Raw genomic sequence first — 112197 nt, 5'->3', positions numbered from 1 at the left:
GAGGGTGGCGGCGATGATGTCGGCGACCTCGGTGAACTCGGCGTCGCCGAAGCCGCGGGTGGCCAGGGCGGGGGTACCAATACGCAGCCCGGAGGTCACGCGCGGGGGACGCGGGTCGAAGGGGACGGCGTTGCGGTTGACCGTGATGCCGGCGGTGTGCAGGAGATCCTCGGCCTGCTGGCCGTCCAGGGAGGAGTCGCGCAGGTCCACCAGCACCAGGTGGACGTCGGTGCCGCCGGTGACGAGGCTGACACCGGCGGCCTTGACGTCGTCGGCCCCCAGGCGCTCGGCGATGATGGCGGCACCGCGCACGGTGCGCTCCTGGCGCTCGCGGAACTCCTCGGTGCCGGCGATCTTCATGGCCACGGCCTTGGCGGCGATGACGTGCATGAGGGGACCGCCCTGCTGGCCGGGGAAGACGGCGGAGTTGAGCTTCTTGCCCCACTGCTCGGCACGGCTGGACAGGAGCATGCCGGAGCGAGGACCGCCCAGGGTCTTGTGGACGGTGGTGGACACGACGTCGGCGTGCGGGACGGGGTTGGGGTGCAGACCGGCGGCGACGAGCCCGGCGAAGTGGGCCATGTCCACCCACAGGGCGGCGCCGACCTCGTCGGCGATGGCGCGGAAGGCCGCGAAGTCGAGGTGGCGGGGGTAGGCGGACCAGCCGGCGATGATGACCGATGGGCGCTCACGTAGGGCGGCCTCGCGCACCTGGTCCATCTCGATGCGCATGGTGGTCTCGTCCACGCCGTAGGCGGTGGCGTTGTAGTTCTTGCCGGAGAAGTTGATCTTCATGCCGTGAGTGAGGTGGCCGCCGTGGGCCAGGGACAGGCCCAGGAGGGTGTCGCCGGGAGTGGCCAGCGCGTGGAGGACGGCGGCGTTGGCCTGGGCTCCGGAGTGGGGCTGGACGTTGGCCCACTCGGCGTCGAAAACGGCCTTGGCGCGCTCGATGGCCAGGGACTCGGCGACGTCGACGACCTCGCAGCCGCCGTAGTAGCGGCGGCCGGGATACCCTTCCGCGTACTTGTTGGTCAGAACCGAGCCCTGGCACTCCAGGACGGCCCTGGGAACGAAGTTCTCCGAGGCGATCATCTCCAGGGTCTCGCGCTGGCGGGCGAGCTCGCCGGTGAGGACCTCGGCAATGTCCGGGTCGAGCTCGGCCAGCGGCTGGTTCAGGGACGGGGTGACGGCTTGCGCGGTCATGTCTCTCCTCAGGTGTGGGGCGCACGCCACGACGAAGCAGGCGGCGTGCGCGCACTGGTGGGCGATCCGTGGCCCAGGCGGGCGACCCCGGAGTCGTGTTCGTGCCGCTCCCCGGTGGTGATCCACCCGGCGCCAGTCGCGACGAGGACACCCTACCGCGCCGGGACGGAACCGTGCCGCCTCGAGGCAGGTCTCTTACCTTGAGGCGGGCGTTCAGTCCTCCTGGACCTCCTGCCCGAACCAGTCGCCCAGGCCGTCGTCGGCGCCGATCCAGGCCAGGGCCTGAGACATCTCCTCGGGGCGCAGGAGGATCCGGGCGAAGGCGCGACGCACCTGCTCGCGCATGTCCGTATCACCGATACCGGTGACCACGAGGTGGCAGCGGGGCTCGCCGGCGGCGTCCTCGCCGACACCAGACGCAGCGGATGGAACCTCGCCCCAGGTTCCGGCGTCACCGACGCTCACGGCGCCTCCGGCTACCTCCCAGGTACAGACCCGACCAGGGCGGCTGGGCAGCCAGAAGCAGCCGCGAGCACACAGCCCCTGACCGGCGAGCTCAACGACCAGGGCGCGCAGACGCCCGGGGTGGAAGGGCAGGGTGGCGCTGAGGTCCAGGGTCCACACGCCGTGGTCGTCGGGACCGCCCCAGGCGCTGGTGGTAGCGGGATGGATACGGCTCAGGGAGGAGGAGGCGTCGTGGGTGAGGGCGGTCAGGGTCTCCAGGAGGGGTGCGTCGAGCCCCGGGAGCAGGAGGGCGTCATGGGGGCGCAGGTGCTCGATGAGGTCGGCCCCGGCGGGGTCCTCGTCGCGACCGAGGGCCAGGACGACGTCGGCGTATCCGAGGTTGGCCAGGTGGACGGCGCCCGTGCAGCGGCAGTCGCCGGGGAAGGCGGCCAGCAAGCGGTGCTCGAGGAGCTCGTCCACGGCGGTGGTGGCGTCCAGGACGTGGGCGGCTCCGGCCAGCCTCACACCGGTTCCGGCGAGGTCCTCGGCCAGGCGGGGCAGGAGATGGGCGAGCTCGATGGCCGCCGGCAGGAGGATGACGGTGGTGCCACCCGGATCCTGGGCTGCGCGGTCCTCGGCGACGGCGACCAGGACCTCACGCAGGGAGCAGGTGGGGCAGGCGAAGGGCATGGGGACATCGAGGCGCACCGGGTCGTCATCGAAGCCGTCGGCCGAGCTGTGGCTGACGAGCCGGACCAGGTCGTCATCACCCGCATCACCGGCTTCACTGCTCTCGGCCTCGTCGTCGGCGCCGAAGTGGAGGCCAGCGCGGATGACGACGGCGTCCTGGCCGGCCAGGGAGAGGTCGACCAGATCCAGCAGCGCGGGGTCGACAGCGCCGACGACGGCCAGGGCGTGCCGGCTGCCGGCCGGGGGGCCGGGGATGTCGGCGGAGTTGTCGAAGAGGTCAGCGGAGTAGTCCGTCACGATGTCCTCCAGCAGAGTTGACGAAACTGAGAATCATTCTTATATCATGCTCGTCATGACCACCTACTGCCAAGTCACGGGAACCCGGCCGGTCTTCGGCCGGTCCGTCTCCCACTCGCACAAGCGCACGCCCCGGCGTTGGAACCCCAACCTGCAGCGCAAGCGCTACTGGGTGCCGTCGCTGGGGCGCACCGTGCGCCTGACGGTGTCCGCCAAGGGCATCCGCACGATCGACAAGCTGGGCATCGACGTCGTCGTGGCTCAGATGCTCGCTCGGGGGGAGAAGCTGTCATGAGCGGAGCCAAGGGAGGAAAGGACCTGCGGCCGATCATCAAGATGGTCTCCACCGCGGGCACGGGCCACACCTACGTGACCCGCAAGAACCGCCGCAACACCCCCGACCGGCTGGTGCTGCGCAAGTTCGACCCGGTGGTGCGCCGGCACGTGGAGTACAAGGAGTCGCGCTGATGGCCAAGAAGTCCAAGATCACCGCCGAGCTGCGCCGCCAGCAGGTGGTGGGGCGTTATGCCGAGCGCCGCGCCGAGCTCAAGCGGGCCTCGGTCAACCCTCACCTGAGCCAGGAGAAGCGCGATGAGGCGATGACGGCGTTGCACGCACTGCCGCGCGACGCCTCCCCCACTCGCCTGCGTCGGCGCGACGCGGTGGACGGCCGCCCGCGCGGGCACCTGCGCGTCACCGGGACCTCCCGGGTGCGTTTCCGCGAGATGGCGCTGCGCGGCGAGCTGCCGGGCATCGTCAAGTCCTCCTGGTAGACGGACGCGAGCGGGGCACGGCCTGTGAGCCTGTGCCCGCCGGGGCTCGCGGCGCCCCGTAGTCATCGCCCCCGCAGCACCGCTGCCGGCACTCGTTCACCACGTCAGTTCTCACATTCACCCCCATCCAAGGAGCTCGTATGCGCCCTGGGATCCACCCCAGCTATCAGCCCATCGTCTTTCGCGACAAGTCCGCCGACTTCGCCTTCCTGACCCGTTCGACCCTGACGTCGTCGGAGACCATCGAGTGGGAGGACGGCAACACCTATCCGGTCTACGACGTCGAGGTCTCCAGCGCCTCGCACCCGTTCTGGACCGGCCAGGGCAAGATCCTGGACACGGCCGGCCGGGTGGAGAAGTTCGAGCGCCGCTACGGCAAGCGCAAACGCTAGTCGGGCAGGCGGGGCGTCATCGCCCCTCCCCTTCGATCTCTCACCGTCATTGCTGTACACGAAGAAGGAAAGGAACCGACATGAAGGTTCGTGCCTCGATCCGGTCCCTGGCCAAGCAGCCGGGGTCCAAGGTGGTCCGACGCCGCGGTCACACCTACGTCATCAACAAGAAGAACCCCCGCCTCAAGGCCCGTCAGGGCTGACGGTCAGTACCACCCATGCAGGGCCGGGATGCGCATCAGCACGCATCCCGGCCCTTCTTTTCCTCAGTATCGACCCCCGTCGCCGAAGATTGATGGCACGTCAACCAGAATCATTCTCATCCCGCAATGACGCGGAAAACTGATAAGGGCAGGAGCACCCTGAACCTTGCCGCTCAACAGCCGGAAATATTTCCGCAACATACAAGGCATTGCCTAATAAGCGTCCGTCGTGCGCGGACAAGCTCGCGCCTATGCGCCCGCTCCGAACCGTCTCTGGGAGAGCCCTGATGCACCTCACCCCTCGTGAGCAGGAGAAGCTACTCATCGTCGTCGCCGCGGACCTGGCACGAAGACGCAAGGACAGGGGAATCCGGCTCAATCACCCTGAGGCAGTCGCCTACATCACCGCTGAGATCCTCGAAGGAGCCCGCGAAGGGCGCACGGTCACGGATCTCATGGCCTACGGCACCACCCTGCTGACCTATGACGACGTCATGGAGGGAGTCCCCGAGATGATCCGCGCGGTCCAGGTGGAGGCAACCTTCCCCGACGGAACCAAGCTTGTCTCCGTTCACGACCCGATTCGCAGGAGGCTGCCATGATCCCGGGAGAGTACCGACTCATGAGCGGCACCATCACCATCAACGAGGGGCGCCCCACCCTCAGTCTGGACGTCCTCAACACCGGGGACCGTCCCATTCAGGTCGGTTCGCACTTCCACTTCGCCGAGGTCAACTCCGCGCTGTCCTTCGATCGGCGGGCCGCTCGTGGTTTCCGCCTCGACATTCCGGCCGGAACCGCGGTTCGGTTCGAGCCGGGCGACTCCAGACCAGTCCACCTGGTGGCGCTGGCGGGAGCGCGAAGGGTCTTCGGACTGGCAGGCGAGACGAACGGCCCCGTCCAGGGCTGAGAGCACAGGAGCACATCATGAGCAAGGAACTCAGCCGTCGGGAGCATGCCGCCCTGTACGGCCCCACCACCGGGGACACCGTCCGTCTGGCCGACACCGACCTCTTCGCCCAGATCGAGCGGGACCTGACCCACCATGGTGACGAGGCCGTCTTCGGAGGTGGCAAGGTCATCCGCGACGGTATGGGCCACAACGGACAGCGCACGCGGGACGAGGGCATCCCCGACACTGTCATCACCAACGCGATCATCATCGACCACACCGGCATCTACAAGGCCGACGTCGCCATCCGGGACGGTGTCATCAGCGCTATCGGCGCTGCGGGCAACCCGGACATCATGGACGACGTCGACATCGTCATCGGCGCCTCCACGGAGGTGATCGCCGGCGAGCACCGCATCCTGACGGCCGGAGGCATCGACTCCCACATTCACTTCATCTCCCCCGCTCAGGTCGCCACTGCCCTGGCCTCGGGTGTGACCACCATGATCGGAGGAGGGACGGGACCCGCCGACGGCACCAACGCCACCACGATCACTCCCGGGGCGTGGAACCTGGCTCGCATGCTCCAGGCCGTCGAGGACTTCCCCATGAACATCGGCCTGCTGGGAAAGGGCCACGCCTCGGCCCGAGAGCCTCTGGCCGAGCAGCTGCGCGCCGGCGCGGTCGGCTTCAAGATCCATGAGGACTGGGGAGCCACGCACGCCGTCATCGACGAGGCGCTCAAGGTGGCCGACGAGTTCGACGTGCAGGTGGCCATCCACACCGACACGCTCAACGAGTGCGGCTTCGTTGAGGACACCCGCCGCGCGATCGGCGGACGGGTCATCCACACCTTCCACACCGAGGGCGCCGGCGGCGGCCACGCCCCGGACATCATCACCCTGGCGCAGGACCCCAACATCCTGCCGTCCTCGACCAACCCGACGCTGCCCTTCACGCGCAACACCGCTGAGGAGCACCTCGACATGCTCATGGTGTGCCACCACCTCAACCCCGCCATCCCGGAGGACGTCGCCTTCGCCGACTCGCGCATCCGTCCGGAGACGATCGCGGCCGAGGATGTGCTGCACGACCTGGGCGTGTTCTCGATGACGTCGTCGGACTCCCAGGCCATGGGGCGCGTCGGCGAGGTCGTCATCCGCACCTGGCAAGTGGCCGACCAGATGAAGAAGGCGCGCGGCAGGCTCGCCGGGGACCCGGAGGGCGGCGACAACCTGCGCATCAGGCGCTACGTGTCGAAGTACACGATCAACCCGGCCCGCACCAACGGGATCGCCGAGGTCGTGGGCAGCGTGGAGGTGGGCAAGTGGGCCGACCTGGTGCTGTGGGACCCCGCCTTCTTCGGGGTCAAGCCGTCTTTGATCCTCAAGGGGGGCCAGATCGCCTCCGCGGTCATGGGTGACGCCAACGCCTCGATCCCCACTCCCGAGCCCACGCTCATACGCACCATGTTCGGCGGCCACGGGGCGGCACCGGCGTCGAACTCGATCACCTTCATGTCCCAGGCGGCCATCGATGCGGGAGTGCCCCAGAGCCTGGGACTGAGCAAGAAGGTCTGCCCGGCCCGTGGAGTCAGGCGGCTGACGAAGGCGGACATGGCCTTCAACGACGCCACTCCGGCACTCACTGTCGATCCCGAGACCTATGAGGTCACGGCCGACGGCGAGAAGGTCACCTGCGAGCCCGCTCAGGTCCTGGCCATGGCCCAGCGCTACTTCCTCTTCTGATCCCTCATCCTGGAGCCTTCATGATCATCGAGTCCATCTCAGGCAATATCCATGACCTGTCCCCCGAGGACCTTGAGGACGTGCACGTTGAGAGCGTGGTCCTCCCTCTGGCCGATCTCACTAAACGCATTCAGCGAGTGCGCTCGGACCACGGCACCGAGCTCGGCATCCGGCTCGCAACGGGAGCACCGGACCTGCGAGAGGGAGACATTCTGCTTCGCGACGAGCGGGGAATCGTCGTCGTGCGCCTGGAGCCCACCGACGTCCTGGTCATCGCGCCCGCCACGGTGCGCGAGATGGGGGTCGTCGCCCACAACCTGGGCAACCGGCACCTGCCGGCCCAGTTCTTCGGCCCGGATGAGCCCTTCCCGGGACTTGAGGGGCATGACGGCGTCATGGTCATCCAGTACGACCACACCGCCGAGCACTACCTGGAGCACCTGGGGGTGCGACATGAGCGGATGGAGCGATCCATGCCCGTCCCCTTCCGTTATGCCGAGCATACTCACTGACCCTCGTGCCCCGGAGTGGGGCGAGCCTGCGCGCTGGCAGCTGCCGCTGGCCCAGCTGTGTGACTCCGCACTGCCCACGGGTGCCTTCTCGCACTCCTTCGGGCTGGAGACCTACATCTGCGACGGCGTCGTCAACGACGAAGCCTCCTTCGTGACCTGGCTGCGCGCGCTCGTATCCACCCAGCTGACCTTCTCCGAGGGACTGGGGCTGCGGCTGGCCTTCGAGGCGGTGGCGGTGGACGACTGGGAGGCGATCGCGCATCTCGATGAGCTCCTCGTGGCGCAGGCGGTGCCGCTCCAGGTGCGCCGGGCCGGGATCACGATGGGGCGGCGACTGCTCGCCGTCGCCCGCCTGGCACTGAGCGACGGCGACGGGCTGCTGAGCCGTTACGCGGCGCTCGTGGACGCGGAGGTGTGCTGCGCCCACCCCGCCATCGTGCTGGCGATCGCCGGCTACGTGCTCACGGCACCGCCGGCGGCGGCCGCGGCGGCGTACCTCCAGTCCAGCGTCATCTCGCTGACGCAGAACGCCGTACGAGCCATCCCCCTCGGGCAGGACGCCGGTCAGCGCGCCATCGCCTCGGTGCGCGACGACGTCTGCGCCGCGCTCAGGAGGATCGGGACTCTTGACGAGATGGACCTGGGGTCGGCCGCGCCCGGGATCGAGATCAGCCAGATGCGGCACGAGCGCCAGCGCGCCCGCATGTTCATGTCCTAAAGAGCTAAAGAACCACTGAGGAGAACCTCATGACATCAGCAACCAGCCTGGTCCTCCCTGATACACCCGGAGAGCAGGCCGCCGGCCCGCAGCATCCCGGTCCGGTCCGTATCGGGGTGGGTGGCCCGGTGGGGGCGGGCAAGACCCAGCTCATCGAGCGCATCACCCGGGCCATGAGCCGGGAGATCTCCATGGCCGCCGTCACCAACGACATCTACACGATCGAGGACGCCAAGATCCTCGCCGCTCAGGGAATCCTGCCGGTGGACCGCATCATCGGGCTGGAGACCGGGGGCTGCCCACACACCGCCATCCGTGAGGACACCTCCATGAACGAGGCGGCGATCGCCGAGCTGGTGGAGCGCCACCCCGACCTGGAGGTGGTGTTCGTGGAGTCGGGAGGCGACAACCTCTCGGCCACCTTCTCCCCCGAGCTCGTCGACTTCTCCATCTACGTCATCGACGTGGCCCAGGGCGAGAAGATCCCCCGCAAGGCCGGTCAGGGAATGATCAAGTCCGACCTGTTCGTCATCAACAAGACGGACCTGGCCCCTCACGTCGGCGCCGATCTGGCGGTCATGGAGGCCGACTCCAAGGTGTTCCGGGGAGACAAGCCCTTCTGCTTCACCAATCTCAAAACCGACGAGGGCCTGGAGCAGGTCATCGAGTGGATCCGCCACGACGTGCTCATGACGGACCTGGAGTCGTGAGCACTACTGGCAAGCTGCACCTGCGGATCGCCCGAGGCGGGGACCGGAGTATCGCCGTCGACCAGTACCACCGGGGAGCGCTGAGGGTGTTCCGCCAACTGTACCTCGATGAGACCGGGCAGGTGACCTACTACGTGGTCAATCCCGGAGGCGGGTACCTGGACGGCGACTCCTACCTCACCGAGGTCGAGGTCCTTCAGGGGGCCTCCGCAGTGCTGACGACCCAGGCGGCCACGAAGATCTACCGCACCCCCACCTGCCCGGTCCACCAGGACACCCGAGCGGTCCTGGGGCCTGGGGCCGTGCTCGAGCTGGTGCCGGACCAGGTCATCGCCTACCGGGAGTCCTCCTACCGGCAGACCACCCTTGTTGAGATGGACCCGACGGCGACCTTCATGTCCCTGGAGGTCCTCACCCCAGGTTGGGCACCGGACGGCGCGGTCTTCGGGTACGACTCCGTGCGGATGCGCACCGATATCCGTGTTGGCGGCAGGTGCGCCGTCGTCGACAACCTGCGCTTGGTCCCCGGTGAGTCTGGGATGACAAGTCTGGGAGCCCTGGAGGGGTACAGCCACCTGGCCTCCTTCACGGCGCTCGACGCCCGGGTCAGCGCCGCGCTCGTCGCCGAGGTCGGCGAGCTCCTCGAGGTCGACGGCGTGCGCGGCGCAGTGACGCGGGTGCCGGGCCCCGGACTCATCGCCCGGGCGCTGGCCGACGACACGACCCGTCTCACCGCTCTCATGCTCGACATCAGTGAGCTCCTGCGCCGTCGGTGGTTCGGCGCATCGAGACTCCACCTGCGCAAGTACTAGCAACGGCCCGCTCGCCTCGGCAGCGGGCGCCTCCCGAACTTCTATCGATCGGAGTCCCTCGTGCCTGAGTCATCTGTTCATCAGTCCCACCACCCGGCTCCCGGACCGGGCACCGCGGCCGTCCCATCGATCGTCTCATCCGGCGTGAACGCGCTCGGGCGCGGGGTGGGACAGATCTTCCTCCAGCCCCATGCTCTCACCGGACTGCTCATCGTGGCCGGCATCGCCGTCTACTCACCGCTCATGGCCCTCCAAGTGGTCCTCGGGACGACGGTGTCGACGGTGGCGGGCCGGCTGCTGGATCTGCGAGTCGCCGACGGGCTCCAGGGCTACAACGGGGCGCTGGTGGGAGCGGCGGCCTGGGCCGCTATGGGCGTCTTCTGGCCGGCGACGCTGGTCACCGTGGTCGGGGCGGCGGCGTGCCCCGCGGTCCACCGTGCTCTGGAGCGCGCCCTCGCGCCGGCTGGGCTCCCAGCGCTCACGGCTCCCTTCTGCATCGTCTCCGGCCTGCTGACCGCTCTGCTCAGGGCGATCGACGCGCCGATGGTGCCGGATCCGGCGCCGGTCAGTGGGTCGACGGCGTGGCTGGTCCCGGAGGCGGTGCTGACGGGAGAGTCCCAGGTGGTGCTCGTCGACTCCTGGGTCGGCGGTGCGCTGATCCTGGCCGGGCTGTTCATCGCCGGTTGGAGAGTAGGAACGGCAGCGCTGCTGGGCAGCGTCGTCGGAACGGCAGCAACGCTGGCACTCATTCCCGCCGGCCAGGCGGCGCACGGTCTGGGCGGGTACTCGCCGTGCCTGACGGCGATCGCGATCGGCGTCGTCCTCCTGCCTCCCGGGAGGCGGGCCTGGGTGCTGGCGGTGGTGGGATCGGTGCTGACCGTCATCGTGGACCGGGTTTTCACGGCGATCCCGGTGCCGACCTACACCTGGCCGTTCATCGTGACCACCTGGCTGGTGCTCGCCGTCGTCAAGTGGCGCGAGCGCCGACTAGGCTGAGGCCATGGCTCATTCCACGGTGCAATCCGACTCCGCGGCCCACCTGGTCCTGTCCCTGTCCTGCCCCGACCGTCCGGGCATCGTCCATGCGGTCACCGGCACGCTGGCGCGCCGCGGTGGGAACATCACCGAGTCCAAGCAGTTCGGGGACTCCTCCACCGGCCTGTTCTTCATGCGGGTCCAGGTGCTCACCACCGTGCCGCGCGTGGAGCTGGAGAAGGACCTGGCCGAGCTGGCCGGCGAGTACGAGATGGAGTGGAGCCTTGATGAGGTGGGGCGGGCCATGCGCACCCTCATCATGGTCTCCAAGGAGGGGCACTGCCTGACCGATCTGCTCTTCCGGGCCCGCAGCCAGGGGCTGCCGGTCGACGTCGTCGGCGTAGTGGGCAACCATGAGACGCTGCGGGACGTCGCCGAGTTCTACGGGGTGCCCTTCCACCACATCGCGGTCACCAAGGACACCAAGGAGGCCGCCGAGGCCGAGCTGCTGGGGCTGGTGGACTCCCTCGACGTCGAGCTGGTGGTACTGGCCCGCTACATGCAGATCCTCTCCCCCACCCTGTGCGAGCGGCTGCACGGGGGTGTCATCAACATCCACCACTCGTTCCTGCCGTCCTTCAAGGGGGCGCGTCCTTACGCCCAGGCGCACGAGCGCGGGGTCAAGCTCATTGGGGCGACGGCACACTACGTGACGGCGGACCTCGATGAGGGCCCGATCATCGAGCAGGACGTGACGCGGGCCGGCCACGAGGACCCGGTGGCCACGCTGCAGGCCAAGGGGCAGGACGTCGAACGCCGGGTTCTGGCGCAGGCGGTGCGCTGGCACACCGAGCACCGGGTACTGCTCAACGGGCACCGCACCGTCGTCTTCGCCTGAGCACGGCACGGGCCCACCACCAACCCGCGGTCTTCCCACCACTGGCCCACCACGACGACGGCCGGTCACCTCACTACAGGACGTAGGACCATCACGCACCCAGGTCTAACCAGACGCACCGACACTCACTCGCGTAGGAAAGGAGAACTGCGGTGCGGCAAACCGAGGAAGAGGCCTGAGCAACCCGCACACACATCCTGCTCGCAGCACTGGACTCATTTGCCCGAGAAGGTTTACAAGAGGCGAGATACAAGCAGAGCGGCTCCGCAGCGGGAGTGACTCGAGACTCGGTCCACCACCACTTCAAGAGCAGAACCAACTTGCTGCAAGAAGCTCTCGAACTCGGATGGCGGATCTAGAGCGAGAGGCTTCTCAACCGCCTTGATCAGACCGGCACCCCGACACACCAGGTCCGTAGCTTCATCGTGGGCTACATCACCCTGCTGCACGAGGGCAAGCGTTTAAGGCACTCGCCGCGAGCATAGTCGTCGAGGCACGACATATGAGTCAACAGCGACCCACGGCCGAAGCATCCTCATGAACGGCTGGGGGCTGTTGACCCCAAACTAAGATACGTGCTAACTTGTATGTATGAGACGAACCGCTGAAGACGCGGCAAAAACCCGCGTCGCGCTGCTGAAAGCAGCACTGAAGTCCTTCGAGGAGAAGGGGTGGCGGGGGGCAACATTCGATTACGTCGCAGAACGCGCAGGCGTCACACGCGGCGCACTGAACCACCATTTCCGCGACAAGCAGGCCCTACTGACCGAGGCGCTTGAATGGGGCTGGCGCGATTATGGACAGCGTTTGTTTGCTCAGGACAATGACGCGGCAGACACATCGGCCCACGATGCACTGAAGGCACTGCTGACTGAGTTCACTCGACTCCTCACTGGCGACGCGCGATTCCGAGCCCTGGCATCAACGACAGTCCTCGTTGCCCCACAAGCCCTTGAGTATTCCGAACATAACAGCGCCCTCGACGAATGGCACGACCGCATCGAAGGCCTCATATCCAAGCCCGAGAGAGACAGTGCCTCCCCCACATCGGGAGAGATCGCCAGCCTCGTGCTTGTGCTTCTTCAAGGGTTCACCGTGACTGCAGTGAACCGACCGCAAGACATTCCGCAACCCGACGAACTCGACGCCGCTATCGCGGCACTGGTGAGGGGGTTGCTCGACACCTAAGGACTCACTTCACGATGACTACCACCCCTACCTCTCGCGCAGCGAGCGCGACTCCAGCCCGCGCCACCGCTGTGGCCGGAGCCATTCTCTTCACCGACATGCTTCTCCAGGGACTCGCCATCCCGGTGCTGCCACTATTACCCGCAGTCGTTGAACAAGGCGCAGCCGCAATCGGCATCCTCTTCGCTTCGTATGCGGTGGCCATGGTGGTTGCCACGCTCTTCGCCGGACGCCTCGTCGATCGCCGCGGTCCAAAGGGTCCGCTCGTGACCGGCCTGATCGTTCTAGCGATTGCAACCCTACTATTTGCCACCGGTGGGCCCTATTGGCTCCTCTTAGTCGCCCGCTTCGTCCAGGGGATAGCTGGCGGCGTCGCATGGGTCGCGGCCTTGTCACTCATTGCAGCCACAACAGGTTTTGATAAACGTGGTCAGATGATGGGTATCGCAATGTCCACCGTGACTCTAGGCGTACTTGTCGGTCCGCCGTTGGCTGGTTTCCTCGTTGATGCGTTTGGGCCTGCCTCGCCGTTCTTGACAGCAACAGTCGTCGCCATCGTTGATCTCATCCTGCTAGTAGCCTTCATTCCAGGGTCGCCCCGACAAACCGACGACACAGCTGGGCCCTTCACCGTGCTCCGCGTACCAGGATCAGCCTCCATCGTTGCCGCGATCGCGATCGGGGCCGCGGTCCTCGCTGCGGTGCAACCAGTACTTCCCGGCCACCTGGGAGCACAGGCGACGAGCACTACGATCGGCATGCTCTTCGGCATCAGCGCACTCGTGAGCATCATCGCGAACCCAATCGTGGGCAGATTCGTCGCCTCAGTATCGCCTCGACTGCTTATCGGCATCGGCATCGTGGCCGTCGTTGCCGCACTGCTTGTTCTCGGCTGGTCGACCAGCATCTGGCAGGTCGCTGTTGGCATGGGCATTCTAGGCCTGTCGTCGGCAATGTTGCTCGCCCCGGCCACCACGCTCATCAGCGAACAAGGATTCCGATCGACCCCTCCGACACTCGGCGGCTCATTCGCGCTCTACAACCTCGCATACGCAGCAGGTCTGACTATCGGACCACTAATGACCGGGTTTGGAGTCCAGAAGACCGGATTCATCACCGCGATGGTAATTGCTGCTGTCGTGCTTTCAATACTTGGCGGCGTAGCCCTTATTAGGCTGCCTAGCCTCCAGAACGTCGCTGTCCCCGAGGACAGCCATGCCTAATCGCAGGACCCTCGAGCGTACCCTCACCCAAATCGACGGGCGGGGGTATGCCTCGTACAAACAGCTCATAGGCACCTACCAGCTCGGCACCATCCAACTAGCCATTGACCACATTCAGGTCGATCCCTACGCTCCACCATCACGTATGCGAGTTATCCTCGACCCTAACACAGCAAAGCTTCCTGCTGATCTGACCAATGACGTGACCGGACGGCGAGCGGTCGCCGACTTCCTCACACGCCGGTTCTCCGAGATCGCCCACTACGTGCTACCACCCCCCTCCGGAACTGGCAATAGTGGGTTAGTCAGCATCGGCCAGCCAGGCCAGGAAATCCTCGAACGCACCAGCGTCGTCATCGCCTCAGACCGTATCGAAGCACGCATCGATGTTGGACTGCCTGCATCGGGACGCAGAGCCCGTGGCCTTAAAGCCTCGAAGCTCCTGACCTCTCTCTTACCGAAGGTTACCGAGGCGTCGCTCGTGTTCGCGAATCTCGACCAGCACGCCCTTCGAGAGCACGTGGTCCTGCACCGCGATCAAGAATGGCTGCGATCCCAGCTGTCTCCCAGGGGTCTAGTCGCCTTTGTTGGCGATGGTGCAATCCTGCCTCGTCGTTCTGGAGACTCGGACCTCCCCCTGTCCGACAAAGCTGCAGTACCTTTCAGCAGCCCGGATAGTCTGCGCGTGAACTTTCAACTGCCCAGTGGACAACGGATTGCAGGGATGGGCATCCCTGAAGGCGTGACTATCATCGTTGGAGGTGGCTACCACGGCAAGTCGACTCTTCTCCGCGCGATCGAACGCGGCGTCTATCCTCATGTCGCCGGCGACGGCCGGGAATGGGTCATCAGCCGCGCCGATGCAGTCAGCATCAGAGCCGAGGACGGCCGTGCCGTCACCGGCGTCAATATTTCACCATTTATCTCAAACCTTCCCTCTGGTATCGATACTCGGTCCTTCAGCACCACAAATGCCAGCGGTTCGACCTCTCAAGCTACGAACCTAGTCGAGGCCATCGATGCTGGTGCGTCGACGCTGTTAATCGACGAGGACACATCAGCAACGAACTTTATGATCCGAGACGAACGTATGCGCACCCTGATCCCAGCGGACAGGGAGCCCATTACGCCGTTCGTCGACCGTGTCCAGCCGATATTCACCGAGCTTGGAGTCTCGACAATCCTCGTGGCCGGGGGTTCTGGAGCGTTTTTCAGCGCCGCTGATCGGATCATCTCGCTCGACCACTACGTCGCACACGACGTCACGAACGAGGCGCGCAAGATCGCCCCAGAGCCCTGGGAGGCTGGAAGGAATTCCAGCTCTCTAGTATTCTCCTACGATTGGGCCTCCCGGGTCCCGACTCCGAGCTCCCTAGTGCGAGAGGTGAACCAGAAGCCAGCAAAATCGAGAGGTACGACAATCCTATTCGCGGGTGAGACGATCGACCTCAGTGCTGTGACCCAGCTCGTCGACCCAGCACAGAATCAGGCCATCGCCCGAGCCCTCGACAGGATCACGGCACTCGCCGACGGCCGGATGTCCATCAGAGATCTGATACTCACAGTTGAGGGCCGCATCGACACAGATGGGCTCGACTGGTTGTCACCGTTCAACGGGCACCCAGGTCATTTGGCAAGGCCTCGGCATTACGAGTTACACGCTGCTCTCAATCGGTTGCGTGGACTGTGCCTTACAGGAACATAATTAGGCCTGCTCACACCGAGGTGGATGTTGAGTTACTGAAGACGGTTGCCCGTCAACGGTTGGTCGCCATCCAAGACGAGCTCGATTTCGGTGATGGGCGGCCTGTTCAGGTCGCTTTGCCGATCACTTCCAGCAGCGCTAAACGCTTGTGGAACGCCTTGGTCGAGGTCTACGACGAGTTGGGGCTCGCTACGGCCAGTGCTGATGATGAAGTGTTCCGGTCGTTGGTGCTGCCAGGCCGATCGGGCCAATCAGCAAGCTCCATACGACATGTCCTAGAGGAGGTCGGCGTGGTGGCCTCGGTGTACGCCACACCGGGATGACGACAACGGTTCGCAGGTGCATGCGCAGCGCATGTGGGAATGGGGCCGGCCACACTGGTGCTCTTTGACGTGTCCACGCTCTACTTCGAAACCGTCCAAGGTGATGGGTTCCGCGAGCCCGGATTCAGTAAGGAACAACAGCTGGATTCACAGATCACGATCGGTTTGCTCACCGACGCTCGGGGTTCCCGCTCATGATAGAGGCGTTCGAGGGCAACAAAGTCGAGACGATCACGTTCCTGCCATCGCTGCGCGCCTTCCAGGAGGCCCTTCAGTTCCCGGAAGTGACGGTGGCGGCGGATACAGGCATGCTCTCGGCATGGTGAACTGCGCACCCTATCGAGGGCCGGACTACGGTTCATCGTCTGCCAGAAGATCCCCGATGTGCCCTATGCGGTGGTTCAATGGATGGCCGAGCATCCTGATCAGAATCCGTCCGATGGGCTGGTGTTGACCCAACCGTGGACGTGCTGTCCGGCAGGCCAGCAAGTGAAGGAGATGATCTACCATCAGTACCGAACTGAGGCCGCGCCCGCCGAACGCCACGTGGGATCCATAAGCAGGTTGGCAAGGTCAAACGTGCTGTGGCGGACAAGGCGCCGATGAAGCGGAACCGATTCATCAAATTCACCGACGCCAAGAAATCGGTCAATCGTGAACTGGGAGCCAAAGCGCGCACCGGGATGGAAGGGCCACATCACTAACCTCACCAGAACGGCTCCCACATGACAAGAGACTGCTGGGGCCCGCGTGGGCCGGTGGTACGGGTGGTGGGCAACCACGAGACGCTGCGGGACGTCGCCGAGTTCTACGGGGTGCCCTTCCACCACATCGCGGTCACCAAGGACACCAAGGAGGCCGCCGAGGCCGAGCTGCTGGGGCCACGAGGACCCGGTGGCCACGCTGCAGGCCAAGGGGCAGGACGTCGAACGCCGGGTTCTGGCGCAGGCGGTGCGCTGGCACACCGAGCACCGGGTACTGCTCAACGGGCACCGCACCGTCGTCTTCGCCTGAGCACGGCACGGGCCCACTCTCTGGCCCCACCGCCCATTGTCCTGACCTGAGCGGGAGCGCCGACCCGCTGCCGCACGGACGGCGGGGTGCCCGACTCACACCCTCCGGATCTCGCTTCCTGCTCGTGGCCATTGCGCGTTCTCCGCTGAGCCGGCGCGGTTCCCGGGGACCACCGACGCCGAACTCGTGCCGCCTGCGGCCAGCTACCCACATCTGGAGTCCTGTTTCGTGACGGTTCCGTCCGCCATCGGGCCACGATGGTCAGGTGTCGGGCGCGATTGACGCGCCCGACTGCTGACCTGAGGAAGGAGCGGGCGATGGATGGGGTGTGGCCTCCGCCAGGATGGGGTCCGGACGGCGACATGGACGACTCGGGCGGCACGGAGTGCTGGGGCGGCGGCGAGGACTTCAAGCAGGGAGGGAAAGGACCGGAGAGGCCACCTCTCTATGATCCGCCTCCTCGGTCTCCCAGCCGGGCGATGTGTGAGGAGACGCTGGCATGCATCGTGGCGGGGAACGTCCGCCTCGAGGCGGCGAGGGTCGGGGTCACGCAGGCGGATCTGGCGCAGATTCTGGGCATGTCACGCTCAGCGGTGTCGTTGAGATACACGGGCCGGGTCGCTTGGCGCATTGATGAGCTCGAGCGTGTTGCCTGGTACTTGAACTTCCCCGTGACCGACCTGCTGGAGAAGCCCAAGAAGGCACACCGAATCCGGTCATTGTGAACCCGATACGGGCGGGGTACTGACGATCTGCTTGGCCAGGTTGAGGACTTCCTCGGCTTTCCGGGGCAGTGCCGGTTCAGTTCTTGACAGCCTGGGCTGAGCGCACTCCGGGCTGAGTGGCGGGCCCGTGGAGTGTCGTTCTGCTGACGTGACCGTTGGTGGAATCGTGCGAGGTCAGGTGGTGTCGGTCCACCTGAGGTCAACGCCTCGGCGGCCGTCAGCCTGGGTGTTTCGCTCAGGTGGCGCGAATCCACCTGGGCTGGCAGGGTTGACCGTTGGTATGGGAGGGGCTTGCCCCCTCCACCTCACCTCACATCCCGTCACCTCAGCTCGCATCGCGCGAGCAAACATCACGACACCGAAACACCATCCCCCAGGGGCGGAGCCCCGCGCCCGAGATGGAGCCCCCTGGGTTGAAACCCGCCTCCCTGGGCTGGAGTCCCGCTCAAGCCCTGCCATCTCAGCTATCCCAATGCAAACGGGCCCCACACAACCACCCCCTCCACACCCAGAAGCCAGGCACCCAGCAACGCAGTCGTGCATATCGTGGACTGAGACCTGGGAGAGCACGTGCAGAGAGTCGTCCAGAAAGACACTGCGGCCTATCAGCTCCTCACAGCGCTTACTGCCGCGCCGGCCTCGGCACGTAGCCTGACATCATGACGACTCTCGAGATGCTCATTGACGTCCTGTCCCGGTCCCGCGAGCGCTTCGACCGCGCCTTCGATGGCGTCACGCTGGAGCAGGCCAACACCCGGCCCGCCCCGGACCTGGCGCCCCGCATCGACTCCCTGACCTGGTTGGCCTGGCACACGGCTCGCGAGCTCGACGTCCAGGTCGCGCCCCTGGCGGGCGTCGAGCCCGTCTGGATCACTAGCGGCCACCGGGAGCGCCTCGCCCTGCCCCTGCCCGACGACACCGAGGACTGGCGCCACACACCCGAGCAGGCCGCCCAGGTCGTCGTCGGCGACCTCGGCCTCCTCTTCGCCTACCTCGACGACGCCTACGCGCTCGCCATCACCTACCTGCGCTCCCTCACGCCGGAAACACTCGACGACATCGTCGACGACTCCTGGGATCCGCCCGTCACCAGGGCCGTTCGCCTGGCCTCGGTCATCGATGACGCCGCCCAGCACTCCGGCCAGGCCGTCTACACCCGCCGGCTCCTGGGTCTGCCCGGCTGATCGGTCCGCGTCGCCCAACCGAGCGGCGCTCGCCCCCGCACCACGCGTTCGCCCCGACCTGGTGGTTCAGGTCGGGGCGAACGCCTCCCACATGACAAGAGACTGCTGGGGCCCGCGCGGGCCGATGGTGCGGGAGGATCAGGCGGCGGGCTCCACCGCCTCACCACGACGCAGCACGGTGACGGGCCGCAGGTCCGCATCAGTGACGACGACGTCGGCCCACAGGCCCGCCCGCAGCGCCCCCACGGATGGGTTGCCGAGGATCTGCGCGCCCTGGACGCTGGCGGCGTAGACGGCGTCGACCAGGTCGACTCCCCCGCGCCAGGTGGTGCGCACGACGTCAATGAGGTGGGCGGTTCCCCCGGCGATCGCGCCACCCTCAGTGAGGCGGGCGACGCCGTCGGCCACGGTGACCGGCTGGGAGCCGAGCACGTAGTCGCCGTCGGCCATGCCGGCCGCGGCCATGGCGTCGGTGACCAGGACGACGTTATCGCGCCCCAGGGTCTCGAACATATCCAGGACGATGGCGGGGTTGAGGTGCACGCCGTCGCCGATCATCTCCAGGACGCACTCGCCGCGCTGGGCGGCCGCCAGGAACTCGGGTACGGGTCCGGGCGTGCGGTGATGCATAGGGCGCATGCCGTTGAACAGGTGGGTGGCGGTCGATCGCGGGGCACGGACCGTCTTGCCGGTCTCGAGGCGCTCGGCGATGCGGGCGGCGGCGTCGGCCAGGGCGGCGCGCACGGGGGCGGCCTCGGAGTCGGTGTGCCCGAAGGATGGCAGCGCCCCGCCCTCGATGAGGGCCGCGTTGACGCCGTCGTCGCCGGTGATGCCGGGCTTCTCCGGGGCGATGGTCATGGTGACGACGTGCCCGCCGCCGAGCTCGATGAGCTCACGGGTCAGGGCGGCATCGGGGTCGATGATGTAGGTGGGGTCCTGGGCACCGCAGCGCTCGACCGAGACGAAGGGCCCCTCGAAGTGGATGCCGGCGAGCTCGCCGTCCTCGCACAGCCCCGCCAGGACCCGGGTGCGCGCACGCAGGACGTCGGGAGCGGCCGTCACGCAGGAGGCCACGAGCGACGTGGTGCCGAAGCGGCGGTGCTCGAGCACGGAGACCATCGCCTGCTCGGCGGTCTCGGCGTTGGGGAAGGACTCGCCGCCGCCGCCGTGGCAGTGGACGTCCACCAGTCCTGGCAGGAGGTAACCTCCCTCGGGTGCGGCCTGCGCCTGCTCGACGACGTCTCCGAAGCCGGCCCGGGCGGCCTGGTCAGCGGGCCCGACCCACGCGATGTGGGTTCCCGACAGGACGACCGCCCCGTCGTCGATGATGTGGTCGGGGGTGACGACACGCCCCCGCAGTGCGCGGACCTGCATGGCTTCGTTGCTCATGAATCGGATTCTGTCACTACTCCAGACGTCAGACAACATCGTTCGGGGCGTCTTCTCCCCCACACTGCGCGGCGGAGGCCAGTTCCGGTCAGGTCATCCGGCCAGGCGCTGCTCCATGCGGGACACTGCCCGGTTGACATCGCGCTCCACACGGGCCGATGGCGCCGCCCCGTCCTTCCACAGCAGGCCCTCGCCGACCGGACGCACGGCGACGAGACGGCCGCGGTCCACCAGGATCGGGCGGAACATGCCGTTGCTCGCCGGGCAGATGAGGCGCTCGCCGGCGTCGTCGGTCAGGCAGGAGCGGTCCTTGTAGCCCACGTGCAGCTCGTCGAAGGAGCCCAGGAAGTGCGTGGCCTGCGCGGCGGCGCGGTGGGCGGACAGGAGGTCGGGCAGGTCGGCGCGCATGTAGAGCAGGCCGGCCTTCGGGGCCGACTCGCCGGGGCCGAGCACCCGCAGGCCGCCGTTCGCCCCGCCCTCGGCGACCGCACGCACGAGCGGAACGCGGGTACCGGCCGGATCACCGGCGCCATCGGCCGACGCCGCGGTCTGCTCCTCCCCCAGCTCGACGGCGTCCTCCAGGGCGCGGGCGGCCTGCGTCTTGGGCAGCGTGGTCCAGCGGGCCAGGTCCTCGGCACTGACCGGACCGTGGCCGGCCGCGTAGCGGTAGGCGATGTGCGCGCACGCGGCACGGTGGCCCACCCCGCCGTGGACGACGTCGGCTCCGGCGGGCCCGGAGTCGGCGTCGGGCAGGGGACGCGCATCCATGACGAGGTGCTCGTTGCCGGACCGCGGCCCCTGAACGAGGATTCCCTCGCGCTGGAGACGCACCAGGAGGTGACGGCGCCGGTAGGAGGAAACGTCCTCACCGCGGAAGGCCTCCATAAGACCGGCCTCCTGCCAGGCCGCCAGCAGCACCGAGCGCATCAGGGGCCCCTGGTCGCTGATGAGACCAAGGGCCACCTCGGCGGCACGCTCGCACAGGGCAGCATCGACGCCGTAAGCCTCCTCACTGCGCCGGACCCAGGCGTCGGTGCGGTGCATGAGGGCGGCCCGCAGCCAGTGGTGGTCCGCGGCGGTAGTGATGTGGACGGTGCCGCGCATGGGCCAGGAGCGCACCAGGTCACCCCGTGCGAAGGCGGCCTCGACGTCGGCCGGGGTGGCCGCGGGGGCGCGCACGAGCAGAGCGTGCGGAACGGCGGAGACCTGCTGGCCCTGGATGGCGAGTCTGCCCGCCACCGCCTGGACGACGTCGGACGCGGCGGTGGCCGGGATGAGGCCCTGGGAGATGATGCGGGCCAGGCTCACCTCGCGTGGCAGCGGCGCGGAGGAGTCTCGGGCAGCAGCAGGCACGCTTGTCCCCTCTCAGAACAGTCGGGAGGCCGGGTCGTCCATGCCGCGCATGGCGTCGTAGTCGAGGGTGACGCAGCGGATGCCGCGATCCTCGGCCAGGACGCGGGCCTGGGGTTTGATCGTCTGGGCGGCGAAGACGCCTTGGACAGGGGTGAGCAGCGGGTCGCGGTCCAGGAGCTCGAGGTAGCGGGTGAGTTGCTCGACGCCGTCGATCCCGCCGACGCGCTTGATCTCCACGGCCACGGAGCGGCCCTCGGAGTCCTTGGCCATGATGTCGACCGGGCCGATGGCGGTGGGGAACTCGCGGCGCACCAGGCGGTAGCCGGTGCCCAGGACCTCGATCTGCTCGGCCAGGAGCTCCTGGAGGTGGGCCTCGACGCCGTCCTTGGTCAGGCCCGGATCCACGCCCAGCTCGTGGCTGACGTCGGAGAAGGTCTCGAAGATGCGGATGACGAGGCGGTCGTCGGTCTTGGAGGCGCGCACCTCCCAGACCTCGCGCACGCCGTCGGCGGCGGCCTCCTCATCCGGATCGGTGACGGCCAGGCGGGCCGGGGCGCTCATCCAGTTCAGGGGCTTGTAGGAGCCGCCGTCGGAATGGACGAGGACCGAGCCGTCGGCCTTGAGCATGAGCACGCGGGTGGCTCGGGGCAGGTGGGCGTCCAGGCGGCCGGAGTAGTCGACGGAGCAGGAGGCGATAACGAGGCGCACCCGTCCACCCTAGCGGGGCGGACCGAGGCTCGGCGCGACGCCGGGGCCGGCAGGCCTGAGCATCGTGTCACCCGCCTGACGTCCGTCCGTTATCCAGGTACGGCACCCGCACCGGATCAGGGCCCGTTTCTCAGACATGATCCGGCGCCGGAGGCCGTAGCACCAGGAGACCGTGACCCCGCCGTCGAGAACGTGCGTCATGATCAAGGACTGTGATGTCCTACAGATGACTGGGAACGGGGCTCAGTAGAGGCTGGGTTGCTCGGGGGACGCGGACTCCACCCAGGCGACCAGCGCCGAGTGCGACTCCTCCATCATGGCCAGGTCGAAGCCGTCGGGGCCGGCGGTGGCGTCCACGCAGTGCACCTCGACGACGCGCCCCTGCTCCCGGCGCCGCCTGGCCGCGGAGAGCTCCAGATCCAGGCGCCTCCACACCCGTGAGGGTCGCGTGGACAACGACATGAGCCGGTACCACTCCAGGGAGTCGAGCCGGAAGGAGGCGACCCCGCTCAGCCAGCGCTGACCCCCGGCGGGGCGCATCGCGCACTCGAAGGAACCGACTTGCCCGGCCAGGTAGCGCAAGCGTGCCAGGAAGCCGCCTGTCAGCAGCACGAGGGCGATGGCGACGATCGCCACGATCATCCACACGTGCTGCCCCATGCCTCAGGCCTCCGCGTCCTGCTTCACATGATCGGCGGCGATCGTGATGACGTCGTGGTCCACGGAGCAGAACCCGCCGGACACCTCGATCCTGCGCATCTCGCCGCCGACGGGACTCAGTCGCACCGGCCCGGATCCCAGGACCGCCAGGAGGGGCTGACGGCCGGGCAGGATGCCCAGCTCCCCGTTGATCAGGGGCACGGAGACCTGCGTCGCCTCACCGGTCCAGGCCTCGCCCGCCGGCGAGACCACCTCAACACTCAAGGCCATGTCCCCTCCTTTCCTGCACCCGGTTCTACCCGGATCCTACGTCTCAGTCCTTGAGCTCGGCGGCACGACGCTCCAGGTCCTCAATGCCGCCGATGTTGAAGAAGGCCTGCTCCGGCAGGTGATCGTAGTCGCCGTCGCAGATGCGGCGGAACGCCTCGATGGTCTCCGACAGCGGCACGGTGGAGCCGGCCACGCCGGTGAACTTCTCCGCCATGTAGGTGTTCTGGGACAGGAACTGCTCGATGCGGCGGGCACGGGCCACCGTCACCTTGTCCTCCTCGCCGAGCTCGTCGACGCCGAGGATCGCGATGATGTCCTGGAGCTCCTTGTTCTTCTGGAGGATGGACTTCACACGGGTGGCGACGTCGTAGTGCTCCTGACCCACGTAGCCGGGGGCCAGCAGGCGCGAGGTGGAGGTCAGCGGGTCCACGGCCGGGTAGATGCCGCGCGAGGCGATCTCGCGGCTGAGCTCGGTGGTGGCGTCCAGGTGGGCGAAGGTCGTGGCCGGCGCCGGGTCGGTGTAGTCGTCGGCGGGCACGTAGATCGCCTGCAGGGAGGTGATGGAGTGGCCGCCGGCCGAGGTGATGCGCTCCTGGAGCTGGCCCATCTCGTCGGCCAGGTTGGGCTGGTAGCCCACGGCCGAGGGCATGCGGCCCAGCAGCGTGGAGACCTCGGAACCGGCCTGGGTGAAGCGGAAGATGTTGTCGATGAACAGCAGCACGTCCTGGTGCTGGACGTCGCGGAAGTACTCGGCCATCGTCAGGGCGGACAGGGCCACGCGCAGACGCGTGCCCGGCGGCTCGTCCATCTGGCCGAAGACCAGGGCGGTCTTGTCGAACACGCCGGCCTCGTCCATCTCGACGATGAGGTCGTTGCCCTCGCGGGTACGCTCCCCCACCCCGGCGAACACGGAGACACCGCCGTGGTTCTGGGCCACGCGCTGGATCATCTCCTGGATGAGGACGGTCTTGCCCACGCCGGCGCCGCCGAACAGGCCGATCTTGCCGCCCTGGACGTAGGGGGTGAGCAGGTCGATGACCTTGATGCCGGTCTCGAACATCTGCTCCTTGGACTCGAGCTGGTCGAAGGCCGGGGGCTGGCGGTGGATGGGCCAGCGCTCGGCGATCTCCAGCTGCTCGCCGGGGCCGAGGTTGAGGACGTCTCCGGTGACGTTGAAGACGTGGCCCTTGGTCACGTCGCCCACGGGCACGGAGATCGGCGCGCCGGTGTCGCGCACCTGCGAGCCGCGCACGAGGCCGTCAGTGGGCTTGAGGGAGATCGTGCGCACGATGTTGTCGCCTAGATGCTGGGCGACCTCCAGGGTGATCTCGTGGGGCTCCTCGCCGGCACTGGTGGCCTGGACGGTCACCTTGAGGGCGTTGTACATCGCCGGGATCGCATCAGGCGGGAACTCGACGTCGACGACGGCGCCGATGATGCGGGTGATGCGTCCCGTCCCGGGGGTGGTGGTGTCAGCCATGTGCGTTCTTCCGTATCTTCCAGAGCTGAGAGGGGGTCCTGCTCGGTGAGGTGAGTCTGTGTGGGGTCTCGACGACGTCGGGGGCTACCCGGCCTATTCGGCCCCCAGGGCGTCGGCACCCGAGACGATCTCGGTGATCTCCTGGGTGATGTCGCCCTGGCGCGCCGCGTTGGCCAGGCGGGTGTAGGTGATGATGAGGTCCTCGGCGTTGTCCGTGGCCGTGTGCATGGCCTGCTGGCGGCTGGCCAGCTCGGAGGCGGCCGACTGCAGCAGGGCGTTGCGGATGCGGGTGCCCATGTAGCGGGTCAGGAGGGCGTCGAGCATCTCGGAGGGCCCGGGCTCGAACTCGTAGAGCGGCATGGAGCTGCCGCGCTTCTCCGCCAGCTCCTTCTCCAGGGCCTCGTTGCCGGCGTCGTCGAGCTCACCGGCCCCCTCGACGTCGACCACCTTGAGCGGCAGCATGCGACGCACCTCGGGGACCTGGGAGACCATCGAGACGTAGCGGGTGAAGACGATGTGGACCTCGGCCACGCCGCCGGCCTCGGCCGGCTGGAGGAAGTAGTCCAGCAGGGTGGTGGCCACCTCCTCAATGGCCTGGTCACTGGGACGGTCCGACTGCCCGGTCCAGGAGAACTCGATCGGCGTGCCGCGAAAGCTGAAATAGTTCTGGGCGCGCCGGCCGAAGGTGAAGATCACCGGCTCCTTGCCGTCCTTGGTCAGCTCCTCGATGAGGCGGCCGGTCTCGCGCAGGATGGTGGCCGAGTAGGCGCCGGCCATGCCGCGGTCGGAGGTGACCACGAGGATCGCCACGCGGTTGGTGTCCGTGCGCTCCTGGGTAATGGGGTGCTCGAACCGGGAGTAGGTCCCCAGGGCGGCCACCGCCTGGCTCAGGGCGTGGTCGTAGGGCGAGGCCTCCTGCGCGTTGCGGCGCGCCTGCCCGATCCGGGACGAGGCGATGAGCTCCATCGCCCGGAACACCTTCTGGAGGGTCTGGGTCGATCGAATGCGCTGCTTGTAGACGCGCTGGTTTCCTGCCACGTCAGCCCCTCTTGACCACGAGCTGCTCGGTGGTCCTCTCGGCGGTGGGCTCCTCCTCGGGCTCGGCGACCTGCGCGCCCAGCATCTGCTCGCCGGAGGCGAAGGTGCGCCGGAAGGCCTCGACGGCCTCGACCAGGGCCTCCTCGGTCTCGTCGGTGAGCTGCCCGGTGGACTCGATGGAGTCCAGGATGTCGGTGTTGCGCCGCAGGTGGTCCAGGAAGGCCTCCTCGAAGGGCAGGACGTCGGCGACGTCGAGGTCGTCGAGGTAGCCCTTGGTGCCGGCCCAGACGCTGGCGACCTGCTCGGCCACCGGGTACGGGGTGTACTGGGGCTGCTTAAGCAGCTCCATGAGGCGCTCGCCGCGAGTGAGCTGAGCGCGGGTGGCGGCGTCCAGGTCGGAGGCGAACATGGCGAAGGCCTGCATGGAGCGGTACTGGGCCAGCGTGATCTTGAGGGTTCCGGCGACCTTCTTCATGGCCTTGACCTGGGCGGCGCCGCCCACGCGGGACACGGAGATACCGACGTCAACGGCGGGGCGTTGGTCGGCGTTGAACAGGTCGGACTGGAGGAAGATCTGCCCGTCGGTGATCGAGATGACGTTGGTGGGGATGTAGGCCGAGACGTCATTGGCCTTGGTCTCGATGATCGGCAGCCCGGTCATGGAGCCCGCCCCCAGGTCGTCGGAGAGCTTGGAGCAGCGCTCCAGCAGACGCGAGTGCAGGTAGAAGACGTCACCGGGGTAGGCCTCGCGGCCCGGCGGGCGGCGCAGCAGCAGGGAGACGGCGCGATAGGCCTCGGCCTGCTTGGACAGGTCGTCGAAGACGATGAGGACGTGCTTGCCCTGATACATCCAGTGCTGGCCGATGGCTGAGCCCGTGTAGGGCGAGAGGTACTTGAAACCGGCGGGGTCGGAGGCCGGGGAGGCGACGATGGTGGTGTACTCCAGGGCGCCGCGCTCCTCCAGGGCGGCGCGCACCGAGGCGATGGTGGAGCCCTTCTGACCGGTGGCCACATAGATGCAGCGCACCTGCTTGTCGGGGTCACCGGTCTCCCAGGCGGCCTTCTGATTGAGAATGGTGTCCAGGGCGATGGCGGTCTTGCCGGTCTGGCGGTCGCCGATGATGAGCTGGCGCTGTCCGCGGCCGATCGGGATCATCGAGTCGATGGCCTTGAGCCCGGTCTGAAGGGGCTCGTGGACGGACTTGCGGGACATGACACCGGGGGCCTGGAGCTCCAGGGCCCGGCGGCCCTCAGCATCGATCTCGCCCAGGCCATCGATGGGCCGGCCCAGCGGGTCGACGACGCGGCCCAGGTAGGCATCACCCACGGGCACGGAGAGGACCTCCCCGGTGCGGCGCACGACTTGGCCCTCGTCGATGCCGTCGAAGGAGCCCAGGACGACGACGCCGATCCTGCGCTCCTCGAGATTCATCGCCAGGCCGGCGGTACCGTCCTCGAAGGTGAGCAGCTCGTTGGCCATGACACCAGGCAGGCCCTCGACGTGCGCGATGCCGTCAGCGGCGAAGACGACGTGCCCGACCTCCTCGGCCGCGACCTCGGCGGGCTTGTAGGACTCGGCGAACTCGTTCAGGGCCGAGCGGATCTCCTCGGGCCTGATGGTCAGCTCTGCCATCTCGTCTCCTTGCTGGTTGCGTTCTGAGGGCCGGCGGCGCTGGGCGTGAGCGACGACGGCACGGGGTGGGGTGGTGAAGTTGTGGGGACCGGTGCAGGAGGCGGCGCTGGGCGCGTTGCCCGCTATCCGGCCAGGCGGGTGCGCAGCTCGGCGACGGCGCCGCGCACGGTGTGGTCCAGGACGTGGTTACGGATCATGACACGCGCCCCACCGATGACCTCGGGGTCGACCTCGCAGTTGAGATCGATGCGGGTGCCCAGGCGGCGCTCCAGGATGGTACGCAGGCGCGACTCCTGGGCCGTGGTCATGGGGACGGCTGTGACGACGTCGGCGATGGTGCGTTGGCGCATGGCGGCGGCCAGCTCGACGACGCGGCGCAGGTTGCGCAGCGGCCCGCCCTCGGCGCGGTGACGCACGCACCAGCGCAGCAGGCTCATGGCCGGAGCGCTGACGTGGGGGCCGAAGACGGCCTCGGCCAGACGGACGCGGGCCTCGGTGCGGGTGCGGCGCGAGGGCGCCAGGGCGTCGCGCAGCTCGCGGTCGTCGGCAATCCGCTCGTGGACGTCGAAGAGCTGCTGCTCGATCTCACCGACCGCGCCGTCGGCGTGGGCACCGGCGAGGATCGCCTCGATGCCCAGGTCATGGAGGGCGGAGATGAGGTCGACCGGCTTGGACCAGCGGCCGCGGACCATGGCGCTGAGCAGGTCGACGACGCGCCCGTCCACAGTTCCCTCGAAGAGTCTGCGAGCCAGTACCGCCTTGTCCTCGGACTCGCGGCCCGGGTCGGTCAAGGGGCCGGACAGCGAGTGGACGGCGACCTGGTGGGCCAGGGCGAGGATCTGACGCCCCAGCTCCTGTCCCTCGACTCCCGCCGCCGCGAGCACCGGGCTCCAGGCCTGGCTCACGGTCTCACGGGTGGCTCCGGTCCCGGTTCTCACGGCTTCTCCTCCGCAGCGGGCTCAGAGACGGGGCCGGTGGTCACTGGTGCGTCAACGCCCTCGACCGGGGGCATGGCCTCGAGCTCGTCGAGGAAGCGGTCGATGACGCGCTCGGACAGGGCCGTGTCCTTGAGCTGCTCACCGACGATCCGCTCAGCCAGGGTGGAGGCGAGCATACCGACGTCGGTGCGAAGCGAGATCTGCGCGGCCTGCTTGTCCGCCAGGATCTGACGCTGGGCACCCTGAAGAATGCCGGCGGCCTCGGTCTGAGCATCGGTACGGGCCTGGGCGACGACCTCCTTGGCCTCGCTCTGTGCGTTGTCGCGGATGCGGGCGGCCTCGCGGCGGGCCTCGTCCACGAGCCGGGCGGCGCGCTTCTCGGCGTCGGCCTGGTCCTGCTCGGCCTTGTCAGCCAGGTCGAGGCCCTCCTGGATGCGCCGGGCGCGCTCGTCCAGCACGGCGTAGAGCCGAGGCAGGGCGAAGCGGCCCACCACCAGGAGGATGAGCAGGAGGACGATCGCCGCCCAGAAGATCTCATAGAGCGGAGGCAGGATGAAGGCGGTCCCCCCTCCCTGCCCGCTCTCGGCAGCCAGGGGAAGCATCACTTGACGACGAGCGGCATGACGAAGCCGATAAGGGCCAGGGCCTCGACCATGCCCGCACCGATGATCATGTTGGTGAACAGGCGTCCGGCCACCTCGGGCTGACGGGCCGTGGCCTCCTGGGTCTTGCCGACCAGCAGACCAATGCCGACGCCCGGGCCGAGCGTGGCCAGGCCGTAGCCGACGTATGCGAGAGCAGCGGAGGTCATATGTGGTTCCTTCTTTCTGGCGCCGATGGCGCAGGTGGGGTCAGAGGGTCGTGAAGAGCCTCAGGGACAGGTCGGTGACGTCTAGTGGGCCTCGATGGAGAGCTTGATATAGACGGCGCTGAGGATGGTGAAGATGTAGGCCTGCAGGACCGCGACGAAGACCTCGAACAGGGTCACCGCGATCATGGCTGCGCCGGTGAGGAAACTTGCCGCCGAAGACGCCTGTAGGTGCAGGAGCAGACTGGTGGTCCCGAAGAAGGTCATGGCGAGCAGCATGTGCCCGGAGACCATGTTGCACAGCAGACGCAGGGTGAGCGTCACCGGCCGAACAATGAAGTTCGAGAGGAACTCGATGGGGGTGATGAGCAGGTACATCACCTTGGGCAGCCCCGGAGGCAGGAGCTGGGAGGCGAGGAAGTGACCGATTCCCTGCTCCCTGATTCCGGCACCGATGAAGGTGATGTATGTCAGGGCCGCGAACACCAGGGGCACCGCCACCACCGAGGAGGCGGCGATGTTGAGTCCCGGGATGATGCCGGCGATGTTCATGGCCAGCACTCCCAGGAAGAGGGTCCCCAGCAGGGGGGCGAAGCGGCGTCCGTTCTTATTGCCCAGAAGCATGAGGGCCACATTGCTGCGCACGAAGTCGGCGATGAGCTCGAGCACGGCCTGGCCGCGCCCGGGGACGGTCTTGAGCCGGCTGGCGGCCACCCCCACCGTCAGGCACAAGGCGACCCCCATGACGACGCGGACGAGGGTGAGCCGGTTGAACTCCAGGAACGTACCCTGGCCAAAGAGCGCTTCGGGGAAGAAGTCCTCGACGCCGGGTGAGTGAGGGTGCTGAGTGAAGGCGGGCACCGCAGTCAGCACGATCACCGCAACCAGGACAACCAGGAGCACCCAGTACCACAGCGGTTTGACGAACGGCTTGGCGTCAGCCGTCCGCGGCGCGGCGACGTCGTCGACTGCCGCGTCGCTCTCGGTGACGGTGTTGGTGGACAGGAGATCCTCCCGATGTCTCTCACGCTTCGAAGTCTGGCCTGATGTCTGCCCCGAACAGGCCTGCTAACCACTGGTAATGCTAGCGCCTAGGAATGGTTCAACGAAGCAAAATCAGCAGGCGCATCCCGATTCATCGTCCTTGCCGCCTCCCGAGGTTGAACCCACGCCTCGGTCAGGACCGACCCGTCGGCCCTCCCTTCATCGGCTCCACAGCAAGGATTCGTGCTCGCGTCAGGACGGTCACCTCGGCGAACAGGCTTACCAGTACAGCAACGATGAGTGAGACCCCAATCACTCGAGTGTCCAGCCCGATCACCCGACCGCCGAGGAGTACCAGGGCCAGCAGGGAGATTCTCGCGAGGTAACCGCCGCCCATCCAGGCAGCCATGAGTCCCATCCCGGAGCGCACCATGCGGGCCAGAACCCACCACGTGGAGGCCAGGAGCAGCGCCGTCGCCACCGCGGCCACTGGAAGGGTCCCGGTCGGGCGGGCCACGCCTCCGGTCATGCCGCCACCTACGCACCAGAGGAGCTCAAGCGCCACCAGGACCCCGGTGGCAATCGTCAGGATCCGACGCAGCCGGGCAACAGAGTCGATCAGGACTGCGGTGTTGCGACTGGTCCCCCCGGTCGGTCCCGGCTGCTCGTCGGCAGGTTGCTGCGACATCGGGCCGGAGCCGTGTGCTGTACTCATGCGTCCGTCTCCTCGGGATGGTGGGCGGGAGCCGTTGACACGGCAGCCGACACGACGGCTCCTTGCGGCGCCTGCCCCTGGGCCGGGCGCGTCACCTCACCGGTTCCCGAGACATTGCGGGAGATGACGATCCGCTGCTCCTGGCGATCCTGGCGCCGGCGCAGCGCCGAGCGCAGGCCGTGGCGCACCCCGGGCATGAGGTCAACGGTGACGACGAAGGCGAACAGGATCGCGATGGCGGCCCCCACCATGACCCAGGGCAGAGGGAAGAAGGCCATGGCGGCCACGGGGAAGGACGCGACGGCGGCCCACAGGTACATGACCAGGACGGCGCGGCGGTGTGAGTGGCCGGCCGCCAGGAGCCGGTGGTGCATGTGCATGCGGTCGGGGTGGGTGGGGCTGAGCCCCTTCCGCGTGCGGCGCACGATCGCCATGATCATGTCGGTCAGGGGCAGCAGGAGGACGGCCAGCGGCAGGAGGATCGGCATGAAGGCGGGCAGAGCACGCGAGCCGTCGAAGCTGCCGGGGTCGATCTGCCCGGTGATGATGATGGTGGAGGCGGCCGAGACCAGCCCCAGCTGCATCGCCCCGGAGTCGCCCATGAAGATGGTGGCCGGGTTGAAGTTGTGGGGCAGGAAGCCCAGGCACACGCCGATGAGGGCGGCCACGATCGTGGCCGCCAGCGAGCTGTAGGAGCCTGGGCTCGTGGCTCGAGTGAGGACGTAGGTGTATAGGAAGAAGGCGGTCGAGCCGATCCCGATGATGCCCGCCGCCAGCCCGTCGAGGCCGTCGACGAAGTTGACGGCGTTGATGGCGGCCACGACGACGATGACGGTGGAGATGAGGGACAGGCGCGAGGACCCGATGGTCAGCCCTGCCACGGGGAAGGTGAGGAGCTGGACGCCCTGCCAGGCCATGACGCCGGCGGCCAGGATCTGTCCGGCGAGCTTGGTCATCCAGTCCAGCTCCCACAGGTCGTCGACGACGCCGAGCAGGCATACCAGCCCCGCCCCCAGGACCACGGCCCAGGCGCTGGAGTCGATGACGTCAGAGAGGTAGGGGATCTGCGAGGCCACGGAGATCGCGGAGAACAGGCCGAAGAACATGGCCACCCCGCCCAGGCGCGGGATGGGGGTGGAGTGGACGTCGCGGGCCCGCACGGGAGTGAGCGCATTGCTCACTAAGGCGACGTGCCGGATGATCGGCACGGCCACGTAGGTGGCCACGGTGGCGACGGCCATGACCAGGAGGTAGACCCTCACGCGCCCACCTCCGGCTTGTTGTGCGTTGCCTGCGCGGTCTGCTCGGCGACGTTGACACCGGCCACTCGCTCCAGGTCCGCGGGCGAGAGGACCCCTTTGCGCAGAATGCGGGGGGAGCAGGCGTGCGCCCCGGCGAGGGTGACGATGGTGGAGGGAACCGGACCGGACGTGGCTCCACCGTCGAGCAGAAGGATGTCCTCGGTCCCGACGGCGTCGACTCCCCGGACCCGTCCGGGGAAGGCGGCCCGGGCGGAGGCGGCGTCGGTCGCGGGCGGTGCGCCGGTGGGGTTGGCGGAGGTCACGGCCAGCGGGCCGCTGCGGCGCAGGAGGTCCAGGGCGAGCTCGTGGTCGGGCATACGTATGGCGATGGTGCCGCTGGTCTCGCCCAGGTCCCAGGTCAGGGCCGCATCGGCGTCGAGGATGAGGGTCAGCGGCCCCGGCCAGAAGGCCTCCATGAGGATGCGCGCGGCCTCCGGCACCTGGGCGACGACGCCGGTCAGGTCGGCGGGGCCGGCCACGAGCACCGGCGGAGGCATCTGACGTCCGCGCCCCTTGGAGGCCAGCAACCGTTCGACCGCCCCAGCATCGGCGGCGTTGCATCCGATGCCGTAGACGGTGTCCGTGGGCAGGATGACCAGCCCGCCTGCGCGCAGGTGCTCGCAGGCCGGTTGGAGGGCGTCGAGGTGGGAATGAGCGGTGCTCGCGGAGGGCTGCGGGGGTTGGCTCACGTGCCGCATCCTGCCACGGATCGGGCCAGTGTCGGGACAGTGCGGCGGTGTGGGCCCAGACGCGATGTCAGACAGTGACCCGCACCTGCCCATACGTGCCCACGCCCGTATCGTCGTCGGGCTACACGATGCGGCGGGCCACGGCCCAGCGGGTGAGCTCGTTGCGGTTGGACAGCTGGAGCTTGCGCAGGACCGCGGAGACGTGGGTCTCGACGGTCTTGACGGAGATGAACAGCTCGGAGGCGCACTCCTTGTAGGTGTAGCCACGGGCGATGAGGCGCATGACCTCCCGCTCCCGCGCCGAGAGACGGTCGAGCTCGGTGTCGGCCACGGCCACCTCGCCCGTCCCGGCCCCGAAGGCGTCCAGGACGAACCCGGCCAGGCGCGGGGAGAAGGCGGCGTCGCCGGCGGCCACGCGCCGCACGGCCTGGGCCAGGTCCTCGGTGGAGATCGCCTTGGTGACGTAGCCGCGGGCGCCGGCCCGGATGACGCCGACGACGTCGTCGCTGGCGTCGGAGACGCTCAGGGCCAGGAAGCGCGTCTCGGGAACGTCGTGGCAGGAGACGACGACCTCTGCTCCTCCCCCGCCGCTGCCGCCAGGCAGGTGAACGTCGAGCAGGACGACGTCGGGGCGCAGGGCGTGGACGGCGGCGATAGCGCCCTCGACGTCGTCGGCCTCGGCGATGACGTCCAGATCGGGGGCGTGGGAGGTCAGCTCGGAGCGCACCCCGGAGCGGACCAGGGCGTGGTCGTCGACGACCAGGACCCGCAGGGGCGAGCCGGCCGCTGCGGGCGGGTGGTTGTCTGATGGGGTGCCGGCGGGTGTGTCAGCCATGGGTCTTCCTGGTGGTGACGTCGATGATGTGGAGGTGCCCGGAAGGACCGGAAGGACGCGGAGAAGGACGAGGTGGAGCCCTACAGGACAGAATGTGACGGGACCTACGATAGGCGGGCGGTGGGATCACGCGGGGAGGGACAGGGCCACCTCCGTGCCGGTGGCCATGCGGCGCACCCGGCCGCTGCCGCCGTGACGCTCCATGCGGGCGATGATGGACTCACGCACGCCGTGGCGGTCCTCGGCGATGGACTCCGGATCGAATCCGGGACCGTGGTCGCGCACGAACACCTCGAGGCGCTGGTCGCCGGCCTCGACGTAGAGGGAGACCGGCGGGGCCCCGTGGCGCACGGCATTGGACAGGGCCTCTCGAGTGGCGGCGACGATGACCTCAGTGTCACGGTCGGGGGCGCGGTCGCCGACGCAGACGACGTCGACGGCCACGCCGTGGCGGTCCTCGATCTCGCCGGCCAGGTCGGTGAAGGCGTCGGCCACGGAGGTGCCCGGTGCGGGGCGGTCGGTGTAGAGCCAGGCGCGCAGCTCGCGCTCCTGGGAGCGGGCCAGGCGGGCCACCGTCTCAGGCTCGTCGGCGCGCTTGCGGATGAGGGTGAGGGTCTGCAGGACGGAGTCGTGCAGGTGGGCGGCGATGTCGGCGCGCTCGGACTCGCGGATCTCGGCGGCGCGGGTGTCGGCCAGGGCCCGATTGGTCCGCAGCCACAGAGGCGCCAGGACCACGCCGATGCCCGCCACGAGCGCGCCTCCGGTGACGAGCCCGGAGATGAGCTTGTAGGGCGAGCTGTCGGCGGCCACCCATACGAGGATGCCGATGACGGCCAGGCACACCCCGCCCACAACCCGCACAATGGCACCCAGGTTGCGGTCCGGGCCGACGAGGTTGTCCATCTGGGACCAGGACAGGGCCGCCCCGGCGATGATGACGACGACGATCCCCACCGCGCCGACCTGGTCCAGCAGCCCGAAGCGCCATGCGGCCAGGAAGAGGGCCGCCAGGATGAGGGAGCCGCCGTCTATAACCGTCTGGGACAGGCCGGAGACGGCGCCGCCATCGGCCCCCTGGCCTCCAGGTCCTCCGGGGCCCGCCCCGTCCTTGGGGCGGGTGGCCAGGCGGGCCCGGGAGACCGGCGAGGCCGACTCGACCCCCACCGGGCCGCTCTCCCCGGGAAGGGTCGCCCACAGCAGGGCGTAGAGGAAGGCGCCCGCACCACCCCCGAGTGCGAAGACGACCATCGCCGCGCGGACGTAGCGCACGGGGATGCCCAGGTGGAGGCTCAACCCCGCGCAGACCCCGGCGATGCGAGCGGGCCTGCGCAGCCGGGCGGCCTCCTCGGGCAGGTCGGCCGGGGCCGGCCCGAGGCGGTGAGGAAGGCGACGCAGAGGAGGCCGCTGCGGGGGTGGCGGGGGACTCCACTGGCGGCCCGCCCCATCGGGGACGGGCCCGGGCTGCGCGACCCACTGCTGAGACGTCGTCATGGCACCATCGTGGCACGTCAGGGTTCCCGATCTGGCCGTCCTCCGGGGGATTCGGGGGACAATCGGGGATCATTCAGGGGGTCCCCTGATCGTGGCGCGGGGCGCGGACACGAAGAATTGAGTGCATGAACGACATGCCCACTCCCCCATCAGACGGCGACTCCACCGCCGGCGCTCCATTCCCCGGCCCCTCCGAGAGCTCCTCCGATGCCGCGGGCAGCGCTGCTCCTCAGCCCGGCCCCGCTCCCTCCTACCAGCAGTACGGGCAGCCTCAGTCCGCTCCCGAGAGTGGTTCGACCCGCCGCTTCTTCGACTCCCTGCGCGGCTCGGGCCTCTTACGCACGAATGAGCGCTGGATCGCCGGGGTGGCCGGCGGGGTGGCTTACCGCTTCGGCCTGGATCCAGTGCTGGTGCGCTGCGTGTGGGTGGTGCTATCGATCTTCTCCGGTGTCGGGCTGGTCCTGTACGGCGTGGCCTGGGCGCTCCTGCCCGAGGAGTCCGATGGGCGCATCCACCTGGAGGAGGCCCTCTCCGGCCGTTTCAACGCGGGCCTGGCGGGCGCTATCGGCATGACGATCGTGGGCATGTCCACGATCGGCGACGGTTTCATCCCCGACTGGTACATCGGCCTGTGGGGGTTCCCGGGAGTCGCCGCCCCCGTGTGGTCGCTCTTCTGGCTGGGGCTGACCGTCCTGGCTGTCATCTTCGCCGTCCGCTTCGCCCAGAACCGTCGCGGCCACCACGGCACCTCGCAGAACCCGCAGGGGCCCCAGCCCTGGCAGACCGCTCAGCACAGCGCCGCGCAGGCACCGAGCGACCGCCCTGGTGACCAGGCCGGTCAGGCCACGTCCGAGGCCCCCCTCTCAGCGACTGGCTCGCCGTCAGCCTCAGACTCCTCGGCCTCCTCCGCATCCGGCTCCGGCGCTCCGGCCTTCACCCGACCGGCGAGTGGTCCGACCTGGCAGAACCGCTCCTACCGGCAGCATCCGCCCTCCCCGTCCGCTCCCGCACCGGTGCGCCCCCTACGCCGTCCCGGCCCCGGCTCCTCGGTGTCCCTGGCGGTCCTGGGTCTGGGGCTCCTCGCCGGAGCGGGCATCTGGTACGCCACAACGACCCACGTCGTGGGTCTGCTCCAGGGCCAGTTCATCCTCATCGGCACGCTGGTCGCGCTCCTGGGCGCTGGCATCCTCGTCAGTGGCCTGCGCCGTCGTCGCGGGGGCTGGATGACGGCACTGGGCTGGCCGGCTCTGTTCACCATGGCGATCCCTGCTCTTGTAGCCGCGTCGGTCACCCCCACGAGCCTGGCCCGTATGCCCTTCGCGGTCATCACGGACTCGACCGCCTTCTCCTCGAGCACGGTGACCTGGAAGGAGCTGACCTCATCAGCCAACGGTGGCAGCGTCACCAGCAGCAAGGACGTCGGCGACCTCACGCTGGACCTTCGCGGCATGCCCGCTGAGGAGGCCGGCAGGCTCTCCACGATCAACGCCCACCTCGACGTCGGAAACCTGCGCATCAAGACCGACGACAACCAGCGGGTGACGGTCAAGGCCGACGTCGATATGGGCTCGGTCGAGTCACGGGTCTCGCGGGCCTGGAGCGCTGACGGCAGGCGGATGGAGCCCGATGATGAGGGACCGACCAGCTATGACGTCAACGGCAAGACCGTCTCCGCCTACAGGAGCTCCAGCGGCGGCCTCAACGTCACGTCTACACTGACCTCCCCCAGTGGCGAGGACGGGCGTCCGGCGATCACGATCAACGCCTCGGTGGACACTGGGAGGATCAAAGTCACTGATCAAAGCAACAGCGTCTCCTGGTACGGCAATGCCGATGAGTCCGTATGGATCGTCAGCTACTGGTCCGATGAGCACGAGGACGTTCACCACGGCTCCCTGCCGATCCCAGGCATGACCCATCAGGCCATCACAGTCAACGACGCCAAGGCCTGCATCCGCTCCGCCCGCGAGAGCGTGGACGCCGATGATCGCAGTAAGGAGGCCAACTGGCGGGATCTGTCCGATCTCACCTCGAAGGAGCGCACCGCCTACGACGCCTGCGTGCAGGAGGCCCTGACCGCGCAGAGCGCCGCCCAGCCGAGCGCGAGCGCCTCAGGGACGGCCACCCCGGCTCCATCGCAGGCGCCCACCGAGCAGCCCGCCGCTGACACCCCGGCGGACGCCGACTGATCGGCGCAGTCACCCCGAGTCCCGCACTCGATCACAACAACCCAGTCCTCTTTCGGGCACGACCCGGACCTCATGCAAGGAGACTCCCGTGAGCAGCACCTCGTCCACGACGTCACCCGACGACGCCAGCAAGAACATCACTGAGAACATCGACACCGCGGAGACCACGAGGCCTTTATCGGCCTCGGGCGACACCCGGCCACTCACCATGCGACCCCCCACGTCCGACGGCGTCGCAACCGACGCCGTCACGTCCGCGGACTCGGCACCCGCGTCGTCGGAGCCCGGCACGGTGTGGAGCGCCGGAACGGTGGCCGGTCAGAATCAGCAACCGCAGGCGCCCCGGGATATCAGGGGATCCACGCTCCTGTGGGGGGCGTTCCTGCTCCTCGTGGGCGGGCTGCTCATCGCGGCTGGCCTGGGGCTGCGCTTCGACTTCACGACGACGGCCATCGCCTGCCTGGCGGGCCTGGGGATCCTGCTGGTCGTCGCCGCCCTCATCCCCAAGAGGCGCCGCAGCATCAAGCCCTGATGCCACCCGCCGGCGCCGCGCGCGGACGCACCTTGAGTCTCGTTGACTGCCTCTCAGGCGTGGGGCCACGAGGTTCAAGGTGCGTCCGCGCGGGCGTACCATGCACGGAGAACTCACCGCAACCGAGAAACCTCCACCACCCCGACGGACAACGAGGGACATCGATGGTTGAGACAGTATTCTCCGTACTCATGAGCCTGCTCCTGTGCTTGGCCGGGATCGTGCTCGTGGTGCTGGGGCGCCGGATGGCGCAGCACAGGCTCCCGCCGAACTCGTGGGCGGGAGTGCGTGACGAGATCGCGCTGCGCTCCGAGAAGAACTGGTACACGATGCAGGCCCGGTGCGCGGCGGCGACTATGGGACTGGGCGTGGTCTTCATCGACTCGGCTCTCCTGTTCGTCATCCAGGCGGTCCTGCATGAGAGGGTCTCGATCCTGGTCCCCATGGCCATCATGCTGATTCAGACGGCTGCCGGCGGCGCGTTCCTTCACGTTCAGGCCCGCAGGTGCGCCGCGACGCTGACGAGGAGTGCATAAACCGGCTCCATCGGACGCAGGCGAGAAAGCCGGTGGCGGCATCAGCATCGGGGCTGGAGCGCTCAGCCCTGGTAGACGATCTTGGCCTTGACGTCGTCGACGGCCTCCTCGCCCAGGTAGTGGCGCACGATCTCCAGGCCGAAGTCGATGGCGGTGCCCATGCCGCGGGAGGTGATGACGGGGCCGTCGGTGACGACGGCGGCCTGGCTGACCTGCGCACCGTGCTCAGCGAGCACGCCCACGAAGCCGGGGTTCGACGTCGCCTGGCGGCCCTCGAGCAGCCCCAGCTCGGCCAGGATCGAGGGGGCGGCGCAGATGGCGGCCACCGGCCGGCCGGCGCGCACGCGCTCGGTGACCGCGGCCATGAGCGGCTCAACGGCCTTGAGGTTGGGGGTGCCGGGGATCCCGCCGGGCAGAACGAGCATGTCGTAGTCGGCCAGGTTCGCCTCGGCCAGGGTGAGGTCGCAGGTGACGACGATGTTGTGGGAGGAGGTGACGGCTCGCTCAGGAGTCACCGAGATCATCGTCGTCGGGATGCCGGCCCGGAAGAGGACGTCCACGGTGGCCAGCGCCTCGACCTCCTCCAGCCCGGGCGCGATGAAGACGGCAACGGTCTTGTCGGTCCTCTGGTCGGTGGGCGCGTGGAAAGCGGGCATGTCTCCTCCAGGAAGGTCGGCTCAGATGCGTGTGGCTGCCACCATCACCCTACGCGTTCGCAGCATCGACCGGGAAGGCGACGGCCTCTCCCACGCCCCTCTCGACGAGTCTCAGCGCTGGCGCAGGAGGTGCTGCTCGGCGCTGTCCAGGATCGGCCGGGCGGCCTCGGGCGCGTAGACGCTCAGGCCGCCGTCGGACACGGGCAGCTCGACCGTGCCGTCGCCGCCGATGGTGACCGGCTCGTGCCCGCCCAGGACGCAGATCCACTGCTCGCCCGCGTGCCGAGCCCCGACGTGGAGCCGTTTGGTGCCGGCCCTGCGGTCGGAGAGCACGACGGCGAGCCCGGAGCCGGGGTGGGCGTCGTCGCCCTCGCGCGCGAAGCCGACGACGTCGGGCTCGTCGAGGGCGTCGTGCTGGGGGCCGTGGGCCAGGGCGCGCCGCATGGTCATGAGCAGCGGCAGCTCGGTAACGGCCGGCAGGTCACCGGTCTCGGGGGTGCCGAACAGGTCGCCCCAGAAGACGCAGGGGGTTCCGGCCTCGCGCAAGAGGATGAGGGCGTAGGCCGAGGGCTTGAACCAGGACTCGATGGTGGAGGCCAGCGACTGGCCCGGCTGGGTGTCGTGGTTCTCCACGAAGGTGACGGCACGGGCCGGATCGGCGGCCACGAGGGTGCTCTCGAAGAGGCGGGACAGGTCGACGTCGCCGTTGGAGGTGGAGGCGGCGTGCAGGTGGAAGTGGAGGGGGACGTCGAACAGGCTCGTGGAGGGCACGGCCTCCAGGTAGCCCTCCAGCTCGGCGACGTCGCGGGACCAGTACTCGCCGACGGCCGGCAGGGCGCGCCCGGTGGCACGCCGCAGCTCGGGAAGCCAGCGGGCGAAGAAGTCGGCGCCGACGTGCTTGAGGGCATCCAGGCGCAGGCCGTCGACGCCGGTGGTCTCCACGTACCAGCGTCCCCAGCGGCCCAGCTCGGCACTGACGGCGGGGTCGGTGACGTGGACGTCGGATCCCATGAGGTAGTCGTAGTTGCCGAGCTCGTCGTTGACGTTCTCGTTCCACTGCTTGCCCTCGAAGAGCCACACGCCCTGCTGGTGGCGGGCCTCGTCCCAGTCGGTGCCGTGGAAGCATGTCCAGTCCCAGGTGAAGTCCGAGTAGGCGCCGTTGCGCCCCGGAAAGGTGTAGCGGGTCCAGGCGGTGATCTCCTCGGCATCGCCGATGGGGCGCAGGCGGTCGTGGGGGTCGACCGGGGTGGCGCGCACGACCTCGGTGTCGTCGCCACCCATGCGGTGGTTGAGGACGATGTCGGCCACGACGCTGATGCCGGCGGCGTGCAGGGCCTCGATGGCGGCGAGGTAGTCCTCCTTGGTGCCGTACTTGGTGGGGACGGTGCCCTTCTGGTCGAACTCGCCCAGGTCGTAGGTGTCGTAGACGCCGTAACCGACGTCCTCCACGCCAGCCTGTCCCTTGTAGGCGGGTGGCAGCCAGGCCGAGCTCACGCCGCAGTCGGCCAGGAGCGAGGCGTTGTCCGCCAGGACGCGCCAGTGGGTCGAGTCGGCGGGTAGGTCCCAGGCGAAGGCCTGGAGCAGGAGGGGATTGACGACGTCGTCCGGGTTGGCGGGGCTGGGCTGGGCGCGGTTCTCGGTCACGGCTCTGATGCTGCCAGTCCTCCCCCAACGGCGAAAGCCGTACGCGCGATCGAGAAGGCCGTGCGTACGCGCGGCTCCGGGCGGAGGCGCGCGACGCGGTCGGGGGCAGGATTCAGGTGCACCCCTACGCGCAGGATGTCCCCGGCTGGAAGATGGTGCACCCGTATGCGAGAAATGTGCCCATCGAGATGAGCCCGCCCAGGCCAGCGCTCAGACCGGCGCGCGCAGCACCACGATGCGCTCGGCGAGCTTGTCCACCAGTGGCAGCCGCGTCAGGGGCGCGAGCAGGGGGTGATAGCGCGCGATGGTGCGGGTGAAGGGGACATCGTGGAGCAGTGTGAAGCCCGGGGCCACCGTCCGGCGGAACTCGGCGGCGCTGGAGCAGCCGTAGGTGTAGCGCGCACCCGCGTCCTCCACTGAGCGCTCCCGACCGTACCTCTGGAACAGGCGGGACATAACCTCGATGAGAACCGTTGCACCGGGCAGACGCGCCGCGATGATGTCCAGGAGCGTGCGCACCTCCTCCTGCTCGAGGTACATGCTCAACCCCTCAATGATGACGAGCGCGTCGCGGCTCACGTCCTCCAGATGGTCGGGCCAGGCGAAGTCGAGGGCGGAGGCGGGAATGGTGCGGTGACGCTCACCGTCCTCGAGCAGCCGGCGTCGCAGCTCGATGACGTCGGGCAGGTCGAGGTCGTACCAGGTGACGTGCCCGTCGTCGAGGCGCTGGAAGCGGGTGTCGAGCCCGCAGGCGATGTTGACCACCGTGCAGCCGGGGTGGGTGGCCAGGTACCCGGCCACGAGCGGGTCGAGCGTGAGGGTGCGCAGCACGACGCCGTCGGCCATGAGCCGGTCCTGACCCGCTATGGTGAAGTCGTAGTCGAGCCGGGAGACGAGCTCGACAGCGGCGGGGTCCGTGAAGCGCGGACGGTCGGAGAGCGTGTGCTCCGCCCTGGCGTGGACGGTCAGCAGCATCGTTTTACTGACGCCGGTCAGATGTGCTGTCTCATGTGTGCTCATGCGGTCAAGTGTGCGACGCCGGCCGCTCGGGCACCAGCGCCGTCAGAAAACGAGCTGCGCGGTCCAGGTCCTGCGGTCATCCGCGTGGCTCATTCCTCCTCGAGGACCCCGTTCCAGGCCAGGAAGCCGATGGTGCGGCGCATGGCCTCCTCCCAGTTGGCGTCGCCGAAGCCGTGGGCGGCGCCGGAGATGGTGACGAGCTCGGCGTCGGGCGTGGCGCTCACGGCGGCCCGGGAGACCTCGATGGGCACGGCGCGGTCCTGGTCCCCGTGGACGATGAGAACGGGGCGGCGGTAGGTGGCCAGCTCGGCCCCGACCTCCAAGTTCCAGCCGTCGACGGCATAGGCGCGCCCCAGGCGGGTGCCCGCCCAGTCGAACTCCTCGGGCACAGCGGCCGGCGTGCGGAAGGCGGCGCGCAGGTTCTCCCCCAGCCGCAGGGCCGGGTACCACAGGGCCAGGGCTGTGATCCGCTGCGAGTGGCGGGCGGCCGCGAGCGCCGCGACCGCCCCGCCCAGGCTCAGCCCGAACAGGGCGACCCGGGAGGCGTCGACCTCCGGCCAGGCACAGGCGGCGGTGAGGACGGCCTCGAGGTCGGCCAGCTCTGTGAGGGCCGACATCGCGGTGGTCTCGCCCTGGCTGGCGCTGCCTCCTCCCCCGCGGAAGTCGAAGCAGACGGCCACTGCCCCGGCGGCGGCGAAGCGCCTGGCCATGGGGGCGACGCGGGTGTGGGAGCCCTCCACGCCGTGACAGCAGATGACCAGGGGTGCGGGGGCCGAGGACGCAATGCGCGGGACGTAGGCCAGTCCCCCGATCCTCTGCCCCTGGGCGGTGAAGGTGACCTGCCGGGACAGGTAGGGCTGCGTCGTCGTCACGTGCTCTCCTTGCTGTGCGGGGCCGGAACGGGAGTCCGGCCCGGCGGCCATCGTAAACGGGCCTGCAGGGCGGGTGACGACGTGCAGCGTCAGCGGTAGGCCTCCGAGGAGGCGTTCTCGTCGTACCGGGCCACGAGGACCAGACCGGACAGGGCATAGGGACCGCCGATGTAGGGCATGACCTGGACCAGTGCGGCCGCAACCTTCTGACGGGAGGAGCCGGCCTTGAGCGCTCCGGCCACGTGCGGGCGCAGCTGGGTGGAGGCGCCGATGGCGGCGATGGCCACGAGGCTGATGAGCTCGCGCTGGGCGCTGGGCGACGTCGAGCCCGCCGCGGGTGGCGAAGTCGCCGAAGGCCGAGGAGGTCAGCAGGTGGGGCACGAACTCATCGAAGGGCTCGGGCAGGGCGGAGAAGACCTCCTTGACCTCATTGCCGTACAGCGGGGTCTGGATGGCGGCGCCGGCCTGCTCACGGGCGTTGGGGTCGGTGGCGTCAACGGTGCCGGCGTTCTCCAGGGGCAGGGAGATGCCGTGAGCCTCGAAGACCCCGTTGGCGATGTCGATGGCGTTGAGCGTCTTGGGGAAGCCGATGTAGGGGGCGCACTGGTAGATGGCCTCGCGCAGCTGGAGCGGGCTGGCGCCGATGTTGAGGGCGGCGCCCACATGGGCCCTGAGCTGTGGGAGGGTCTGCATGGCGGTCAGGACGGTGATGGTGAGCAGCTCGCGCTCAACGTCGGTGAGGACACCCGTGGAGAAGGCCTCGTCGAAGATCCCGTTCTGGAGGATGTCGAAGAGCTCAGGATCCGTGGGATGGGGTTGGGGCTCCACCCCGAACAGCCTGGTGAAGGTCTCGCGTGCCTGGGGTGTCAGCGCCATGGAGGGCTCCTTACGATGTGCGGGCGGCTCGACCTGAGCATGTCACGTCCACCGCCCGGGCGGCAGGTTATCTCACATCCCGCCGGCGGCTTTCCGCGCGAAGTGAGCACATGCGTCGGCTACGCCGATCCACCCCTGCTCCTGGTCCACGAGGCGTCCGGCCTCAATTTCTTCACATATCCGGCTCCAGGGCCGGCAAGCCTCCGGGCCATGCGAATGACGCGGGCGGCCTGCCTCTCGAGCTCGGCGCGCATCAGGTCCGCGCCGTCGTCGTCCGGCTCGGTCTGCCCATCGGGCAGCCGACCGTCGCGCCCCCGCCTGAGCGCGGCCAGGAGGTCCTCCCGATCCGACTCGCCTCCGGGCATGAAGAGCTCGTTGCCGGCCTTGACGGTGGCGGCCGCGGTGGCGCGCGGGTGCTTCGTGTCGCTACGGGTCATGCCGTCGACGACCCAGTCGGTCATGACCAAGCCGTCGAAGCCCCATTCCTGGCGCAGGATGACCTCGAGCAGCTCGGCCGACTCCGAGGTGTGGACGCCGTTGATGAGGTTGTAGGAGGTCATGATCGCGTCGGGCCGGGCCTGGCGCACGCAGATCTCAAAGGCCCGCAGGTAGAGGTCGCGCAGGGCACGCGGGCTGACCCGGCTGTTGGAGTTGAGGCGGTTGGTCTCCTGGTTGTTGCAGACCAGGTGCTTGATGGTCACGCCCCGCCCTGGGTGGGACTGGACGCCACGGGTGATGGCGGCGGCGATGCACCCGGCCAGCAGCGGGTCCTCGGAGAGGTACTCGAAGTTTCGTCCGCACAGGACGGAGCGGTGCAGGTTGAAGGCGGGGGCGAGCCAGAGGTGGATACCGAAGCGCTCCATCTCGGCCCCGACGACGTTGCCGAGCCGCTGCGCCAGGCCCGGGTTCCAGGATTGGGCGAGCGCGGTGCCGATGGGGATGGCGGTGGTGTACTGCTCGCGGATCTCGGCAGGCTCTCGAGGTTCGGGGGCATCGGCGATGCCGAGAGCCTCACGTCCGGCGTCGTCCATGAGCTCGAGGAAGGTGGCGGGCAGGCTGGAGTCGGCCAGGGAGAAGGGGCCCTCGGCGTCAACGCCGTAGGTGGGGGCCAGGCGCAGTCCGGCGGGACCGTCGGCCATGATGATGCTGGGCAGGCCGGGGATCCGGGTGGTGGTCTGTCCCGCCACGCCGATGACGGTGGTGGAGGCGGCCCCGATGATGGAGCCCGATTCCTCACCGCTGCGGTAGTCGCCCAGAACGGTGTAGATGAGCTCGTCGTCGGACAGGTCCCGGGCCAGGGCGAGCGCCTCGTCGAAGCCCTCCGGCGCGGACTGCTCAACGGGCTCGGCGTGATCCGACAGGCGCAGGTGGGCCGGATCGACGGCGAGTACCGGTAGGCCGGCCGGGATGTCGAGGAGGATCGGAGCCTCGGGCTTCCAGTCGGTGAAGCCAGGCTCGCCCAGGTCGCCGGTCAGGCGTCGCACGGTCGCATCCCGGGCGAGCTCGACGACGGCGACGGGGCTCAGGTGCCGGCTGGAAGCTCCCACCCGCAGCAGGTAGCGGCCGGCTTCCAGGACCGTGGCGTGGAGTGCCTCGTCGTAGGAGGCCAGATCGGTCAGGTCGATGTCGATGGTGACGTGCGCCGTGGCGCCGGGGGCGATCTCGTCGGTCTTGGTGAAGCCGGCGAGCGCCTGGAACGGCTGGTCGAGGCGACCGGCCGGGACACCTACGTAGACCTGGACAGTCTCCTTGCCCAGGTACTCGCCGGTGTTGGTGACGTCAACGCCGATGCTCACGCGAGCCCCATCAAGGCTCGCCTGGTGGATTTCGACGTCGAAGGTCGTGTAGCCCAGTCCGAATCCGAAGGGGAAGAGGGGTTCCTTGCCGACCGAGTCGTAGAAGCGGTAGCCGACGTAGACTCCCTCACGGTAGTGGGTGTCATCCGGGTCACCGAAGTCACCGATCTGGTCATCCTCGTCCCAGGCGGCCCAGGTGGTGGCGAGCTTGCCGGAGGGGTAGGCCCGCCCCAGGAGGACGTCGGCGAAGGCGTCACCGATGGTCGCGCCGAGCTGGGAGAGCAGGAGGATGTTGCTGACGTCGCCCAGCGGGCTGAGGTCGACGACGCCGCCCACGTTGAGGACGAGGAGGAACCTCTCGAAGCGCTCGCTCAGGGCGAGGATGTCACGGACCTCGGTGTCGGTGAGCCTGAGGTCCCCGGCCTCAGGAGTGCGGTCGCTGCCCTCCCCGGAGGTGCGGGCCAGGACGTAGACGGCCGTCTCGGGGTCGGCGTCGGTCTGGACGTCGAGTGGGATCGTGTGTTCTGGCTCAGGCATGACCGAGCCCATGCCGATCATGATGGCGGGGACGCCGCGCTCGGCCGCCTCGGCCCTGATATCGGCGATGAAGTCCTGGTGGGCCTGGTCGCGGACGCGGTCGTAGGCATCCAGCCAGGGCCTGGTGACGACGGTGAAGCCGGCCGCTTCCAGTCCTTCCTCGATGGTGGTGACGTGGCGGGAGTTGACGTCACCGCTGCCGGTGCCGCCCTTGATGGTGTCGCGGGCGCCGGATCCGAACAGGGCGATCTCGCCCGGTTCCGCCAGGGGGAAGGCACCGTCGGAGCGCAGCAGCACCATGCACTCGGGGGCCAGGGCGCGGACGGCGTTGAGGTGCTCGGTCTCGTAGGTTTCCATGTGGTTTTCTCTCCTCGTCGGTACCGGAGTCCACGGTGGCGCCATACATTTCTCCGCACTGAGTGAACGAGCTGGATTCACCCCATCATCGCAGCGCTCTGATCCTACGATAGACGGGGCAGGTACCGGATCCGGAGATGTCTTCGGACAGCATTCGGCGCCCTGCGGAGCGGAGGAATCATGAGGATGTTCAGGGCAGTCAGCGGAAGCAGGATCGCCGTCGGCGTGGCCAGTGTCGGCCTGACGGTGGGTGCCTTCAGCCTCTACTCCCGCAAACGCTACAGGCGCTCGGCCGCAGCGAGCCTGGCGGAGTACAGCACCCGGCCGATCAAGGCGCTGGCAGCCTGCATTCCGATCACCGAACGGATTGCTCGACTGGCCAGTCGTCCCGAGCCTCGCCGCGCCGTCACATTCCCGACCTGGGGTCGCTTCTTCTACGACCTGGAGCGGCGCGAGGACTCCGGCATGCCCGTCTACTACGTCCGCCCACAGACGCCGTCGAAGACCGTCATCGTCTATCTCCACGGCGGCGGCTACATCTCGACGGCTGCCTCCGCGCACGCCTGGCTGATCGACCACCTTGCCCGCAGGACGGGGGCCGACATCGTCATGCCGCTCTACCCACTGACACCCCACCACACCTGGGAGGAGGCGCACCGGCTGGTATTGGCTCTCTATCGGCGCACGGTCGAGGAGAACCCGGGCAAACGGATCATCCTCATGGGGGACAGTGCGGGCGGGGGCCTGGCAGCGGTCATCGCCCTGTCCCTGGCCGAGGCCGGCGACGCTCAGCCCGACGAGCTCGCTCTCATCTCGCCATGGGTCGACATCACCAATACCAACCCGGATATCGCCGACTACATCGACGCCGACCCGCTCATGACTCCTGAACCCCTCGCCGAGATCGGCCGTTCCTGGGCCGGCGGCACGCCGCCAACCGACTGGCACCTCTCCCCCATCTACGGCGATCTCTCGGGTCTGAAGAAGGTGACGACCTTCGTGGGGAGCCGGGAGATCTTCCTTCCGGACAACACGCTCTTCCACGCCAAGCTCCTGGAGGCCGGGGTCGACTCGACGCTGCACGTCGGCGAGGGGCTCAACCACGTCTACCCGATGTTCCCTACCCCGGAGGGGCGCCGGGCGCGCCGAGATCTGGTCCGCATCGTCACCGGGGAGCTCGCCTAGCCCAACCACGCCCCCCTATTACCGCCACTGGCGGTCAAGTGGGGCGGCAATCGTCATCACATGACAGTGCGACGATCAGGGACTCAAAGCCTTCAGAGGGAAGGTCACAGCGCCATCGGGAAGCATCATCGTGGGACCGTCCGCAGTAACAACAGCCCTGAACTGTGGGAGAGGCGTCCGCGCCGTGTCGATATCTCCCACGAACGCCGCCAGCGAGGACTGAGCCGCAGGAATCTGTCTCTGTCCTAGCTTGACCTCGAAGGCAGCCCACCGTCCGTCATCGAGCTCGACAATAACGTCCGCCTCTCTGCCCGACTTGTCCCGGAAATGATAGATGCGACCACCCAGCACCTCAGCGAAGACCCTCAGGTGCTGCACGACCAGCGACTCGAACCAGAACCCGGCAGTCCCCAGGTCCTGCATCAAACGCCCCGGCGAAGTCGCGGTCACTGCCGCAGCCAGCGCGGGATCAACGAAGTGCAGTTTCGACGACGTCCGCACCGCATAGCGAGACCTCAAATGAGGAGCCCAGGCCGGCTGCTCCTCGACGACGAACAGGCGCTTGAGGGCGTTCACGTAAGCGATCGCCGTCTCTCCGGACAACGATTGTCCGGAGACATGCTTCGCGATGGCGGCGAAAGAGGCCTCCGTCGATATATGCCGGGCGAGAGACCGTATGAGGGCACGCATCCTCAAGGGGTCCCGGCGCGGCTCACCATCGAGACGGCCGATGTCAATATTGATGATGTCATCGACATAGTCCTGCAGATGACGTTGTGCCTGAGAAGTCGTCAGATCACGATCCCCGGGCCACCCTCCGTGGACCAGCTCGTCAAGGACCTCGGCCATGCTCGTTCCCGAGCCCAGCACAGGTTCGGGAGCCTGACCATCGAACAGCCCGGCAAGTGAGACGCCTCCATCGCCGAGACCGCGCTCGAACAGGGTCATCGGACGCATGCGGATTCGCGATACCCGATGTGCACCTGAGTGGCGGGCAGCGTCCTCAACCGGGACGGAGGATCCGGTCAGGAGGAACTGTCCCGGACGCTGACGCGAGTCGATCTCTCGACGCACCAGATTCCACAGGGAGGGCTCGATCTGCCACTCATCGATAAGACGTGGAACCTCCCCGGCCAGAATCAGGGACGGGTCGACCTCCAGGGCCGCGCGCAGCTGCGGCAGCCCTGAGTCGAGGGCCACCTCGGAGGAGGCATGCCGGCGGCCGGTTATGGTCTTGCCACAGGCCCGCACTCCTTCGAGGAGGACGCCTCCCGAGTAGCCGAGCGAGTCCTGGACGACTTGGTCGACAACCCGCGGCAGATAGCCGTTCTGACCCACTGGTTCTTCAGCCTCTCTTGCAGGATCCGGCCTCGATCCGGATGTTGGCGCCATTCTAACCCCTCATGTGGCGTCTATCCAGTACGGTATGTGGCGCAATTTCGATCCGGCATGTGGCGTTTATCGACCATATGGAGAGTTCCTGAATCCCGGCGGGACGCCTGTCGCCGACGGCGCACGTCGCTCCCGTCAGGCCACGCTGGTCACTGCTGGTCACTGCCGGCTCACCCAGTCGAAGAGGTTCTCGGCCTCCTGGCGGCAGTCGGTGCGGACCAGCAGGTAGAAGGTCGCGTGCGCCGCCGCGTCCCGGATGGGCACGATGACCCGGCCGGGCACTGGGGCCGAGAAGGAGGGAGCGTCGGTGATGAAGTGAGGCAGGGGCGAGCCCGGCTGCCGCAACAACTGGCACATCCACCACGCCGCCAGCGGCGGCGGGCAGGTGCTCATCGTCATCGGCGGCCGGGGTTGGTACCAGGCCTGGGGCAAGCCCGCTCGTGAGCTCAGGCCCGGCGACGTCGTCAACATCCCGGCCGGCCTCAAGCACTGGCACGGGACGGCCGCCGATACGGCCTTCCAGCACATCACCCTGGAGGTTCCTGGCGAGCGCAGCTCCACCGAGTGGTGCGAGCCGGTGTCCGACGCCGACTACGACGCTCTGAGCTGACAGGCGATCCGCCTAGTACCCCATCGGCATGAGCAGCAAGAGGCCCATCTGCGTCGGCACGGACGAGCTGGGGTCAGCCAGTCTGCGCGGCGCGGTAGTACATGACGGCGACCTGGGTGCGGTTGCGCAGGCCCAGCTTGGCCAGGATCGCGCTGATGTGGTTGCGCACCGTGCCCTCGCTCATGAACAGCCGCGCCGCCACCTCGCCGTTGTCCAGTCCCTCGGCCACGGCCTCGACTACTTCGTACTCGCGGTCGGTCAGGGCCGCGAAGGCCGTGCTCCGAGGGTCCTGATGCTCCCGGCCCCGGTCCGTCCCACTCGCCTGCGGCCGGGCGCTGAGCCCCATGGTGGCGCTGCGCTCGAGCACCTCCCCCTCCAGGACGCACACCCCGGCCATGACGGACCGCAGCGCCGGGGCGACCTGGGCGACGTCCTGCTTGATGAGGTAGCCGCGCGAGCCCATCTTGAGGGCCCGCACGATGTACTCGTCGTCGGAGAAGGTGGTCAGGAAGACGATGCGCGCTCCTGCGTCCTCGGCCAGGATCTGCTCGGCAGCGCTGAGCCCGTCACCGCCCGGCATCTGGATGTCCATGAGGAGGATGTCCGGAGCCAGCTCCCGGTAGCGCTCGATGGCCTCGGGACCCGAGCTGCCCAGGCCGACGACGTCGACGTCGTCCTCGACCGACAGGATCGTGGACAGGGACTGGGCGACGAGCGCGTCGTCGTCGACGATGAGGACTCTCATAATGCTCCTTCTTTCCCCTGTCCGTTCTTGGGGATCGTGGCGAAGACCGTGAACCGCGGTCGCGGGGTGATCCGTACCCGGCCGCCCAGGGCCTCGACCCGCTCAGTCATGGAGCGCAGCCCCAGGCCCGCGCTCCCATGGCCGTCCACGGCCGGCTCGTCCTCGACGGGCACGACGCCGTCATTGTCGACCGTGACCTGCCAGAACGCAGGGTAGTCGGTGACCACAACTCGGGCCGAGTGGGCCCTACCATGGCGGGCGGCGTTGGTCAGGGCCTCGCGCACGACGGCACCGATGCAGCGCGCTACCGCCGCCGGGGGCTCGACGTCGGTGGAGCAGTCGACGCTCACGGAGTCGATGCCGCAGCGCGAGCCCAGGAGGTTGAGGGAGGTGGCCAGTTCCTCGCCCTCATCGGACAGGGCGTGGACGGAGCGGCGCATGGAGTCCAGAGCCTCGTCGAGGCCCGTATCCAGGGTGGCGAGGTCGGAGACGACGCCCGGCTCGTCCCGGTGAACGACCTGGAGGGCCTTGACCTGCAGCAGGAGGCGGGTGAGAAGATGGCCGACGCCATCGTGGATCTCGCGGGCGATCCTGGTGCGCTCGGCCAGGGCGGCGGCGCGCAGCTCGTAGTCCTGAGCCCGGAGCAGCCGGGCGTTGGTGTCCTGCAGGGTGAGGACCTTTTCGCGCAGGTCGTCTCGCACCACATGCAGGCTCATCCGCACCGCTTCCTCCTGGGTGGTGCGCAGCGCAAGGAGGGCCGCGAGCGCGCAGATCGCCAGGGCGAGAGCCAGTACCGGTGTCCTCGACACTTGTCTGGCCACAACGGCCGCGAGCGGAAGGCCACCGGTTGCAGCCGCCACCCGCTCGCGACGATTCCCGGACGCGGCGAAGCGGGCCAGATCGTAGGCGGCCAGCGGAGCCCCGACCACGGAGGCCGTCGTGAGGGTTCCGAGCAGGAGGTAGGCGACGGGCATCACGATCACCCAGCGGCTCCGGTCGGCAAACGTGCCCATCCCGCTGACAGCCACGGCACCGAGCAGCCAGACCATGGCGACCGCGTCCGTCTCCATGGTGAGCAGGGCCAGCAGGACACAGCCGCACAGCAGCACGATCTTGTCGACCAGTACCTTCACGCCTCGATTATCGACGATCGCCGGCGCTTTCAAGCCCGTCAGACCGATCTGGCGACCCTGTTGACGAATCTCATGACAGAAGTCATGGCTGCCCACCCGGATCATGACGGCAGGCACTTCTGGCCGTCACCGCCCCCGCAGGAACATGGGGGTCATGAGCCGGGGGGACACCGGTGGGAAGAAAGGAACCGAGATGGAAGTCAAAGACGGGACCAGGGATGTCGGCCCGGCGGTGGAGGTCGGCTCCCTGATCAAGCGCTACGGGGAGCTGGTCGCGGTCGACGGCCTGTCCCTCAAGATCCCGCGCGGTCAGGTGCTGGGGCTGCTCGGCCCCAACGGCTCGGGCAAGACGACGACGATCAGCTGCATCCTTCAGCTACTCGCCTACGACAAGGGCTCGATCCGCGTCTTCGGCGAGCCGATGACGCCCACCGCCTACGGACTCAAGCGCCGCATCGGCGTGGTGCCTCAGGACGTTGCCGTCTTCGACGAGCTCACGGTGGCGGAGAACGTCAACGCCTTCTGCGCTCTCTACGTTCGCGATCGCGCCGAGCGGCGCCGCCTGGTGGCCGAGGCGATCGCCTTCGTCGGCCTGGAGAAGTTCGTGAAGTTCAAGCCCAAGAAGCTCTCCGGCGGCCTGCTGCGCCGTCTCAACATCGCCTGTGGCATCGCCCACGGCCCCGACCTCATCATCCTCGATGAGCCCACGGTCGCCGTCGACCCGCAGAGCCGCAACGCGATCCTGGACGGCATCAAGCGTCTCAACGAACGCGGCGCCACCATCATCTACACGAGCCACTATATGGAGGAGGTGGAGCAGCTGTGCCACCGAATCGCCATCATGGACCGCGGCCGGCAGGTGGCCTCCGGAACCTCCAACGAGCTCAAGGCCATGATCGGTACCGCTGAGCGCATCCGCCTGGAGGTCGTCGATCCAGTTCCCCTGGGCGAGGAGGCACTGGAGGGACTTCGTCGGCTGGAGCATGTGCGCACGGCCACCCACCAGGACGGCGAGGTGCTCATCGAGTGCTCTCCCGGGGCCCATAACCTCTCCGACGTCATGAAGGCGTTGGAAGAAGCGGGGGCGACCTGCGGCCGGGTGACCTCCGAACCCCCGACCCTCAACGACGTCTTCCTGGAGATCACCGGGCGGGCCCTGCGCGACGAGGCGGCCTGAGATGCTGACCGTCTTCTCCTACCAGGTGCTCAGGCTCCTGCGCGACCGCATCCTGCTCGTATGGACACTCGGCTTCCCGATCGTCCTGTCCCTCATCTTCATGGCGCAGTTCTCCAACCTGAACGAGGCCTACGAGGCCAACCCCATGAGCTTCGGCGTCGTCCAGGACAAGGCCTACCGGGCGGATCCGGGACTGGACGCCGTCGTCAAGCGGATCTCCGCCGACGACGCCGACCCCCACCTCATCACCAAGGTCACCCACTCCACCGCCTCGGAGGCTGAGGCCGCCGCGAAACGGGGAGAGACCAACGGCTACCTCGCCGTCGAGAACGGCGAACCGGTGCTGCACGTGACTCAGAAGGGCAATGGGGCCGAGACGACTCGGGTGCTGCGGGTGGTCATGGACTCCTACACCCAGAGACGGGCCGAGTACAAGTCCTTGATCAAGGAGGGGACGGCGCCCGAGCGGCTGGCCGCCCTTGAGACCGACCAGTCCTTCACCCACTCGCTCTCAGTAACGCCATCTCCCGTCAAGCCCGAAACCCACTACTACTTCGCGCTGCTGGCCTTCGCCTGCGGCATGGGGACGACCGTGGCCTTGGTGGCCGTGAAGGGAATCATGGCCGTCTCACCGGTGGGCGCCCGGCAGACCCTGGCGGGCCTGTCCCGCTGGAAGGTCCTCACGGCCACGCTCGCGGCCTCCTGGGTGTGCGTCCTTGCCTGTCTGCTCATCGCCTTCGCCTTCATGGCCTCGGTCGTGGGCGTGGACTTCGGGCCCCACACGCTCCTGTGCCTCGTAGCGATCGGGGTCTGCAGCCTCATGTCGAGCGCAGCAGGTGCCATGTTGGGGACGCTCGGACGTCTGGAGGTCGGGATGATCTCCGGGATCACCTCCCTGCTGTCGTTGTTCACCGGCCTGTACGGTCCCGCGGCCCAGTCCCTGGCCATTTCCGTCGAGAGTCATGTCCCGCTGCTGGTGCAGGCCAATCCCCTGTGGCAGACCGCCCGCTGCTTCTACGGGCTCCTGTACTACGACTCCCTGGAGCCCTTCACCCGCAGCTGCGCAGTCCTGCTGGGCATGACATGCCTGTTCCTGACTATCGCCCTGATCCGTGCCAGGAGGATGACCCATGAGCACCTTTAAGACGTGTGTGAGAATTGTGGCCGCTCACCGGCTGTACATCCTCATCTACCTGGTGCTGCTATCCACGTTCGGTCTGTTCACCGGCATGGCCAGGTCCGAGGACTACTCCAGTCAGGTCACGACCGCCACGGCGAACGTGGCCGTTGTCGACCGCGACGACTCCACGATCTCCCGCGGGGTCAAGGACTATGTCGAGTCCGTCGGCAAGGTTCAGCCGCTCGAGGACTCCAGGCAGGCCATCCAGGACGCCACCGCGCAGGACCGCATCAGCTACATCCTCATCATCCCCGCCGGATACGGGAAACAGCTCCAGCAGACGGCTCATGAGGGTGCTGAGCCACCTCAGATGGACACGGTCATCGGGTACGAGTCCGCCTCCGGCGCACTCATGAAAGTGCGTACCGACTCCTACACGGGACAGGTCGCCGACTACCTGTCAACACTCACCGACGATCCGGCTCAGGCCGTCGCCCTGGCCAAGGAGACGATGAACCGCTCCGCCCCGGCCGAGCGGATCACCCCGGATACCACATCCCTGTCGCACAGCTTCCTCGTCTACGCCCGCTTCTCCTTATACCCGCTCATGACCTTCGCGATCGTCACGATCTCCACGCTCATGACAGCGCTGGGGCGCCGGGCAATCCGTTCCCGTCTTGACTCCGCCCCGGTGAGCAGCAGGTCCCGCAACCTCGGGCTGCTGGGCGCGGGCCTCGTCGTCGGGGCCGTCGGGTGGGTGTGGGTCCTCGGGCTGGGGATCACTGCCTTCGAGGCCGGCACCGTGACCACATCAGCCCCGCTCCTGGGCGTGGTCGCAGCGGCCCTGGGCGCCTACATGCTCGTGGCGGTCTCGATAGGATTCCTCATGGGACAGCTCGGCCTGAGCCAGAACGCGGCCAACGCCGTCGCCAATATCGGAGGCTTGGCCATGTCCTTCCTGGCCGGAGCCTGGGTACCGATCGAGTGGCTACCCGACGCCGTCGCCCGGGCTGCCAGGCTCACGCCCGGCTACTGGGCGGACCAGGCGATCTCCGGGGCCTACGATGCGACCTCGATGTCCGCCAGCATCATTCGCCCCTTGCTCGTGGACGGCGGGATCTGCGCCCTGTTCGCCATCGCGATCTTCTCGGTGGCCATGGCCGTGGGCCGCACCCGTGCGCGGTCATCGCTGTAAAGCGCGGGTGACGTCACCGTGGGCCAGCTGGTCTTCCAGCGTCCTGTGAGGCCAGGAGTCGGGCGTAGTCCTCGGCCAGGTCGGTCAGCCGGGCGCGAGCCGGTCCCCAGGAGTCTTTCCGACTGCCTCTCCGCCTGCCTGGTGCCTGATCCTGCACGCTCAGACCTCCGGGTGGCGAGCTGCTCGGGCGCTGCGCTCTCGCCACTCGGCCAGGGTCGCCGACGGACCGACTGCCTCGGCAGGAGTCTCGGAGGCGGCCAGGCCCTCGACCCGATCGGGGCGGAACTCGCGGCCGCGAACCACCACGAGGCGCAGGTCATGCAGGGCGGCCAGGCCCTGGCGCGGGTCCCCGGCGACCGCGATGAGGTCGGCCTCGAAGCCGGGGGTGAGTACCCCGGTGACGCCGGCACACCCGATCGCGGCGGCGGCCCTGGAGGTGGCGGCCAGCAGCACCTCGGTACGGGGCAGACCCACGGACTCCAGGGCCTGGAGCCCACCGACGTAGGCACGCTGCGGGGAGGCGGGGATCCCGGCGTCGTGGCCGGCGACGATTCTCACCCCGTGCTCCCACAGCTGGCGGGCGGGTGGGGCGAAGGCCGGGTCAGCCGCGATGATGCCGGGAAGATCGGCCACGATCGTGCAGTCGACGTACACGCCGGCCCGCGACATCTCATCGGCCAGGTATGGGTCGAACTCGCTGCGCCCGGCCGCCGAGACGAAGGAGGCGTGGGCGATGTAGTCGACCCCGGCACGCACGGCCCGCTCGATGCCCTGGGTGCCGTGAGCGTGGGCGGCCGTCCACCTCCCCAGGCGGTGGGCCTCGTCGAACAGGACTCACAGCTCCTCGGTCGTGAACTGGGCGAACCAAGGAGCAGAACCATCGGTCATGAAGCCACCGGTGGCCATCACCTTGATCGTGTCGGCGCCCATGAGGTGGTGGTGGCGAACCTGGTGGCGGATCTCGTCCAAGGAGTCCGCGGCGCCTCCGGCGTGGTGGGCGTGCCCGCCGGTCGTGGTGATCTGCGGCCCGGAGGCGATGATCCGGGGCCCGCGCAGGTCTCCGACATCGACGGCGTCGCGCAGGGCGACGTCGACGTAGTGGCGCGCTCCGAGGGACTGGACGCTGGTGACGCCCTCGCTGAGCAGCTCGCGGGCGGCGCGGACGGCGTTGAGAGTGAGGCGGGCGACCTCATGGGGCCCGTAGTCGGGGTACTCGACGTCGGTCCCGGAGGTGGGCAGGTGGTCGTGGGTCTCAATGAGCCCGGGCATGAGAGTGGTACCGGGCAGGTCCACGCGTACGACGTCGTTGGGGTCAACGTCGGGAAGGAGCTCGGCCAGGCGTCCCTCGAGATCTGCGGTCGTTCCGACGGCGACGATGTCCCGTCCCCTCAGGAGGACAGCACCACCCTGGCCGGCCGTGCGCGCTTGGACGACCTCGGCCTCGCTCGGGCTACTGGGCCGGATTCCAATGGTCTCGAGGCTGCCCTCCACCTGGCCGCGCCGACCGGTGAGGACGCGGTCGGCACTCACCAAAGCGGCCGAGCGCCCATCGAGGCGCTCACCGCCGTCGGTGGGCGGAGTGGTCCAGTGGACGGCCTCCGCCTCGGGGTCGGTGGTGGTGGGCTCAGTGGGGTGATCGGTCACGGCTGATCCTCGGTCTGCAGTCGGTGTCAGGCTGAAGAGCGCCACCGCACCGGTCGATCCGGTGGCACAAGAAGCACTGGGCTCATACTGCCCCAGATTCTCCGTTCCCTTCGTGTGGGACGGCCGACCCGAGCATCCTCACAACCTGGCCGCCCTACTCCCGAGGCCCCAGAGCAAGCATCGTCGGGACCGACCGCCGCCTCGACGACCGACCCCGACATTGAAGACTGAGGCGCAAACGCTACTTCACGGCAACGAAGACCTTGTCCGCAAGCAGGCCGGGACGAACCGCGAGGACTCCGTCCTGCGCGCCGTCGACGGGAACCGCCCGAACAACACTTCCGGTGACACTGGCACCGTTGTACAGCGTCGTCAGAGAGTCGATGGCATCTGGAGCGACGACAAGAGAATCGGTTCCATCAATGGTGACACCAAGCGAATACCCACCAGTGATTTTAAATGCTCGCCAGCAGAATTGAGAACCAACAAGTCATCATGCCTGCGAATCCGGCGCACCGTTCTTACCGGTATCCAGGCAAACGAAGTGGGCCCCACCAGCGCTTCAGCGCCAGCGGGGCCCGCGCAACGGCAGCGGCCACACTCAGGCCCGCCCGTCACTCCCACTCGATGGTGCCCGGGGGCTTGCTCGTGCAGTCGAGCACCACCCGGTTGACCTCCGGCACGGAGTTGGTGATCCGGTTGGAGATGCGCGCCAGGACGTCGTAGGGCAGTCGGGTCCAGTCGGCCGTCATGGCGTCCTCACTGCTGACCGGCCGCAGAACAATGGGGTGACCGTAGGTGCGCCCATCTCCCTGGACGCCCACGGAGCGCACGTCCGCCAACAGCACCACTGGGCACTGCCAGATCTCGCCGTCGAGCCCGGCGGCGGTGAGCTCCTCGCGGGCGATGGCGTCAGCGGCCCGCAGGACGCGCAGGTTCTCGGCCGTCACCTCGCCGATGACGCGGATGCCGAGCCCCGGCCCGGGGAAGGGCTGGCGGGCGACGATCTTCTCCGGCACGCCCAGCTCGCGGCCGATGGTGCGCACCTCGTCCTTGAACAGCTCGCGCAGCGGCTCGATGAGCTGGAAGTCGAGGTCCTCGGGCAGGCCGCCGACGTTGTGGTGGCTCTTGATATTGGCGGCGCCCTCTCCCCCACCGGACTCGACGACGTCGGGATACAGGGTCCCCTGGACCAGGAAGCGGATCTCGCCGCCCTCGGCCCCGACGGCCTCAACGACGCGGCGCTGGGCGGCCTCGAAGGAGCGGATGAATTCCCGGCCGATGATCTTGCGCTTGGCCTCCGGCTCGGTGACGCCGGCCAGGGCGCTCAGGAAGCGCTCGGTCTCGTCGACCGTGATGACCCGGATGCCCATGCCCTCGGCGTAGTCGTGCTCCACCTGCTCGCGCTCGCCGGCGCGCAGCAGGCCGTGGTCGACGAAGATGCAGGTGAGCTGGTCGCCGACGGCGCGATGGACGAGGGCGGCGGCCACGGATGAGTCCACTCCCCCGCTCAGGCCGCAGATGACGTGGGCGTCGCCCACCTGCTCGCGGATGCGGGCCACCTGCTCGTCGATGATGTTGTCCGGGGTCCAGGTGGCCGGCAGCCCCGCCTCCTTGTGCAGAAAGTTGACCAGCGCGGCCTGCCCGTGCTCGGAGTGGAGGACCTCGGGGTGCCACTGCAGTCCGTAGAGGCGCCGCTTCGGGTTCTCGAAGGCGGCCACCGGCGTCTGGGAGGTGGAGGCGGTGACAGTGAAGCCCTCGGGGGCGGCCTGGACCGCGTCGCCGTGACTCATCCACACCACCTGGTCGTCCGGGGTGCCGGCGAACAGGCAGGAGCCCTCCTCCACGCGGGCGGGGGTGTGCCCGTACTCGCGGGTACCGGTGCGCCCGACCGTCCCTCCCAGCACCTGGGCCATAGCCTGGAAGCCGTAACAGATCCCCAGGACCGGGACCCCGGCGTCGAAGACGGCCGGATCGACGGACGGGGCGCCGTCGGCGTAGACCGACGACGGACCGCCGGAAAGGATGATGGCCGCCGGCTGCTTGTCCAGCATGGCGGCGGCATCCATGGAGTGGGGCACGATCTCGGAGTAGACGCCGGCCTCGCGCACACGGCGGGCGATGAGCTGGGCGTACTGCGCACCGAAGTCCACCACGAGGACGGGGCCGACGGCGCTGGGAGAGGTCTGGCTGGTCGTCACCGGAACAGGATAGCCGGGGCGGTAACCGATCGCCTTCCGCCCTGCCGGCCGACGGCGTCGCCGCCTCTCGGCGTTGCCCGCCACCACAGGATGACTAGACCAGTGGTTGATGTCGCGCTCCTGCAGCACAGGTCACGTCTCCAGATCAAAACCACCACAACACCACCCCTCCCAAGCTCCCACCGGTGCCAGGAATGCCCTCAATGACGCCATACTCGCCACGCACCTTCGCAACCGAACCGCACTCCTCCCAGTGATTCCATGTGACACACGAACCATCGACGCAACACACGTCACGATCCTTTGTCTAGACAATCGGATGGAGCGTTCCTAGAGTTCTACGTGACGGAGAAACCTCCGTCCGGCCCACGGGCTGCACACAGTCGTGCAGGGACGCACGACTCATGGTCAGGCGGACCTGCTCGACGCACACCGAGAGGAACACTCACATGACCGCCACCACCACCGAGCGCCCCACCCAGACCGTCGAGACCACCGCCACTCAGGCAACCACTACCGACACGCAGACCGAGGCCAACCGCCTCACCTTCGCAGTCGCCATGATCGCCGTCATGTTCGCCGTCATGGTCATGGCCGTCGTCGGCGCCGTCACCGGCATCCCGACCCTCATGTTCGCCTCCTCCGTCCTGGCCGCGATCACCATGGGCGTGGGCATCTACACCGGCGTGAACCTCCTCGAGGCCCGCTGAGCGTAGACGACTCCAACGAGCTCACTGAAGCTCACCACCGGATCCGGGCCACGCATCACGAGCAACGCAGGACCCGGACCCAGCCCGGCAGGGCACAGGACAACGAGGCTGCGCGGCCAAGGAAGCCCGCGCAGCCATGGCAACCCGAGGGGCACCGCACAGGCGGCGCCCCTTTTCTCATGCCCGCGGCTGCACCACCGCTCCATGCAGGCCTCACCGAGAGCCAGGACCACAACGGTCGAGCACCCTATGACAGACGACGCAGAACTCACCCTATCCCTAATACTCTCTTCATGATACTTAATATGTACTAGTAACTAAGCGTCTTTTCCGTCATCAGCTGAGAGGACCTGCATGACATCGCTTCCACTGACTCAGCCTCAGCGCAGCGCCCTCGTTGATACATCGCTGGCCCTCCTGCTTCAGGAGCAGCCCAACGGCCAGCAGCTCCTGGACACCGTCTCGGCCGGCGATCCTGGTCGGCGCCGGCTGGCACTGCAGGCCCTGCTCGCCATGCGACCCGCGATCCCGCTGCCCGCAGAGCTAAACGTCTCACTGGAGCGGCTCCTGGCCGCCGAGGCGGCCGAGCGAGAAACCGTCGACGCCCTCAGCCTGCCGGGAACGGAGGTGGACCCGCGCCTGTCTCTGTGGCGCGGCGACATCACAACGATCCGGGCCGACGCGATCGTCAACGCGGCGAACTCCGCTCTCCTCGGATGCTTCCAGCCGCTGCACGCCTGCATCGACAACGCCATCCACTCGGCCGCAGGCCCCTGGCTGCGCCAGGAGTGCGCGGACATCATGGCCTCTCGGGACCGCCCCGAACCTACCGGCACAGCAACGGTGACCAGGGGCTACCACCTGCCGGCCACCCAGGTCATCCACACCGTCGGACCGATCGTGCACGGTGAGCCGACCCCAGAGCATGAGGTGCTCCTGGCCTCCTCCTACCGATCCTGCCTGCTCACCGCCGAGGAGCTGGGGGCCTCCAGCATCGCGCTGTGCTGCATCTCCACCGGTGTCTTCGGCTACCCCAAGACCGAGGCCGCCGTTATCGCGGTCCGTACCGTCCGCGAAGTCCTCCCCCACTGCCAGTCACTCACGAAGGTGGTCTTCAATGTCTTCGACCCGATCGACGAATCGATCTACCGCGGTCTCCTCGGCCCTGACCGCTGAGAGCTCAGAGGCGATCCGGCACCTGGCCGACGCAGCCTCCCGGGCCGACGCCGTCGTTCTCGGGGCCGGTTCGGGGTTGTCGGCTGCGGCGGGTCTGTCCTACTCAGGCCCCCGCTTCGCGCGTCTCTTCCCGGACTTCATCGAGGAGTTCGGCCTGAGCGACATGTACTCCTCCGGGTTCTATCCTTTCCCAACGCCGGAGCACCGGTGGGCGTACTGGTCGCGACACATCATGGCCAACCGCTACGACAACCCCATCCTCCCCCTCTACCAGGACCTAAGGGCCATCCTGAATGGTTTGGTGGACACGGACTACTTCGTCATCACCACGAACGTCGACCACGCCTTCGCCCGCAATGGCTTCGACGAGTCGCTCCTCTTCGCCACTCAGGGCGACTACGGGTTGTGGCAGTGCTCCGTTCCCTGCCACGCCGGCACGTGGTCCAACGAGTCGGCCGTGCACAAGATGGTGGCCCACCAGCAGGACCTGCGCATCCCCTCATCCTCGCTGCCCACATGCCCCCGGTGCGGGGAGCCCGCGGCAATGAATCTGCGAGTGGATAGCACCTTCGTGGAAGACGATCGCTGGCACACCGCGGCCGAGCGATACCACAGGTTCCTGTCCGAACACGAGTCGGATCGGGTCCTCTACCTGGAGATCGGGGTGGGGTGGAACACGCCCTCACTCATCAAGTTCCCCTTCTGGCAGCGGACCTACGCCAATTCCTCGGCCACCTTCGCCACCCTCAACCAGGAACCGGAGGTCCCTCAGCAGATCGAGCAGCGCTCCATCGCCGTCCCCGGGGACATCGCCGCCAGCATTGAGGCCTGGAAGGCGCTGGCGCAGAGCTGACGTGCCGGCGCCCGCGCCGGAGTCAGAACATGCCGTTGTCGTTGGCAGAGGTCTCCGGGATCACCTGGAGCACGTCCCAGTGCTCCACGATCCGGCCACGCTCATCGAGACGGAAGATGTCGATGCCCGCGTAGTCGTCCGACCCCGGCCACCGCTGGTGGCAGTGCAGGATGACGTAGTCCCCCTCGGCGAAGGCACGCACGAACTCCACGCTCTTTCCGGGGTAGTCACGAGCCATCCGCTCGAAGTACTCGACGAAGGCCTCCTTGCCGTCGGCCACGTGAGTGTTGTGCTGCCGGTACTCGTCACCGGCGTAGCGCTCCAGCGCCTCCCTCGGCCGACACTGATTGAACATGAGGTCGTAGAAGGCCTTGACGTTCTCCTTGTTGCGCTCCAAGGTGCGCTCCAGTTCAGTGGACATACGGGGCTCCTCCTTCGCTCCTTGCGGTGGTCACACTAGTCAGTCAGACGCCCTCCACGGTTGACGGCGCACCGCAACGACACCCGAGATGTCCAAATCGGATACAAAGGCGGAATCCAGGCTCACACCACCGATAAGAAACCGCGTGATTCCGCGGTTCCGTTGACGGCCTGATCGGGCCACGGGCTCCTTTGTCACCGATCTGGACACGACGCGCCCTCCGCCTCAGTTTCGGATCACACATTGCGCCTCCTGCTCAAGCCGACAGGGCCCGAGCAGGAGGCGCAAGGACAAGCGCGGAAAGCTCCGACGACCGGGGCTCACCGCCTGGACCTACAGCGACATGTCGACGACGGCGCGCCCCTGGATCTCGCGGTTGCGCAGCGCGGTGTAGCCGGCACCGGCCTCATCAAGCGGCAGGCGGCGCGAGACGACGTCACGGTAGTTGATGACGCCCTTGTCGGCCAGGTCGACGACGGCCGGCAGGTCCTGGCGGGTGCGTGCCCCGTAGGAGCCGAGGATCGACTGCGAGCGGCGCACGGTGCGGTTGATCTCCACACCGGCCGTCTGCACACCGGCGCCCAGGCCGATCGGAACCATTCGACCACCATCGGCCAGGACGTCCAGAGCGGTGGTCCAGGTGGCGGGGATGCCCAGAGCCTCGAAGGAGACATCGACGCCCTTACCGCCGGTGAGTCGGAAGACCTCCTCGCGGGCATCCTGGGTGACCGAGTTGACCACGGCGGTGGCCCCGTAGCCGAGCATTGGGGCGAGCTTGTCGTCATCGACGTCGATGGCGATGACCTGGCTGGCACCGAAGGCCCGGGCGATCTGGACGATGTTGGTGCCCACGCCGCCGGTAGCGACCACGGCGACGGTCTCCCCGTAGCGCAGGTCGGCGCCGCGGCGTACAGCCCCGTAGCCGGTCATGGCGGCGCAGCCCAGGATGGCCGCCGGCACCATGTCGATGGAGTCGGGCACGGGGGCGACGGCGGTGGAGGGCACGACGGCGTACTCGGCCAGGCCGCCCATGGAGTACATCGCCACCGGTTCGCCGTCGGGGGTGGCCAGGCGGGTGGTGCCGTCGTAGAGGACGCCCTTAAGACGGTTGAGGTCGAAGAAGGGACCGCACAGCTCGTCGCGTCCCGAGGCGCAGGCGTCGCACTGACCGCAGGGCATGAGGAAGCCCCCGGCCACCTTCTGCCCGACCTTCAGACCGGTGTGGTCGTTGCCGGGGCCGAGCTCCACGATGGTGCCGGAGACCTCGTGGCCGAGCACCGCCGGCAGAGGGAAGGCGATGGCGCCACCGATGACGTGGAGGTCGGAGTGGCACAGCCCGCAGGCGGCCACCTTGATGAGGACCTCACCACTCTTGGGCCGGGGGGTGCGCAGGGTCTCGATCTCCAGGCCGACCTCGTGGTCACGCAGGACCGCGGCCTTCATGGTTTCGGGAATGGACTCGGTTGTCTCTGAGGCCTGGACTGCCTCGTTGCTCGTCATGCTCAGGTGCCTCTCTGTCAGGTGTCGACGACGTCAGACCGTCGGGCGGCCTTCTCCGGCCGTACTCCCACCATACGACATTTGTCCTGACAAACCATAGGTCCGAAGTCGGATGCGCGGACCCTGCCCTCAGACCCGCTCTGCACTTACCCCCTCAGACCTTCAGCTCGCGCGGCAGCCGCAGGAGCACGACGACGACGCTGACCAGCGACAGCGCGAAGGCCGCCCAATACAGGACAGATGCCCCGAGATGAGCCACGACGAGCAGCGCCGCGATGAGGACGCCGGCGCGCGCCAGGGCCCCACCCGTCGCGGAGGCTCGCCGCTGAGCCTCGACCAGCCACGGCGGGATCCTCGGGTCGATCGCACCCTGACAGGCCGGCAGGACGAGTACCGACTGGCTGGCCACGAGGATCGCCAGTGAGATGACGATCGTCCAGGCACCGCCCACTCCCCCAAGGGTCAGGCCGGTGATCAGGAAGGTCGCCCCCAGGACGGCCACAACAGTGCCCAGGACCACGCGCAGGAAGCGCAGCTGCTCGATCCGGGTCACCAGCACCAGGGCAAGAAGGGCCAACCCGACCCAGACCGCGGCGCTGGTGGCGATCGCACCGGCTCCGAGCCCGAGGTCGACCGCGACCAGCGGGGCCAGGACCAGAGCCGCCGCACCCAGCGGCGCCTCCTGGGCAAGGATGAGGACGGCGCCGGTCAGCACGGCGGTACGCACCTGGGGCACCCGCAGGTCCGCAGGGGTCAGAGCCTGCTGCTCGGCCATCATCTCGGCATCCAGTCGGGTCCAGTCGATGGCCACAGAGGCCTCCAGGGTCCCGTGCAGGCGGCGCAGCGCCTCGAAGGCCTCGACGTCACGGCTCTGCCGCACCAGCCAGGCCGGGCTCTCGGGCAGGCGCAGGGCGCAGAACAAGTGGACCAGCGCGGCCACTGCGACCACCACCCAGGCGGTGGGGGTGCGCGCCGGACTCCACCAGGCCGCCAGGGTCGCGACGCCCGCCCCAGCAGGACCGAGGGCCATGGCCTGCGGCATGAGACGCTTGTGCCCCCTCAGGGAGAGCTCGTGGCAGACCAGTGGCGCCACGACGAGCATCCCACCGGCGGCCGATCCTGCGAGCCCGGCACCGATGAGGGCGGGGACACCGTCGAGCCCCGCTGCGAGCCCCGCCCCCACTGCGGCCAGCACGGCCACGACCAGGCCGGTTCTCCTGCGGCCCAGGTGCCGGGCGAGGGGCCTGCTGGCGACGGTCCCCAGAACCATGGCCACACCGACGACGCAGACCAACGCCAGTGCACCGCTGCGGATGTCCGCGACGACGACGGCCAGCGCCCCTTCGAGGGCTCCGAGGAACAGACCTGCCGCCCATGCGTACAGCCTGAGGCGAACCGGGGCGGGCGGTGCGCTGCGCGGCGGATGCGGGTTCATGGACCGGTCACCGTGTACGTCATGGGCGGCATTGTGTGTAGATGTCTGTTCAGATGTGGCATCAGCTGACGCTGACGACGTCGGGCGGGGACTGCGACAGTGTGTCAGAACCGGGAGGTCGGCTTCAATCCGATCCGTTCAGATCCGCCGGCATGTCAGTGGCGCAGCACTGCAGCAGCCCCGTACCCCAACGCGTCAGCTGAACTCCTTCTCGAAGCGCTCCTCGAGCTCCTCCAGGGAGTGGTACTTCGTCTCGGGCACGTACTTCATGTAGAAGATGAGGGAGAGCACGTTGATGAGGCAGAAGATGAGGTAGGTGCCCGCTCCCCCGAGCCCCTCCATCATGATGGGGAAGACCAGGGCGACGATCGCGTTGGCGATCCACAGGGCGCCGACCGCCAGCCCCATGGCCGTGCCGCGGACCTTGGCGGGGAAGATCTCCGCCACGAGGACCCAGGTGACCGTTCCGGACTGCTTGGCGAAGACGAACAGGGAGACGATGAGCAGCACCAGGTAGGGGGCGAAGGCGGGAGCGCCCTTGATGTTGCCGTCGGCGTCCTGATAGGGCTGGATGAGGAAGAAGAAGACCGCGGCCAGGAGCCCCAGTGAGACCACGATGCTGGCCTCCTGGTAGATGCCCACGTGCCGGCGGGCGAATTTGGTGACCAGCCACAGACCGACCGCCGATCCCACGAAGGAGATGAATCCGGAGACGACGTTGAGGGAGATCGCGTCACTCATGGGCAGACCGGCCGCGGAGAGAACCTTGGGCGTGTAGTACATGGCCGTGTTGATACCGGTGAGCTGGTCGGCCAGGCCCAGGATGATGCCGATGATGAGCAGGTGCCGGGTCCATTTGACGCCGAGGATCTGGGCCAGGCCCCATTTCTCCTGACTGGCCTCCCTGCGCTGGACCTCGAGCATCTCGTCGATCTCGTCGGAGATGGGGCCGTCCTTGGACTCGTCACGTACACGCTTGAGGGCTCCGATGGCCTCGGCGATACGCAGGTTGGCGACGTACCAGCGCGAGGACTCCGGCATGAGACGGATCCCGATCCACAGCGCGATGGCCGGCAGCGAGGCCAGCACGAGCATGTAGCGCCAGGTCGTACCGTTACCGGACTCGACGGCGACGTTGGCCAGGTGCTGGACCGACTCCCAGGAAACGGTCTCGCCCGCCTTGGCGACAACCTCACCGGAGCTGTTGACGACGTCTTTGGCGACGGTGACCTCCGGACCACCGTGGATCTGGGTCAGGACCGCGTTCATCGAGAAGGCGAGGAACTGACCGAAGACGATCATCATCTGGTCCACGGCCACGAGCGTTCCGCGGATGCGCTTGGGGGCCGTCTCACCGAGGAAGACCGGGACCGTCGCCGAGGCGCCACCGACGGCGAAGCCCAGGACGATCCGGAAGAAGTAGAGGACCCAGATGTTCGGCGAGAAGGTGCATCCCAGTGCGCCGAAGAAGAAGACGGCGGCCAGGAGCGTGATGTTGTGGCGACGCCCGTACTTGTCGGAAAGCTTGCCGCCGACCGAGGCGCCCAACGCGGCGCCCAGGCACAGGAAGGTCCCCACGAGGCCTTCCTCCACCGAGTTGATCTGAAGGCCGTTGGCGTCGTGAGGCAGGTACATATACGGCAGCGCGGCCGAGATCACTCCGGTGTCGTAGCCGAAGAGCAGCGAGCCGAGGGTGGCGACCAGGGCGATGAGTCCGAGCGAGCGCTTCGGACCCGAGGCGGGGGTCTGATCGACCAGCTCCCGGATCTTCTCCGGCGTGTACTGCGCCGCAGAATTCGATGGTGTGGACATTGGACGGAACTCCTTGGGTCGTCCGCCGTCATTGGCGGGGGCGAAAAAGGGCGCTGCTGGATGAACCGGGAGGCCCGGTCCGCCGGCCACCGCCCCGCAGTGCACGAGCGGGAGCCGGCAAGGTAAGCGGTCCTCACAGTGGACGGAGAGGACCGATGAGGGTCAGCCGAGCTCTTTGTGGAGCCGGGCCAGCACTCGGCGGTTGATGTCATCGGCGTGCTCGTGCCAGCCGAAGACGCAGACGGACAGCACGCCATCGAAACCGATGTCGCGCAGCGTGGCAAAGACGGCGTCCCAGTCGATCTCGCCGTTGCCGACCTCGTTGTGCTGGTGGACGGTGACGTCGGCGCCGGGCGGGTTGATGATGTAGCGGTTGCCGTCGTTGGCGCGGTGGTTGAAGCCGTCGGCGATGTGCACCTCGCGCAGCTTGCCGACCTCGTGGGCGGTGCGGATCATGCGCTCGACGTCACCGGCGCCGTCGGAGAGGTGGAAGACGTGCGGGCAGCAGAACTCGTAGCCGATCCAGTCCTTGTTGACGGCACGCACCAGCCCCAGGGCCGGGTCGTGCAGCTCGACGAAGTCGTAGGGGTGGGCCTCCATGTTGAGGCGGATGCCATAGCGCTCGAAGTCGGGGATGAGCTCCTCGATGGAGCGGAACCACTGCTCCTCGCTGCGGCGGGCCTGGTTGCGGTCCCCGGAGAACTCCGAGGTGATCTCGCGGACGTCGATCTGGTCGGCGAGCTCGAGCAGGCGACGCCAGTTGGACACCTGGGCACGCCGTTCCTCCTCGTCGGGCGAGGACCAGTTGAAGACGGGGTTGAGGGTGCGCACCTTGACGCCCGTCTCCTTCTGGGCCTTGTTGAGCTCGGCGACAAAAGCATCGTCGGCGGCGGGGCGGTGGTGCCAGAAGTGGAAGTCCGCGTTGGGCGAGAGCTCGACGTGCTCGAAGCCCAGCTCTGCGGCCTTGTAGAGCGTACGCACCGTGGACATGGTGCGGTAGTACATGTTCGGGTCAAGGGCGATGTCTACCAAGGAGGTCTCCTCTCAGGGGCCGACGGCCATGTCGACAACACCCATAATGTCATGACAATAGCGTCGGGGGAAGTAGTTGAGGCCGACATTTTTAATCCTTCGGCGGTGTCACGGACTCACGCCGTCCCGCCGCCGAAAAGTCGTCGTCCCGGGAGACGGGGACGGACACCTCCCGGGACGAACGTGGTAGGCGGACCCCGTCGCCGTCTGCCCGGTGAGCTTGCCGGAGCGCTGACGAACACGCAGCAATCGCGAGCGCCCCGGCAGCAGCCGTGCGCCGTGGCGGACGACGACGGGGAGGCTTGTCAGGCGTAGAAGGCGGGCTTGGCGATGAGCGTGACGTCGACCATCGGTGAGGACTCGTCCTCCAGCGAGGCGACCGCCGCGTCGACCACGGAGGTGGCCGCGTAGCCGTCCCAGGAGGTCGAACCGGTGTGCTCATCGCGGGCCACGGCGTTGATCCACTCCTGCACCTCGCGGTTGAAGGCGGCCTCGAAGCGGTCGATGTGCGACTGGCACATGGCGTTGCGGTTGCCGTGGACGTCGCGGATGTGGATCCTCTCCTGGTCGCCCAGCCTCACCGCGGCGGCCTCCAGCACGAGCTCGCACTCAATGGAGTAGGCGTACTGCAGATTGACGTTGACCTCGTCATCGATGCGCACGCCGGACTCGGTATACATGACGACGACGACCGGGTCGATGAGGTGGTCGAAGCGGTGAGTGGTCGACTTGGGGCGCTCCACGCGCACCTTGACGATCTCCTCGCCCAGGAGCCAGCGCATCGTGTCGATCTCGTGGATCGCCGTGTCGTCGATAGCCATGCGCGAGGTGTAGGACTCCGGCACGGTGGGGTTGCGGTGACGGTTGTGGACCAGGAGGGCCTGGCCGTTCTCGCCGTCGTCGAGGACCTTCTTCATCTCGTTGTAGGCGGCGTCGAAGCGGCGCATGAAGCCCACGGTGACGAGCTTCTTGCCGGCCTTCTGCTCAGCCCCCATGATGGCGATGCAGTCCTCGGCGGTGGTGGCCAGGGGCTTCTCGCACAGGACGTACTTGCCGGCCTCGATGGCCTTGATGACGTCGGGGGCGTGGACCTTGCCGAAGGTGGCGATGAGGACGGCGTCGACGTTCGGGTCGTTGATGAGCTCATCGGCGCTGTCGTAGGCCTTGGCGCCATAAGGCTCCGCGGCCGAGACCGCGGCGTCGTGGTTGATGTCGGCCACGGCGACGATCTCGCCGCCGGACAGATCATTGGCAATGCGGGCCAGGTGGGCGCGGCCCATGCCGCCGGCGCCGATGAGTCCGATGCGTACAGTCATGATGTGTCTCCTCGTTGAGGTGGTGTCAGTGATAGGTCGGCCAAGTCGGGTGGCAAGAGGCCTCAGGCCAGTCCCAGGCCGCACTCGGCCAGGTACGTGCGCATGTTGATGGCGTTCTGCTTGGGGAAGGAGGGCTCGCAGGGGTAGCAGTCCTGCTCGCAGATCGCGTAGATCGGCTTGTCCAGGGCCGCCAGGGCGTCGACGAACTCGTGCATCTCGGGCAGGCCGGCGGGCGGGCAGACCGAGGCGCCCTTGGTGACGGCCTCGCCGAAGGGCCAGTCCTTCTCGTGGGCTTCGCGAGTGATGTCCTCGTCGAAGGCCTTGATGTGGACGTAGGTGATGCGCTCGGGGTACTTCCGGCACAGCTCGACTGGGTCGCCACCGCCGTAGACGACGTGCCCGGAGTCCAGGCACAGGTTGACGTAGGTCGGGTCAGTGGCGTCGAAGATGCGGGCGATCTCCTCGGGGGTCTCGATGTGGGAGTCGCCGTGGGGATGGAGGACCATCTTGAGGCCGTACTCGTCCAGGAGCATCTGCCCCAGGGCGTTGGCGTGCTCGACGTAGAGCTTCCAGGCGTCGTCGGACAGGACGCGGTCGTCGGTCCACTCCCAGGTCTTGTCGTCGCGGTAGAGCGGGGGCAGGTGGACGATGTACTCGGCGCCGACGGCGGCGTGGGTCTCGGCGATGGCGCGGAAGGTCTTGAGCGTGGTCTCCCAGGCCTCCTGCTTGTGCAGGATGCCCCAGCCGGTACCGGCGACCACCCTCATGCCGAACTCGTCGCACCACTTCTGGAGCTCCTTGGGGTCGGTCGGGAAGTAGCCGAAGGGGCCGGTCTCGATGACCTCGAAGCCGGCCTCGGCCATCTCCTCCCAGGCCTGACGGGGGTCCATCTGCTTGGGGTCCTCGGGGAACCAGACGCCCCACTGGTCGGGGCAGACGCCGATGGTGAGCCTGGAGTACTTGGGGTCGTTGGTGTTGACGGCTTTGGACATCGTTGTCTCCTTCGCGAGGCGATTTCCGAATCGTTTCGGACTTGGCGTCCACTGTACTCCTTCTCCAGTCAGAAACCTAGGTCTTTGTACTAACAAATATGTCTGATCTCCAGCGGTCCCAACAATGCGCGGACGCACCTTAGGGCTCGCGGACTGATCCTGCGGGATCAGTCTCTGAAGGCCCAAGGTGCGTCCGCGGTGATGTGGCGGGCGGCCGCGCTTACTCCTCGCGCTGGAAGGACATGGTCGCGGCGTAGGTCTTCTCCGAGGGCCAGCGGCTGGTGACCGCCTTGGCGCGGGTGTAGAACCGCACGCCCTCGGGACCGTGGATGTGGGTGTCACCCAGGAGCGACTCCTTCCATCCGCCGAAGGAGTAGTAGGCCACCGGCGTCGGGATCGGCACGTTGATGCCGACCATGCCGGCCTCGACGTCGAGCTCGAAGCGGCGGGCCACGCCGCCGTCGTTGGTGAAGATGGCCGCACCGTTGCCGAAGGGCGAGGAGTTGACCTGCTTGATGGCCTCCTCGTAGGTGTCGGCATGGACGATCGCGAGCACCGGTCCGAAGACCTCCTCGGTGTAGAGCGAGGACTCCAGAGAAACGTTGTCGACGATGGTTGGGCCAAGGAAGTGGCCCTTCTCGTGGCCGGGGATGACCAGCGGGCGGCCGTCGAGGACGACCTCGGCCCCCTTGGCCTCGGCGTCATCGATGAGGCCGGTGATGAACTCCTTGGACTTGGCGTCGATGACCGGGCCCATCTCGACGCCCTCGTCCATGCCGTAGCCGACCTTGATCTTCTCGGCGTGGGCCTTGACGCGGCGGGCCAGGTCCGGGCCGCAGCCGCCCACGGCCACGACGACGGGCAGGGCCATGCAGCGCTCGCCGGCGGCCCCGAAGGCGGCGGCGGAGATGTGCTGGGCGGCGAAGTCCAGGTCGGAGTCGGGCATGACGATGGCGTGGTTGTTCGCCCCGCCCAGGGCCTGGACGCGCTTGCCGTGGGTGACACCGGTGTTCTGGACGATGTGGGCCACCGGGGTGGAGCCCACGAAGGAGATCGCGTCGATGCCGGGGTGCTCGAGGACCTTGGAGACCATGGTGCGGTTGCCGGAGACGACGTTGAAGACGCCGTCCGGCAGGCCGGCCTCCTTGTAGAGCTCGGCCGTCAGCAGGGCCGCCGAGGGGGTGGCCGAGGCCGGCTTGAGGACGAAGGCGTTGCCGGTGGCGATGGCGATGGGATGCATCCACATGGGCACCATGGCCGGGAAGTTGAAGGGGCAGATGCCGGCGACGACGCCGACCGGCTGACGCAGGGTGTGGATGTCCACACCGGTGGAGATGTCGAAGGAGTGCTCGCCCTTGAGGGCCAGGTTGATGGCGGTGGCGAAGTCGAGGGTCTCGCGCCCGCGCTGGATCTCGCCGACGGCGTCGGAGTAGTTCTTGCCGTGCTCGGCCACGATCATCTTGGCCATCTCGTCCTGGTGGTCCAGGACCAGCTGGCGCATGCGGAACATGATGGCGGTGCGCTTGGCCAGCGAGACCTTCGCCCACTCCTTCTGGGCGCGGCGGGCCACCTCGACGGCGTGGTCGAGGTCGGCGTCGGAGGCCTGGAGCAGCTCGGCCTCGACCTCACCGGTTCCCGGGTTCTCGACGGCGAAGCGGCCGATCGGAGTGCCCTCGTAGTATTTTCCGTCGATCCAGTGCGCAATCGTTCTCATCGTTATCGACTCCTGATTGTCGGTTTCGCGGGCCCGTCCCCGCCTGTGGGGTGGGCCTGACAGGACTCCGACCAAGGTCTCAGTGGCGGACCGGCCGGGCGCCCAGCGCCTTGCGTGTGCCCCAAGCCTAACGTCCTAGGCAGCGGATGACGTCATTTTGTCAGAACAAAATGGGGGCGTTGACCACATCGTGATCTTCCCGGGTCGCCCTCGGGCTCCCGACGACGCCCCGAGAGCCCATGTCAGAGGCTCACGTACACGGGCCGAGGCAGACGGCGGGGCCCACAGCACTGTCCGCCGTGGGCCCCGCCGTCGCGGATGGCGCGGAAACGCACCACTTCCGCGTCCTACCTGTGATCCCTCCAGGTAGTGGCCTTACAGGTAGTGACGCTGAGGCTTGCGGTCACGCAGGTACTCCTCGTAGGCGCGCTGAGTGGACTCCAGCTCGGAGACGCCCGAGACCGGGACGTCCCACCAGCTCGACCCGGGCGGGTTGGGGCCGTAGAGGTCGGTCTCGATGTGGATCATCGTGGGACGGTTGGAGGCCTCGGCCTTGCGGTAGGCCTCCTTGAACTCCTCGATGGTGTGGACCTCGAGGACGTCCAGTCCCCAGGAGCGGGCGTTGGCGGCGATGTCGACGCCGTCGATGACCTGCTCGTCGGCCAGGTGGCTGCCCTCGCCACGCTGGCGGTACTTGGTGCCGAAGCGCTGGGAGCCGCGGGACTCCGAGAGGGCACCGATGGAGCAGAAGCCGTAGTTCTGCAGCAGGACGTAGATGACCTTGATGTTCTCCTGGACCACGGTGGCCAGCTCCATGGGGAGCATCTGGTAGGTGCCGTCACCCACGATGGAGACCACCTCGGCGTCCGGCCGGGCGAGCTTGACACCCATGGCGGCGGGCACCTCGTAGCCCATGCAGGAGAAGGCGTACTCCACGTGGTACTGCAGCGGACTGCGGGCCTGCCACAGGGCCTGGAGGTCACCGGGCATGGAGCCGGCGGCGTTGATGACCACGTCCTCCTCCCCCATGAGCTCGTTGAGGGCGCCGAAGACCTCGGTCTGGGCGGGCAGGGGCCCGTGGTCCAGGTGGTAGCAGCGTTCGGTGGCCCTGAGCCAGGCCTCCTTCTCCTGGGTGATCTCATCGGAGTAGGCCGCCTCCACGCGGTAGTCCGCGAGCGCCTCGGTGAGGGCCGACAGGGCCTCGCGGGCGTCGGCCACCACCATCTCGGCGCTCTCCTTGGCGGCGTCGAAGGGGGTGACGTTGATGTTCACGAATTTCACGTCGGGGTTCTTGAACTGGGTCTTGGAGGCCGTGGTGAAGTCGGAGTAGCGGGTGCCCACGCCGATGATGAGGTCGGCCTTGTCGGCGATGTGGTTGCCGGAGTCGCAGCCGGTGGAGCCCACGCCGCCCACGGCGCTGGGGTGGTCGAAGTTGATGGCGCCCTTACCGGCCTGGGTGTCGCCCACCGGGATGCCGGTGGCGGTAGCCAGGGCGCGCAGCTCCTCGCTGGCACCGGCGTAGACGGTGCCTCCGCCGGCGATGATGAGGGGGCGCTTGGCAGCCTTGATGAGGGCGACGGCGCGCTCCAGGGCGGCGGGCTCGGGCACCGGGCGGCGCACGTGCCACACGCGCTTGCGGAAGAGCTCCACGGGCCAGTCGAAGGCCTCGGCCTGGACGTCCTGGGGCATGGCGATGGTGACCGCGCCGGTCTCGGCGGGGTCGGTGAGCACGCGCATGGCGTTCAGCAGCGAGGGGATGAGCTGCTCGGGACGGTTGATGCGGTCGAAGAATCGCGAGACGGGACGGAAGGCGTCATTGACCGAGACGTCCAGGCTGGTGGGGTCCTCGAGCTGCTGGAGCACGGGGTCGGGGACGCGGGTGGCGAACTGGTCGGAGGGGAAGAGCAGCACCGGCAGGCGGTTGGTGGTGGCCAGGGCGGCGCCGGTGACCATGTTGAGGGAGCCCGGGCCGATGGAGGCCGTGCACATGTAGGTCTGGAGGCGGTTGGTGGTCTTGGCGAAGGCGGCCGCCGCGTGCACCTGCCCCTGCTCGTTGCGGGGCATGATGTAGGGCATCTCCTGCTCGCCGTCGGCGCGGGCGATCTCGTTCTGCAGGAGGGCCTGGCCGATGCCGGCCACGTTGCCGTGGCCGAAGATCCCGAAGGCGCCGGCGATGAGGCGCTGCTCGACGCCGTCGCGCTCGGAGTACTGGTTGGACAGGAAACGGATGGTGGCCTGGGCGACCGTCAGACGGATCGTGCCGGCGTAGGCTTCGTTGCTCATCGTGGTTCTTCTCTGCTCTTCTCAGGTGGTGGGGGCGGTCGAAGGGAGGATCGGCTAGTCGTTCATGGGGGTCATGGGCAGGCGCGGGTCGACCTCCTGCCCCTCCCAGGTCTGGCGCACCCAGGTGTGGTGGGGGTCGTCGGTCATGAGCCACACGGAGTCCTCGGCGGGGCCGGCCATGACGTTGAGGTAGTAGAGGTCGTAGCCGGGGGCGGCCACGGAGGGGCCGTGGTAACCGTAGGGCATGACGACGACGTCGCCGCCGCGCACCTCGGTGCACACGTCGATGTCGTGACCGGGAGAGGGGTAGATGCGCTGGAGCGCGAATCCCTCTGCGTCGCCGTCGTCGCCGGAGCGGACCTCGTAGTAGTAGATCTCCTCCAGGACCCGCTCGACCTCGGAGTGCTCGTCGTGCTTGTGGGGCGGGTAGGAGGACCAGTTGCCCCCGGGGGTGAGGACCTCGCAGGCCAGCAGGTGGGAGGTCTCCACGTCGTTGCCCAGGGCGTAGTTGTTGACCTGACGAGAGGAGGGACCGGCGCCGCGCAGGCCGGTGCCGACCTCGGAGCGCGGGCAGTAGCGCAGCGGCTTGTCGGTGGTCGCCTTGGAACCGGGCAGGGCGATACGGGCACCACTGGCACTGGTGAGGGTCACCTCGGTGCGGCGGGGGACGTAGACGTAGTCGGTGATGTCGGTGAAGACCGACTCGCGTCCGGCGACCTCGAAGCGCTCGCTGCCGGCCTGGACGCTGCAGCCCCCCGACAGGGGCAGAACGAGGTACTCGTGCTCACCGGCGGGCACGGTCAGGCTCCCGCCGGGGTCGAGCGCCACCACTCGCAGGGAGGACCACTCCCAGCCGGCCCGCTCCGGGGTGAGGTCCAGCTCGTAGCTGTCGTGGGCGAGCTCGCCGGCGCGGATGACGTAGCGGGACTGGCCCGACGTCTCGGGCTGGGCGATGCGGTCGGTGTGGCCCATGGTGGTGCTCCTTCAGCTCCTGGGTGGTACTTGTGCGGATTGTCTCGTATTGGGGGCCCGACCGGGGGCCGATTGACGGCGGTTGCGGTGGCTGCGGGCCGGGGCGGTCAGCCCGCTTGCGGGTGCATCAGGTGCTTACAGCAGGGCGACGGCGGCGTCGACGGCGGCCTCGACGTCGTCATTGCCCGGGTAGAGCAGGGAGCGACCCACGACCAGTCCCCTGACATTGGGCAGCTCGAGGGCCGCCGCCCAGGAGGCCCGGGTGGCCTCGGGGTCGGTCGAGACCTCGCCGCCCAGAATGAGGCTGGGCAGGGAGGTGGAGGCCATGACGTGCCGCATTGAGGCGGGCCCGCTGACGCAGGGCAGCTTGAGCCAGGTGTGCGCCGAGCTGCACCCCAGCGCCTGAGCGATGCAGATCGAGCGGATGACGGCCTCCTCGCTGAGGTCGTTGACGATCCGTCCGCCCTCCCACCGGGAGATGAAGGGCTCGATCATCGCGTTCAGCCCGCGCTCGGACAGGGAGTCGATGGCCTGGGCGCTGGCCTTCAGGGTCGCGGCACTGGCCGGGTCTGCGTAGTTGATGCGGGTGAGCATCTTGCCGCCATCGAGGTGGGAGGCCTCGATGCCCTCGGCGTCGTAGGCGCCGAAGCGGTCGTCCATCTCGAAGGAGGCCCCCTGGAGGCCGACCCGGTTCATGGAGCCCCACACGAGCTTGCCGTCCAGAGCGCCCAGGAGCGCCAGGTCCTCGATGATCTCGGCGGTTCCCAGGAACCCGTTGACGCCGGGGCGGGACAGCGCCGCCACGCAGCGCTGGAGGAGGTCCTCTCGGTCGGCCATCGCCAGGGGCCGCTCGCCGGCTCCCAGGGCCCCGCGGGCCGGGTGATCGCAGGCGATGACCATGAGGCGCCCGGCCCTGGCCAGTTCGGCGCGGGGGCGCTGGGCCAGGGCCCGGCCGATACGACCGGGGTCGGTGGCCCGGATCTCGGTGACGGTGTGCGTCAGTGGCCTGGAACCGCCGCCGGAGGCGGTACTGGTGGCTGCAGCGGGAGTGGGGATCGCGCTCATCGGGGTCTCCTCACAGGTCCGTCAGGCTCGGGGCGACCTCGTCGCGGCGGGCGCGCATGAGCTCGAGCAGCTCGGGCTCGGTGGGCATGGCGGTGGAGCACTCCAGGCGCGAGGAGACGATGGCCCCGGCGGTGGAGGCGGCGAAGATGGTCTTCTCCAGGGACCATCCCGACAGCAGGCCGTGGCAGATGGCCCCGCCGAAGGCGTCACCGGCCCCCAGGCCGTTCTTCGTGGTCACCGAGGTCACGGGCATCTCCACGCGCTCGGTGCGGGTCTTGGCCAGCGTCCCCTCCAGGCCCTGCTTCACGATGGCCAGCTCAACGCCGGCCTCGAGGAGGGCATCGGCTGCGCGCTCGGGGTCGCGCTCGCCCACGGCGACCTCGCACTCCTCCCGGTTGCCGATGGCGACGGTGACCTTGGGCAGGATCCTGGAGACCTCCCGGTGGGCCGTCTCCTTGTCCTTCCAGAACATGGGGCGGTAGTCGAGGTCGGCGATCGTGAAGCGCCTCCGGTCACGGGTGCCCAGGGCCGCGTGGTGGGCCGAGCGCGAGGGCTCCTTGCTCAGTCCGGTCACCGAGATCCAGAAGATGGAGGCGTCGCTAACGGCCTCCAGCGGCAGGTCGTCCCAGGTCAGCTCCAGGTCGGGCGCCGAGGGCTCGCGGTAGAAGTAGAGGGGGAAGTCGTCCGGCGGGAAGATCTCGCAGAAGGTGACCGGGGTATTGTAGGCGGCCTTGGTGACGACGTGGCGGTCGTCGACTCCCAGGCGACGCATCTCGGTGTGCACGAAGCGCCCGAAGGGGTCGTTGCCCACGCCGGTGACGACGGCGGCGCGGTGCCCGTAGCGGGCTGCGGCCACCGCCACGTTGGTGGGGCTTCCGCCCAGGAACTTGCCGAAGCTCTCCACGTCCTCCAGCCCGACACCGATCTGGAGGGGGTAGATGTCAATGCCGCAGCGCCCGATGGTGAGCACGTCGAGCCGATCGGTGCCTCCGGGCAGTCTCTCGGGCGCGACCGCCTCGGTCACCTTGGTCGTTGCCGTCGTTGCTGTCGTCACGGTGATCGCGTCTCCACATCCTTGGGGCCCGCAGGTCTCGAGGAATAAGGCCTGCGCCGGGCGTCACTGCGAAGCCTGCCTCACGGCACGCCTCCAGGTCAAGCATTTGTCAGAACATTTGACGTCAGGCAATCGCGAGACGGGCCGGGACGTCCACGCAGGACGACACCCGCACTCGCCTCACGCCAACAGACACAGCGGCCACGGCGACCCCCGTCATCACGACGCCCACGATAACGACAGTGCGTGACATCAGCGCACACCGTCCGTATGCTCAAGGCATTGTCACGTCTGACGCACAGGCTTATCTCATGTCCGATTCAGCATCCCCTTTCGCCCTCGACATCACGATCGACCGCGCCTCCAAGACGCCGCTGCACTCGCAAATTTCCGAGCCATTGGCCTCGCTCATCCTCGACGGCACGCTGCCGGCCGGCACCCGCCTCGAGGACGAGCTCTCCATGGCCAAGCGCCTGGAGGTCTCTCGCCCCACGGCACGCCAGGCCCTCCAGCACCTGGTGGACCGCGGCCTGGTCAAGCGCCGTCGAGGCGTGGGCACGATCGTCTCCCCCATGCACGTCCACCGGCCGATGCAGCTGACCAGTCTGCTGTCGGATCTGTCCGCCGCCGGCCACACCACCTCCACCACCGTGCTGGACTACACCAAGCACGAGGCCGATGCGGAGGACGCCGAGCACCTCGAGGTCGAGGAGGGCACCGCCGTCGTGTCCTGCGCCCGCATCCGCTGCGCCGACGGCGAGCCGATCGCGGTGCTCTCCAACCTCATGCCGGCCTCCATGGCCCCCACGCTCGAGGATCTGGAGGATGGCGGGCTCTACGACCTCCTGCGCGCCCAGGACATCATCCCCACCACCGCCAAGCAGGTCATCGGCGCCCGCAACGCCACTACCCGCGAGGCCGAGCTGCTCCACGAGCGCCGCCGCGCCGCCCTGCTGACCGCCACCCGCATCACCTACGACCAGTCGGGCCGCGTCATCGAGTACGGCCAGCACATCTACCGCGCCTCGCGCTACACCTTCGAGACCTCCCTGTTCTCGAGCTAACCCGTGCGCCAGCACGAGCACCACCGCCGCTCCCAGGAATCTTTGTCCTGACAATTTGTTGACAGATGACGCTGAGCGCACTTCAATAGGGGCTACCGGACCGCGGCTGCAAGGACGCCTGCGCGGATGAACCCGAAAGAGAGCACAGAACAGATGAGCATCGAATACACTCCCGGCCCCCTTCTCGACGCTGCTCGCAACACGCCCACCGCACTGTGGAACGACTCGGCCGACCCCGACGAGCTGCGCCAGTCCATCTCCTTCGGCGGCGTCGGCGCCACCTGCAACCCCACCATCGCCTACACCTGCATCAACCAGCGCAAGGACGTGTGGCTCCCCCGCATCGCCGAGCTCGCCGAGGAGATGCCCGAGGCCACCGAGTCCGAGATCGGCTGGCAGGTCGTGCGCGAGATGAGCATCGAGGCCGCCACGCTGCTCGAGCCCATCTTCGAGGAGCACAAGGGACGCAACGGCCGCCTGTCCATGCAGACCGACCCGCGCCTGGCCCGCAGCGCCAAGGCCCTGGCCGACCAGGCCGAGGAGTTCTCCAACCTGGCCAAGAACATCATCGTCAAGATCCCCGCCACCTCCGTGGGCGTCAAGGCCATCGAGGACGCCACCTACCGGGGCGTGTCGGTCAACGTGACGGTCTCCTTCTCGGTGCCCCAGGCCGTGGCCACCGGCGAGGCCATCGAGCGCGGTCTCAAGCGCCGCGAGGCCGAGGGGAAGGATGTCTCCACCATGGGCCCGGTCGTCACCCTCATGGGCGGTCGCCTGGACGACTGGCTCAAGATCGTGGCCAAGCGGGACAAGCTCTTCATCGACCCCGGCCACCTGGAGTGGGGCGGCGTGGCCGCCCTCAAGCGCGCCTACCAGGAGTTCCAGGCCCGCGGCCTGCGCGCCCGCGTCCTGTCGGCCGCCTTCCGCAACGTGCTGCAGTGGTCCGAGCTGGTCGGTGGCGACCTGGTCGTCTCCCCGCCCTTCGCCTGGCAGAAGCTCATCAATGACTCCGACTACAAGGTCGTCGAGCGCATCGACGAGCCCGTGGCCCCTGAGATCATGGAGACGCTCCTATCGATCCCCGAGTTCGTACGCGCCTACGAGCCCGACGGCATGACACCCGAGGAGTTCGACTCCTTCGGCGCCACCCGCCGCACCCTGCGCGGGTTCCTCCAGGCCGACGCCGACCTGGACGCCTTGGTGCGCGACGTCATCATGCCCCAGCCCTGAGCAGCCCTGATCCGGCTCGCCCGGGCCTTGGTGGGAGCCCGGTCGGCTACAGGCGGCATCCGCCGCACCTGGGTGGGGAGGCGACGCGCCCAGACACGTTCCGCGTCGTCCCCCGCCCTCCCACTCACCACTGACCGCCATTCAGGAACCAACTCAGACACGCACTCACACGCAGAAGGAGCAAGGATGCTCTCCATCGCCGTCATCGGCGCCGGCCGCATCGGCCACGTCCACGCCAAGACCATCGCTGCCCACCCCCAGGCCAAGCTCGCCTTGGTCTGCGACCCCTTCGAGGACGCCGCGGAGAAGCTCGCCGCCTCCTACGGGGCTCGGTCCTGCAAGGACGCCGAGGAGGTCTTCGCCGACCCCGAGATCGACGCCGTCATCGTCGGCTCCCCCACACCGCTGCACATCCCCCACCTGCTGGCAGCCGCCAAGGCGGGCAAGGCGGTGCTGTGCGAGAAGCCGATCGCCCTGGACATGAAGGACGTCGAGGCCGCCCAGGCCGAGCTCGACTCCGTCAAGGTCCCCGTCATGTTCGGCTTCAACCGCCGCTTCGACCCCAGCTTCGCCGCCGCCCGCGCCGCGGTCGAGGCCGGCAGGATCGGCGACATCGAGCAGCTGACCATCATCAGCCGCGACCCGGCGGCCCCGCCGGCGGAGTACATCAAGGTCTCCGGCGGCATCTTCCGGGACATGACGATCCACGACTTCGACACCGCCCGCTTCTTCCTGGGTGAGATCGAGGAGGTCTACGCCGCCGGACAGAACCTCGACCCGGCCCTGAAGGACACCGGCGACTTCGACGCCGCCGTCGTCACCCTCAAGGCCGCCTCGGGCGCCGTGGCCACCATCATCAACAACCGCCACTGCTCCTCCGGCTACGACCAGCGCCTGGAGGCCTCGGGACGCGAGGGCGCCCTGTTCGCCGAGAACATCCGCGCCACCACGGTGCGCCTGTCCAATGGCGAGGTCACCGACGCCCAGGAGCCCTACCTCGACTTCTTCCTGGAGCGCTACGCCGACGCCTACCGCATCGAGCTGAGCGCCTTCATCGAGGCCGTCGAGGCCGGCACCACGCCGCCCACCAGTATCGGGGACGCCATCGCGGCCCTGCGCCTGGCCGAGGCCGCCACGGAGTCGGCCCACTCCGGCCAGCCGGTGCGCCTGAGCTGACACCCGGGCGAAGCACGCCCCTGTAGACGCCGGTGGGCGTCGTCGAGCGATCCATCTCGACGGCGCCCACCGTGCATTCTCTGCGCTTCCAGGCTCAGCAGGCTGCTTGCGCGCTCAGTCCTCCTCGCGCAGGCGGTAGGTGAAGGAGTGTGACTGCCCCACCTCCAGGGCGATGAGGTCCTCGCCGCTGTTGAAGGCGTTGGGCGGGCAGGTCATGGGTTCAACGGCCACGCCGGGGCGGCCGAGCTCATCGGCGGTGTAGGCCTGCACCCAGGGGGTATCCGAGCTCATGACGACGGCGCGGTTCCCCTGCCCTCCGCGCAGGCTCACCTGCCAGGCCCCCTCGGGAAGGGAGGTGTAGGCGTTGTCGGTCCGAGTGGCACCGACGAGCCGGCCGCCCCGCCAGTCCCAGTCGGTGCCCTCCACGCTGCGCCGGCACGTGGGCACCATGTGCTCGTCGACATCGAGGACCTCGGCCGCCGGGATGGTCAGGACGCAGTCGTCCAGGGGAACCGAGCGGGTCAGGTAGGGGTGGCAGGAGACACCGTAGGGGGCGGGGACGAGCTCGTCGTCGGCCTGGGGGGCGCCGGGAACCGGCGGGGCGGGGCGGGCCGCACCGGCATTGGTGGCCGTCACAGTGACACTCAGGCCCTGCTCCGCGTCGAGCCGGAAGCGGGTGCTGGCCTCCAGACTCCACGGGTAGCCGTAGGAGGCGAGCAGGCTCAGCTCGAGGACCACCTGGCTACGGGGTGCGCCGTCGTCGGGGCCGGAGGGGTCGTCGTCGGCGACCTGCCAGTCCATCCAGCCGGCCAGGCCGTGAAGGGCCGAGCCGGTGGCCGGCTCGTTGCAGGCCACGAGGAGCTCGGTCCCGAAGTAGTCGTAGCGGGCGCCGGCGATGCGGTTGGCCCACGGCAGCAGGGTCTTGCCCTGCCAGCCGGCGGGCAGCTCGGCCTCGGCGTCGAAGGGCATGATGAGGTCGCGCCCCTGGCGGCGCAGGTGGACGAGCATGGCGCCCGACGAGGCGATGCGCGCCTCGTAGTCGCCGGCAACCAGGTCGATGAGTTCTCCGTTGATCATGGTTCCTGTCCCAGTGTGCAGGGGCCTGCGCCCCACGGTGTTGGCATCACAGTTGGTATCACAGTCGGCGTCACCGTACGCCACGTCCGGCCCGGCAGAAGGTCTCATGTGCGACTGGCAACATGGGCCTCACCCAGGTCTTCCTGATGGTCATGCACCGCGGGCCGTCGTCTCTCGGATGACCAGATCGGGCACCACCCGGTAGAGGCGCCCTACCAGACGCCGGTCCTCACCGACCACCTCGGCCGGGATCCGACCGTCCTGGTCCGGGTGCATACGGGCCAGCAGTGCTCGCACCGCCACCTCGGCGATGAGGCCGGCGTTCTGGCGAACCGTGGTCAGAGAGAAGGCCGAGGCCGCCGTCACCGGGATGCCGTCGTAGCCGGTGACGGCCATGTCCTGCGGGACCCGCACGCCCTGTCGGCGCAGCTCCATGAGGGCCCCGACAGCGCAGTGGTCGTTGAAGCACAGCAGCGCCTCGGGCAGCTCTCCGGACTCGATGAGGTGACGGACCGCCCTGGCACCACTGTCCTCGTCACCTCCCCCGGGCACCACCCGCGTATCCCGCCCCAGACCTCTCAGATCCATGGCCTCAGCGAACCGGGTCGTGCGCCGTTTCGCCGCGGTCTCCCGCCCACCGTCGATATGGGTGATTCGACGACGCCCCGTGTCTACGAGGTGGTCGACGAGCAGCTGGATGCCGACATCGTCGCGGGAGTGGATCTCGTCGACATCGTTCAGCTCGGTGCTGCTGCCGATGAGCACTGCCGGGGTACGGTCCACGATGCGGGCCAGGGCGTCCACGGGGATGTCGGGGTTGATGAGGATGATGCCCTCGCAGCGCTCGAGCAGCAGGGAACGCAGCCCGTCGGCCACGTCGCGGTGCGGGGTGGAGGTGGCCAGGACCAGACCGTGACCGAGCCGGGACGCCGCCTGGTAGAGCCCGTCCACGATGAGTCCCTGGTAGGCCTGCCCGATGGCGAAGCTGGCGCCGATGAGCCCGGTGTGGCTGCGGCGCAGGAACTGGGCGCGCGGATCCGCCTGGTAGCCGAGCTCGGCGGCGATGCGCAGGATCTCACCACGGGTCTTCTCAGCGACGCCGTCGGAGCCGTTGAGTGCCGCCGAGACGGTGGAGATGGAGCGGCCGGCGTGCTCGGCCACGGTCCTGATCGTGACCCGGCCACCGCGTCCTCGAAGTTCCTTCACCGCAGACGCCTCCCTTCTCACACCGTTGTGCCTACCGATCCCGCGCGTTGCGCGAGACCCGGCACCCGACCTCGGACACCGTTCGCCCCATCCTATCCGACGACGCCGTTTCAGCAGGTAGATGGCCACTCATAGGTTCACAATCAGTCCGCCCATCGACCGCACTTACGACCCGATCGAGCAGCACGCCCCCCTGCACCTGCAGGCCGACGAAGGTCGCTCGGGCAGGTCCGACCCACATTCCGGGCCACATTGGTGTAATTCTCATCCAACTTTCATCTTGTCAGGACAAAGTCACTCTGATATGTTCCTGTGACGTCATTAACGACGGGTGCTTCCCGGGGCTTCCGGACGTACTTCCTCACACACAGCAGCCGACAGTGTTGTCGGAAAGGAACGTTATGACCGACAAGAGAATACTGGGCATCGGAGTCATCTCCCTGGGATGGATGGGACGGCTTCATGCCCGCAGCTACCGCGCCATCGCCGAGCGCTTCCCCGAGCTGGGCGTGGTCCCGCGTCTAGTTGCGGCCGCCGACCCGGTGGACCAAGTGCGTCAGGATGCGGTGGACAACCTGGGCTTCGAGCGCGCCTACGCCGATTACCACGATCTGCTGGCCGACCCCGAGGTGGAGGCCGTCTCCATCTGCGCCCCCAACTTCCTTCACCATGAGATGGCCCTCGCGGCCGTCGAGGCCGGCAAGCCCTTCTGGATCGAGAAGCCCATGGGGGTCAGTGCTGCACAGTCCCGCGAGATCGCCCAGGCCGCCGAGAAGGCGGACCTCGTCACCGCCGTCGGCTTCAACTACCGCCATACCCCGGCGATTGAGTACCTGCGCTCCCTGGTGCGCGGTGGCGATCTCGGCCGCATCACGAACGTGCGCGTGTGGTTCATCGCCGACTACAACTCCTCCCCTCTGGGCCCCCTGACCTGGCGGGCGTCGAAGGAGAAGGCCGGGGCCGGAGTCGTGCCCGATCTCATGAGCCACGGCGCGGACCTGGCCCAGTACATCGTGGGACGCATCGCCTCGGTCACCGCAGTCACCGACACCTTCATCACCGAGCGCCCCATTCCCACCAAGATGGGCATCGGCCACTCCGGCTTCGAGATCGGCGACGAGGTTGGCCCGGTGGAGAACGAGGACTACGTCTCCATGCTGGTGCGCTTCGAGGACGGCACCGTGGGCACCATGGAGTCCTCGCGCGTCAGCGTGGGCCCGCGCGCCGAGTACGTCGTCGAGGTCTACGGCACGAAGGGCTCGGCCCGGTGGAACTTCGAGCGTCTCAACGAGCTGGAGATCTGCCCCGTGCTCGACGGCGGCGCCTCCCACGGCTACACCCGCGCCATGGCCGGCCCCCAGTGGGGCCAGTGGCAGCGCTTCCAACCGGCCATCGGCACCTCCATGGGCTTCGACGATATGAAGGCCATCGAGGCCGCGCAGTTCATCGAGTCGATCATCACCGGCGAGCAGATCGCCCCCTCGGCTGCCGACGCCTGGTGCGCTGCTGAGGTCGATGAGGCCGTCGTCGCCTCGGCCGCCGACGGTCAGTGGCATGAGGTCCCCCGCGTCGAGGGCCGGACCACCTTCGACGTCTGAGGCCGCGATTCCTCCACGCCACCATCACCCTCAATATCAGTACACATATCACCAACCATCACAACAATCCTGCGGCACTGTCGCCGCAGGGCTGAGAGGAGACCCCCTATGTCACAGGGAGTCACGACGTCCCTGCGCGGACTCACCAGGGAAGAGCTCAATGAGGCAGTCGCCAAGACCCCGGCCTCGGGCAAGCACCGCGGCGTCGTCGCCATCGCCGCCGTTGCCACGCTCGGCTCACTGCTCTTCGGCTACGACACCGGCGTCATCTCCGGCGCCCTGCCGTACATGTACATGCCCTTTGACGCCAGGGGCCTTCAGTTGACCTCCTTCGAGGAAGGTGCCATCGGCGGCACCCTGCTGGTCGGCGCCGCACTGGGCGCCCTGCTGGGCGGGCTCATGTCGGACCGCTGGGGCCGGCGACACAACATCACCGTGCTGGCCGTCCTGTTCTTCGTCGGCGCGATCGGAACCACCATCGCCCCCAACGTGTGGGTCATGTACCCCTTCCGCGTCGTCCTGGGCTTCGCCGTCGGAGCCGCCTCCGCAACCGTCCCCGTCTACCTGGCGGAGACGGCGCCCAAACGCATCCGCGGTTCCATCGTGGCCATCGACCAGCTCATGATCGTCACCGGTCAGCTGCTCGCCTTCTCGATGAACGCCATCATCAACTCCCTCCAGGGTGGTCCGAAGATCACCATCGCCAACGACCCCAGCGGGCACTTCTCCCCGGGCACCTACGTCTTCGACGAGATCACCAAGCTCCAGGCCTCCAAGGGCGGCTCGATGAGCGGAGCCGAGTACCACGCCTTCCTCGACCAACTCAGCATCAGCGCCGGTAACGGCGAGGCCTGGCGCTACATGCTCGTCCTGTGCTCCATCCCGGCCGTGGCCCTGTGGATCGGGATCCGCCTCATGCCCGAGTCCTCGCGCTGGTACCTGGCTAAGGAGCGCCTCTACGACGCCATCGGCTCCCTCAAGCGCGTGCGCGTCCCGGAGAAGGACGGCTCCATCGAGGACGAGATCATGGAGATGGTCGAGGCTCGTCAGCACGAGAAGGAGGAGGAGTCCCAGCGCAGGGGCTTCAGCCACGTCATGGCCACACCCTGGCTGCGCAAGCTGCTCCTGGTCGGCATCTTCCTGGCCGTGGTCAACCAGACCACCGGCGTCAACACCGTCATGTACTACGCCCCCAAGGTGCTGGAGTACGCCGGCATGTCCACCTCCGCCTCCATCACCGCCCAGGTGGCCAACGGCGTCATGTCGGTCGTCGGCTCGGCCATCGGCATCTGGCTCATCCTGAAGTTCCGTCGTCGCCAGGTGCTCATTGGCGACGTCATCGGCGTGGGCGTCACCCTGCTGGGCATCGCCGCGACCTTCCAGTTCTTCATCGCCCCGCACATGGCGAACCACACCACCCCGCCCGCCTGGGCCGCCTACCTCATCCTGGGACTCATGTCCGTCTTCATGCTCATCGTGCAGTCCTCCAACGGCACCATCGTGTGGACGATGATGGGTGAGATCTTCCCGGCCAACGTCCGCGGCATCATGAACGGCACGGCGATCTTCTGCATGTGGACCGCCAACGCCATCATCACCTGGACCTTCCCGCCCATGATGGAGACCCTGGGCGGCGGCGTCACCTACACCATCTACGGTGTGCTCAACCTGGTCGTGGCCGTCATCCTGTTCAAGATCATGCCGGAGACCAAGGACAAGTCCCTGGAGGAGATCGAGGTCGAGATGGAGAAGCTCTACTCCTGACCCACCCCAGCACACGCGCTCCCGGGAGGACCCGAAAAGGGCTTGTCAGGACAAAGTCCTGTTGCTAGGTTCGTTGCACGGGCCCACCGCCCGGCACCGACGCCGGCCCCTCCTCCCGGGAGCGCACCATTGGCGGACGCGAGCCGATGGCGCACCAGTCACCCGAGCATCACCGCCACCCATCCATTCACCACCGCCCACCATCACACGAGCGAGAACACGGAGCAACGATGTCCTTCACCCTCGACCCTGCAACCGCCATCTCCGACCCCCACGGCATCTCCTGGGGCATGCACCCGATCACCTGGCGCAATGACGACATCCCCGAGGTCGGCGCCTTCAACACATTGGAGGACATGCTCCTCGACCTGGCCGACACCGGCTACGCGGGCACCGAGTGCGCCGGTTTCTTCCCTCCCAAGGAGGAGGTCAAGGCCGCTGCCGAGGCCCGCGGCATCAAGATCGTCGCCCAGTGGTTCTCCTCCTTCATCCTGCGCGACGGCGTCGAGGCCGTTATCCCCGACTTCGAGGCCACCTGCGCCTACCTGGAGTACCTGGGCGCCACCCGCGTCGTCGTCTCCGAGCAGACCGGCTCGGTCCAGGGCATCCGCGACGTCTGCATCTTCACCAACAAGCCGGTGCTCACCGAGGAGCAGTGGCCGCTTCTGGCCGAGGGCCTGAACCGCCTGGGCGACGTCGCCCACGCCCACGGCCTCGAGCTCGTCTACCACCACCACCTGGGCACGGTCATCCAGACCAAGGAGGAGACCATCCGTCTCATGGAGCTGACCGACCCGACCAAGGTCTCGCTCCTGTTCGACACCGGTCACGCCTACGTGGGCGACGGCGACGTCATGGGCCTGCTGGAGGCCACCATCGACCGCGTCAAGCACGTCCACTTCAAGGACGTGCGCCCCGAGAAGATGGCGGAGTCCAAGGCTGCCGAGCGCTCCTTCCTCGACTCCTTCCTGGCCGGTATGTTCACTGTTCCCGGTGACGGCACGATCGACTTCATCGCGCCCTACAAGTTCCTGGTGGACCACGGCTACCGCGACTGGATCCTGGTGGAGGCCGAGCAGGACCCGGCCATCGCCAACCCCCTGGAGTACGCCCGCAAGGCGCGCGCCTACCTTGAGGACACGCTCTTCAAGGCCTGAGACGCTTCGACAGCGGACCGGGACCCCGCTCCTTCCCGCTCCGCCCCGTCAGTAGGTACCTCACGACGACGCCCCCGACCGCCGCAGATCGGGGGCGTCGTCGCACTGAGAGGCTGCGTCAGAAGGAGCAACTGGCCGGGTCTGGGGATGCACTCCACGGAATCCGGGGTCTCGTGCAGTACGGACGTCCCCAGGCCAGTACCATCCGAACCCCGTGGAGTCGCCTCCCACAGGTAACCTGAGGTCTCGTAGGTGCCCGCGCGGGCAGGAGACACGAGGTGAGGAGATCGGTGAGCACCAACGGCCGCGCCGCCACCCAGAGCGACGTCGCCCGCGCCGCCGGGGTCTCGCGCAGCCTGGTCTCACTGGCCCTGAGCGGTTCCCCCAAGGTCGCCGCCGACACCCGCGAGCGCATCGAGGAGGTGGCCGCGTCTCTCGGCTACCGGGTCAACGTCTCAGCGTCCTCACTGGCCCGGAAGCGCTCGAGCATCATCGGCCTGGTCCTGCCCAACCTGCGTAACGCCTTCTTCGAGCAGGTCGCGGCCTGCCTGGGACGGGCGGCCGCACGGCGCGGCCTCACCCTGTTCGTCACGGTCGGCTCCGACCAGCCGGAGATCCTGCACCAGGCCGTCGAGAGCCTGCTGGGGGTGCGGGTCGCGGGCATCATCCTCGTCTCGCCCTGGCTGCCCGGCGAGGACCTGGTGGCCATCGGCGAGGAGGTACCCGTGTGCGTCGTCGGGCGACGCAGCCCCGGCGGAAGGGTCGATTCTGTGCGGGTCGATGAGGAGGCCGCGGCGCACCTCGTCGTCGACCACCTGGCGACCTTGAAGATGCGCACCATCTGCTACATCGGCCCGCGCCTGACCGACGCGGCCTCCCGTCACGACCGGGAGCTCTCGCTGGCCCGGGCCGCTGAGGCGGCCGGGATGGCTTTCGAGGTGCGCAGCTGCGGCGAGGACGCCGGCCCCGCCGCCCGGGCGGCGCTGCAGGACCACCCCGAACCGCTCGGCCTGGTCATTCATAACGATGTCCTGGCCATCGACGCCGTCCCCGTCCTGCGCGAGAGCCGGCGCGCCGTGGGGACCGACGCCGCCCTGGTCTCCTACGACAACACCTACCTGTCCCTGCGCGAGGAGTTCTCCCTGACCAGCGTCGACCAGCCCGAGGTCCTCCTGGGCGAGCGTGCGGTGGACCTGGTGTGCCGCCGCGCCGGGCTCGCGCCCGACGACGGACCGGACACCGGAACCGAGGCCCGCAGTGTGGTCCTGGAGCCCGAGCTGGTCACCCGAGCCTCCTCCTTGGGACGCTGACGACCGCCCCCAGCGCGGAACCGACGGCGAGCCTGGCACCGCACGTTTCATCGGTGACGACCACCCCACCCAGCGCGGAACCGGCTCCCGCGCCACACGACGTCGGACAGCGAGGGCACCATGAGCCGTCTCCCCGACCGGGGACCACGGTCCCAGCCTCTGCACCCGCCCCATAGACTGAACATCTTTGTCCTGACGAATCATTCAGAACCGGTTGACATCACCACCACCGGAACGCAGACTGAAGCCATGAGTTCACGCGCGTGAACTCATGTCAGCGCAGGCTCCGTGAGTCACCCACCCGTCAATGAGGACACCCGAGGCAAACCATGAGCATCACTCCCCTGTCAGTCGCCGTCATCGGCGCCGGAATGGCCGGCACCACCCACGCCAACGCCTGGCGTCAGGTCGGCACCGTCTTCGACCTGGGCCTGCCGCAGGTCCGTCTGCACACCATCGCCGACGCCTACCTCCCCTTCGCCGAGGACGCCGCCCAGCGCTACGGCTACGAGCGAGCCGTGGACGACTGGCGCGTCGTGGCCGAGGACCCGGACATCGACATCGTCTCCATCGTGGTGGGCAACGCCCTGCACCGCGAGATCGCCGAGGCCCTCATCAGAGCCGGCAAGCACGTCCTGTGCGAGAAGCCCCTGGCGGACACCCTTGCCAGCGCCCGCGCCATGGCCCAGGCGGAGAAGGAGGCCGGCGTCGTCACCGGCGTGGGCTTCACCTACCGCCGCAACGCCGCCGTGGCCGAGCTCGCCAAGCTCGTCGCCGAGGGACACCTGGGCGAGGTCAACCACTTCGACGGCCGCTACTGGTGCGACTACGGGGTCGACCCGGCCACGCCCATGGCCTGGCGCTACCAGGGCCCCATGGGCTCGGGGGCTCTGGGCGACGTCGGCAGCCACCTCATCGACACCGCCGAAGTCATCTGCGGCCCCATCGTCTCGGTCTCGGGCGCTGCCATGATGACCTCCATCAAGGAGCGCCCCGTGGCCACCGGCCACATCACCCGCGGCACCGCCCTCGACACCGGCGACTCCGACAACGTCACCTACGAGCCGGTGGAGAACGACGACGTCGCCACCTTCACCGCGCACTTCGCCAGCGGCGCCGTGGGCACCTTCTCCTGCTCGCGCGTGGCCTGGGGACTGCCCAATTCCCTCATGGTCGACGTGCTGGGCACCAAGGGCCGTGCCTCCTGGGACCTGGCCCGCTGCGGTGAGATCAAGATCGACGACGTCAACTCGCCGGCCGGCCTGGGCGGGGCCCGCCGTGTCCTGGTGAACCCCGACTTCCCCTACTTCGCCCGCGGCTCCTCCATGGCCTTCGGCGGGGTCGGACTGACCCAGATCGAGCAGTTCACCTACCAGGCCCACGCCTTCCTCCAGCAGGTCGCGGGCGTGACGCCCGAGCAGGGCGCCCTGCCACCCTGTGCCAGCTTCGCCGACGGCTACCGCGAGATGCTCCTGGCCGACGCCGTGGCCCGCTCAGCCGCGGCCGGGGGCACCGCCGTCGACGTCACGGACCTGCCCGAGCTCGGGAGCCTGTGAGGCACACCCTGCCCAGCCCACCGCGACACGTTCAGAGACACAGCAGCACAAAGACGTACAAGGAGACCACTCATGCCACTGACCTACGGCGCCTACACCGCCTGCCTCCAGGACCGCTCCCTGCCTGAGGCCCTCGACGTCCTCAAGGACGCAGGGCTCACCGGGGCGGAGGTCAACGTCGGAGGATTCATCCCCTCCCCGCACTGTCCTGTCGACGCGCTCCTGGCCTCTCCCACCGCCCGCGAGGAGTACCTGGGCCTCTTCCAGGACAGGGGAATGCGGCTCTCGGGCCTCAACACCTCGGGAAACCCCACCTCACCCCTGCCCAACGAGGGTCTCAAGCACGCCGAGGACATCCGGGCGGCCATCCGCCTGGCGAGCCTGCTGGGGGTGGGCGAGATCGTCACCATGTCCGGTACCCCGGGCACCGACCCGAGCGCGAGGTACCCCACCTGGGTGGTCAATCCTTGGAACGGGATCGACATGGAGATCCTGGACTACCAGTGGAGCGTCGTCGTGCCCTTCTTCAAGGAGATCGATGCCCTGGCCCGGGACAACGACGTCCAGGTCTGCCTCGAGCTGCACCCGCGCAACCTGGTCTTCAACGTCCCCTCCTTCGAGCGGCTCATCGAGGAGACCGGGGCTACCAACATCAAGGTCAATATGGACCCCTCCCACCTGTTCTGGCAGCAGATGGACCCGATCACGGCCACCAAGCGCCTGGGCTCCCTCGTGGGACACGTCCACGCCAAGGACACCAGGATCCTCCCCGGCGCCGCCTACCGCGGGGTCCTGGACACCGACTTCGGCCATGTTCCGGCCGAGGCCAAGGGCAAGGTCCCGGTGGCATACGGCTACTGGTGCAACGCCTGGCCCCAGGACCCAGCCTGGCGATTCGTGGCCCTCGGCCTGGGGCACGACACCGACTACTGGGCCACGTTCCTGACCGCCATCGCCGAGATCGACCCGGAGATGGACGTCAACATCGAGCACGAGGACGCCGAGTACGGCAATGTCGAAGGACTTCAGATCTCAGCGCGCAACCTCCTTGAGGCCGCTGCCCGACTCTGAACCGGTTCCCACCACCCCACTGCGCCGACGGCGAGGCCTTTCCCCACTGGTCTCGCCGTCGGTGCCTGTGCATTAGTCTGGACAAACTCCATATCACGCTCCGACCCTTCTCACCGTTGAGAGGCCCCTGTGCTCCCCACTCTGACCGCGACCTCCTGGATCCTGCTCATGGTCGTGGCGGCCCTGTGCGGTATCGCCAAGACCACGCTGCCCGGAGCGGCCACGATCGCCGTGGCCCTGTCCACCGCAGTACTGCCGGCCAAGGAGTCCACTGGGGCCATCCTGCTCATGCTCATGACTGGCGACCTGCTTGCCGTGTGGAGCTACCGCCGCGACGCCGACTTCCGCATGCTGCGCAGGCTCGTTCCAGCGGTTCTTGCAGGAGTCGGCGCCGGCGCCCTGTTTCTGCACCTGGCCTCCAACGACTCCACCCGTCGCCTCATCGGCGTCATCCTGCTGATCCTGGTCGGCGTCACTCTGCTTCAGCGACGCTCGGCGAGCAGGAACGGACCCGACGACGGATCTGAGACGGCGCCGCCAACCCCGGCCAGCAATCGCCTCGCCCGCCTGGTCTACGGCAGTCTGGCCGGCTTCACGACGATGGTTGCCAACGCCGGCGGCCCCGTGACCTCCATGTACTTCCTGGCATGCCGCTACCCGGTCAAGGCCTTCCTGGGCACCACCGCCTGGTTCTTCTTCCTGGTCAATCTCGTCAAGCTTCCATTCTCCGTCTCGGCCGGCCTGGTCAACGCTACAACGCTGTCGCTCACAGTCATGGCCGCGCCGGTCGTCATCGTCTCAGCCCTGACCGGTCGCCGGCTCGCTGAGCGCATGGACCAGAGGGTCTTCGAGCCGATCATCGTCGCACTGACGATCGTCTCCGCGATCCCCCTGCTGCGCTAGACCGGATCGCAGCCGAACCGAGCATCACCCCTTATTTCTCCGGCCTACAAAACAGGCTCCTACCAGCGGTTATTTCCCTCAAGACAGCCTGTCTGACATCACAGCCCCATCTCTCGATGGAACGTTGACGCGATTTATCCTGACCGTTACCGTATTCATCAGTATGAAGAGTACGGCTGTTATTGATTATGTTGATGTGTCGTCCGGCAGAGGTGCCGACGACGACGTCGACACCCCCGCGCTCCCGTCCCCCTGCCCCTCCGGTGTCTCCAATACCGCCGACACCGACCCTTCCGAGGACCTCACCCCTGTTAACACCACCGATGCCCCCAGGTCCGCGGAGGCACCCGTCTTAGTCAGTGCCGACATCCACGCCGTCATGCTGGGACTGTGGGCCTCAGGCCTCAGGTGCGTCATCGTCTACGCCCTTGCCCCCACTCTTGCCACCGTCGGCCCACTGGCCGTCGGCGCAGCCCTGGTCATCCAGGTCGCTGGCACCGCCGTGTGCCTCAGCGGCGCCCACTCACTGTGGGTGCGCCGTTACCGTGGGCGCCGCGCCTACGTCCTCATTGCAGCTCTCACCTGTCTGTGCACCCTGACCGCGCTGCTGGCTCCCGCCGGGTTCTAGCCCTCTTCTCATGTAGTCCTGCCATGAACCCCACAGCCTCTCCCTTCCCCTCCCACCCCTCCCGAGTCTCTCGGGCGACGGCACTCGCCCATCGTTGGCTGTCGGCGTCAGCCGGACTGGTTCTGCTGGTCATCACTCTCAGCGGCGCGATCCTGCCGCATCAGAGCGAGATCATGCGCTCACTGAACCCGGCCGCCTACGCCCGCGATGCCGGCCCCGACCAGGCCTCGCTACCCCAGGCAGTCACAACGGTGGAGAGCACTCGTCCCGACGAGTCCGTCCTGTCCGCCATCCGGGTCGGCGATGTCATCGAGGTCAGGACCGTGCAGGCCACCTACACGGTCGCCCCCTCCAACAGCAGCGAGATCAGACAGGTCTCCACCACCCCGTCCTGGGTGGCCGCCCTGGACAACCTGCACCGCTGCCTCCTGTCCTGCCAGGGCCCCGGCCATGTGGACTGGATGTCCCAGGAGATCCCCCACACCCACTGGTGGGGCGAGCACCGAGGCCTGACCATTGGCGGCCTCCTGGTGGCCACCTCTGGCATAGTGTTGCTGGTTCTCACTATCAGCGGACTCAGGGTGTGGTGGCCTCTGCAGCGCTACCGACGCACCGCCCTGTCCGCCCGCTGGCGCCTCAAGCGCCCTTCAAGGGACACCGACCTGCTCAAGGCGGCCGGACTGGTCCTGCTCCCCCTGCTGTTCCTGTGGGGCTACTACGCAAGCGCCTTCAGCATCCATCCCACCCGACCTGACTCCCTCGCCTCCGCGGCACGGACTGAGAACGTGGCCGAAACCGGCAGCGCTCATGACCAGGACATCGGTCCACGTCGCGCCGTCGCAGCGGCGCAGGAGGCGAGCGGGGGCTGGCCCGTCGCCCTGCTCCTCCCCGAGCCGGACGATCCGTCGTCGACCTACACGGTCTGGCTCTCCCAGGGAACACAGCGCCCCTACGGCCAGGCACGGGGCGACGTCGCAGTGCATGTCGATCCCAGCACCGGGAGGACCGAGACCGCACCTGCCCCCTCCGGGAGCCGGGCACTCTGACCGATCAGCACCTTCTCGGCCCTCCCGACGCCCAGCCCAAGTCCCTTATGTGCCCGTTCCCACATCACAAGACGGACGGAGACCGGGCCTTTGGTCGCAGACAACCCGCAGGGAGGGGCACAATCGGACTCGTACGGCACCGGAATGAGCCGGCGCCCCTGACTCCAAGACAACGCGAGAAGGAACCAACGTGGCGCGCAGCATCTACATCGCCTCACCCAACGCCGGAACCGGGAAGTCAACGGTGGCCCTCGGGCTGGTCTCCTGTCTGACCAAGGTGGTCGCCAAGGTCGGCGTCTTCCGCCCCTTTGTGGAGGACCGCAAGGGTGATGCCTTTCTCAGCCTCCTGCTGAACCGTGCCGGCTCCACCACGCCGGCCGAGCAGTGCGTCGGCGCGACCTGGGACGAGTTCCACGCCGACCCCGAGGAGGCACTGGCCCGCATCGTCGACGCCTACCGGGCCCTGGCGCGCGAGCATGACGTCGTCATCATCGACGGCTCGGACTTCACCGACGTCGCAGGCAATCCCGAGCTGGCCCTCAACGCCCAGGTGGCCGCCAACATCGGCGTGCCGGTCCTGCTGGTGGTCTCCGGCCAGCACGACGTGGAGGACGTCGTCGGGTCCGTCGAGGTCTCCATGGCTGAGATCGCCGACAACCACGCCCGCACCGTCGCGGTCGTGGCCAATAAGTGCCGCCCTGAGACCCGTCAAAGCGTCACCGAGGCCCTGGCCGCGATCGAGGGCATCACCTCCACCACGCTGCCCGAGGTGCCCCTCCTGGCCGCTCCGGCGGTCCGCGAGGTACTGAGCGCCGTCGAGGGCACGCTTATCGCCGGCGACGAGACCCTGCTGGACCGCGAGGCCGAGTCCGTCCTCGTGTGCGCCATGGACGTCTCCCACGTCCTGGAGCGCCTGACCGCGGGGCAGCTCGCCATCGTGCCGGCAGACCGCTCCGCCATGCTCATCTCGCTCATGGCGGCCCAGGCCTCCTCCAGCTTCCCGATCCTGTCCGGCCTCATCCTCAACGGCGGCTTCGACGTGGCACCCCACGCGCTGCGCCTCCTGGAAGGCCTGGACGTCAACATCCCGGTCATCACCTCTCCGCTGGACACCTTCACCGCCGCCTCGGCGGCAGGATCCCTCCAGGGCCTGCTCGCCCACGGCTCCGAGCGCAAGATCGACGTCGCCGTGACCACCTTCGAGCAGGAGGCCGACGTCGACGCCCTCCTGTCCGCACTGGAGGTCGAGCCCTCCGAAGTGGTCACCCCCATCATGTTCCAGGCCGAGCTGGTGGAGCGCTCCCGCACCAACCGCAGGACGATCGTCCTGCCCGAGCCCGATGACGACCGGGTCCTGCGAGCCGCCGACGCCATCCTGCGCCGAGGCATCGCCGACCTGGTGCTGCTGGGGGACGAGACAACTGTGCGTGCCCGCGCCACCGAGCTGGGCCTGGACATCGCCGCCGCCCGGGTCACTGCCACCAACGACCCCGAGCTGCTGGAGAAGTACGCCGAGGAGTTCGCCCGCCTGCGTGCCAAGAAGGGCGTCACCCTGGAGCAGGCCCGCGAGAAGGTCCAGGACGTGTCCTACTTCGGCACGATGATGGTCCACATGGGCGATGCTGACGGCATGGTCTCGGGCGCCGCCCACACCACCGCCCACACGATCGTCCCGTCCTTCCAGATCATCAAGACCAAGCCGGGGACCTCGATCGTCTCCTCGGTCTTCCTCATGCTCCTGCAGGACCGGGTACTCGTCTACGGCGACTGCGCCGTCAACCCCGAGCCCAACGCCGCAGAGCTGGCCGACATCGCCATCTCCTCAGCCGCCACGGCCCGTCAGTTCGGCGTCGAGCCGCGCGTGGCGATGCTGTCCTTCTCCACCGGGACCTCCGGCAAGGGCGCGGACGTGGACAAGGTCCGTGAGGCCACCGAGCTGGTGCGGACCAAGGAGCCTGAACTCGCCGTCGAGGGCCCCATCCAGTACGACGCCGCCATCGACCCGGCTGTGGCCGCCAAGAAGGCCCCCGACTCGCTCGTGGCGGGGCGGGCCAACGTCTTCATCTTCCCGGACCTGTCCAGCGGCAACATCGGCTACAAGGCGGTCCAGCGCTCCTCGGGCGCCATCGCCATCGGCCCGGTCCTCCAGGGCCTCAACAAGCCGGTCAACGACCTCTCGCGCGGCGCCCTGGTGGAGGACATCATCAACACCGTCGCCATCACCGCCGTCCAGGCCCAGGGCTGAGACCTCTGAGCGGCGTGGGGCCGGGCTGTCCAGCCTCTGGGTGGGCCCGGCCCCACGGCACCAGATCTCAGCCAGAATCCCCGTCAGTCATCCAGTCATCCCCACGTTCATCCCATATCGTTCTTGAAAGGCACCCCGTGACTCAGCGCACCGTCCTCGTTATCAACTCCGGCTCCTCCTCCATCAAGTACCAGCTGGTTGACCCTGACTCGGGCGCCTCGCTCGCCTCCGGCCTGGTAGAGCGCATCGGAGAGGAGACCGGTGCCATCACGCACAAGCACGGCGAGGAGCGTATCGAGATCACCGAGCCGGTCCCCGACCACGGCTTCGGCCTGTCCGAGGTGCTGCGCCTGTTCGAGGAGCAGGGCCCATCGCTGGCCGACGCCCACATCGTGGCCGTGGGCCACCGTGTCGTCCAGGGCGGGCGCTACTTCTCCGGTCCGGCCCTCATCGACGACGACGTCGTGGCCCGTATCGAGCAGCTCGTGCCGCTGGGCCCGCTGCACAACCCCGCCCACCTCAAGGGCATCGAGGTGGGCCGCCGGCTCCTGTCCGACGTGCCGCACGTGGCCGTCTTCGACACCGCCTTCTTCCAGGACCTGCCTGAGGAGGCCGCCCGCTACGCGCTGGACCGCGAGGTCGCCGACACCTACTCCATCCGCCGCTACGGGGCTCACGGCACCAGCCACCAGTTCGTCTCCGGGGCCGTCTCGGAGCTTCTGGGCCGCGACGACCTCAAGCAGGTCGTCCTGCACCTGGGCAACGGCGCCTCGGCCTCGGCGGTCGCGGCCGGGCACGCCGTGGACACCTCCATGGGGCTGACGCCGCTGGAGGGGCTGGTCATGGGCGGGCGCACCGGCGACATCGACCCGGCCGCCGTCTTCCACCTGGCGCGTGTGGCGGGTATGTCGATCGACGAGATCGATCACCTGTTCAACCGCGGCTCCGGTATGAAGGGCCTGGCCGGGGACAACGACATGCGCGAGGTGTGGAAGCGCATCGGTGCCGGCGAGCAGGAGGCCCGTGAGGCCATGGACATCTACCTGCACCGCCTTGTGAAGTACGTGGGCGCCTACACCGCCGTCATGAGAGGCCTGGACGCACTGACCTTCACCGCAGGTATCGGCGAGAACGACGCGAACCTGCGCCGCGAGCTCGGCGAGCGCCTGGGCTTCATGGGCGTGGAGATCGACCCCGAGCTCAACGCCGCCCGCTCCGACGACGCCCGCGTCATCTCCACCCCGGACTCGAAGGTCACGGTGCTCGTGGTCCCCACCAACGAGGAGCTGGCCATCGCCCGCCAGTCGCTCACCCTCATCTGAGGGCCTCTCAGACTCCGAGCGGGGCTGACGTCGGACCCGCCCGGACCCGCACATCATGACGCGGTGCCGCATCCACCCCTCCGAGGAGCTGGAAGCGGCACCGCGTTCGTCCCCCGAGGGGGACAAATAGGATAAGAGTGGTGCGCTCATAGGATTCCAACCGGTTACATGGGTTCATGAGCATCGCACCCTCGGTTGTGACACCGAGCTCCCCGTCGACGGCCACTGCACCCGCGCCGCCCACCATCTCCTTCCCTGAGCAGGAGGTAGCGACTAGCAGTCCTGCCACGGACACCGTCCCGATCTCCCCCTCCCCGCAACCTCCGGTCACCTCATCACCTCTCAGCCCACGTCTCGTGGCCCCCACCGCCCCTGAGGCCCTCCCTACCCCGGTCGGAGAGCTCGCGGTGACCACCGACGGCCTGACCCGCTCCTACGAGGGCATCAACGTCGTCGACGGGTTGAACCTGCGGGTGCCCACCGGAGGCGTCTACGGGCTCCTCGGCCCCAACGGCGCCGGCAAGTCCACCACGATGAGGCTCCTGCTGGGACTGATCCGCCCGACGTCGGGCCACATGAGCGTTCTGGGCCACCCCGTCAGCGTCCACCGCCGCCTCCCTCCGGGATCCATCGGCTCTCTCACCGAGGATGCCTCCTACTACCCGAGACTGTCCGGCAGGGAGAACCTCGCCATGATGGCCTCCTACCTGGGTCTGGAGCGCAGCCGTGTCGAGTGCGCCCTGGATGCCGTTCGCATGCACGGCCAGGAGAACATGCAGGTCCGCCGCTGCTCGATGGGGATGAAGCGGCGCCTTGGACTGGCCATGGCGCTTCTGACCGACCCGCCTCTCATGCTGCTGGACGAGCCCACCAACGGGCTCGACCCTGACACTGCTGCAGAGATCCGTCAGCTCATCGTCAGCCTGGCCAGGCAGAGGGGCATGACGGTTGTCGTCTCCTCCCACGCCCTGTCAGAGATCGAGCAGATGGCCGACACTGTTGGCATCCTCTGCGCCGGGAGCCTGCGCTACCAGGGCCCTCTGTCCGGGCTGGACAGCGACGGCGTTCTTGAGATGGTGGTCTCCGCACCCACGGCTGTCTCCACCCTCCTGACCTCCCTCGGAATGGTCCACGAGGTGCGCGATAACGTGGTGCGCACCGCCATGCTGCCCGACAACGACGTCGGCGACCTCGTCACCGGCATCGTCACCTCGGGCACGACCGTCTACAGGGTCCAGACCATGCGCAGGACCCGGGAGCAGGCCTTCCTGGAGCTGATCACCCCCGGCCGCACTCCCCCGCCGTTCACAGCTGCCTACAGCACGCCGCCGCCCTGATTCTGCCCGGTAAGGACGGCCACGTTGGCGCGGCGGTCCCAGGGCCTGGACCCTCGTCACCCGCGCCATTATTATCCATAAGGACGATTTGTGATGAGCACCGTCGCTACATCCACACCTCCAGCTCCGAGTCGCGCCATGTCTTCGACACCCCTCTCCACTTCCAACCTTCCGACGTCGACGCGCCCAGCCGACCGCACGGCCTGGACGCCGGCTGCTGCACGTCTTCGGGCCTCGGTGCACGCCGCCTGGTACTGGGAGAACCGCAAGGCCCCCAACCGGTGGTACTGGGGCGCGGTCACGGCCTTGTGCACACTGTCGTCACTGTCCGGCTACCTGCAGTACCGGACCTACCAGAACGAGCTCCAGCCTCAGGGCATCACCTGGGACGCCCTCTGGCCCCACTCCACCCTCCCGCTCTCCATGTGGCTCCTGCCGCTTGTCCTGAGCGTCTTCGCGGCGCAGATCGCCGCTGGCGAGCGCCAAGGGGACGGCTGGCGGCGGATGAGAGCCAGCCACCTGGAGACGATCATGATCGTGGGCAAGCTTCTCCACGGGCTGCAGGTGGCGGTCGCCACCACTGCGATCCTCGTTCTGACCACGGCTATCACAGGCCTCCTCGCCGGCTTCAGCCTGCTGGGCCTGGCCGCCTACCTGCCTCGATTCGGCACCACCGTGCTGGGGATGTGGGTCATCCTGACCTTCATCACCTGGCTGGGAGTCCTCATGAGGTCCTTCACCACCACGATTATCACTGCGGTTCTGGGGACGATCGCGGGAACGGCGATGCTTCTGGCGGCCCACCCACTGAGCGTCCTCATTCCCATGACCGCACTGCCCCGAGCGACCGCGCCCCTGGATCCTGGAGCCATGACCTCGCCGGGATCAGCCGCCATCGATGGGCTCGTCTGCCTGATGTGGGTGGCTGCCCTCGCCCTTGCTCTGCTCCAGACGGTCAGACGGCGGTGAGATGACAGTGAGACCGACCACTGCGACCGACAGTGAGACACCAGTCATGAGCGGCACGTCCATCGAACGGGTCTCCGAGGCCGGGCCCAGGGTTCCGCGCACACGCCTGGACCGCATCGCCGAGTGGTACCGCGCCAGCCCTGTGGGGCTGTGGGGTGTCGTCATCATCGCCAACCTGGTCCAGATCATCTTTACCGTGCTCGCCCTTTCTCTCGGCGCCCACGTCCTCGTACTCAAGTACGTGCTCGCCGTCGTAACCGGCTTGTCCTTGATCTGGAGACGACGCTGGCCACTGTTGATCGTCATCATCAACAACGTGGCCCTCATGATCAAGATGATCAAGAGCGACTCCGCAGAGTTCCTCATCCCGTTACTGGTGGCGGTCTACGCTCTGATCGCCGTCGCCAGCGTCCGAGACCGGCTCCTGGGCATTGCCACCACCCTGATCTGCATGTTCATCCCCTATCTCGCGTCGATCAACGGTCCGATCACGGGCCTCATGCGGGAGAAAGTACCGTTGTCGGACTTCATGCAAGAGGCCGCGCTCCTCGTCGCCGTGGTCACCGTGGCATCGATCGCCCGGTCGCGTCGAGAGGCCCTGGAGCACGGGGATGCCCAGCTCGCCTCCCAGGCGGCCGAGCAGCAGCTCGTGGTGCAACGCGATGCCGCCCGCTACCAGGCCCGGGTGGCCGCCGAGCTCCACGACTCCGTGGGCCACTCCCTCACCGCGATCATCGCCCTGTCCGAGGGGCTCCACGGTGCCAGCGGCAACCCGGACGTCGACGAGGCCATCGACCTGGTCAACTCCCTGGCCCGCGACGGACTGGCCGACACGCGGAGCGCAGTCGCCTCGCTGCAGTCCTCACCCGCCATTCTTGACGATGTCGGTTCTGGCACCTTGGCCGATTCGCGCCCGATGATCGCCTCGGGCGCACACGGCTGGGATCAGCTGGAGGACCTGCTGACCACCGTACGGGCGACCGGCATCAGTACGGCCCTCACCGAGACCGGCCGGCGTCCCAGCGACACCGCCATGGGACGGGCACTCGGGGAGCTCGTCTACATCGTTGTCCGGGAGGCCCTCACCAACGTCATGCGGCATGCCGAGGGTGCCACGCGCGTCGTCATCGCCCTGGACCACACCGGCTCAGCCACTCGGATCACCGTGTCCGACGACGGGCAGGTGACGGCACAGGCCGACTCCTCTCAGGACTCCCACGAGCCGTCGACCGGTCACGGACTGACCAACCTGGCCTCCGTGATCCGCGAGCGCGGCGGTGCGTTCGACGTCGGCCCCAGCATCGCCCCAGGAGCCGGAGGCTGGGTGCTGCGCGCCGTCGTTCCGGTCCACATACCCGATCTGGAGAAAGCATGACCTTCGTGTCCCTCTCCTCGCCGATGCCTCCGGAGTGCCGGGCCCCGATCACGGTCATGATCGTCGATGACCAGAGGGCCACCCGCATGGGACTGTCCCTCATCATCAACCGGGCCGACGATCTGAAGGTCGTGGCCGAGGCCGCCCACGGACAGGACGCTCTTGACCGGCTCGCCGAACGGATTCAGGAGCGCCGGCCGCTCCCCGACGTCATCCTCATGGACGTGCGCATGCCGGTTCTCAACGGAATCGATGCCACAGCGCGCATCACCCAGCTCTACCCCTCGATCCGGACGCTGGTGCTCACCACCTACGACCAGGACGAGTTCGCCTTCGGGGCCCTGTCCGCGGGTGCCTCGGGCTTCCTGCTCAAGGACACCCGCACGGCCCAGCTCCACCAGGCGCTGCGGGCGGTCAGCTCCGGGGACGCCATTCTGACCCCACGCATCACCCGAGAGCTGCTCAACCGGCACATACTCAGCCCTATCGCCTCACCTCAGCAGCGCACGGCACGACGGCGCCTCGGCCGCCTCAGCCCGCGTGAGCGCGAGGTGGCCGAGCTGGTGGCCGAGGGGCTGACGAATGCGGAGATCGCCCAGCAACTCGTCCTGGCCCCGGACTCGGTTAAGAAGAACGTCACGCGGATCCTGACCAAGCTGGACCTGCGTGACCGGGTGCAGCTCGTCATCCTTATGCGCGATGCCCAGTCCTGAACCGCAGCCGGGTCCTCAGGCCGCCGTCGCCAGCGCCGGGACGGGCTGCTCCGCCGGGGCCCGGTAGACGAGACGGGACTGGGCCAGGTAGTTGACGATGAAGAGCGTGGAGTCCACGAGCACCTTGGCCAGCCACAGAGGCGCTCCGGCCCCGGTGAGGACCGCGATGCCGGCGTACGAGGTCGCCGCGATCCCGCCCTGGACCGCCGCGTAGCCACCGGCCGAGCGCCAGAGGGTCTCCGGAGCCGCCCGGAACAGACGCCGGTTGAGCAGGAAGCCCAGGGCGCAGGAGACGATCCGGGCCCCGGTGACCGGGTAGAGGACCGAGCCGGTCAGTGAGTTGAGGATGAGGACCAGGGCGTAGTCGATGGTCCAGCCGGAGAAGGAGACGGCCGCGAAGAGGGCGACCGTCGGAATGTGGCGGCGCAGAGGAGCCAGCCGGCTCCAGGAGGTGGGACGGGAGGCGGCAGAGGTGGCCGGTGTGGGGAGGGCGGGGCTCGTCGTCGTCATGGCTGCAAGCCTCATCTGAGGCCTTATGCCACGTGTTTGATGCGCCTGTGCCGTTCCTGTGAGAGACGATCGTCGGGATCCTGAGGACGTGCCGCCCCGATCCACCCACCCTCAGAACAGGGCGTCGGTCTGCGGCACGATGGTCGGCCCGCTCGACGGCGCTGCGTCAGAGGCCACGTCGGGTACCGCTTCCTGTGCGCGGCCGCCCCGGGTCCAGCCCGGACCGGAGGGCACGGGGCAGCCCTGCTGGTGGGCAGTGGCGGCGCCGCGGGCCCGGGAGTCGGCGGCCTCGTTCATGGGGTGGCCGACGTGCCCGCGCACCCACTCGAAACGCACCGTGCGGCCCGTGAGCGCGGCGTCGAGGTCCTTGACGAGGTCGGCGTTGAGAACGGGCTTGCCGTCGGCCTTGCGCCAACCACGCTTCTTCCAGCCGTGGCGCCACTTGGTCAGAGAGTTGATGACGTACTGGGAGTCACACTGGATGAGGAGCTCCTCGCCGGCGAGCCCGGCGGCCTCCGTGGCCCGCAGAAGCTCGAGGACGGCGGTGAGCTCGCCGCGGTTGTTGGTCGAGCTCTCCCACCCTCCGGCGGCCCAGCAGTCATCGTCCACGTACCAGGCCCAGCCGGCCGGTCCCGGGTTGCCCAGGGAGGATCCGTCTGCAGCTGCAATCAACGTCATGGAGGGCACTCTACCCATCACGAGCGCACCGACCGACCACCCATCCTCGTCCGTCTTCTCACGCCACAGACGGCCACCGTGGGCACACGTACCACTCAGCGAGCTCGTAAGATCTTCCCTGGCGGACAGCGTCCCGCAAAATCCCTGTTCAGGACCGATTATGCTAGCCTGCCGCGCGGGCATGAATGACCCTGCCCATTTGACACTTATCCCCTGAGAGGTACACCGATGTCCTCCACGCTGCATGTTCTGTCAGCTTCGTCGGCCTCGTCCGGCACGCTCATCGCCGCACGCTGGTACGACTACATCCCCATCGCGATCTACTTCGCCTTCGTCATCGGCGTCGGGCTCATCGCCCGGTCCAAGGCGGCCACGGCCGACGGCTTTCTCACCTCGGGCCGTTCCCTGCCCGCCTGGGTGACCGGTATCGCCTTCGTCTCGGCGAACCTCGGCGCGGTCGAGATCATGGGAATGTCCGCCAACGGCGCCCAGTACGGCATGCCGACCTTCCACTACTTCTGGATCGGCGCGGTTCCGGCCATGATCTTCCTGGGCCTGGTCATGATGCCCTTCTACTACGGCTCCAAGGTGCGCTCGGTGCCCGAGTTCATGCTCAGGCGCTATGGGACGGCGGCCCACCTGGTCAACGCGCTCAGCTTCGCACTGGCCCAGCTGCTCATCGCCGGTATCAACCTGTACCTGCTGGGGAAGATCATGAACTGGCTGCTGGGTTGGCCCCTGTGGGTGGGGCTCATCGTGGCCGCCGTCATCGTCTTCTCCTACATCACCATGGGTGGGCTCTCCGCGGCGATCTACAACGAGGTTCTCCAGTTCTTCGTCATCGTGGCGGCCCTGCTTCCCCTGACACTCATCGGCCTGCACCGCGTGGGCGGCTGGCAGAGCCTGACCGGCAAGATCACCGAAGCAGCCAGGCTCGCCGGGACCGACCCGTCCCAGCAGCTGCACTCCTGGCCGGGCAACTCGATCTCCGGCTTCGACTCCAACCTGCTGTCCGTCGTCGGCCTGGTCTTCGGTCTGGGCTTCGTGCTGTCCTTCGGCTACTGGACGACGAACTTCGTCGAGGTGCAGCGGGCCATGGCCTCGGACTCGATCTCCTCGGCCCAGTCGACGCCGATCATCGGCACCTTCGTCAAGATGTTCGTTCCCTTCCTCGTCATCATCCCAGGCATGGTCGCCGGCGTCCTGGTCACGGAGATCCAGCGGCTCAAGTCCGGGGCCGACACGAGCTACCAGTACAACGACGCGGTTCTCTACCTCATGCGCGACCTGCTGCCCAACGGGCTGCTGGGCCTGGCGATCACAGGGCTGCTGGCCTCCTTCATGGCGGGGATGGCCGCGAACATCTCCGCCTTCAACACCGTGTGGGGCGTGGACATCTACCAGCACTATCTCAAGAAGGACGCCGACGATGCCCACTACCTCAAGGTCGGCAAGCTCTCGACCCTGACGGCCTCCGTGGTCGCGATCCTCACCGCGATCATCGCGTCGAACTACTCCAACCTCATGGACTACCTTCAGACGCTGTTCTCGATGTTCAACGCGCCGCTGTTCGCGACCTTCATCATCGGAATGTTCTGGAAGCGGGCCACGTCCCAGGCCGGTTGGACCGGGCTCGTCGGTGGCACCCTGGGCGCGCTGGGGGTCAACATCCTCATCTGGACTGAGCGCCTGGTCATGCCGGGGCAGGGCGGCGCCTTCCTGGCGGCGGGCGTGGCCTTCACGGTCGACGTCGTCATCACGGTGCTGGTCTCCATGGTCACCCGCCCCAAGCCCGACTCCGAGCTCAAGGGCTTCGTCTACGCCCTGACCCCCAAGAGTGAGCGCACCGACCCGTACCTGCACGAGCTGCCCTGGTACCGCCGTCCGATCCCGCTGGGGATCATCGCCGGCCTCATGGTCATCACGCTCAACAGCATCTTCCACTAGATCCGCCCGGACACACGAAGGAGAACACTCATGAGCAATCGTTCACTCACGGACATCCGGGCGGTCATCACCGGCGCACTGGGTCTCATCGGCCTCTACCTGGTGGTGTGCTCGGTCCTGTTCAACAGCGCCGACGAGATGAGCAAGACCGGAGGCATCAACGCCAACCTGTGGGCGGGCCTGGGCCTGCTCGCCATCGCCGCCGGTATGGGCCTGTGGTGGTGGATCAAGCCGACCCCCTCTGGGGGCGAGCAGGACTGAGACTGGGCGGGGCCATGCTGAGTCCACACGAGACGGCCCCACCCGGTTCATAGTCGATCTGATCAACGGCGTCGTCGCGGCCTGGGGCCGCGACGACGCCGTGGCGCGATCCGCAACGGGCGCTTCCGAGTACCCCCAACGCGGACGGGGCGCACTCCACAGGTGGAGCGCGCCCCGTTCGGTCGGACCTGTTCTCAGGCGTCCAGGTCGGTCTCCAGGAGAGTCTTGAGCTCCTCGAGAGCGGCATCGGCGCCGTCGGCGTCGGAGGCCAGGGTGACGACGTCGCCGAAGCCGGCGCCCAGTGTCATGACGCCGAGGATGGAGGAGGCGTCAACCGCAGCGCCACCCTCCTTGGCGATGGTGACCGGGACGCCCTTCTCGGCGACGGCCTTGACGAAGGTGGCGGCGGGACGGGCGTGCAGACCGACCTTGGAAGCGATGGTGGCGGTGACCTGGGCCATGTGAAAGCTCCTTGTGACATGTGGGGGCTAGCGGTGCAGGAACCGGATCATGCCCCCGCACCGGTTTCAGCAGCTCTACGGCTGCCGTCCCGGCTGAGACTACCCGAGATCACGGCTCTGTTGCACTGTTCCACCTCTCAAAAACACGGGTTGGCGTGGTGGGGCCCACTCAGGAACCGGCAGAGCCGGCATACGGGGACAGAACGACCTCGACCCGCTGGAGCTCCTTGACATCGGCGTAGCCGGTGGTGGCCAGGGTGCGGCGCAGGGCGCCCATGATGTTGAGAGTGCCGTCGGCGCGGTCGGAGGGACCATTGAGGATCTCGGCCATGGTGCCGACCGTGCCCACGTGGCTGCGGAAGCCCCGCGGCAGGCGCTCGTGGCGGGCCTCGGCTCCCCAGTGGTAGCCGCCGCCGGGGGCCTCCTGGGCGCGGGCGAGGGCGGCACCGAGCATGACGGCGTCGGCGCCGCAGGCGATGGCCTTGACGACGTCGCCTGAGTTGCCGACCGAACCGTCTGCGATGACGTGGACGTAGCGGCCACCGGACTCGTCGAGGTAGTCGCGCCGGGCCCCGGCGACGTCGGCCACAGCCGTGGCCATGGGCATGTGCAGACCCAGAACCTGACGCACCGAGGAGGAAGCGCCGCCACCCTGCCCCACGAGGACCCCGGCTGCACCGGTGCGCATGAGATGAAGGGCAGCGGTGTAGGTGGTCACCCCGCCCACGACGACGGGCACGTCGAGCTCGTAGATGAAGCGCTTGAGGTTGAGGGGCTCGACCGCGCCGGAAACGTGCTCGGCCGACACGAAAGAGCCGCGAATGACCATGAGGTCCACACCCGCCTCGACCACCGTGCGCCAGTGCCTCTGGGTCTGGGCCGGGCTGAGACGCCCGGCGACGACGACGCCCGAGTCGCGTATCTGCGTGAGCCGCTCGGTGATGAGCTCGGGCTTCACCGGGGCGCGGTAGACCTCCTGCAGGACGCTGGTGGCCTGGGACGAGTCCGCCTGACGGATGCGCTCCAGGGCCTGGGTGGGGTCCTCGTAGCGGGTCCACAGGCCCTCCAGGTCCAGGACGCCGATACCGCCCAGGCGCCCCACCATGATGGCGGTCTCAGGGCTCATGACCGAGTCCATGGGCGAGGCCATGACCGGAAGGTCCACGTGGTAGGCGTCGATCTGCCAGCCCACGCGCACCTCGGAGGTGTCGCGGGTGCGGCGGGCCGGCACCAGGGCGATGTCGTCGAAGGAGTAGGCGCGCAGGGCGCGCTTGGAGCGTCCGATCTCGACCTCTGTGCTCATGGTCCGATCCTAGTGGGACCAGCCGATATCTACCGGAGCAGCCGGCGTGCATGACGGCACCAATGCTGGGCGAGGCACGCAGGCAACCGCCATTGATGTCATACCCCGGTGGCATGCTGGGTTCATGAGCACCCCGCCCCTCTCACCCGCGTCCATCTCCACCACCGATCCCGCCTGGCCCTTCGGCCCGCTGCTCGGATTCGACACTGAGACCACTGGCGTGGATCCCGGCCGCGACCGCCTGGTCACGGCCGCGCTCGTCTGGAGGGCGGAGCGTCGGGCCGATGGAGTCCGGCAGCAGTCGGTGACCACCTGGCTCGCCGATCCTGGCGTGGAGATCCCCGAGGCCGCCTCCGCGGTGCACGGCGTGACCACCGAGCGGTCCCGATCCGAAGGCCGGCCGGTGGCGGAGGTGCTGGCAGAGGTGAGTGATCACCTGGTGGCGGCGATGACGGCCGGGACCCCGGTGATCGTCTTCAACGCCTCCTACGACCTGACCCTCATGGAGACCGAGCTCGCTCGCCACGGCCTGCCCACGATGCGCTCGCGCCTGGGACGCGAGCTGGGACCTATTGCCGACCCCCTGGTCCTGGACCGGGCCGTGGACCGCTACCGCAGGGGGAAGCGCCGCCTGGGCGACCTCTGCGAGGTCTACGGCGTGCACGTCGATGAGGACCTCCACACCGCGGAGGTGGATGTAGCCGCCACCCTCGACATCCTCGAGGCCCTGGCCACCGCCCACCCGCAGATCTCGGAGCTCGGCCCAGACGAGCTCGTGGCCTTCCAGGCCCAGGCCCACCGCACCTGGGCGGAGTCCTTCAACGAGTGGCTAGCGCGCAAGAACCCCTCGCGCAGTCCGGCCCAGACCGCCTGGCCTCTACCGGACTCGCCCATCTGCTGAGCCCCTGCGAACTCACCCGCCGTACAACCGGTAAGGGACTCCCAACGCAGGAAGCCGACCGGATCACTCCGGTCGGCTTCCTGCGCGACAGTGTCTGCTGGCGCCTCAGACGCCGTCGCGCCCGGTGTAGTTAGGGGCCTCGACGGTCATCTTGACGTCGTGGGGGTGGGACTCCTTGAGACCGGCGCTCGTGATCCGCACGAACTGCCCGCGCTCCTTGAGCTCGGGGATCGTGCGGGCACCCACATAGAACATGGACTGGTGCAGCCCGCCCATGAGCTGGTAAACGACGTCGCCCAGCGCACCGGAGAAGGGGACCTGGCCCTCGATGCCCTCGGGGACGATCTTGGAGTCGGAGGAGACATCGGCCTGGAAGTAGCGATCCTTGGAGTAGGAGGTGCGGCCGCGCGAGCTCATAGCGCCCAGTGACCCCATGCCGCGGTAGCGCTTCCACTGCTTGCCGTTGACGAAGACGAGGTCGCCGGGCGACTCCGTGCACCCGGCCAGGAGGGAGCCGAGCATGACCGTCTCGGCCCCGGCCACGAGGGCCTTGGCGATGTCGCCGGAGTACTGCAGGCCTCCGTCGGCGATGAGCGGGACCCCAGCGGGTTTGCAGGCCCGGGCGGCCTCGTAGATGGCCGTCACCTGCGGCACACCCACGCCGGCCACGACGCGAGTGGTGCAGATGGAGCCGGGCCCCACTCCGACCTTGACGGCGTCGACCCCGGCGTCGATGAGCGCCTGAGCGCCCTCACGGGTGGCGACGTTGCCGCCGATGACCTCGACGCCACTGAAGGCGGAGTCGGACTTGAGGCGGGAGATCATCTCCAGCGCCAGCTTGGCGCCGCCGTTGGCGGTGTCGACGATGAGGACGTCCACGCCGGCCTCGGTCAGGGCACCGGCACGCTCCCAGGTGTCCCCCCAGTAGCCGACGGCGGCCCCCACCACGAGACGCCCCTCAGCGTCCTTGGTGGCGTTGGGGTACTGCTCGGTCTTGACAAAGTCCTTGACGGTGATGAGTCCGGTCAGGCGCCCCTCGGCATCCACGAGGGGCAGCTTCTCGATGCGGTGCTCGGCCAGGAGGGCCTTGGCGTCCTCCCGGGAGATTCCGGTCGCGCCGGTGACGAGGCGGTCCCGCGGCGTCATGCACTCGCGCACGGTCAGGCTCGCCCAGCGCTCCGTGGGGACGAAGCGCAGATCGCGGTTGGTGATGATCCCCTGAAGGTTGCCGCCCTCGTCGACGACCGGCAGGCCGGAGACCTTGTAGTGACCGCAGAGCTCGTCGAGCTGGGCGATGGTGGCGTCCGGTCCGACAGTCACCGGGTCGGTGACCATGCCGGACTCCGAGCGCTTGACGCGCCGCACCTGCTGAGCCTGCTCCTCGATGGACAGGTTGCGGTGGAGAATCCCGATCCCACCCTGCCGGGCCATGGCAATGGCCATCTCCGACTCGGTGACGGTGTCCATGGCGGCCGAGAGCAGCGGGGTGGCCAGTCTGATCCTCGGAGTCAGTCTGGAGGTCGTATCGACCTCGGAGGGGATGACGTCGGTCAGCCTGGGCAGCAGGAGCACGTCGTCGTAGGTGAGGCCGGTGGGGGCAAAGGCGTCAGGGTTGGTGATCGAGTCGCTCACAGGGTCATCGTAGGACGACCCGAGCGTCCCGTGCATATCCGCAGGACACCCGCCTGACAGTCCCGCCCCCCGAAGAGGAGCAGCCTACGTCCGGACCACGGAGGAGACATGACCCGCCGAGAACCCTCCAGAGCCGGAACGACAACGTGACTTACACCCCAAAAATAAAGCAACAATGAATGCGGAACGTTTCAGAAAAAAGTGTTCCACATACACGCATCATTCACAAAACGTTTCTGCTATTCGAGCGCCACAATATGACACACGTTTCCAGATAGCCGGAACGCAGACGTCCAGCAAATCTGGAGAAAATTTCGTTGTGAGATAGAATGATTCTTCTTGATTAACGCACCGTGCGATCTTATCGTTACGTATAGCGCATCAAGTTCGGTGTGCCCGACCGCCATATCCAAAGGAGGGGAGGGAGGCAATGCACGACTCATCGCGTCTGCCCGGCCCGATCTCCACCCTCTGGGAGTGGCAGTACCGAGGGGCCTGCCTCGGCATGGACTCCTCGGTTTTCTTCCATCCCGAAGGAGAGAGAGGCGGTTCCCGTCGACGACGGGACGAACGAGCAAAGGCCATTTGTCAGGACTGCCCCGTCCTGGAGGAGTGCCGGGACCACGCCCTCAGCACTCGCGAGCCCTACGGCGTCTGGGGAGGCATGAGCGAGGAGGAGCGGCGTGCTTACTACGAGCAGCAAGCACGCCGTTTCGCCAACGAACCGGCCTGACGCTCCGCCCTGTTTCAGGGAATCGACAGCACAGACGTCCCCAACTCAACGTCCGGACAATTGTCCGGATACGGCGCAGACATGCAGCAGGCATATGTGCGCACATACGTTGAAGGGGAGGCACCTCGAGGTGCCTCCCCTTCAACACGCCGCGGCGCCGTGGGGCGCACGCGGTATCAGCGGATCACTTGGTGACAACCGCCAGGACGTCGCGGGCCGACAGGATGAGGTAGTCCTCACCGGCGTAGCTGACCTCGGTGCCCCCGTACTTGGAGTAGATGACGACATCGCCCTCGGCGACGTCGACCGGAACGCGATTGCCGGAGTCATCGACGCGGCCGGGGCCCACGGCCACGACCTTGCCCTCCTGGGGCTTCTCCTTGGCGGTGTCGGGAATGACCAGGCCGGATGCGGTGGTCTGCTCGGCCTCAACGGTCTGGACGACAATGCGGTCCTCGAGCGGCTTGATGGAGATCGACATCGGAGACCTCCTCCTTCTCTTCAACGTGCAGTAGAACGGCTTGATCGCCCTCCCGAGGCGTACCCGACCGCCGTCGCGGGGGCCGGTCCGGCACGAAGCAGGAGTGCGAGTCGCAGAAGGCGCCCGCCTGCGTCCCAGGACCAGGGCGAGCACTCCGCTGCGCCTGACGGAGAATCTACGACGGCGTTAGCACTCAGTCAACGCGAGTGCCAAAGCGTGGCGGTGGTTTCGCCGTGGGCGTCAGCCCTCGTCAGCGCCGGTGCTCCCGCGTCCAGACGATCGCCTCGCCCACGCTCGTCTCACGACGTCCCAGGGTCGGGTCGCGTCTGGAGACGACGTCGGCAGCGGCCTTGATCGTGGCCAGGCGCTCCCGCGTCCAGCTGACGGCCCAGCTGATGCGGTCGCGGCGAGCACGGGAGTCACCGACGCCATCGACGTCGACACCGACAGAGCGGCAGATGGCGACCGCCCGAGGCTCATGGAAGTCCTGGGTTACGAGCAGGGCGCGCTCGATCCCGAAGATCCTGCGGGCCCGCACGCAGGTGTCGTAGGTGTCGAAGCCCGCGTAGTCCAGGGCGATCGCCTGACTGGGGATCCCTTTGGAGGTGAGGTAGTCGCGCATGACGGTGGGCTCGTCGTATCCGACGCGCCGGTTGTCCCCGGAGACCAGGATCGCCTCGACACGGCCGCTGGTGTAGAGGTCGGCGGCGGTGTCAAGACGGTAGGAGAGCCAGGGCGAGGGCTGCCCGTCTGCGTGAACGGCGGCACCCAGCACGATCGCCACCGGGGCGCCTGCTGTATCACTGTTCTCGCCGCTCTCACCGGCGACCTGGATGTGACCGGCACTGACGGTCCAGGCCCAGATGCCGGCCCCGACCGTGATGAGTCCCAGGACTCCGACGACGACCAGCGAGACCCGCACCAGACGGCGCAGAAGAGCCTTGCGACGGCTTATGGCGCGAGGAGCCGGCTGGGGATGGCTCCCGTCGTCGTCTCCACGGCCTGCAACGGCGTCGGCCCCACCGATAGCACTGATACGTGCTTCCTCGTCGGCCATCAGCTCCAGGTCCTTCCGTCCACTGCAGTCCGCCACCGCCGGGGTGCGGGGGCATTCATTGGCTCACCACACTACCCACACGGCTGCCCCGGCAGCCGCCTACCGGCCCGGTAGGGGCCTCCTCCACGCGCCCACCCAGCGAACATCACGCGCATTGGCCGGTTCGCCATGGAATGATCTGGGGTGATGGCTGAGAACCACGTCGCGCTCCTTCTGACGCCCGAGGGCTGGGAGCTCCTGTCCTCCCTGCCCCATTACGACCCGGCCGAGGCCCTGTCACTGGGACGCTCCCTGCGCGAGGAGGGCCACTCCCCCGCCCTGGTGGCGGCCGCTCTGACCCAGCAGCGCCTGCGCGCCCGGGCAGCCGCCAAGTTCGGGCCCTTCGCCCAGCAGATGCTCTTCACCGCCGACGGTCTGGAGCAGGCCACCCGGTTGGCGGTCTCGGCCCATCACGCCGCCCGCTACGCGGCCGCCGGCGTGACGAAGGTGGCGGACCTGGGCTGCGGGATCGGCGGCGACGCCGTCGCGCTGGCCGGGCTCGACCTGCCGGTGCTTGCTGTCGACCACGACGAGGCCACGGCCGCCCTGGCCACCATCAACCTCATGCCCTTCCCCCACGCGAGCGTCGAGTACGCCGACGCCCTGGAGATCGACCTGGCCGAGCGCGGGGTGGATGCCGTCTTCGCCGACCCCGCCCGCCGCGCCGAGGGACGGCGCATCAGCGATCCCGAGCAGTGGTCACCGGCCCTGTCTCAGGTGCTCGCGCTGCGGGAGACCGTGCCCGCTCTCGGCGTCAAGGTCGCCCCCGGCATC

General features: G+C 68.0%; 106 protein-coding genes, 4 pseudogenes and 1 riboswitch (2 of these 111 running past the window's edge). Of the genes and pseudogenes, 57 read left to right on the top strand and 53 right to left on the bottom strand.

Annotated features, from left to right (window positions below; genetic code table 11):
- Nucleotides 1-1203, bottom strand: partial view of a serine hydroxymethyltransferase gene (gene glyA, locus HMPREF9056_RS06215; protein WP_009403833.1) — the 5' portion only. 108 nt of this gene lie to the left of the window's left edge; 1203 of the gene's 1311 nt are visible here — the first part of the coding sequence; it begins with the start codon at nt 1201-1203; its stop codon lies beyond the left edge, outside the window.
- 64 nt (nt 1204-1267) lie between these two features.
- Nucleotides 1268-1353, bottom strand: a riboswitch (ZMP/ZTP riboswitch).
- Between the two features lie 63 nt (nt 1354-1416).
- Nucleotides 1417-2634 carry a GTP-binding protein gene (locus HMPREF9056_RS06210; protein ID WP_009403832.1) on the bottom strand — a complete coding sequence of 406 codons (1218 nt, stop codon included), beginning with the start codon at nt 2632-2634 and terminating at the stop codon, nt 1417-1419.
- Nucleotides 2635-2689: 55 nt separating this feature from the next.
- Between HMPREF9056_RS06210 and rpmB the strand changes: the two genes are divergently transcribed.
- From rpmB to HMPREF9056_RS06105, 23 genes and pseudogenes are all read left to right on the top strand, one after another.
- Nucleotides 2690-2929, top strand: coding sequence for a 50S ribosomal protein L28 (gene rpmB / locus HMPREF9056_RS06205; RefSeq protein WP_034514114.1), 240 nt, complete (start codon nt 2690-2692; stop codon nt 2927-2929).
- Complete coding sequence (gene rpmG, locus HMPREF9056_RS06200) at nt 2926-3102, top strand: 50S ribosomal protein L33 (protein WP_003782014.1); 177 nt, start codon at nt 2926-2928, stop codon at nt 3100-3102. Before rpmB ends, rpmG begins: the two co-directional genes overlap by 4 nt.
- Nucleotides 3102-3407 (top strand): 30S ribosomal protein S14, encoded by a 306-nt coding sequence (gene rpsN, locus HMPREF9056_RS06195; RefSeq protein WP_009403830.1) that lies wholly within the window; start codon nt 3102-3104, stop codon nt 3405-3407. The genes rpmG and rpsN overlap by 1 nt, the downstream gene beginning before the upstream one ends.
- Nucleotides 3408-3547: 140 nt before the next feature.
- Entirely contained in the window at nt 3548-3799 is a 252-nt protein-coding gene (locus HMPREF9056_RS06190) for a type B 50S ribosomal protein L31 (RefSeq protein ID WP_009403829.1), read from the top strand.
- 80 nt (nt 3800-3879) lie between these two features.
- Complete coding sequence (gene ykgO / locus HMPREF9056_RS06185; protein WP_003782012.1) at nt 3880-4002, top strand: type B 50S ribosomal protein L36; 123 nt, start codon at nt 3880-3882, stop codon at nt 4000-4002.
- Between the two features lie 287 nt (nt 4003-4289).
- Entirely contained in the window at nt 4290-4604 is a 315-nt protein-coding gene (locus HMPREF9056_RS06180; RefSeq protein WP_003782040.1) for an urease subunit gamma, read from the top strand.
- On the top strand, nt 4601-4912 hold the full coding sequence (locus HMPREF9056_RS06175; protein WP_009403828.1) for an urease subunit beta: 312 nt from the start codon (nt 4601-4603) through the stop codon (nt 4910-4912). Before HMPREF9056_RS06180 ends, HMPREF9056_RS06175 begins: the two co-directional genes overlap by 4 nt.
- 17 nt (nt 4913-4929) lie before the next feature.
- A complete protein-coding gene (gene ureC, locus HMPREF9056_RS06170; RefSeq protein WP_009403827.1) occupies nt 4930-6642 on the top strand; it encodes an urease subunit alpha in 1713 nt (570 codons plus the stop codon).
- Nucleotides 6643-6662: 20 nt separating this feature from the next.
- Nucleotides 6663-7154 carry an urease accessory protein UreE gene (gene ureE, locus HMPREF9056_RS06165; RefSeq protein WP_009403825.1) on the top strand — a complete coding sequence of 164 codons (492 nt, stop codon included), beginning with the start codon at nt 6663-6665 and terminating at the stop codon, nt 7152-7154.
- A complete protein-coding gene (locus HMPREF9056_RS06160; protein WP_009403823.1) occupies nt 7135-7872 on the top strand; it encodes an urease accessory protein UreF in 738 nt (245 codons plus the stop codon). Before ureE ends, HMPREF9056_RS06160 begins: the two co-directional genes overlap by 20 nt.
- A 29-nt stretch (nt 7873-7901) precedes the next feature.
- Nucleotides 7902-8582 (top strand): urease accessory protein UreG, encoded by a 681-nt coding sequence (ureG, locus tag HMPREF9056_RS06155; protein WP_172635244.1) that lies wholly within the window; start codon nt 7902-7904, stop codon nt 8580-8582.
- Nucleotides 8579-9394: an urease accessory protein UreD gene (locus HMPREF9056_RS06150; protein ID WP_009403819.1), complete on the top strand. Its 816-nt coding sequence runs from the start codon at nt 8579-8581 to the stop codon at nt 9392-9394. Before ureG ends, HMPREF9056_RS06150 begins: the two co-directional genes overlap by 4 nt.
- Nucleotides 9395-9454: 60 nt before the next feature.
- The gene (locus tag HMPREF9056_RS06145; protein ID WP_034514040.1) at nt 9455-10390 is read left to right on the top strand and encodes an urea transporter; all 936 of its coding nucleotides are present in this window, start codon (nt 9455-9457) and stop codon (nt 10388-10390) included.
- A 4-nt stretch (nt 10391-10394) separates the two neighbouring features.
- Complete coding sequence (gene purU, locus HMPREF9056_RS06140; protein ID WP_009403815.1) at nt 10395-11267, top strand: formyltetrahydrofolate deformylase; 873 nt, start codon at nt 10395-10397, stop codon at nt 11265-11267.
- 194 nt (nt 11268-11461) lie between these two features.
- Complete coding sequence (locus HMPREF9056_RS14985; protein ID WP_087942207.1) at nt 11462-11626, top strand: TetR family transcriptional regulator; 165 nt, start codon at nt 11462-11464, stop codon at nt 11624-11626.
- 232 nt (nt 11627-11858) lie between these two features.
- A complete protein-coding gene (locus tag HMPREF9056_RS06135) occupies nt 11859-12455 on the top strand; it encodes a TetR/AcrR family transcriptional regulator (RefSeq protein ID WP_009403811.1) in 597 nt (198 codons plus the stop codon).
- Nucleotides 12456-12469: 14 nt separating this feature from the next.
- A complete protein-coding gene (locus HMPREF9056_RS06130; protein ID WP_034514038.1) occupies nt 12470-13678 on the top strand; it encodes an MFS transporter in 1209 nt (402 codons plus the stop codon).
- Nucleotides 13671-15383 (top strand): ABC-ATPase domain-containing protein, encoded by a 1713-nt coding sequence (locus HMPREF9056_RS06125; RefSeq protein ID WP_034514036.1) that lies wholly within the window; start codon nt 13671-13673, stop codon nt 15381-15383. The genes HMPREF9056_RS06130 and HMPREF9056_RS06125 overlap by 8 nt, the downstream gene beginning before the upstream one ends.
- Nucleotides 15384-15403: 20 nt before the next feature.
- Nucleotides 15404-15706 (top strand): hypothetical protein, encoded by a 303-nt coding sequence (locus HMPREF9056_RS13105; protein ID WP_009403805.1) that lies wholly within the window; start codon nt 15404-15406, stop codon nt 15704-15706.
- Between the two features lie 194 nt (nt 15707-15900).
- On the top strand, nt 15901-16032 hold the full coding sequence (locus HMPREF9056_RS14885) for a hypothetical protein (RefSeq protein ID WP_009403802.1): 132 nt from the start codon (nt 15901-15903) through the stop codon (nt 16030-16032).
- Between the two features lie 432 nt (nt 16033-16464).
- A pseudogene (gene purU / locus HMPREF9056_RS14100) lies at nt 16465-16720 on the top strand (formyltetrahydrofolate deformylase); the annotation flags it as partial.
- A gap of 362 nt (nt 16721-17082) precedes the next feature.
- A complete protein-coding gene (locus tag HMPREF9056_RS14095; RefSeq protein WP_216593603.1) occupies nt 17083-17445 on the top strand; it encodes a helix-turn-helix transcriptional regulator in 363 nt (120 codons plus the stop codon).
- 659 nt (nt 17446-18104) lie between these two features.
- Nucleotides 18105-18629 carry a DinB family protein gene (locus tag HMPREF9056_RS06105; protein WP_009403797.1) on the top strand — a complete coding sequence of 175 codons (525 nt, stop codon included), beginning with the start codon at nt 18105-18107 and terminating at the stop codon, nt 18627-18629.
- Between the two features lie 138 nt (nt 18630-18767).
- On the opposite strand, the gene HMPREF9056_RS06100 is transcribed toward HMPREF9056_RS06105, so the two are convergent.
- From HMPREF9056_RS06100 to HMPREF9056_RS06020, 17 genes are all read right to left on the bottom strand, one after another.
- Nucleotides 18768-20003, bottom strand: coding sequence for an N-acetylglucosamine-6-phosphate deacetylase (locus tag HMPREF9056_RS06100; RefSeq protein WP_172635247.1), 1236 nt, complete (start codon nt 20001-20003; stop codon nt 18768-18770).
- A gap of 108 nt (nt 20004-20111) precedes the next feature.
- Nucleotides 20112-21371: a crosslink repair DNA glycosylase YcaQ family protein gene (locus HMPREF9056_RS06095; protein ID WP_034514029.1), complete on the bottom strand. Its 1260-nt coding sequence runs from the start codon at nt 21369-21371 to the stop codon at nt 20112-20114.
- Between the two features lie 12 nt (nt 21372-21383).
- On the bottom strand, nt 21384-22079 hold the full coding sequence (gene nucS, locus HMPREF9056_RS06090; RefSeq protein ID WP_009403794.1) for an endonuclease NucS: 696 nt from the start codon (nt 22077-22079) through the stop codon (nt 21384-21386).
- Between the two features lie 243 nt (nt 22080-22322).
- A complete protein-coding gene (locus HMPREF9056_RS06085; protein WP_009403792.1) occupies nt 22323-22739 on the bottom strand; it encodes a DUF2550 family protein in 417 nt (138 codons plus the stop codon).
- Nucleotides 22740-22742: 3 nt separating this feature from the next.
- On the bottom strand, nt 22743-23009 hold the full coding sequence (locus tag HMPREF9056_RS06080; protein WP_009403791.1) for a F0F1 ATP synthase subunit epsilon: 267 nt from the start codon (nt 23007-23009) through the stop codon (nt 22743-22745).
- A gap of 43 nt (nt 23010-23052) precedes the next feature.
- On the bottom strand, nt 23053-24489 hold the full coding sequence (gene atpD, locus HMPREF9056_RS06075) for a F0F1 ATP synthase subunit beta (protein ID WP_009403790.1): 1437 nt from the start codon (nt 24487-24489) through the stop codon (nt 23053-23055).
- A gap of 93 nt (nt 24490-24582) precedes the next feature.
- On the bottom strand, nt 24583-25527 hold the full coding sequence (locus HMPREF9056_RS06070; protein ID WP_009403789.1) for a F0F1 ATP synthase subunit gamma: 945 nt from the start codon (nt 25525-25527) through the stop codon (nt 24583-24585).
- A gap of 1 nt (nt 25528) precedes the next feature.
- Nucleotides 25529-27160, bottom strand: a complete 1632-nt coding sequence (atpA, locus tag HMPREF9056_RS06065) for a F0F1 ATP synthase subunit alpha (RefSeq protein WP_009403788.1) — start codon at nt 27158-27160, stop codon at nt 25529-25531.
- Nucleotides 27161-27282: 122 nt separating this feature from the next.
- On the bottom strand, nt 27283-28098 hold the full coding sequence (locus HMPREF9056_RS06060; RefSeq protein ID WP_009403787.1) for a F0F1 ATP synthase subunit delta: 816 nt from the start codon (nt 28096-28098) through the stop codon (nt 27283-27285).
- On the bottom strand, nt 28095-28700 hold the full coding sequence (locus HMPREF9056_RS06055; RefSeq protein WP_009403786.1) for a F0F1 ATP synthase subunit B: 606 nt from the start codon (nt 28698-28700) through the stop codon (nt 28095-28097). The genes HMPREF9056_RS06060 and HMPREF9056_RS06055 overlap by 4 nt, the downstream gene beginning before the upstream one ends.
- Nucleotides 28700-28909 (bottom strand): ATP synthase F0 subunit C, encoded by a 210-nt coding sequence (atpE, locus tag HMPREF9056_RS06050; protein ID WP_003785325.1) that lies wholly within the window; start codon nt 28907-28909, stop codon nt 28700-28702. The genes HMPREF9056_RS06055 and atpE overlap by 1 nt, the downstream gene beginning before the upstream one ends.
- An 81-nt stretch (nt 28910-28990) precedes the next feature.
- Nucleotides 28991-29809: a F0F1 ATP synthase subunit A gene (gene atpB / locus HMPREF9056_RS06045; protein WP_003785323.1), complete on the bottom strand. Its 819-nt coding sequence runs from the start codon at nt 29807-29809 to the stop codon at nt 28991-28993.
- 274 nt (nt 29810-30083) lie between these two features.
- Nucleotides 30084-30605 (bottom strand): hypothetical protein, encoded by a 522-nt coding sequence (locus tag HMPREF9056_RS06040; RefSeq protein ID WP_034514025.1) that lies wholly within the window; start codon nt 30603-30605, stop codon nt 30084-30086.
- The gene (locus tag HMPREF9056_RS06035; protein ID WP_009403784.1) at nt 30602-31867 is read right to left on the bottom strand and encodes an MraY family glycosyltransferase; all 1266 of its coding nucleotides are present in this window, start codon (nt 31865-31867) and stop codon (nt 30602-30604) included. Before HMPREF9056_RS06035 ends, HMPREF9056_RS06040 begins: the two co-directional genes overlap by 4 nt.
- The gene (locus tag HMPREF9056_RS06030) at nt 31864-32604 is read right to left on the bottom strand and encodes an L-threonylcarbamoyladenylate synthase (RefSeq protein ID WP_009403783.1); all 741 of its coding nucleotides are present in this window, start codon (nt 32602-32604) and stop codon (nt 31864-31866) included. Before HMPREF9056_RS06030 ends, HMPREF9056_RS06035 begins: the two co-directional genes overlap by 4 nt.
- Nucleotides 32605-32716: 112 nt before the next feature.
- The gene (locus HMPREF9056_RS06025) at nt 32717-33430 is read right to left on the bottom strand and encodes a response regulator transcription factor (protein ID WP_009403782.1); all 714 of its coding nucleotides are present in this window, start codon (nt 33428-33430) and stop codon (nt 32717-32719) included.
- A 126-nt stretch (nt 33431-33556) separates the two neighbouring features.
- On the bottom strand, nt 33557-34921 hold the full coding sequence (locus tag HMPREF9056_RS06020; RefSeq protein ID WP_009403781.1) for an ATP-binding protein: 1365 nt from the start codon (nt 34919-34921) through the stop codon (nt 33557-33559).
- Nucleotides 34922-35046: 125 nt separating this feature from the next.
- Between HMPREF9056_RS06020 and HMPREF9056_RS06015 the strand changes: the two genes are divergently transcribed.
- The 3 genes from HMPREF9056_RS06015 (at nt 35047) to HMPREF9056_RS06005 (ending at nt 38178) form a co-directional block, all read left to right on the top strand.
- Nucleotides 35047-37110 carry a PspC domain-containing protein gene (locus HMPREF9056_RS06015; protein WP_009403780.1) on the top strand — a complete coding sequence of 688 codons (2064 nt, stop codon included), beginning with the start codon at nt 35047-35049 and terminating at the stop codon, nt 37108-37110.
- An 88-nt stretch (nt 37111-37198) separates the two neighbouring features.
- Nucleotides 37199-37642: a hypothetical protein gene (locus tag HMPREF9056_RS06010; protein WP_034514022.1), complete on the top strand. Its 444-nt coding sequence runs from the start codon at nt 37199-37201 to the stop codon at nt 37640-37642.
- Between the two features lie 164 nt (nt 37643-37806).
- Nucleotides 37807-38178, top strand: coding sequence for an SdpI family protein (locus HMPREF9056_RS06005; RefSeq protein WP_009403777.1), 372 nt, complete (start codon nt 37807-37809; stop codon nt 38176-38178).
- A gap of 62 nt (nt 38179-38240) precedes the next feature.
- Here the strand turns inward: HMPREF9056_RS06005 and HMPREF9056_RS06000 are convergent, their stop codons facing one another.
- The 7 genes and pseudogenes from HMPREF9056_RS06000 to HMPREF9056_RS05975 form a co-directional block, all read right to left on the bottom strand.
- The gene (locus HMPREF9056_RS06000; RefSeq protein WP_009403776.1) at nt 38241-38834 is read right to left on the bottom strand and encodes a DJ-1 family glyoxalase III; all 594 of its coding nucleotides are present in this window, start codon (nt 38832-38834) and stop codon (nt 38241-38243) included.
- Between the two features lie 111 nt (nt 38835-38945).
- Complete coding sequence (locus tag HMPREF9056_RS05995; protein ID WP_009403775.1) at nt 38946-40478, bottom strand: alpha-amylase; 1533 nt, start codon at nt 40476-40478, stop codon at nt 38946-38948.
- 210 nt (nt 40479-40688) lie between these two features.
- Entirely contained in the window at nt 40689-41498 is an 810-nt protein-coding gene (locus tag HMPREF9056_RS05990; RefSeq protein ID WP_034514020.1) for a class I SAM-dependent methyltransferase, read from the bottom strand.
- Between the two features lie 89 nt (nt 41499-41587).
- A pseudogene (locus HMPREF9056_RS05985) lies at nt 41588-42352 on the bottom strand (alpha/beta hydrolase family protein); the annotation flags it as partial.
- A gap of 107 nt (nt 42353-42459) precedes the next feature.
- Nucleotides 42460-42657 carry a carboxymuconolactone decarboxylase family protein gene (locus tag HMPREF9056_RS14655; protein WP_253269961.1) on the bottom strand — a complete coding sequence of 66 codons (198 nt, stop codon included), beginning with the start codon at nt 42655-42657 and terminating at the stop codon, nt 42460-42462.
- A gap of 322 nt (nt 42658-42979) precedes the next feature.
- Nucleotides 42980-43246, bottom strand: a pseudogene (locus HMPREF9056_RS14650) (carboxymuconolactone decarboxylase family protein); the annotation flags it as partial.
- Nucleotides 43247-43365: 119 nt separating this feature from the next.
- On the bottom strand, nt 43366-45936 hold the full coding sequence (locus tag HMPREF9056_RS05975) for a glycoside hydrolase family 3 protein (RefSeq protein WP_009403772.1): 2571 nt from the start codon (nt 45934-45936) through the stop codon (nt 43366-43368).
- Nucleotides 45937-46116: 180 nt separating this feature from the next.
- Here HMPREF9056_RS05975 and HMPREF9056_RS05970 point away from each other — a divergent pair, with 180 nt between their 5' ends.
- Nucleotides 46117-47121 carry an alpha/beta hydrolase gene (locus tag HMPREF9056_RS05970; protein ID WP_009403771.1) on the top strand — a complete coding sequence of 335 codons (1005 nt, stop codon included), beginning with the start codon at nt 46117-46119 and terminating at the stop codon, nt 47119-47121.
- A gap of 75 nt (nt 47122-47196) precedes the next feature.
- Here the strand turns inward: HMPREF9056_RS05970 and HMPREF9056_RS05965 are convergent, their stop codons facing one another.
- Together HMPREF9056_RS05965 and HMPREF9056_RS05960 are read right to left on the bottom strand one after the other, a co-directional pair.
- Nucleotides 47197-48513 (bottom strand): ATP-binding protein, encoded by a 1317-nt coding sequence (locus HMPREF9056_RS05965; protein WP_087942205.1) that lies wholly within the window; start codon nt 48511-48513, stop codon nt 47197-47199.
- 159 nt (nt 48514-48672) lie between these two features.
- On the bottom strand, nt 48673-48912 hold the full coding sequence (locus tag HMPREF9056_RS05960; RefSeq protein ID WP_009403769.1) for a hypothetical protein: 240 nt from the start codon (nt 48910-48912) through the stop codon (nt 48673-48675).
- Here HMPREF9056_RS05960 and HMPREF9056_RS05955 point away from each other — a divergent pair.
- Nucleotides 48899-49123 (top strand): hypothetical protein, encoded by a 225-nt coding sequence (locus tag HMPREF9056_RS05955; protein WP_009403767.1) that lies wholly within the window; start codon nt 48899-48901, stop codon nt 49121-49123. The two genes, HMPREF9056_RS05960 and HMPREF9056_RS05955, sit on opposite strands and share 14 nt — an antisense overlap.
- 73 nt (nt 49124-49196) lie before the next feature.
- On the opposite strand, the gene HMPREF9056_RS05950 is transcribed toward HMPREF9056_RS05955, so the two are convergent.
- The gene (locus HMPREF9056_RS05950; protein WP_009403765.1) at nt 49197-49868 is read right to left on the bottom strand and encodes a response regulator transcription factor; all 672 of its coding nucleotides are present in this window, start codon (nt 49866-49868) and stop codon (nt 49197-49199) included.
- Entirely contained in the window at nt 49865-51001 is a 1137-nt protein-coding gene (locus HMPREF9056_RS05945) for a sensor histidine kinase (RefSeq protein ID WP_034514013.1), read from the bottom strand. The genes HMPREF9056_RS05950 and HMPREF9056_RS05945 overlap by 4 nt, the downstream gene beginning before the upstream one ends.
- Nucleotides 51002-51194: 193 nt before the next feature.
- On the opposite strand from HMPREF9056_RS05945, the gene HMPREF9056_RS05940 reads away from it, so the two are divergent.
- The 3 genes from HMPREF9056_RS05940 to HMPREF9056_RS05930 are packed head-to-tail and all read left to right on the top strand — an operon-like array spanning nt 51195 to nt 54493.
- A complete protein-coding gene (locus tag HMPREF9056_RS05940) occupies nt 51195-52178 on the top strand; it encodes an ABC transporter ATP-binding protein (RefSeq protein WP_034514011.1) in 984 nt (327 codons plus the stop codon).
- A gap of 1 nt (nt 52179) precedes the next feature.
- The gene (locus HMPREF9056_RS05935; protein WP_009403759.1) at nt 52180-53322 is read left to right on the top strand and encodes an ABC transporter permease; all 1143 of its coding nucleotides are present in this window, start codon (nt 52180-52182) and stop codon (nt 53320-53322) included.
- A complete protein-coding gene (locus HMPREF9056_RS05930; protein ID WP_009403758.1) occupies nt 53309-54493 on the top strand; it encodes an ABC transporter permease in 1185 nt (394 codons plus the stop codon). Before HMPREF9056_RS05935 ends, HMPREF9056_RS05930 begins: the two co-directional genes overlap by 14 nt.
- Before the next feature lie 159 nt (nt 54494-54652).
- Here HMPREF9056_RS05930 and HMPREF9056_RS05925 read toward each other — a convergent pair.
- Together HMPREF9056_RS05925 and guaA are read right to left on the bottom strand one after the other, a co-directional pair.
- Nucleotides 54653-55762 (bottom strand): annotated as a pseudogene (locus tag HMPREF9056_RS05925) (amidohydrolase family protein).
- Between the two features lie 989 nt (nt 55763-56751).
- A complete protein-coding gene (gene guaA / locus HMPREF9056_RS05920; protein ID WP_009403752.1) occupies nt 56752-58338 on the bottom strand; it encodes a glutamine-hydrolyzing GMP synthase in 1587 nt (528 codons plus the stop codon).
- 449 nt (nt 58339-58787) lie between these two features.
- On the opposite strand from guaA, the gene HMPREF9056_RS05915 reads away from it, so the two are divergent.
- The 3 genes from HMPREF9056_RS05915 (at nt 58788) to HMPREF9056_RS05905 (ending at nt 61077) form a co-directional block, all read left to right on the top strand.
- Nucleotides 58788-59048: a hypothetical protein gene (locus tag HMPREF9056_RS05915; protein WP_034514008.1), complete on the top strand. Its 261-nt coding sequence runs from the start codon at nt 58788-58790 to the stop codon at nt 59046-59048.
- Between the two features lie 354 nt (nt 59049-59402).
- The gene (locus HMPREF9056_RS05910; protein WP_009403746.1) at nt 59403-60224 is read left to right on the top strand and encodes a protein-ADP-ribose hydrolase; all 822 of its coding nucleotides are present in this window, start codon (nt 59403-59405) and stop codon (nt 60222-60224) included.
- Nucleotides 60166-61077, top strand: coding sequence for a Sir2 silent information regulator family NAD-dependent deacetylase (locus HMPREF9056_RS05905; RefSeq protein ID WP_087942202.1), 912 nt, complete (start codon nt 60166-60168; stop codon nt 61075-61077). Before HMPREF9056_RS05910 ends, HMPREF9056_RS05905 begins: the two co-directional genes overlap by 59 nt.
- A 22-nt stretch (nt 61078-61099) precedes the next feature.
- On the opposite strand, the gene HMPREF9056_RS05900 is transcribed toward HMPREF9056_RS05905, so the two are convergent.
- The 12 genes from HMPREF9056_RS05900 to iolC form a co-directional block, all read right to left on the bottom strand.
- The gene (locus HMPREF9056_RS05900) at nt 61100-61498 is read right to left on the bottom strand and encodes a nuclear transport factor 2 family protein (RefSeq protein WP_009403744.1); all 399 of its coding nucleotides are present in this window, start codon (nt 61496-61498) and stop codon (nt 61100-61102) included.
- Nucleotides 61499-61831: 333 nt separating this feature from the next.
- On the bottom strand, nt 61832-62998 hold the full coding sequence (locus tag HMPREF9056_RS05895; protein ID WP_009403742.1) for a zinc-binding dehydrogenase: 1167 nt from the start codon (nt 62996-62998) through the stop codon (nt 61832-61834).
- A 154-nt stretch (nt 62999-63152) separates the two neighbouring features.
- Nucleotides 63153-64433: an MFS transporter gene (locus HMPREF9056_RS05890; protein WP_009403741.1), complete on the bottom strand. Its 1281-nt coding sequence runs from the start codon at nt 64431-64433 to the stop codon at nt 63153-63155.
- Between the two features lie 195 nt (nt 64434-64628).
- A complete protein-coding gene (locus HMPREF9056_RS05885) occupies nt 64629-66245 on the bottom strand; it encodes an MFS transporter (RefSeq protein ID WP_009403739.1) in 1617 nt (538 codons plus the stop codon).
- Nucleotides 66246-66407: 162 nt separating this feature from the next.
- Nucleotides 66408-67277 (bottom strand): sugar phosphate isomerase/epimerase, encoded by an 870-nt coding sequence (locus tag HMPREF9056_RS05880; RefSeq protein WP_009403738.1) that lies wholly within the window; start codon nt 67275-67277, stop codon nt 66408-66410.
- A gap of 305 nt (nt 67278-67582) precedes the next feature.
- The gene (locus tag HMPREF9056_RS05875; protein ID WP_009403737.1) at nt 67583-68593 is read right to left on the bottom strand and encodes a Gfo/Idh/MocA family protein; all 1011 of its coding nucleotides are present in this window, start codon (nt 68591-68593) and stop codon (nt 67583-67585) included.
- A gap of 62 nt (nt 68594-68655) precedes the next feature.
- On the bottom strand, nt 68656-69585 hold the full coding sequence (locus tag HMPREF9056_RS05870) for a sugar phosphate isomerase/epimerase (protein WP_009403736.1): 930 nt from the start codon (nt 69583-69585) through the stop codon (nt 68656-68658).
- A 220-nt stretch (nt 69586-69805) separates the two neighbouring features.
- Nucleotides 69806-71299 carry a CoA-acylating methylmalonate-semialdehyde dehydrogenase gene (locus tag HMPREF9056_RS05865; protein ID WP_009403735.1) on the bottom strand — a complete coding sequence of 498 codons (1494 nt, stop codon included), beginning with the start codon at nt 71297-71299 and terminating at the stop codon, nt 69806-69808.
- Between the two features lie 375 nt (nt 71300-71674).
- On the bottom strand, nt 71675-73582 hold the full coding sequence (iolD, locus tag HMPREF9056_RS05860; RefSeq protein ID WP_009403734.1) for a 3D-(3,5/4)-trihydroxycyclohexane-1,2-dione acylhydrolase (decyclizing): 1908 nt from the start codon (nt 73580-73582) through the stop codon (nt 71675-71677).
- Between the two features lie 54 nt (nt 73583-73636).
- Nucleotides 73637-74554, bottom strand: coding sequence for a 5-deoxy-glucuronate isomerase (iolB, locus tag HMPREF9056_RS05855; protein ID WP_009403733.1), 918 nt, complete (start codon nt 74552-74554; stop codon nt 73637-73639).
- Nucleotides 74555-74689: 135 nt separating this feature from the next.
- Nucleotides 74690-75619: a hypothetical protein gene (locus tag HMPREF9056_RS05850; RefSeq protein WP_009403732.1), complete on the bottom strand. Its 930-nt coding sequence runs from the start codon at nt 75617-75619 to the stop codon at nt 74690-74692.
- A gap of 10 nt (nt 75620-75629) precedes the next feature.
- Nucleotides 75630-76673: a 5-dehydro-2-deoxygluconokinase gene (gene iolC, locus HMPREF9056_RS05845; RefSeq protein WP_034514005.1), complete on the bottom strand. Its 1044-nt coding sequence runs from the start codon at nt 76671-76673 to the stop codon at nt 75630-75632.
- Nucleotides 76674-76984: 311 nt separating this feature from the next.
- On the opposite strand from iolC, the gene HMPREF9056_RS05840 reads away from it, so the two are divergent.
- The 3 genes from HMPREF9056_RS05840 (at nt 76985) to iolG (ending at nt 80143) form a co-directional block, all read left to right on the top strand.
- Nucleotides 76985-77737 (top strand): GntR family transcriptional regulator, encoded by a 753-nt coding sequence (locus HMPREF9056_RS05840; protein ID WP_009403728.1) that lies wholly within the window; start codon nt 76985-76987, stop codon nt 77735-77737.
- A gap of 153 nt (nt 77738-77890) precedes the next feature.
- Nucleotides 77891-78967 carry a transaldolase family protein gene (locus tag HMPREF9056_RS05835; RefSeq protein ID WP_034514003.1) on the top strand — a complete coding sequence of 359 codons (1077 nt, stop codon included), beginning with the start codon at nt 77891-77893 and terminating at the stop codon, nt 78965-78967.
- Between the two features lie 186 nt (nt 78968-79153).
- Nucleotides 79154-80143: an inositol 2-dehydrogenase gene (iolG, locus tag HMPREF9056_RS05830; protein WP_009403726.1), complete on the top strand. Its 990-nt coding sequence runs from the start codon at nt 79154-79156 to the stop codon at nt 80141-80143.
- Nucleotides 80144-80257: 114 nt separating this feature from the next.
- On the opposite strand, the gene HMPREF9056_RS05825 is transcribed toward iolG, so the two are convergent.
- Both HMPREF9056_RS05825 and HMPREF9056_RS05820 read right to left on the bottom strand, forming a co-directional pair.
- A complete protein-coding gene (locus HMPREF9056_RS05825) occupies nt 80258-81220 on the bottom strand; it encodes an aldose 1-epimerase family protein (protein WP_009403725.1) in 963 nt (320 codons plus the stop codon).
- 150 nt (nt 81221-81370) lie between these two features.
- Complete coding sequence (locus HMPREF9056_RS05820; RefSeq protein ID WP_034514000.1) at nt 81371-82426, bottom strand: LacI family DNA-binding transcriptional regulator; 1056 nt, start codon at nt 82424-82426, stop codon at nt 81371-81373.
- Nucleotides 82427-82827: 401 nt separating this feature from the next.
- On the opposite strand from HMPREF9056_RS05820, the gene HMPREF9056_RS05815 reads away from it, so the two are divergent.
- The 15 genes from HMPREF9056_RS05815 to HMPREF9056_RS05745 all read left to right on the top strand — a co-directional run bounded on the left by HMPREF9056_RS05815 (nt 82828) and on the right by HMPREF9056_RS05745 (nt 101420).
- A complete protein-coding gene (locus HMPREF9056_RS05815; protein ID WP_009403723.1) occupies nt 82828-84024 on the top strand; it encodes a Gfo/Idh/MocA family protein in 1197 nt (398 codons plus the stop codon).
- Nucleotides 84025-84132: 108 nt separating this feature from the next.
- Entirely contained in the window at nt 84133-85788 is a 1656-nt protein-coding gene (locus tag HMPREF9056_RS05810; RefSeq protein ID WP_009403722.1) for an MFS transporter, read from the top strand.
- A gap of 230 nt (nt 85789-86018) precedes the next feature.
- Nucleotides 86019-86945 carry a myo-inosose-2 dehydratase gene (iolE, locus tag HMPREF9056_RS05805; RefSeq protein ID WP_009403720.1) on the top strand — a complete coding sequence of 309 codons (927 nt, stop codon included), beginning with the start codon at nt 86019-86021 and terminating at the stop codon, nt 86943-86945.
- A gap of 290 nt (nt 86946-87235) precedes the next feature.
- Nucleotides 87236-88255: a LacI family DNA-binding transcriptional regulator gene (locus tag HMPREF9056_RS05800; protein ID WP_009403719.1), complete on the top strand. Its 1020-nt coding sequence runs from the start codon at nt 87236-87238 to the stop codon at nt 88253-88255.
- 329 nt (nt 88256-88584) lie between these two features.
- Nucleotides 88585-89811 (top strand): Gfo/Idh/MocA family protein, encoded by a 1227-nt coding sequence (locus HMPREF9056_RS05795; RefSeq protein ID WP_009403718.1) that lies wholly within the window; start codon nt 88585-88587, stop codon nt 89809-89811.
- A 72-nt stretch (nt 89812-89883) separates the two neighbouring features.
- Nucleotides 89884-90882: a sugar phosphate isomerase/epimerase gene (locus HMPREF9056_RS05790; RefSeq protein WP_009403717.1), complete on the top strand. Its 999-nt coding sequence runs from the start codon at nt 89884-89886 to the stop codon at nt 90880-90882.
- Between the two features lie 129 nt (nt 90883-91011).
- Nucleotides 91012-91785 carry a sulfite exporter TauE/SafE family protein gene (locus HMPREF9056_RS05785; RefSeq protein ID WP_009403716.1) on the top strand — a complete coding sequence of 258 codons (774 nt, stop codon included), beginning with the start codon at nt 91012-91014 and terminating at the stop codon, nt 91783-91785.
- A gap of 196 nt (nt 91786-91981) precedes the next feature.
- Nucleotides 91982-92413 (top strand): hypothetical protein, encoded by a 432-nt coding sequence (locus HMPREF9056_RS05780; RefSeq protein WP_253269952.1) that lies wholly within the window; start codon nt 91982-91984, stop codon nt 92411-92413.
- Nucleotides 92414-92436: 23 nt separating this feature from the next.
- Entirely contained in the window at nt 92437-93459 is a 1023-nt protein-coding gene (locus tag HMPREF9056_RS05775; RefSeq protein ID WP_009403714.1) for a PepSY domain-containing protein, read from the top strand.
- Between the two features lie 190 nt (nt 93460-93649).
- The gene (pta, locus tag HMPREF9056_RS05770; RefSeq protein WP_009403713.1) at nt 93650-95704 is read left to right on the top strand and encodes a phosphate acetyltransferase; all 2055 of its coding nucleotides are present in this window, start codon (nt 93650-93652) and stop codon (nt 95702-95704) included.
- 137 nt (nt 95705-95841) lie between these two features.
- Complete coding sequence (locus tag HMPREF9056_RS05765) at nt 95842-97026, top strand: acetate/propionate family kinase (protein ID WP_009403712.1); 1185 nt, start codon at nt 95842-95844, stop codon at nt 97024-97026.
- 176 nt (nt 97027-97202) lie between these two features.
- A complete protein-coding gene (locus tag HMPREF9056_RS05760; protein WP_087942201.1) occupies nt 97203-98363 on the top strand; it encodes an ABC transporter ATP-binding protein in 1161 nt (386 codons plus the stop codon).
- Between the two features lie 138 nt (nt 98364-98501).
- The gene (locus tag HMPREF9056_RS05755) at nt 98502-99332 is read left to right on the top strand and encodes an ABC transporter permease (protein ID WP_253269951.1); all 831 of its coding nucleotides are present in this window, start codon (nt 98502-98504) and stop codon (nt 99330-99332) included.
- 46 nt (nt 99333-99378) lie between these two features.
- The gene (locus HMPREF9056_RS05750) at nt 99379-100707 is read left to right on the top strand and encodes a sensor histidine kinase (protein WP_009403709.1); all 1329 of its coding nucleotides are present in this window, start codon (nt 99379-99381) and stop codon (nt 100705-100707) included.
- Nucleotides 100704-101420, top strand: coding sequence for a response regulator transcription factor (locus tag HMPREF9056_RS05745; RefSeq protein WP_009403708.1), 717 nt, complete (start codon nt 100704-100706; stop codon nt 101418-101420). The genes HMPREF9056_RS05750 and HMPREF9056_RS05745 overlap by 4 nt, the downstream gene beginning before the upstream one ends.
- 15 nt (nt 101421-101435) lie before the next feature.
- On the opposite strand, the gene HMPREF9056_RS05740 is transcribed toward HMPREF9056_RS05745, so the two are convergent.
- Together HMPREF9056_RS05740 and HMPREF9056_RS05735 are read right to left on the bottom strand one after the other, a co-directional pair.
- Nucleotides 101436-101930 (bottom strand): GtrA family protein, encoded by a 495-nt coding sequence (locus tag HMPREF9056_RS05740; protein WP_034513994.1) that lies wholly within the window; start codon nt 101928-101930, stop codon nt 101436-101438.
- A 111-nt stretch (nt 101931-102041) separates the two neighbouring features.
- The gene (locus HMPREF9056_RS05735) at nt 102042-102608 is read right to left on the bottom strand and encodes a ribonuclease H (protein ID WP_034514082.1); all 567 of its coding nucleotides are present in this window, start codon (nt 102606-102608) and stop codon (nt 102042-102044) included.
- A 228-nt stretch (nt 102609-102836) separates the two neighbouring features.
- Here HMPREF9056_RS05735 and HMPREF9056_RS05730 point away from each other — a divergent pair, with 228 nt between their 5' ends.
- Together HMPREF9056_RS05730 and HMPREF9056_RS05725 are read left to right on the top strand one after the other, a co-directional pair.
- Entirely contained in the window at nt 102837-104555 is a 1719-nt protein-coding gene (locus tag HMPREF9056_RS05730) for a sodium:solute symporter family protein (protein ID WP_009403705.1), read from the top strand.
- A 30-nt stretch (nt 104556-104585) separates the two neighbouring features.
- Nucleotides 104586-104816 carry a hypothetical protein gene (locus HMPREF9056_RS05725; RefSeq protein ID WP_009403704.1) on the top strand — a complete coding sequence of 77 codons (231 nt, stop codon included), beginning with the start codon at nt 104586-104588 and terminating at the stop codon, nt 104814-104816.
- Nucleotides 104817-105010: 194 nt separating this feature from the next.
- Here the strand turns inward: HMPREF9056_RS05725 and HMPREF9056_RS05720 are convergent, their stop codons facing one another.
- Nucleotides 105011-105277: an HPr family phosphocarrier protein gene (locus tag HMPREF9056_RS05720; protein ID WP_009403703.1), complete on the bottom strand. Its 267-nt coding sequence runs from the start codon at nt 105275-105277 to the stop codon at nt 105011-105013.
- 169 nt (nt 105278-105446) lie between these two features.
- A complete protein-coding gene (locus HMPREF9056_RS05715; protein ID WP_009403702.1) occupies nt 105447-106580 on the bottom strand; it encodes a GuaB3 family IMP dehydrogenase-related protein in 1134 nt (377 codons plus the stop codon).
- 124 nt (nt 106581-106704) lie between these two features.
- On the opposite strand from HMPREF9056_RS05715, the gene HMPREF9056_RS05710 reads away from it, so the two are divergent.
- Complete coding sequence (locus HMPREF9056_RS05710) at nt 106705-107481, top strand: exonuclease domain-containing protein (RefSeq protein WP_009403701.1); 777 nt, start codon at nt 106705-106707, stop codon at nt 107479-107481.
- A gap of 105 nt (nt 107482-107586) precedes the next feature.
- Here the strand turns inward: HMPREF9056_RS05710 and guaB are convergent, their stop codons facing one another.
- Nucleotides 107587-109149: an IMP dehydrogenase gene (gene guaB, locus HMPREF9056_RS05705; protein ID WP_009403700.1), complete on the bottom strand. Its 1563-nt coding sequence runs from the start codon at nt 109147-109149 to the stop codon at nt 107587-107589.
- Between the two features lie 394 nt (nt 109150-109543).
- On the opposite strand from guaB, the gene HMPREF9056_RS05700 reads away from it, so the two are divergent.
- Nucleotides 109544-109846, top strand: a complete 303-nt coding sequence (locus HMPREF9056_RS05700; RefSeq protein ID WP_009403699.1) for a WhiB family transcriptional regulator — start codon at nt 109544-109546, stop codon at nt 109844-109846.
- Nucleotides 109847-110030: 184 nt separating this feature from the next.
- Here the strand turns inward: HMPREF9056_RS05700 and groES are convergent, their stop codons facing one another.
- Nucleotides 110031-110327: a co-chaperone GroES gene (gene groES / locus HMPREF9056_RS05695; RefSeq protein ID WP_003781116.1), complete on the bottom strand. Its 297-nt coding sequence runs from the start codon at nt 110325-110327 to the stop codon at nt 110031-110033.
- A gap of 250 nt (nt 110328-110577) precedes the next feature.
- Complete coding sequence (locus HMPREF9056_RS05690; RefSeq protein ID WP_087942212.1) at nt 110578-111384, bottom strand: vancomycin high temperature exclusion protein; 807 nt, start codon at nt 111382-111384, stop codon at nt 110578-110580.
- A 186-nt stretch (nt 111385-111570) separates the two neighbouring features.
- On the opposite strand from HMPREF9056_RS05690, the gene HMPREF9056_RS05685 reads away from it, so the two are divergent.
- Nucleotides 111571-112197, top strand: the start of a protein-coding gene (locus HMPREF9056_RS05685) for a class I SAM-dependent methyltransferase (protein ID WP_009403690.1). 642 nt of this gene lie beyond the right edge of the window; only the first 627 of its 1269 coding nucleotides appear in the window; the start codon lies at nt 111571-111573; its stop codon lies beyond the right edge, outside the window.

It is taken from the genome of Actinomyces sp. oral taxon 170 str. F0386, from assembly GCF_000195595.1.
In the GTDB taxonomy this organism is placed as follows: domain Bacteria; phylum Actinomycetota; class Actinomycetes; order Actinomycetales; family Actinomycetaceae; genus Actinomyces.
The sequence above is the reverse complement of the archived record's forward strand: the minus strand, read 5'-3'. Positions and strand labels throughout refer to the sequence as shown.

What these genes read in the sequence shown, in the direction of transcription:
- HMPREF9056_RS06130 (WP_034514038.1), top strand. Translation starts at nt 12,470, where the DNA reads ATGACTACCACCCCTACCTCTCGCGCAGCGAGCGCGACTCCAGCCCGC.
- HMPREF9056_RS05890 (WP_009403741.1), bottom strand. Translation starts at nt 64,433, where the DNA reads ATGAACCCGCATCCGCCGCGCAGCGCACCGCCCGCCCCGGTTCGCCTC.
- HMPREF9056_RS05975 (WP_009403772.1), bottom strand. Translation starts at nt 45,936, where the DNA reads ATGGAAACCTACGAGACCGAGCACCTCAACGCCGTCCGCGCCCTGGCC.
- HMPREF9056_RS05990 (WP_034514020.1), bottom strand. Translation starts at nt 41,498, where the DNA reads ATGAGCACACATGAGACAGCACATCTGACCGGCGTCAGTAAAACGATG.
- HMPREF9056_RS06040 (WP_034514025.1), bottom strand. Translation starts at nt 30,605, where the DNA reads ATGAGTACAGCACACGGCTCCGGCCCGATGTCGCAGCAACCTGCCGAC.
- HMPREF9056_RS05775 (WP_009403714.1), top strand. Translation starts at nt 92,437, where the DNA reads ATGAACCCCACAGCCTCTCCCTTCCCCTCCCACCCCTCCCGAGTCTCT.
- iolD (WP_009403734.1), bottom strand. Translation starts at nt 73,582, where the DNA reads ATGAGCAACGAAGCCTACGCCGGCACGATCCGTCTGACGGTCGCCCAG.
- HMPREF9056_RS05745 (WP_009403708.1), top strand. Translation starts at nt 100,704, where the DNA reads ATGACCTTCGTGTCCCTCTCCTCGCCGATGCCTCCGGAGTGCCGGGCC.
- HMPREF9056_RS05725 (WP_009403704.1), top strand. Translation starts at nt 104,586, where the DNA reads ATGAGCAATCGTTCACTCACGGACATCCGGGCGGTCATCACCGGCGCA.
- ureC (WP_009403827.1), top strand. Translation starts at nt 4,930, where the DNA reads ATGAGCAAGGAACTCAGCCGTCGGGAGCATGCCGCCCTGTACGGCCCC.
- HMPREF9056_RS05905 (WP_087942202.1), top strand. Translation starts at nt 60,166, where the DNA reads ATGTCTTCGACCCGATCGACGAATCGATCTACCGCGGTCTCCTCGGCC.
- HMPREF9056_RS05835 (WP_034514003.1), top strand. Translation starts at nt 77,891, where the DNA reads ATGAGCATCGAATACACTCCCGGCCCCCTTCTCGACGCTGCTCGCAAC.
- rpmB (WP_034514114.1), top strand. Translation starts at nt 2,690, where the DNA reads ATGACCACCTACTGCCAAGTCACGGGAACCCGGCCGGTCTTCGGCCGG.
- HMPREF9056_RS05870 (WP_009403736.1), bottom strand. Translation starts at nt 69,585, where the DNA reads ATGTCCAAAGCCGTCAACACCAACGACCCCAAGTACTCCAGGCTCACC.
- HMPREF9056_RS05750 (WP_009403709.1), top strand. Translation starts at nt 99,379, where the DNA reads ATGAGCGGCACGTCCATCGAACGGGTCTCCGAGGCCGGGCCCAGGGTT.
- HMPREF9056_RS06055 (WP_009403786.1), bottom strand. Translation starts at nt 28,700, where the DNA reads ATGCTTCCCCTGGCTGCCGAGAGCGGGCAGGGAGGGGGGACCGCCTTC.
- guaB (WP_009403700.1), bottom strand. Translation starts at nt 109,149, where the DNA reads ATGCACGGGACGCTCGGGTCGTCCTACGATGACCCTGTGAGCGACTCG.
- HMPREF9056_RS05690 (WP_087942212.1), bottom strand. Translation starts at nt 111,384, where the DNA reads ATGGCCGACGAGGAAGCACGTATCAGTGCTATCGGTGGGGCCGACGCC.
- atpE (WP_003785325.1), bottom strand. Translation starts at nt 28,909, where the DNA reads ATGACCTCCGCTGCTCTCGCATACGTCGGCTACGGCCTGGCCACGCTC.
- HMPREF9056_RS05790 (WP_009403717.1), top strand. Translation starts at nt 89,884, where the DNA reads ATGCCACTGACCTACGGCGCCTACACCGCCTGCCTCCAGGACCGCTCC.
- HMPREF9056_RS05930 (WP_009403758.1), top strand. Translation starts at nt 53,309, where the DNA reads ATGAGCACCTTTAAGACGTGTGTGAGAATTGTGGCCGCTCACCGGCTG.
- HMPREF9056_RS06080 (WP_009403791.1), bottom strand. Translation starts at nt 23,009, where the DNA reads ATGGCCTTGAGTGTTGAGGTGGTCTCGCCGGCGGGCGAGGCCTGGACC.
- HMPREF9056_RS06190 (WP_009403829.1), top strand. Translation starts at nt 3,548, where the DNA reads ATGCGCCCTGGGATCCACCCCAGCTATCAGCCCATCGTCTTTCGCGAC.
- ykgO (WP_003782012.1), top strand. Translation starts at nt 3,880, where the DNA reads ATGAAGGTTCGTGCCTCGATCCGGTCCCTGGCCAAGCAGCCGGGGTCC.
- HMPREF9056_RS06180 (WP_003782040.1), top strand. Translation starts at nt 4,290, where the DNA reads ATGCACCTCACCCCTCGTGAGCAGGAGAAGCTACTCATCGTCGTCGCC.
- HMPREF9056_RS05810 (WP_009403722.1), top strand. Translation starts at nt 84,133, where the DNA reads ATGTCACAGGGAGTCACGACGTCCCTGCGCGGACTCACCAGGGAAGAG.
- HMPREF9056_RS05875 (WP_009403737.1), bottom strand. Translation starts at nt 68,593, where the DNA reads ATGACTGTACGCATCGGACTCATCGGCGCCGGCGGCATGGGCCGCGCC.
- rpsN (WP_009403830.1), top strand. Translation starts at nt 3,102, where the DNA reads ATGGCCAAGAAGTCCAAGATCACCGCCGAGCTGCGCCGCCAGCAGGTG.
- HMPREF9056_RS14885 (WP_009403802.1), top strand. Translation starts at nt 15,901, where the DNA reads ATGATAGAGGCGTTCGAGGGCAACAAAGTCGAGACGATCACGTTCCTG.
- HMPREF9056_RS05950 (WP_009403765.1), bottom strand. Translation starts at nt 49,868, where the DNA reads ATGAGAGTCCTCATCGTCGACGACGACGCGCTCGTCGCCCAGTCCCTG.
- HMPREF9056_RS05735 (WP_034514082.1), bottom strand. Translation starts at nt 102,608, where the DNA reads ATGACGTTGATTGCAGCTGCAGACGGATCCTCCCTGGGCAACCCGGGA.
- HMPREF9056_RS06015 (WP_009403780.1), top strand. Translation starts at nt 35,047, where the DNA reads ATGAACGACATGCCCACTCCCCCATCAGACGGCGACTCCACCGCCGGC.
- HMPREF9056_RS05740 (WP_034513994.1), bottom strand. Translation starts at nt 101,930, where the DNA reads ATGACGACGACGAGCCCCGCCCTCCCCACACCGGCCACCTCTGCCGCC.
- iolB (WP_009403733.1), bottom strand. Translation starts at nt 74,554, where the DNA reads ATGGGCCACACCGACCGCATCGCCCAGCCCGAGACGTCGGGCCAGTCC.
- HMPREF9056_RS05850 (WP_009403732.1), bottom strand. Translation starts at nt 75,619, where the DNA reads ATGAGCGCGATCCCCACTCCCGCTGCAGCCACCAGTACCGCCTCCGGC.
- HMPREF9056_RS06030 (WP_009403783.1), bottom strand. Translation starts at nt 32,604, where the DNA reads ATGCGGCACGTGAGCCAACCCCCGCAGCCCTCCGCGAGCACCGCTCAT.
- HMPREF9056_RS05910 (WP_009403746.1), top strand. Translation starts at nt 59,403, where the DNA reads ATGACATCGCTTCCACTGACTCAGCCTCAGCGCAGCGCCCTCGTTGAT.
- HMPREF9056_RS06135 (WP_009403811.1), top strand. Translation starts at nt 11,859, where the DNA reads ATGAGACGAACCGCTGAAGACGCGGCAAAAACCCGCGTCGCGCTGCTG.
- HMPREF9056_RS05895 (WP_009403742.1), bottom strand. Translation starts at nt 62,998, where the DNA reads ATGACGAGCAACGAGGCAGTCCAGGCCTCAGAGACAACCGAGTCCATT.
- iolG (WP_009403726.1), top strand. Translation starts at nt 79,154, where the DNA reads ATGCTCTCCATCGCCGTCATCGGCGCCGGCCGCATCGGCCACGTCCAC.
- HMPREF9056_RS06160 (WP_009403823.1), top strand. Translation starts at nt 7,135, where the DNA reads ATGCCGAGCATACTCACTGACCCTCGTGCCCCGGAGTGGGGCGAGCCT.
- HMPREF9056_RS05710 (WP_009403701.1), top strand. Translation starts at nt 106,705, where the DNA reads ATGAGCACCCCGCCCCTCTCACCCGCGTCCATCTCCACCACCGATCCC.
- HMPREF9056_RS05840 (WP_009403728.1), top strand. Translation starts at nt 76,985, where the DNA reads ATGTCCGATTCAGCATCCCCTTTCGCCCTCGACATCACGATCGACCGC.
- HMPREF9056_RS05865 (WP_009403735.1), bottom strand. Translation starts at nt 71,299, where the DNA reads ATGAGAACGATTGCGCACTGGATCGACGGAAAATACTACGAGGGCACT.
- groES (WP_003781116.1), bottom strand. Translation starts at nt 110,327, where the DNA reads ATGTCGATCTCCATCAAGCCGCTCGAGGACCGCATTGTCGTCCAGACC.
- atpA (WP_009403788.1), bottom strand. Translation starts at nt 27,160, where the DNA reads ATGGCAGAGCTGACCATCAGGCCCGAGGAGATCCGCTCGGCCCTGAAC.
- HMPREF9056_RS06100 (WP_172635247.1), bottom strand. Translation starts at nt 20,003, where the DNA reads ATGCAGGTCCGCGCACTGCGGGGGCGTGTCGTCACCCCCGACCACATC.
- purU (WP_009403815.1), top strand. Translation starts at nt 10,395, where the DNA reads ATGGCTCATTCCACGGTGCAATCCGACTCCGCGGCCCACCTGGTCCTG.
- HMPREF9056_RS05970 (WP_009403771.1), top strand. Translation starts at nt 46,117, where the DNA reads ATGAGGATGTTCAGGGCAGTCAGCGGAAGCAGGATCGCCGTCGGCGTG.
- HMPREF9056_RS05965 (WP_087942205.1), bottom strand. Translation starts at nt 48,513, where the DNA reads ATGGCGCCAACATCCGGATCGAGGCCGGATCCTGCAAGAGAGGCTGAA.
- HMPREF9056_RS05720 (WP_009403703.1), bottom strand. Translation starts at nt 105,277, where the DNA reads ATGGCCCAGGTCACCGCCACCATCGCTTCCAAGGTCGGTCTGCACGCC.
- HMPREF9056_RS05795 (WP_009403718.1), top strand. Translation starts at nt 88,585, where the DNA reads ATGAGCATCACTCCCCTGTCAGTCGCCGTCATCGGCGCCGGAATGGCC.
- HMPREF9056_RS05935 (WP_009403759.1), top strand. Translation starts at nt 52,180, where the DNA reads ATGCTGACCGTCTTCTCCTACCAGGTGCTCAGGCTCCTGCGCGACCGC.
- HMPREF9056_RS05915 (WP_034514008.1), top strand. Translation starts at nt 58,788, where the DNA reads ATGACCGCCACCACCACCGAGCGCCCCACCCAGACCGTCGAGACCACC.
- HMPREF9056_RS06085 (WP_009403792.1), bottom strand. Translation starts at nt 22,739, where the DNA reads ATGGGGCAGCACGTGTGGATGATCGTGGCGATCGTCGCCATCGCCCTC.
- HMPREF9056_RS06000 (WP_009403776.1), bottom strand. Translation starts at nt 38,834, where the DNA reads ATGCCCGCTTTCCACGCGCCCACCGACCAGAGGACCGACAAGACCGTT.
- HMPREF9056_RS06025 (WP_009403782.1), bottom strand. Translation starts at nt 33,430, where the DNA reads ATGGCTGACACACCCGCCGGCACCCCATCAGACAACCACCCGCCCGCA.
- HMPREF9056_RS05940 (WP_034514011.1), top strand. Translation starts at nt 51,195, where the DNA reads ATGGAAGTCAAAGACGGGACCAGGGATGTCGGCCCGGCGGTGGAGGTC.
- HMPREF9056_RS05900 (WP_009403744.1), bottom strand. Translation starts at nt 61,498, where the DNA reads ATGTCCACTGAACTGGAGCGCACCTTGGAGCGCAACAAGGAGAACGTC.
- ureE (WP_009403825.1), top strand. Translation starts at nt 6,663, where the DNA reads ATGATCATCGAGTCCATCTCAGGCAATATCCATGACCTGTCCCCCGAG.
- HMPREF9056_RS14095 (WP_216593603.1), top strand. Translation starts at nt 17,083, where the DNA reads ATGGACGACTCGGGCGGCACGGAGTGCTGGGGCGGCGGCGAGGACTTC.
- ureG (WP_172635244.1), top strand. Translation starts at nt 7,902, where the DNA reads ATGACATCAGCAACCAGCCTGGTCCTCCCTGATACACCCGGAGAGCAG.
- HMPREF9056_RS05960 (WP_009403769.1), bottom strand. Translation starts at nt 48,912, where the DNA reads ATGACGATGAGCACCTGCCCGCCGCCGCTGGCGGCGTGGTGGATGTGC.
- HMPREF9056_RS05815 (WP_009403723.1), top strand. Translation starts at nt 82,828, where the DNA reads ATGACCGACAAGAGAATACTGGGCATCGGAGTCATCTCCCTGGGATGG.
- HMPREF9056_RS05825 (WP_009403725.1), bottom strand. Translation starts at nt 81,220, where the DNA reads ATGATCAACGGAGAACTCATCGACCTGGTTGCCGGCGACTACGAGGCG.
- HMPREF9056_RS05700 (WP_009403699.1), top strand. Translation starts at nt 109,544, where the DNA reads ATGCACGACTCATCGCGTCTGCCCGGCCCGATCTCCACCCTCTGGGAG.
- HMPREF9056_RS06175 (WP_009403828.1), top strand. Translation starts at nt 4,601, where the DNA reads ATGATCCCGGGAGAGTACCGACTCATGAGCGGCACCATCACCATCAAC.
- iolE (WP_009403720.1), top strand. Translation starts at nt 86,019, where the DNA reads ATGTCCTTCACCCTCGACCCTGCAACCGCCATCTCCGACCCCCACGGC.
- HMPREF9056_RS05715 (WP_009403702.1), bottom strand. Translation starts at nt 106,580, where the DNA reads ATGAGCACAGAGGTCGAGATCGGACGCTCCAAGCGCGCCCTGCGCGCC.
- HMPREF9056_RS06125 (WP_034514036.1), top strand. Translation starts at nt 13,671, where the DNA reads ATGCCTAATCGCAGGACCCTCGAGCGTACCCTCACCCAAATCGACGGG.
- HMPREF9056_RS06020 (WP_009403781.1), bottom strand. Translation starts at nt 34,921, where the DNA reads ATGACGACGTCTCAGCAGTGGGTCGCGCAGCCCGGGCCCGTCCCCGAT.
- HMPREF9056_RS05885 (WP_009403739.1), bottom strand. Translation starts at nt 66,245, where the DNA reads ATGTCCACACCATCGAATTCTGCGGCGCAGTACACGCCGGAGAAGATC.
- HMPREF9056_RS06105 (WP_009403797.1), top strand. Translation starts at nt 18,105, where the DNA reads ATGACGACTCTCGAGATGCTCATTGACGTCCTGTCCCGGTCCCGCGAG.
- HMPREF9056_RS06005 (WP_009403777.1), top strand. Translation starts at nt 37,807, where the DNA reads ATGGTTGAGACAGTATTCTCCGTACTCATGAGCCTGCTCCTGTGCTTG.
- atpD (WP_009403790.1), bottom strand. Translation starts at nt 24,489, where the DNA reads ATGGCTGACACCACCACCCCCGGGACGGGACGCATCACCCGCATCATC.
- HMPREF9056_RS05730 (WP_009403705.1), top strand. Translation starts at nt 102,837, where the DNA reads ATGTCCTCCACGCTGCATGTTCTGTCAGCTTCGTCGGCCTCGTCCGGC.
- HMPREF9056_RS05760 (WP_087942201.1), top strand. Translation starts at nt 97,203, where the DNA reads ATGAGCATCGCACCCTCGGTTGTGACACCGAGCTCCCCGTCGACGGCC.
- HMPREF9056_RS05755 (WP_253269951.1), top strand. Translation starts at nt 98,502, where the DNA reads ATGTCTTCGACACCCCTCTCCACTTCCAACCTTCCGACGTCGACGCGC.
- rpmG (WP_003782014.1), top strand. Translation starts at nt 2,926, where the DNA reads ATGAGCGGAGCCAAGGGAGGAAAGGACCTGCGGCCGATCATCAAGATG.